Consider the following 115,343-nt stretch of genomic DNA (forward strand, 5'->3'; position numbering starts at 1 on the left):
TGAGGCCGTCGTCGCTGACGGTGTAGGGGTTCTCCTCCTCGCACAGGACGCCCTCGAAGTTGGCGTAGTCCTGCGTCTGCAGTCCCTGGTCACCGGTGTCGACGTAGGGGTTGCGGATGAGGTTGGCCTGGGTGTTCTGGTTGGTCTCGAAGTTCTCGTTCGTGTACACCCCGCCCGCGTCCCAGTCGTAGGACGAGGCGATGGCCGACGCCGCGACGGTGATGGTCTCCGGGGTGGCGCCCGACCCGCCGGTCGAGCTGCCGGACGCCTCGTCCTGGCCGGCGTCGACACAACCGGTGAGGGCGATGGCCAGCGAGCTGCCACCGGCGAGCAGGGTGAAGTCACGTCGCTTCATGAGCGTCCAATCAGAGGTGGGGGTCCGGACGGGGGCGGAGCGGAGGTCAGTCGACGAGGGCGCGCAGCGACCGGCTGAAGGCGCCGGCCGCGACGACGGTGAGGCACAGGGCGAGGGCGGGGAAGATGGCCCCCCACCAGCGCCCGAGCATGAGGTCGGACAGGCTGGTGGAGATCATCGATCCCCACTCCGGGGTCGGCGGCTGCAGGCCGACGCCCAGGAACCCCAGGCTGGCGAGGATGACGATGGAGTTCCCGAAGACCAGGGAGGAGTTGACCAGCGCCGGCTGGCAGGAGTTCGGCAGCACGTGCCGGAACAGGATCCGCCACTCCCCCTGGCCGGCCATGAGCGCCGCGTCGAGGTAGGCGTCGTTGCGCACCTTGAGCACCTCGACGCGGGTGAGCCGGAACTGGTTCTGCATGAGGACGAAGGTCAGGGCGATGCTCAGCGTGACCGCGTTGGCGCCGAACAGGCCCACGATGACGACCCCGAAGATGATCGACGGGATCGCGTCGACCAGGTCGACGCCACGGGTCGTCGTCCGCGCCAGCCAGCCGAAGAACCCGCCGCGGCTCTCGCGCATGCCGATGACGATGCCGAGGGCCAGCCCGCTGACCGTCGAGGCGACGGTCACCAGCAGGGCCACGAGCATGTCGATGCGGAACGCGGCGACGGTGCGGGAGAAGATGTCGAACCCGACGGAGTCGGTGCCGAACCAGTAGGTGCCGTCCGGCGCCTGCCGCGCGTCGCCGACGGCCTGCTGCGGGTCGAACGTCTCGATCAGCGGGGACAGCACCGTGACCAGGACGACGAGCACGGCCGGGACCATCGGCAGCAGCGCACGCACCGGGACACGGCGCCGGCGGGGTGCGGCCACCGCCGCCGGCGCCGCGGTGGCGGACGGGGTGTTGACGTCGAGGGTCACTGGCTGACCGCCTCTCCGGGACGACGACGGGGGTCGAGCAGCATGTTCACCACGTCGACCACGAGGAAGATCACCAGGCAGATGCCGGCGATGACGATGAGGAAGCCCTGCAGGGCCACGAAGTCGCTGGTGTTGACGGCGTCGACCGCGAACTGGCCGACACCGCCGAAGCTGAACAGCTGCTCCAGGACGACGACACCGCCGATGAGGCCACCGAGCAGGCCGGCGAACATGACGACCGCGCTGGACACCGCGCGACGGAAGATGCTGCGGTACACCGCCCAGCGGTTGGCGCCGGAGGCGATGCGGAACAACGTCGCCGCGGACTTCGCCGCGTCGTCGAGACCGACGACGAGCTGGCCGAAGATGTAGGGGGTGTAGCAGACCACGATGACCGCGATCGGCAGGACGTAGTGGAGCACGATCTGCCACAGCGCGGCCCAGGAACCGGTCGCCACGGCGTCGAGGATCGGGAAACCGCTCCAGACGGGCAGTTCCACGCCACCGCCGGTGCGTCCCAGCGGGGAGGGCAGCCACTTCAGCAGGACGAAGAAGACGAAGATGCCGACGACCGCGAGGGCGAAGGGCGGCACGGCGCCGGCCGTGTGGCTGTAGGCGCGGACCACGCGCTGGACGAGCCGGTTCGGCACCGTCAGCAGGACGAAACCCAGGACGAGGGACAGCAGCGCCGCCCCGACGAGACCGACCAGCACCAGTTCCAGGGTGCCCGGCAGACGGTCGAGGATGTCCGACAGGACCGGCCGGCCGGAGATGATCGACGTCCCGAGGTCACCCCGGACGAAACCGGCCCAGAAGGTCGCCAGCTGGTTCCAGATCGACCCGCCCAGCCCCATCGCCTCGGCCGCCTGGTCGTACTGCTCCTGGGTGTACCCGTTCGCCGCCTCCAGGGTGACCGCGACGGGGTCGCCGGGGACGACCCGGACCAGGAAGAACGCCAGGGTGGCGAAGATGGCGATGTGCAGCGGCAGGGCGAGGGTGCGCAGGATCCACCAGCGGTTCTCGCGGTAGAAGCGGTTCACGTCAGGCTCCCGTGGCTCGGTAGGCGTCGAGCAGGTCGCGGGTGTAGGCAGCCTGCGGGTCGGTGACGACCTGACCGGTGCGACCGCGTTCGACGACCTGGCCGTGACGCATGATCATGAGTTCGTCGGCGATGAACGCCGTGGCGGGCAGCCCGTGCGAGACGAACGCCAGGCCGATGTCGTGCTCCTCGACGTACTCCTTCACGAGGTTCAGCACCGCACCCTGCACCGAGACGTCGAGCGCGGAGACGACCTCGTCGCACAGCAGGATCCGCGGGCGGACCACGAGGGCGCGGGCCAGGGCGAACCGCTGCCGCTGCCCACCGGACACCTGCGCGGGCCGGCGCTCGTAGAAGTCGGGGTTGAGCCGCAGTTCGGCCGCGACCTCGGCCATCCGCTCCCGGGCTGCGGTGCCGGTGATCCCGCGCAGCAGCCTCAGCGGGGTCGCGACGGCGTCCCCGAGGGTCCGGCGCGGGTCGAAGGAGGAGGAGGTGTCCTGGGCCACGTACTGGACGGCGGCCCGGAACTCCCTGCGGCCCCCCGGTGTCCGCAGCATCGCCTGGACGTCGGTGCCGTTGAAGTAGACCCGCCCGGTGCTGGGAGCCTCGAAACCGACGAGCATCCGGGACAGCGTGGACTTCCCCGACCCGGACTCGCCGATGATGCCCACCGCGGAGGTGGGGTCGAGGGAGAAGTCGAGGGTCTGCACGGCGGTCACGGCTCCGCGCCGGGTGGTGAAGGTCTTGCTGACCCCGCGCGCTTCGAGGACCGCCGGGGTTCCCGTGGTGCGGCGGGAGGTGGTCGCCACCGGGAGTTCGGACATCACGCCTCCTGCAGGGTCGGGTCGAAGGCCGCGTCCAGCGTCTGCAGCCGGTGACGGTCGTGGTCGGAGAGGGTGGGGACGCAGCCCACCAGGGCCCGCGTGTAGGGCGAGCGGGCGTCGGTGTCGAGGCGCGCCGAGGCGACGTCGTCGACGATGCGGCCGCGGTACATGACGATGACGCGGTCGGTGTAGTGCCGGACGAGTTCGATGTCGTGCGTGACGATGAGCAGGGCGGCGCCGAGTTCCACCGTCATGTCGGTCAGCAGGTCCATCATCGTGCGGCTGACGGAGGCGTCGAGCGCCGAGGTCGGTTCGTCGGCGATGAGGATCTGCGGCCGGCTGCACAGGGCCAGGGCGACCATCACCCGCTGCCGCATGCCGCCGGACAGTTCGTACGGGCGGTTGGCCAGCACCCGCTCGGTGTCGGTCAGGCCCACCTTGCGCAGCCACTCCGCGGCCAGTTCCCGCGCCTCCCGCCCGCCCACCCGGCGGATCCCGCGGAACACGGCGGTGAACTGGCTGCCGATGGTGGCGACCGGGTCGAGCGACGTCATGGCGTCCTGGAACACCATCGACAGGCCGGGGGTCCGGTGCGGCAGACCGGCGCGGGTCCTCCGGTCGAGCGGACGGCCGTCGAAGGTGAGCTCGTCGGCGGTGATGCGCACCGAGGGGTCGGTGTTCAGACCCGCGATGGCCGTGGTCAGGGTCGACTTGCCCGACCCCGACTCCCCGACGATCCCGACCCGCTCCCCACGCCGCAGCGTGAACGTGGCGCCGCGGACGGCGTGGAAGGCAGCCGGGCCGACGCCGTAGTCGACGGCGAGGTCGCGCACCGACAGCAACGCGTCGGCGGAGCCGCTTCCTGCGGCGCTGTTCTCACTCACGGGACGAGTCAAGCGTCCGATTGTTTCCGGCGTGTCACGTGAGCGAGTCATCCTGATAAAACCTTCTCACTTGAGCTGGGTTCTAGGACACGACAACTCCACGCCAGGCGATCATGTGGAACTCGGTTCGCATCTGAGTGGAGAGACGCAGTCGCCGTGGACTGCGGCGGACGGCCTACTGCTCGAAACCCCGGGCCATCGCCCAGCCACCGAGCGCCCCCCGGAAGGCACCGACCAGCCGCGCGTTGATGCGCCGGCGGTCCAGCCCCAGCGTCGTCTGCAGGTCGAAGATCTCGCGCGGGTCGAACAGCACGTTCCAGAGGAACGCGGCCTCGTCCTGGATGCCCGGCACGTCCTCGATGCCGAGCAGCCGGGTCAGTTCCCGCAGGGGGCGTTCGAGGGCGTCGATCTGCCCGGCCATGTACTCCTGCCGCTTGACGAACCGCGCCAGGAACCCCTCGTGCGAGCGGCGGTGCACCAGGGCCGCCCCCTCGTCCAGGACGAGGTCGACCCAGAACGCGCAGACCGCCTCCAGCAGAGCCGTGCCGTCGCTGTCCTGCTGGAGGGAGAACTCGGCGAACCGCAACCCGATGTCGCGCCGGTAGGCCGAGAGGATCTCGTCCACGGAGGCGAAGTGCCGGTACGCCGTGGCGACCGACACCCCCGCCTCCTCGGCCACGTCGGCCAGCTTGATGAGGCCGTCCGACCGCTCGAACAGCCGCGCGGCCGCCTCGATGAGACGCCGGTTGTTCTGCTGCTGGTCGCTGCGCATCTGCGGTCCTCCGTCGGTTCCGTGCTGGTCTTGCGCGTCTCGTGGGCGTCGGCGCCGATCTTCGCAGTTCAGCCGAGCTCGGCGAGCGCGACCCGCATGCGACGCACGCCCTCGACGATGTCCTCGGCGCTGGCGGCGTAGGACAGGCGGATGCGGCCCTCCCCGGCCGGCCCGTACTCGCTGCCCGGCCGGGTCGAGACGCCGTGCGCGCGCAGGTGGGCGACGACCTCGACCGAGGGCATGTCCATCGTGTACTTGGGGAACACGTAGAAGGCGCCCTCGGGGGTGGGGGTCTGCAACTGCGGGACGTCGGCCAGCTCGCGCATCACCAGGTCGCGGCGGGCGGCGTAGCTGGCCACCATCGCCGCGACGTCGTCGGCCGTCTCGTCGAGCGCTGCGACCGCTGCCCGCTGGACGGCGGTGTTGATCGAGCCGTTGATCGTCGCGTGCACCCGCGAGGCGGCGGCGACCGCGGCCGCGGGGCCGGTGAGGTACCCCAGGCGCCACCCGGTCATGGCGTACTTCTTGGAGAAGGTCTGGCAGTACAGCGTGCGGTCGAACAACTCGGGCACCTGCACCGCGGAGGTGAACTCGCGGCCGCCGAACACGAGCTCGCCGTAGGCCTCGTCCGCCAGGACGAGCGTGTCGGTGCCTTCGAGCAGCTGGGCGAGCCGGCGCAGTTCCTCGCCCGAGTGCACGATGCCGGTCGGGTTCCCCGGGTTGCAGAAGACGAACATCTTCGCGCCGACCAGCGCGTCGGCGAGAGCGCCGAAGTCCCAGTGCAGGTCGTCGGCGAGCGGCACCCGCACGCACACCCCGCCGGCCATCGCGATGAGGTCGGCGTACAGCGAGTAGGTCGGGTCGGGCACGACGACGCGGTCACCCGGGTCCACCAGGCCCAGGATGGCGGTGGCCAGGCCACCGGTTCCGCCGTGGGTGACGAGGACCTCCTCCCGGCTCACCTCCCGGCCGGACAGCTGCGACACCTCGACCGCGATGCGGTCGCGCAGGCGGTTGTCGCCGGCGCCGGGGGCGTAGTGGCTCCAGCCCCCCTCGACGGCCTCGACGAGGGCCGCGTTCACCGCGGCGGGCGAGGTGAAGTCCGGTTCGCCCTGGGCCAGGGAGACCATCGTCGCGCTGGCCGGGGGCAGCGGGCCGCGCAGGGAGACGGCCTCGATGCGCTGGACCGCTCGGGCGGAGCGCACCGTCGGGGCCGCCGGGATCGCGTGGGTGCTCATGGTGCGTCTGCTTCCTGTGGAGTGGACTGTCGTGCGGAGGTCCCCGCAGGGCGGGGGGCGGGCAGCCGAGGCGTCCCGGTGCGGGGTGGCCGGGCCACCCCGGAGAAGACGGAGGAGGTGAGGGTCGCCAGGACCATGAGGGCTCCGACGGCGACGAACCCGGGCACGACGGCACCGGGATCGTCCAGCGGTCCGGTCAGCCCCGGCGCTCCGGCGGCCGCGAACCACGTGCCCAGCAGCAGCAGGACGACCGCCGTGCCGACCGCCTGCGAGGAGTTGAAGAACACCGACCGCACGCCGGTCGCCACGCCGTACCGGTTGGCCGGCACGCCCGCCATGAGGGCGGCGATGTTCGGCGTGTGGAACAGCCCGTTGCCCAGACCGGCCACGGCCAGGGCCACGACGAGCAGCCACGTCGGCCCGGTGAGGGCGAAGTAGGTCGCCACGAGGGCCAGACCCGCCGAGAAGAGCACACCGCCGGCGACGGTCAGCCGGTGGGCGGAGAGACGCCCGACGAGCCGGCCCGCGACCGGTGCGGTCACGGCCACGACCACCGCGAACGGCACGATGGCCAGTCCCGAGGCGAGGGTCGAGCGTTCCCTGACGAGCTGCTCGTACAGCGCCAGCACGACCGGCAGCGTCGTCTGCGGCACGGACAGCGCGATGACGGCGAGGTACCCGCAGTTGCGGCGGCGGTCGCCGAACAACCCGGTGTCCACCAGGGGGTGGCGCAGCCGGCGCTCGAGCAGGACGAACAGCCCGCCGCACAGCACGGCCGTGGCCAGGCAGCCCAGGACGCGCGGGTCGGCCGCGCCCCAGGTGGCGGACCGGTTGATCCCGAACAACAGCAGGAACAGCGCGGCGACGGAGAGCAGCGCACCGCCGACGTCGAAACCCTCGCGCACACCACCGGAACGCTTGCGGGGCAGCACGGCCAGACCGAGGGCCACGGCAGCCACCCCGAAGGGGACGTTCACCAGGAAGGTGGCCTGCCAGCCGAACAGCTGCACCAGCACACCACCGAGCGCCGGCCCGATGGCACCGGCCACCGAGGCGCACATCACGTTCAGGCCCAGCGCGGCCGCCCGCCGGGCGACCGGGAAGGCGTCGGCGACGAGGGCGTTGGAGTTGGTCAGCACGACGGCCGCACCGACGCCCTGCAGCACGCGCCAGACGATGAGCGAGCCCGCCCCCTGCGCCAGCGCGCAGCCGACGCTCGCCAGCGTCATCACCGCCACACCGGCCAGGTAGAGGCGCCGGCGGCCCAGCACGTCGGACAACCGGGCGAAGACCAGGATGAGGACGCTGTTGGCCAGCAGGTAGGACAGCAGGAACCAGTCGCCGACGCCCGGCCCGGGCCGCAGCGCGGCGACGACGGCGGGCAGCGCCACGTTCACCGACGTCGTGCTCGCGAAGACCATGAGCAGACCGAGCATCGTCACCAGCAGGACGAGCCGGGGGCGCACGGGTTCGCCGGGCCTCACGGCACTCCCCCGTCCCCCGGGTCGAGGAAACCCGTCGCGCCGAACGCCGTGCGCACCCGCTGCTCGAGGCGTCGCAGTTCCCGCCGGCGTTCGCGGTGGTCGTCGCGCGCCGTGGCGAGGTCGGTCCACCGGAACGCGATGCGCCGTCCCGGAGCGGCCTGCCCCAGCAGCGCGAGCGAGGCGCTCGTCGCCACGGCCACGATGGGGTAACCGGCCGTGAGCGACCGCGCCCGACCCAGGATGATGAGTTCGTCGGAGTGCGGGATCTCGACCGAGCCGATGGGCACCCCGTGGGAGGTGATCTCCCCCAGGCCCTGCGGGTGCAGCACCGGACCGTCCAGGCGCAACCCGATGTGGTCCGACCGCGGGCCGACCGTGTAGGTGGAGTTCGCGAGGAGTTCGGCGATGCCGGGGACGGCCGCCGTCTCGGGCCCCTCGGTGATGTCGATCGTCCACCGCGCGGCGGCGAAGTCCGGAACCCGCGGGGCGATGCCGATGGGAGGCTGGGTGTTCTCGATCCGCTTGACGGCCAGCTCGTCCAGGCCGTCGTCCAGGTCGAGCACCTGGCCGGCGGCCAGCCGCTGCGGGAAACCCATCCGGGGGTCGGGTGCGGCGCTGCCCAGGAAGAGACCGGTGGCCAGGGCACCGTGCACGGCCAGGTAGGTGCGCAGGCCGCCCTCACCCGCGGCGACGGCCAGTTCGGACCCGGCGCGCAGCACGAGCGTCCGCCACATCGGCGCCGCGACCCCGTCGATCGTCACGGCCGACGGTGCGCCGGTGACCGCGAGGACGACCGTGCCGCCGGCCCGCAACCGGAACCTCGCACCGACGACCTCGAGGAGCACCGCGTCGCGCGGGTTGGCCACGAGGATGTTGGCGACCTCGGCGGAGTACTGGTCGGAGGCACCGCTGGTCGCCACGCCCAGCCGCTCCGAACCCCGCCGGCCGAGGTCGGTGAGGTTCGAGACCCACCCGGGTTCGAGGACTTCCAACGCCGTCTTCACGCCGCCCCCAGGAATCGTCCGTCCAGCGCCGGCCAGTCCTGCGGGGGCAGCGGACGGAAGTGCAGCGCGTCCCCGGCCGCGTAGCTGGTGGCCGGGTCGCGCGTGATGTCGCACACCGCGAGCGGGGTGCGGCCGATGACGCGCCAGCCCGTCGGCCCGGGGAAGGGCGTGATGATGGTGGCGTTGCCGGCCACCATGACCGACCCTCCGGGCACGCTCGTGCGGGGCATCGACATCCGCGCGACGGGCGCCGGGAAGTCGGCCCCCTCGAGCATGGGCGCCATCGCGGCCCCCAGGAGGGTGACCGTCAGCGGCCGGGCGGTGAAGCGCGCCACCACCTCCTCCGGATCCAGCCCCAGTTCCCGCGCCACGTCGTCGAGGTCCGGACCGAACTCGCCGCCGAACACGACCGGGACGTCCAGCGTCGTCCCGGTGCCGGCGCCGTGGAGCACGCCGTCCAGGCGCAGCGCCAGCGCCGCGCGCAGGCCGACCTCCACGACCTCGTGGTCGACGCGGTCGGCGTCGAACTCGACGAGCACCGACTCGATGCCCGCGACGAGGTCCAGGACTCCGACCGGCAGGTCCGCGAGCAGGGCCGACCGCACCGCGGCCGCCGCACGGGGACGGGAGTCCGCGGAACCGCCGGCGACCTCGGCCATCACCGCGGCGTCCCCGAAGGGGTACAGCCGCAGGCGCAGACCGTCGCCGAGCTCGGCGGGCAGTTCCACGGGACCTCCTGTGTCGGTGCGGGTGGGTGTCGGATCAGACCGCGGCGGGCGTGCGCTGGGCGTCCTTCTTGCCGTCCAGCACGGCGCGCAGCCCGACGGCCTCGATGCCGTCGGCGGCCAGGGCCTCGCGCAGCAGCTGGCTGTTCGGCAGGGCGTCGGCGTGGTCGCCGTGCAGCAGGATGGTGTCGACGTCGTGGCCGAGCGGGACGGAGTTGCCGTTGACCGACGTGACCATGCCCGTCTTGACGAGTTCGACGCAGCGGTCGGCGATGAGCTGCGGGTCGTGGATCAGGCCGGTGGGCAGCGACCGCGAGACCGGCATGCCGTCGTCGCCGTAGCCGCGGTCCCCGAGGAACACCATGCCGACCGCCAGGCCGCGCTGGCGGGACTCCTCCTCCAGGTGGCCGCGCTGGCAGATGATCATCAGCTCGGGGTCGAAGGCGAGCGCCGCGTCGGCCACGGCGCGGGCGTGGGTGGCGTCGCTCGTCGCCATGCTGCCCATGCGGCCGTGCGGGGCGAGGTGGGTGATCTTGCCGCCGTGGACCGTGGCGAAGGCGCTGAGGGCGCCCATCTGGTAGAGCACGTCGGTGCGGATCTCCTCCTCGGAGGCCTCGATCGCGCGGCGGCCGAAGCCCACAAGGTCGGGGTAGCCGGGGTGCGCGCCGATCTCCACGCCGCGCGCCAGGCAGTCGCGCACGGTCTGGTCCATGACGCGCGGGTCGCCGCCGTGGAAGCCGCAGGCCACGTTGGCCATGGTGACGCGGTCGAGGAGCGTGGCGTCGTCGCCGATGACGAAGTTGCCGAAGCTCTCACCGAGGTCGGCGACGATGGCGACTCGCTGCGGTGCCATGCTGGTCCTCCTGGTAGCGGGAAGGGAACGGGAGCCGGTCGGAGCGGAGCCGCTCAGAACGGCGAACGTGAGGAGACCTTCTCATTTCGGCGCGGCGCGGTCAACGCTCGCGACCATCCGTCACACGCAATTAACACCGCCGAAACACCCGAAGATCGTTGGCGCGCAGGGCACCCGCACCACGGGGAGGCTCCGCGAGCCGCGCTTGACCACCGCCCGCGCCAGCGAGAACATCTTCGCAAATCACGGATGGAACGGGAGCACACGTGGACAGCACGGGACAACTGCGCGACAAGGTCGCCCTGGTGACGGGGGCCGGCAGCGGCATCGGTGCCGCGGCCGCGGCGCTGCTGGCGGAGGACGGGGCGCGCGTGGTGCTCGTCGGCCGGCGCCGCGAGCCGCTGGAGGAGGTGGCCGGCGCGATCACGACGGCGGGCGGCGAGGCCCTCGTGCACGTGGCCGACGTCAGCGTGCCCGAGCAGGCGCAGGCCGCCGTCGCGGCCGCGCGGGAGCACTTCGGGCCGGTGGACGTGCTGGTCAACAACGCGGGCAGCGCGAGCAGCGTCCCCAACGTGCGCTGGACGCCCGTCGAGGAGTGGCGCACCGTCGTCGCGACCAACCTGGACGCGGTCTTCCACCTCACCCAGGCCGTCCTGCCGGACATGTTCGCCGCCGGCGGCGGCAGCGTCATCACGGTGTCCTCGCTGGCCGCCGACAACCCGAACCTGCTGGGCGGGGCCGCCTACGGCGCCGCCAAGGCGGGGGTGGCCAACTTCATGGGCTACCTGCACAACACCTTCCGCAACGACGGCATCCGCGCGACCGTCGTGAAGCCCGGCGAGGTCGCCACCCCCATCATGGACACCCGGGTCCGGCCGCCGTCGGCCGAGGAGCGCGCCGGCATGGCCGCCCCCGAGGACGTGGCCCGCGCCATCCACCTCGCGGCCTCGCTGCCGGCGCGCGCGGTCATCCCCGAGATCGTCGTCGCCCCGACCCGCCAGCGCGACACCTCCGGCGACCTGGAGATCAGCCGCTGGCGCGGCGCCCCGGCCGACCTCCCCCGCTGACCCGACGATCGAGGACTCGACCGCGGCGATCGAGGACTCGACCCGCGGTCGAATCCTCGATCGTGGCGGCCGAGTCCTCGATCGCGGGGGGCGTCAGACCTGCTCGATCGACCGCATGACGATCTCGTTGAGACCGACGCGGCGGGGGCGGGTGACGAGGAACTCGACGACCTCGGCGACGTCCAGGGGCTCGAGGATCTCGATGCCCTCCCGGATCTTCTCGAAGTAGGTCCGGCCGGCCTCCCGCTGGTGGCCGAAGATCTCGGTGCGGGTCAGGGCCGGCTCCAGCACCGACACCCGGACGTTCTTCGGCGAGAACTCCTTGCGCAGACCGTCGGTGAACCCGGTGACGGCGAACTTGGTCGCGGCGTAGACGGCGTTCTCCGCGGTGGCGATGCGCCCGGACAGCGAACTGATGTTCACCAGGTCGGCCACACCGCGCCCGCCCGTGGCGGCGGCTTCGACCAGGTGCGGCATCGCCGCCCGCGACAGGTGGGCCAGCGCGGAGAAGTTCAGGTCGATCATCGACTGCCACTCCTCGTCCAGCGCGTCCAGCGTCGGGCCGCTGTACATGACGCCCGCCGCGTTGACGACGACGTCGAGGCGCCCGAACCGGCCCACGACCTCGGTGACCACCCGGGCGGGAACCCCGGGTGCGGACAGGTCCGCCGCGAACCCGACCACCTTGCCGGGAGCACCCGTGGCGGCCACGCGGTCGGCGAGGTCGTGCAACCGGTCCTCGCGACGTCCGACGGCGAGGACGTCGGCCCCGGCCGCGGCGAGGACCTCGGCGGTGGCCCACCCCATCCCACTCGTCGCGCCCGTGACGAGGGCGACGGAGCCGGACAGCGTTCGAGCAGACACGTGTGCCTCCTGGTGACGGTTCTGAGAGGTTCGTGTCAGATCCGGCCACGTGGACGACCGACGCACTGACACCGCCTCCGGACACGTCACAGCCTGCACCACAGGTGTTTCGTGTTCGTTAACTTCCCCCGGACGCTCTTGCGGCGCCGAGCTTCCGCCCAGTTGAGTGAGACAAGATTCTCACCTGACCAGACGGGAAGCTGATGACCCGCACTCGCACGTCGACCGTCCTCGCTCTGGCGGCAGCGATCCCCCTCGCCATCGCGGGGTGCGTCTCACCGTCCAGCGGTTCGGACGACGGGGGGACCGCCGGACCGGCGACCACCAGCGTCACGGTGGCCACGCCCGCCCTGGCCACCACCTTCGACTGGGACGCCGGTGGGCTGTTCTCCAACGAGAACTTCGAGGTCATCACCAACACCCAGGCCAACCTCATCCGGAACCCCTACGTCGAGGACTCCGAAGGGCACACCACGCAGGACTACTCCTCCTTCGAAGGCGTCCTGGCCGATGCCGACGAGCCCTACACCGTGAGCGAGGACGGCCTGACCTACACGTTCAACCTGCGCGAGGGAGTCGTCAGCCAGTCCGGTCAGCCGTTCACCGCGGACGACGTGGTCTACTCCTTCGAGCGCAAGTACGGCTCGGCCACCTCGCCCGCACCGAGCAACTTCAACCTCTTCATGGACGGCCTGGAGGCGATCGAGGAGATCGACGACCAGCACGTCGCCTTCACGCTCCGCCGTGCCTCCGACGGTTTCTCCTTCCTCGGCGTCATGGCCAACATCAACGCCCGCATCTACGACCAGGAGACGCTGACCGCACACGCCACCGCGGAGGACCCGTACGCCCTGGAGTGGGCCAAGCAGAACTCCGGCTGGGGCTTCGGCGCCTACACGGTCGCCTCGTCGACCCCCGACCAGGAGATGGTGCTCGAGGCGAACCCGGACTACGTGCTCGGGGAACCGGAGATCGAGAAGATCACGTACCGGCAGGTCACCGACCCGGGCACCCGGGTCACCATGCTGCAGTCCGGCGACGTCGACTTCGCCGAGCAGCTGCGCCCCACCGACCAGGCCTCCCTCGCCGAGGCGGAGGGGGTCGTGGTCCCGTCGGTGGCCAACCCCATCGAGTTCCTCAACCTCGCCGCCGTGACCCGGCAGGCGCCCTTCGACGACGCGACGGTCCGCCGGGCCCTCACCTACGCCGTCCCCTACGACGAGATCGTCGAGCAGGTCTACGAAGGCCGCGCGGTCGAGTCGCAGGGGTTGATCATCCCCTCCACCAAGGGGTACACGACCGAAGGGCTGCCCGAGTACACGTACGATCCGGCGAGGGCGAGGCAACTGCTGGCCCAGGCCGGCCACACCACACCCGTCGCGTTCACCCTGCACGTGTCGAGTTCGGTGCCCGACGCCGTCGACGCGGCGCAGCTCATCAGGTCCTACGCCGTCGACGCCGGGTTCGACGTCACCGTGCAGACCGAGACGGCGTCCAGCTTCGCCACCGGCCGGTCGACCGCCGCGTTCCAGGCCATGGTCCTGCGGACGCGCGCCCAGACCCAGTCCCCGGTGTACATGACCGCTTCCTGGTTCCTGCCCGGCGACAACCCCAACAACGTGACGCGCTGGGAGGACCCGGAGTTCTACGCGCTCGTGGAGCAGGCCCGCGCCGTCGACGACCCGCTGAGCGAGGAGGCCGGCCTGCTCTGGAACAGGGCGATGGCCCGCGAGATGGACCAGGCGCCCGAGACCCCCATCGCGTTCCCGCAGCCGTCCATGGCCTACGCCGACACGTTCACCGGCTACGGCTACCGGACCGACAACACGTTCGACTTCTCGATCCTCGGTCCGGCCTGACGGTCCCGAGGTTCGGGGCCGCGTAGTGCTTGACGTCGGCGGCCCCGCCCGACAGAATCAGCAAACTGCGAACGCTTTCTCATTCTGAGTGGGAGACCGTTGGCTCTGGAGCACCGATCGAGGAGGAACTGGTGGCCAAGCTCGACCTCAGTGTTCGCGTCGACAAGTCCTGGACGCGAGCCGATCCCGAACTCGTCGCCGCACTCGGGGAACACCCCGTGGCGCACCTCGGCGACGCCATGCAACGCCTCGGGATCTGCGACGGCGGTATCACGCCGGTGTGGCGCGGCGCCCGGTGCGCCGGCTCGGCCGTCACCGTCGTCGGCCCTGCGGGCGACAACCTCGCGGTCATCGAAGCCATGGAGACGGTGGTCGAGACCGGCGACATCCTCGTCGTGAACGGTTTCGGGCACGTCCACCGCGGACTCGTCGGGGACCAGATCTCCTCGCGGCTGCAGGCCCGCGGAGTCGTCGGCGCCGTCATCGACGGCGCGGTGCGCGACCGCGCCCGGATCGAGGAGATCCGGTTCCCCGTCTGGGCCCGGGGCGCCAACCCGGCCGGCCCCTTCAAGAACGGACCCGGCGCGATCGGTGAACCGGTGGCCGTCGGCGGCGTCGTCTGCGCCTCCGGCGACGTCGTGGTGGCCGACGACGACGGCGTGGTGGTCATCCCGGCCGCACGCGCGGAGCAGATCCACGCGGCGGTCCTGCAGGTGCACGAGAACGAGGCGCGGATGAGCGCCGAGGTGCACACGGCGTACTGAGTTGCCGCTCGCAAGGGCGCGGGAGGATTCGCCGGTGCGCAGCACCGGCCTGACAGCAGGAGAGGAACACCGTGGACCGAGGACAGAGCGGCACCGGAACGGATCCGGTGCTCGCGGCGGACCGACCCCCGACCGCGACACGACCGGAGCAGGCGCCGGACGAGGGCACCCTGCGCCGGGTGACCGGCGCCGGGCTCATCGGCTCCTTCGTCGAGTGGTACGACTACGGCATCTACGGGCTGCTCGTCGGCACCCTGTCCGTGGTGCTCATGCCCCCGGGCGAGTCGGCCTCCACCGGGGTCCTGCTGACCTACGCGGGATTCCTCGTGAGTTTCCTGGTGCGGCCGTTCGGGGGTGTCATCTGCGGTCACCTCGGGGACCGCATCGGCCGGAAACGCCTGCTGGCCGCCCTGCTGCTGATGATCTCGGCGGCCACCGCCGCGATCGGCCTCATCCCGGACTTCGCGACGATCGGCTGGGCGGCACCCGCCCTGCTCGTGCTCATGCGACTGGTCCAGGGCTTCTCCGCCGGCGGTGAGGCGTCGGGCGCGATGTCCTTCGTGGCCGAGTACGCACCCGAGGGCCAGCGTGGGCGGCGCACCGCGTGGCTGGCCGTGGGTTCCTTCACGGCGTTGCTGTTCGGCAGCCTGCTGTCCAGCGCACTGCTGCACGGGTTGAGCGCCGAGGCCATGAACGGCTGGGGCTGGCGCATCCCCTTCCTCGTCGCCGTCCCCCTCGGACTCGTCGGTTTCTACATCCGCACCCGCCTGGAGGACACTCCGCGCTTCCTGTCGGTGCAGCGGGAGAACATCGCCGAGCGCAACCCGCTCAAGGCCGCGTTCACCTCCAAGCGCCACCTCAAGGCGATCGGGCTCACCATCACGCTGCCCGCGCTGAACGGGCCCGGCTACTACATCCTGTTCGTGTACATGCCCACGTACCTGAAGACCGAACTGGGCTTCACGCAGGTGCAGGGCCTGCTGGTCACCGCGGCCGGACTCGTCGCCATCATCGCGGCGATCCCCGTCCTGGCGCGGGTCTCCGACCGGGTCGGGCGCAAACCCGTCCTCATCGGTTCCGCGCTGGCCATGGCCGTCCTGGCCTACCCCGCGTTCCTGGCCATCCAGCAGGGGCAGATGCTGCTGGCCTGCGTGTCGGCCGCCGTCCTGGCCCTGGCGTTCGCCGGTCACGCCGCCGTCATCCACGTCACGCTGGTGGAGATGTTCCCGACCAACGTGCGCTACAGCGCCTACAGCGTGGGTTTCAACATCACCACCGTCGTCTTCGGCGGCAGCGCCCCGCTGGTCATGACCGCGATCATCAACGCCACCGGGGTCACCAGCGTCCCGGCCTTCGCCGTGGTCCTCACCGCACTCATCACCCTGGTCACCGCCCTCGGCCTGCGCGAGACCGCGGGTGAGCGGCTCTCCGACTCCTGACCCCCACCACCGATCCCCCGACGAACCCGAACCTGGCAGGAAGGCACGACCCGTGCACCGCACGCTCGTCTCGGCAGTCCGCGTCCCCCGCCCCGACGCCCCGCTCCGGCGCGACGTCGCGAGCGTGGACCTGACCCGTCCCGCACCGGGCGCACCGCCGGTGTCTCCCGCCCTGCAGGAGTGGGCGGTGGGCGTGCTGCGCACTCTCCCGGGGGTGCACGTCGACGTTCGCACCGTCGACGCCACCCTGCGGCTCGGGCAGGACGCCGCCGGTGGTGACGAGCTCGCGGGGGACCTGCTGGCGGCGGGGGTCGCCGTCGTCCCGGACGGCGACCACGTGGTGCTGAGCACCCAGGTCCCTCCCGAACTGCTGGTGGCCGGTGTCCACCGGATCGCGACCGCGCTGGCGGTCTCGGTCGTCGCCTCGTGAGCAGCACCACCGCAGCCGGGACGTCGCACGACCTGCGGATCCCGCGGCAGGGATCCGCGGTCGACCGCCGCGGCGGGGCGCTCGACGCGGCGCGGGACCAGCTCGCCGAGGCCGTGCGGACGCTGGGGTACGAACCCGGGCTGCACGACATGCTGGCCCGTTCCCGACGCGAACTCGTCGTCTCGGTGCCCTTGCGCCGGGACGGCGGCGAGGTCGAGGTCCTCACCGGCTACCGCGTGCAGCACAACTTCTCCCGGGGACCGGCGAAGGGCGGGACGAGGTTCCACCCCGACGTCACCCTCGACGAGGTGCGCGCCCTGGCCATGTGGATGACGTGGAAGTGCGCCCTGCTCGACGTCCCCTACGGCGGGGCCAAGGGCGGGGTGACCATCGATCCCCGGAACTACTCCCCCGCAGAGCTCGAGCGCGTCACCCGCCGGTACACCAGTGAGATCTCCCCGATCATCGGCCCGGACCGCGACATCCCCGCACCCGACGTCGGCACGGACGAACGCACCATGGCCTGGATGATGGACACCTTCTCCGTCGCGGCCGGGCACACCGTTCCGGGGGTGGTCACCGGCAAGCCGCTGAGCATCGGGGGTTCGCTGGGCCGCGCCGGGTCCACCTCACGGGGCGTCGCACTCCTCGCCCTCGCGGCCCTGGAGCGGATCGGCGTCCGTCCGGGAACCTGCACCGCCGCCGTGCAGGGGTACGGCAAGGTCGGTGCCGGCGTCGTCGACGAACTGTGCGCCGCAGGTGTGCGCGTCCGGGCCGTCGCGGACCAGTACGGGGCCGTGCACCACGACAGGGGCCTCGACCCGGTGGCGCTGGCCGCCCACGTCCGCGACACCGGGTCCGTGGTGGGTTGCCCCGGCACCGAACCCCTCGCCGGGCAGGACCTGCTGACCCTCGACGTGGACCTGCTCGTCCCCGCGGCGATCGAGGGTGTCCTGCACGCCGGCAACGCGTCCGCCGTGCGCGCCCGCGTGGTCGTCGAGGGGGCCAACGGGCCGACGACGACCGAGGCCGACCGGCTCCTGGAGGACCGCGGGGTCCTGGTCGTGCCCGACATCCTGGCCAACGCCGGTGGTGTCGTCGTCTCGTACTTCGAGTGGGTGCAGGCCAACCAGGCCTACCGGTGGTCGGTCGAACAGGTGCAGCAGCGCCTCGCCGAGCGCATGGTCCAGGCCTGGCGCGAGGTGTCGGCCGATGCCGAGCGCCGCGGCACGACGCTGCGGCGGTCCGCGACCCTGCTGGCCGTCCGCCGCGTCGCCGAGGCCCACACCGCCCGCGGGCTCTACCCGTGACCACCACACCGGGCTCGACGCCCACGGCCCGGGAGGGGCGTCAGCCCCTCACGGCCCACCCGGAGCGGGTCACCTCTCCGTGAGGTGTTCGTCCGGCCTGCCGGTGGTCTGCGTGGACCGTCAGGTCGCGTCCCTGCGCCAGACCAGCACGGCGTACCCGCTGTCGCCGCCGAGGTCCGCACCGTCCCAGCCGCCCCACCTCTGCTGCAGGGTCAGTCCCGCACTCCCCAGGGCGGTTTCGACGTCTCGCAGGGGTACCGGGTCGCACCCGGGCGGAAGGTGCGCAGGATCGAGGCCGAACCCGGCCACGACCAGCCCGGCGGGCTCGAGGACCTGCCGCAGGTTCCGTCCCACCTGCGCCAGGGTTCCGGGCGCCAGGAGGGGCACGACGTTCCCCGCGAGCAGCGCAACGTCGAAGTTCCCACCCGACCGGGCGGCGTCGAGGCTCGTCAGGTCGGCGACGTGCCAGGGCACCTCGGGCCAGTCACGACGGGCGACCCGCACCATGGACGCGTCCGCGTCACAGCCGACGACGTCGTGCCCGAGCGCGGCCAGCCGGGCCCCGACCCGGCCGGTCCCACAGCCGGCATCCAGGATGCGCGCCGGGCGCCCGAGCAGCTCGTGCACGAACCGCGCCTCCCCGTGGACGTCGTGACCGGCGGCCTCCAGCGCCCGGAAGCGGTCGGCGTACGCCTCGGCGTAGTGCGGGCCTTCCTGCGCCCGGGCGACCCGCTGCCACGACGTGCTCACCGGAGCACCACCTCCTGCACCGTCCTGAACCTCCTGCACCGTCCTGAACCGTCCTGAACCGTCACGACGCCGGTTCCGACGACGTCGTCCTCACGCTAGGCCCGTGTCGAGGGTCAGGTGTAGCCGACTGACCGCACGGGCACCCGTTGGTCCGAGGCGTCACCACTGGCGCTCCTGGTGCTGCCGTGGACGTCGCCGACCGCCGAACCTGTCGGTTCCAGGACGGTCGACGAGCGGTCCGCTGAGACGGGGAACAGCCGTGCCCCCGGCGGAGCCGCAGTCGTGATCTCCGCCACATCGCGTGATCAGATCCCGGCAGCACAGCGGGGACTGACGGCTGGGCACCGCGTCACCACGTGAGGTCGGCCCAGGCTCGTACCGCCCCCTCGGCCGCTCAGACGGCAAGCAGCACCCCGTGCAGCCCGGGCGCACCACCACGGAACATCTCCTCGGCGCGTCCACCGGAGCTGGTGATCAGCGATGATGGGGCGTTCCACTCCCTTCCCGCTGGCCTGATGCCAGGACGGTGACCAGGCATCAGGAGAGAGCGTGTCCGAGAACCCGCGCCCGGCGGATCTGCCCCGTCAGCCGCAGAAGTCGCAACAGCCCCCGGGCGAGTCCACTGATCGAGGAGGGGACCGCTCCCCCGCGGCGGGCCGCACAGCAGCGGCCCGAGCGCTGCTCGAGGACGACGCCCGGGTAGCCGCTGCCCGGCACCTGCAGCCGGCTCCTCGCCTCGCAGGTACCTCCAGCACCACCGGCGGGGAACAGGCCCTCGATCCCGACGCTGAGCAGGAGGCCGGCACCGCCTCGGAGCTGGGCCGCTCGGCGCTGGACCAGGCCGGGCTGAACCGTCTCGCGGCGCTGACCGCGCGTCTGCTGGGGGCTCCGGCGGCGCAACTGTCCCTGTTCGACGACGTGCGGACCGTTCCCGCCACCGCCGGACTGCCCCCGGAAGCCGGCGAGGGCACCAGCGCGCCGGCGGGGTCCCTGTGCGCGCTCACCGCGGCCAGTGGTGAGCCCCTGCTGGTCAGCGACGCCGCCGCCGACGAGCGGGTCTCCAACCTGCCGCCGGTGCTCTCCGGAGCGGTGGGCGCCTACCTGGGGGTCCCGCTGCGCGGAAGGGACGGGCACGTGGTGGGCGCGTTGTGCGTCTTCGGGCCCGATCCGCGCTCCTGGTCCAGCACCGACGTGACGCTGCTGGCCGACCTGGCCGCGGCCGCGGCCAGTGAGCTGGAACTGTCAGCGCTGAGCGTGGACTACGAAGCCGCCCGGCTGCGCTGGCAGCTCTCCATCACCGCCGCCGGCATCGGCAGCTTCGACTGGGACCTGGTCACCGGGGAGCTGATCTGGGACGAGCGGCTCATCGAGCTGTTCGGCTACACCACCGACGGCACCGACGGCACCGACGGCACCGACGGCACCGACGGCACCGACGGCGTTGTCGGGTTCGACCGTTCCATCGAGGCGTTCAACGCCCGTCTGCACCCTGAGGACCTGCCCCGCGTCAGCCAGGCCCTGGCCGAGTGCATCGCCCGCTGCGGTGACTTCGAGGCCGAGTACCGCATCGTCCGCCCCGACGGTTCCACCCGCTGGGTCAAGGCCCGCGGCAAGGCCTTGGCCGGGCAGGACGGCAGCGCGGTGCGGCTGCTGGGCGCGGCCTACGACACCACCGTCGAACGTGAAGGCGACGTCCGCATCGCGCGGGTGCTGGAGAACATGTCCACCGCCTTCTTCTCCGTGGACACCTCCTGGCGTTTCAGCTACGTCAACACCGAAGCCGAACGAGTTCTGGGCCGCGCCCGGGAGGAGTTGCTGGGCGGCAACGTCTGGGAGCTGTTCCCCGACGCGGTCGGCGCCGCCTTCGACACCGAGTACCGCCGCGCGGTCGAGACCGGGCAGACGGTGACCTTCGAGGCGTACTACCCCGCTCCGCTGGACGCGTGGTTCGAGGTGCGGGCCTGGCCCAGTCCGGACGGGTTGTCGGTGTCCTTCCTGGACATCAGCGCCCGCAAGCAGGACCAGCAGGCCGCAGAACAGGCCCGGCGGGCCGCCGAGGAGGCCAGCACCCGCTTGGCCCTGCTCGCCGCGACGTCACGACAGCTGGCCGAAACCCTCGACGCCGAGACCGCCGTGGCACGTCTGGTGGAGCTGGTGGTTCCCATCCTGGGTGATTGGTGCGTCATCACCCTGGTCGAGGACGATGCCCCTACCAGCACCTCGGCGTCTGCCCGCACCATCGCCAGGGCTGACGCCCGAGCCCGGGCTGTCGATCCCGCTGCGGCCGGCCGCCCCAGTCAGCTGCGCCGTGGACTGCGCGACGCCGGGGCCTGGCACCGGGAGGAGACCTTGCGCCCCCTGGTGCAGGACTACGCCGAGCACCGCCTCGGTGAACTCACCGACGAGGCCTACCTGTGGCGCGCCCTGCGCCAGAACCGCCCCATGGTCATCCCCGACGCCACCCGCGCCATCACCACCGTCCTGAAACCCGACGGGAAGGTGCGCGGCATCCTGGCCGAGCTGGCGCCGTCCTCGGCGGCGATCCTGCCGCTGCGCGGACGCGGGCGCACCGTGGGGCTGATGACCCTGTTCACCGGTCCCGACCGCGCTCCGCTCACCGGGCAGGAACTGGCGATCGCCGCCGAGGTCGCCGACCGCGCCGGCCTGGCGCTGGACTCCGCTCGGCTCTACCGCCAGCAACGCGACCTGGCCGCCGCCCTGCAGCGTTCCCTGCTGTCCGAACCCCCCGAACCGGACCACGGCCAGATCGTGGTCCGCTACACCCCCGCCGCCGAAGCCGCGCAGGTCGGTGGGGACTGGTACGACGCGTTCATGCAGCCGGGCGGAGCCACCGTGCTGGTCATCGGCGACGTCATCGGCCACGACATCCAAGCCGCTGCGGCGATGAGCCAGGTACGCACCATCGTGCGCTCCATGGGTGCCCTCGGTGACGAGTCCCCCGCCCGGATCCTGACCAACACCGACCGGGCCATGGCCAACCTGCAGGTCGACACCACCGCCACCGCCATCGCCGCCCGCCTGGAACAGACCCTGGACGAACGGAGGCGGGGGGTGACGCGGCTGCGGTGGTCCAACGCCGGGCACCCGCCCGCGATGGTCGTCAACCCCGACGCCAGCGTCCTTCCGTTGCTGACCCTGCACAGCGACCTGCTGCTGGGGGTGCTTCCCGAGACCCCGCGCAAGGACTCCGAGGTCGTCCTCGATCGCGGCGCCACCGTCGTGCTCTACACCGACGGCCTCGTCGAACGCCGTGACCAGCCTCTGGCCGAGGGGCTGGAGAAGCTGCAGGCCGTGCTGGAGGAGCTGGCCGCCCGAGGCGGGGATCTGGACAGCCTCGTCGACGACCTGCTGGCCCGGATGCTGCCCGCGCAGCCCGAAGACGACGTCGCGGTCGTCGCGGTGCGGTTGCACCGCCAGGACCTTCCGCGACCGGCCGAGGCCGGTCCGCAGCGGGTGCCTCCGCACGTGCCCGAAGAACCCCGGCTGCCGCCGTCGAACGGCTGAGCAGCCCCGGTCAGCCGGCGCCCACCACGCTGCGACCTGCCTGTGGGCGAGGTCGGGCTGCGGTGAAGCGTCCCGCGCCGGATGGCGCGGGACGCTTTCCTCCACACCAGAACCCCGGCATGCGCTGCTCGAAGCACGGTGGGAAGCGGACAGACGGCTGAGTCGGCACCTCGACGCTGCCGGAGTTCCTCAGAACTCCTCTGGGCTCGGAGCGTGTGCCGGTGCCAGGACGCGGTCGTACACGACAGCCCCCAGAACTCCGCCCACGACCGGAGCCAGCAGGTAGATCCACAAGGCCTGCAGGTCACCTGAGACGACCGCGGGACCGAAGGCCCGGGCTGGATTCACCGCTCCCCCGGTCACCGGCCCGGCGATGAAGATGCACGCCGCCAGCGTCGCCCCGACCGCGAGGGGCGCTGCCGCAGCCGGAACCCTGTCGTCGGTGGCCACCGAGATGATCACCAGGACCAGGACGAACGTGATGAGCGCCTCGACGAAGAACGCTCGCCCGCTGGAAACCCCGGGCGCGGGCATCGTGGTGGAGAACCGGACGACGCTGTGCCCGGACCCGCTGTAGGCGGCCCAGGTCGCCAACGAGGCCAGGACGGCCCCCAGCAGTTGCGCTGCCACGTACCCCGGGACCGCGCGCCACGGGAACTTGCCCGTGACGGCCAGACCGAGGGTGACTGCCGGGTTGAGGTGACAGCCCGAGACGTGCCCCAACGCGGTGACCAGGGCGACCAGTGCGAACCCGAAGGCCACGACGATGCCCAGCAGGTCGTACACCGCCGGCTGCGTCGTGGCGGCGGCGACGGCGGTGGCGCCGCCGGCCAGCACCAGGACGAAGGTGCCGATCAGCTCGGCCGCGGCCGACCGCAGCACGTTCTGTCCCGCTGTGCTGCCGAACAGTCCGCGTGCTGTGGCGCCCCGTGACGTCGATCGAGGCTGTCGCACGGGAGGCGTCGCCGAGTCGCGGGCGTCGCGGGAGCGGTTCGGGTGAGAGGTCATCGGCCCGAACCTGCGCGGCAGCTGCGTGCGGCGCGAGCGTCGACGCCGGTGGAGGTACTCATCACTGACTCCTGGAGGACGTGGGGCAGGTGGTGTCGGGTTCGAGGGGTGGCGCTGGTGCCGGTGGCGTGTCGTTGGTGAACTGCTCGACGTCGACGACCTCGGTTCGCAGGTCGGCGGTGACGACCTGCTCCCCGGCGACGGTGCGTACCTGCACGCGGACCTGTTCGACCGGGACGACGCGCAACGTCACGTCGGGAACCTCCTCGTGCAGGACCAGGACGATCTCCTCGTCGCCGGACGCGCCGGACCTGGCGGGGACCGCGGTCCCCGCCAGGGGCTCGCGCTCCACCACGAGCTGCTCCAGACGTACCGGAACCTCCAGGGTGCGCGTCGTCGTGACGATGCGCTTGCGGAACCGGACCCGCTGGGTGGCCAGGCGTTCGGTACCGAGCAGCAGTTCCTCGGTCCGCAGGACGGTCTGGACCGAGGCTTCGGGGCCTTGCAGTCCACCGGGTTCGCCGGGTCCACCCTCTTCACCGCGCACGGTGGCGCCGGCTGCATCGCCGTCCATGGAGTTCCTCACGTCGTTCGTCCGGGGTACAGAGGGAACCGGCCCGGCCGGATCGCCTCCTGGAGTGCAGGTGGCGGTCCCGCCGGGCCGGTGAGGTGCTGGCCTGGCGCCAGCGGAGTTCTCAGCGACGGTCGGTGTGCTTGCCCGTCGTGGTGCTGTCGCCGGTCCGGACGCCGGCGTCGGTGTCGAGGTCGATGTGTTCCTCGCGGACCTCGGCCTGCACCGTTTCGGTGCCCTGCACGGTTTCGGTGCCCAGCTTGACCCGCTCGACCGGGACGGTCTCCTTGGCGGCCACGGCGCGTTCCTCGGTCAGGACCAGCTCGTGCTCCTCCTCGGTCAGGTCCCCACCGGACAGGGCCGCGTCGCGGTTGGCCTCGGTGATCGGCTCGCGGGTGACGACGACCTCCTCGTGGGAGACCGGCACGGTGCGGGAAACCGTTTCGCTGGTGATGTACTTGCGCAACCGCGCCCGGCCGGCCTCACGGGTCTCGGTGCCGACGTGCAACTCCTCCTTCGAGCGGGTCATCGCCTCGTCGGTGTTCGGGCCGGAGGTGTCGTGGCCCTGCCCGCGGTAGGTTCCCTCACCTTCGACGACACCGGACGTCCCGGTCGTGCCGGTGGTGGTTCCCGTGGTCGTGCCGGTGCCGGTGGTGTGTCCCGTGCTGGTGGGGTCGGCGATGCCGTAGTAGCGGTACAGGTCCGCCTCGTCGGTCTCGCTGAGTTCGCGGCCCGGGTCGTGGTGCGGGGCGTCCTTGACGTGGTTCTTCTCGAACGGCACGGTCACGGTCTCACCGGACAGCGAGGCCTGGGCCAGCGGGATCAAGGAGACGTTGGAGCCGAACAGGCCGGTCTTGACCGAGACCCACTCCGGCTGGCCGCTGGCGTTGTCGAGGTAGACGTCCTCGACCTTGCCGATCTTGTCGCCGTCGCGGTCGGTGACGGTGGTACCGAAGAGAGCCTCGGGAGTGAAGTGGGACGCCATCGCGATTGCTTCCTTCCAGTCGTTCTGCGTGTCATCGAGTCATCTCGAGTGGAACAGATGGTCGTGCCGGTCGCACGGGGAAACCGTTCTGCGGTCTGCCACCGTGGTCAGCGGCGGGTGCGGATCGCGCCGACCACGCTGACACCGGTGGCGGCCACCGCAACCTGGAGGACCAGTTCGATCCAGTCGCTCCCGGGCGTGGCCGCAACACCGAGCGACCGGGTCAGCGGTTCCAGGGTCGCAGCGAGCGTCGCTGCGCTTCGGCCTTCCGCCGCGCCTCAGTCGCGGTCGGTGAACCCACGAGTCCACCGATGAGCTGCAACCCGCGGGCCGTGGTGCTGTTGCCGTTGCGCTGTTGCAGACGCCGGCCGGCGGCACCGAGCAGGCGGGCGGCGACCGGCGCGGCCAGGGACAGCAGGAGCCAGCGGCGCAACCCGCCGGAGAGCAGTACCCACATGACGATCTCCTGGAACGAGGGTTGAGGGACGCCCGCGACGACCGGGCTTGGGAGGTGTTCGAACGAGGACCCGCGGATCGCCCGCAACGCCGCCAGGACGCGTGCGGAGCCGGGGAGCCCGAAAGGGGGCGGTTCAGTGGACCCGGGGTCGGTGACGGCGGCGGCGGGCCACGGCCAGGCGAACGCGAGCGCGTGCATCGTCGCGGCCCAGCACCTGCTGCAGGTCCGCGGCGACGTCGTCGGTCGCGGCCACCACCGAGGTCAAGTCGGCGTCGGGTTCGACGGTGGCCTTCAACTCGACCACGAGCTGACCACGGTCGCGCACGACCCGGCTGCTGGCCGAGCGGACCCCGAAGGTCTCCTGCAGCACCTCGGCCGCGGTCGAGGCCGCACCGGAGGGGTCGATGAGCAGGCGCCCAGCGCGCCCGGAGCCGGGCAGGGACAGCGGACCCACGCCGCGCCGGGGCAGGTGCGCCAGCAGCCACCACAACCCCAGCAGCGCCGAGACCGCACCGGCGATGCCGACGGCCCACGGCCACCAGGCCGTGGTGAAGGTGTCCGAGGCGGTCTGCAGCTGCAGCGTCTGCGGGGAGCGGCTCCACACCCGCACCAGCCAGCCCGCCCCCCAGGCCGCGGTGGCCGCCCCGGCCACCAGCAGGACGATCCCGGCCAGCAGGGCCAGGAACCGGTCCAGTCCCAGGACAGCGCGGCTCATCGGTCGTCTCCTCGGCTGAGCTTCTGGCGGGGGCTGTGCACGGTGACCGCGACCCGCGGAGGCGTCCGCAGCGGCGCGAGGCTGTGGGTGACGGCCTCGGTGACGGCCTCGCGCAGGCCCTGGTCGGTGGTGGCGTGCACCGAGACGGAGACCTTGCGGCGCGTGGCGCTCGAGGACGCCTGCAGCACCCCGTCGATGTCGCCGGCCGCGCCGGAGGCCAGGCGGGCGACGTCGCGGGTGTGCAGGAAGATCCCCGTCTGCGAGGTCAGCGGCAACGTGCGGCGCGACCGCGGACGCACCGCGGTGACCAGCAGCCACAGGCCGATCAGCGCCACCACCACGCCGGCCGGGATCAGCCACCACGCCGGGGCGAACCCGCGCAGGCCTTCGGCGGCGGCGGGCAGCCATCGAGTTCCCGCGACGGCTCCGGTCGTCACGAGCGCTTCGCGCAGCAGCACGATCCCCAGCGCGGTGAGCAGCAGCGCCAGGACCGGACCGACCACGCCGATCGGGCCGCTGCCGCTCTTCTGCGTGGCTGGACGCATCGGCGTCCGCGCGGAAGTGCTGCGCTCAGGATCGAGGTCGGTGACCACTGGGCCAGAACTCACTGAACCCTTCTCCTCTCGGGTGTGGTGGGGCGCACGACCTTGGCGACACGGACCTCGACGGCGTCGACGTCCAGGTCGGCCAGCGTGCGCAACCGCTCGGCGACGTTGTCGCGCACCGCGGCGGCGACACGGGCCGCCGGCTGGGGCCAACGCGTGATGATCTCGACTTCGGCCCGGGCCCGGCGCCCGGCCAGGTGGACGTCCACCCGGGGGTAGCCCCGGCCCAACGTGTTCCCCACCGCGTTCGCCGTCGCGCTCAACGTCCCCTGCCCGCTGGCACCCTCGGCGTTGGCAGCGACTCCGGGGACCTCACGGGCGGCGGCCTCGGCGATGCGCCGCACCGCCTTGTCCTGGACCTGCAGCGAGCCGCGCCGGCCCATCTCGGCGATCTCCTGCGCAGAAGCCGCCGTCAGCACCTCCCGGCGCAGCCGGGTTGCCGCGGCCGCCGGCGACGCGGCAGGGGCGGAGGTGGCTGTCCCGGTGCGCCGGCCGCTGCCGGCGGGGACGAGAGCCGGCGCCGGCCACAGCGCGCCGGCCTCAGCCACGGCTGCGGCCCGGCAGCAGGCTCGCCAGGTCGATCTTGCCCTCCAGGTGGGCGCCGACGACGTACCCGACGCCGGCGAACAACAGGGCCAGGAACAACCAACCGAAACCGCCCTGGATGGTGATGAGGGCGAGCAGGAGGCCGGCGAACAGGCCGACGGTCGAGGCAGACACGAGAGTTTCTCCAAGGTGAGGTTCGGAGCCGTGCGGGCTCGGAACGACGAGACGAGGACGAGACGGCGACGAGACGGCCGCGGTGAGGCCGGTCGGGACGGCCGCACTGCGCTCCGGTGGACGGGAGGTGCGCTCAGGCGGCACTCGGCGCGGCGAGGTCCTCGACGAACACCAGCACCGGCACCGCGACGAGCGCGGCCACGGCCGCGTGGATCTGCTGGGCCACAGCGCGGATCGGGGAATCGAAGCTGAGGACGACGTGAACCTCCACCTCGTCCTGTCCCAGCTTCACCCCGGCGACGCGCCGGCCGGGAAGGTAGGTCGCGACCTCCCCGAAGCGGCCCGGGTGCAGACGCACGACCCCGGGAACGGCCAGCACCCGGGCCGCGATCTCGTCGGCGGGCTGAGTCAACGGCGTCAACGGCGTCGGCGAGGAGCCGGTCACTGGACGCGCGCGGTGCGCTGCTCGGCCTCGTCGTCGGCCGCGTCGTCCTCGGGCAGGTGGATGTCGGCCACGGAGATGTTGACCTCGGTGACCTGCAGGCCGGTCATCCGCTCGACCGAGGCGATCACGTTGCGCCGCACCCCGGCGGCGAGGTCGGCGATGGCCACGCCGTACTCGGCGATGAGGTCGATGTCGACCGCGGCCTGAGTTTCCCCGACCTCGACCGAGACACCCTGGGAGTGGTTGACCCGGCCGCCGGGGATGCGCTCGCGCAGCGCGCCGACCGCGCGGGAGGCGCCGCCACCCAGGGCGTGGACTCCGGAGACGTCCTTGGCCGCGATGCCGGCGATCTTGGACACGACGGTGTCGGCGATGGAGGTGGTGCCCTGGGCCGAGACCAGCGGGCCGCCGTCGCGGCTGATCAGGCTGCTGGAGCCGGAGGTCGAGGCGGCGGTGGTGGTGAGGGTGGATTCGCTCACGGGTTGAACTCCTTCGGCTGGTGGCGCTGGCAGCCAGGTCGGTGCCCGTGGTGCCCGCACACTGGGTTCGTGCGGTGGACCGGGGCCCTGCCTGCTGTCGCTGCGGTGGTGTGTCGAAGGGATTGAGCGCTCAACCGGGAAAACGTCACGCTCCCCATGTTGTGAGCTACGTCACATGGACGAGGGAGGCCTCAAGTCGCGGCTTGCAGTTGCCGACCCCCGTGAGTGCTGGTGCACTCACCCCGTTCAGGCCGCAGGGACGTTCCCCCGCAGGGCTGAGCGTCGAAGGAGCGCAGCGTGCAGGAAGGCCACCGTGTGAGTCGGATCCCGTCACCGTGCTGGGTCCGCACCGCCCGGACGACGCCGTGAGCTTCACCCGCCCCCGGCACACCCACGCGCTCCCGGGGCAGCCCAGCCAGGTCCGCGGGCAGTCCGGTCCGCTCGCACCAGCGGCCCCGGCTCCCGACGAGGTCCTGGCCCGCCGGGCCGGACTGGGCGACAAGGACGCCTTCGCCCAGCTCGTCGACCGGCACGGGCCTCACGTCTACCGCTACGTCTCGCGTCTGCTGCAGGACACCACCGACGCCCAGGACTGCGTGCAGGAGGTGATGCTCGCGGCGTGGAAGAACATCGCCGGCTTCCGCGGGGAGGCCTCGGTACGCACCTGGCTGCTGGTGCTGGGCCGCAACGAGGCGCAGAAGATGCTGCAACGCCGCCGCCCCACCTTCCCGCAGTCCGGATCGCGCCCGGCCCTCGACTTCGAGACCGCCGTGCGCGAGGTGCGGGATCTGCACGCCGACCCCGAAGGTGACACCATCGAAGCCGGGCTCCTGGTGGCGCTGGACGCCGCGCTGCGGCTGCTGCCCGAGCGGCAGCGCAGCGTGTGGATCCTGCGGGAGGTCGAGGACCTGTCCTACGCCGAGATCGCCACCATCGTCGGCAGCACTCCCACGGCAGTTCGTGGACTGCTGCAACGGGCCCGTGCCGCGGTCGCACAGAGCCTGGAGGAGTGGCGGTGAACGACACGATCGACCCCGACGGCACCGGTGAGCCGGAACGCCCGAGCCAAGCCGCCCACCTGGAGGCACGGGACGCCGCAGACGAGCTCGAGGACGCCGCGATCGCGGCTGCGCCGATCTCCCCTGCAGCGCAGGAGCGGTTGGCGCAGGCGACCGCGCTGCTCCGGCAGCACACCGACAGCGGCTGGAAGGCCATGCAGGCCAGTGTCATCGCCCGCGCGTTGGCCGCCTTCCGTCCCTCCGCGCCGGTGCGTGGCCGCCACGAGTCCGGGGACTTCCTCGTCGCCTCCGACGTTCTCGTGGCCCGGCTGCGGCAGGTCGTCGACGCCGTTCCGCAGGCGGCGGCGCAGAGGATCACCTGCGCCACCGGCGCGCGGGACGAACTGGAGTCGGTGACGATCCAGCTCATCGCCGGCTACGGGGCAGTGCTGACCGACCTGGCCGCCCGGGTTCACACCGAGGCCCTCGACTGCCTGCACGAACTGCTCGGCCCCCTGGCCCCCACCGCCGAGCAGGTGCACACGCACGTGCACATCGGCGACGTCTCCGACGACCCGCGAACCTTCACCTGAGGACGACACGTCGGGCTCCCTGGTCGTTCGCCTCCGCGGACCGGTGGTGGCCCGACGTCTGACCCGCCGACAACGCTGGCCACGTCAGGACCGTGCGTGGACGTCGATCCGAGCGCGACGGGACTGGCCCTCCGGCGTTCCGGAGCAGGAGTCGTGGAGCGGCGGGATGTAAAGCCCCTCTCGATCGGCGCGTACCGCCGCGAGCGTCCGCGTCGGAGTACCGAGCTTGACGAGCACGTGCTCGAGGTGAGCCGCGACGGTCCGCGGCGTCACGGCCAACGCGCTCGCGATCTCCTGGTTGGAGCAGCCGTCCACCACGAACCCGAGCACCTGGAGCTCACGCGAGGTGAGCCCGTGCAGCTCGGGCACCCGGGACAGCAGCACCACCCCGCACAGCTCCGCCGGGACGTCGTCGGGCGCGGCGACGACGGTGACGCGTACGTGACCGCCCTGAGCGTGCCGTCCGTCGCGGGGCCAGAGGAAGGAGAACCACGCCTGCCCACCTGCGAGCCGCGAGCACGCGGCGGCCAGGAGCGGGGAGCCGGGCGCGAACAGCGGGTCGCCGTCCAGGCCGAGCACCGGCTCGGTCCGCCCGTCCCTGCGCAGGACCGCCCCGGCGGTCGCCCCCCGGACCAGGCGTGCGACGGTGACGAGGGAGCGCATCGGGTCGATGCCGTGGGTGAGGACCGGAATCAGCGCCGCGAGCCGTTCGCGGGTCGCGGCGGAAGGAGGCGTCCTGTCGCCGGACAGCAGAGCGAGGAAGCCGACGTGGCGGTGGTCGGGGCCGAAGAGCGCGACGGCCAGGGCTTCGTGGATGCCGGCCGGGACGAGGCACTCGGCCCAGGTCGGAAGTTCCACGGCGGAGTAGGGCAGGTCCGACGGGCTGAGCGGTGGCCGGTTCCGGTCGGTACCGGTGACCTCGATGTCGTGCGCCATCGACGGTCCGCTGAGGTACTCCACGACCCGGGCGTCCAGGTCGATGCTGGTCGACGAGCTGTAGCGGCCGCTGAGGGGGTCGGCGAGAGCGAGCCACGCGGCGTCGAACGGCACCACGCGGCGCAGCTCCTCCAGCATCGCTCTGGCCCGCACCGGCACCGGGTCGGTCGACTCGACGATCACCGCCAACGCCGTACCGCGGCTTTCGGCCACTGGAACCCACCTCCGGGCGACGGGGAGGAGGTGCCGAAACCGCCGTCGACGGCGGACGGCCGCGATCACGCCCCGCGCTGCACGGACACCGTGGGCCGGACACCCCTCGTACCTGGAGGTGCGGCACACGCCTGCCGACCACAGCATGCCCCGGCCGGTCTGCCGTAGCCACCCCGAGCCGGTCACCACATCGGCGAGAGCACGCGGGAACGGCACGCGCGCCGTTCCCGCGTGCCGTTCCCGTCACTGCCCCAGGTTCGTGACCAGGTTGATGGCCACCGCCAGAACGCCCGTGCCGAAGGCGTAGGAGAGCAGAGCGTGACCGAGAGCGGCCTTCCGGGCGCGCGTGGTCGTGGGCTCGGTCTCGGAGACGGCGTAGGACATCCCGATGGTGAACGCGAGGTACGCGAAGTCGCTGTACCTCGGGTCCCCGTCCTGCTTGAAGTCGATGCCTCTCGCGGGGCCTCCCGTGCCGGGCTCGTCGAGGTAGTACAGGCGTGCGTACTTGAAGGCGTAGACGGTGTTCACCAGCGCCCAGGACAGCGCGACGCTGACCACGCTGAGCAGCACGGAGGCGACGGTGACGGGGTCCTGCCGGCTGCTCGACTGCACCAGCGCCACGACGACCACGGCCAGGCTCGCGACGGCTGCCGCGATCAGCCACGCGTCCGTCGACCGGGTCGACCTCTCCTCGTCCGCCAGGCGGTTGGTCCCCGCGGCGTCCTGGGGCCAGCTCTTGCGCCAGACCCAGGTGAGCAGGACGGCGACGGTGACGGTCCAGCTGACCAGCGGCAGCAGCCGGGGATGGGCCAGGAGGCCGACCACCGCTCCTGCGGCCAGGCCGACGGCCAGACTGGTGAGCGCCCGGCGAGCCGACAGCAACCGACCGCCCCCGGCGCTCGGCCTCGAGTTCGTCACAGCACCTCCCTCCCCGCCCCCGCCGGTTCCGCCGGGGGCCTCAGGCGTCCGGGCGGAACACGGCTCGGACGCACCCGTCCTCCTTCTCCTTGAACATCCGGTAGCCCTTCGGCCCCTCGCGCAGCGGCATGACGTGCGTGGCGAGGTGCTCGGTGCGCACCTCGCCCCGGCTCATGTCCTCGAGGATCTGCGGCACGTAGCGGTGCCCGTGCTGCTGGGCCCCGCGCAGGGTGAGCGCCTTGTTCATCACCGCGCCCAGCGGGAACTTGTCGACGAGTCCGGCGAAGACGCCGAGGGTGAACACGGTCCCGCCCTTGCGGCAGGCGTAGATCGCCTGACGCACCGCGGTGGGACGGTCGGTCTGCAACCGCATCTGCTGCTTGACCTGGTCGTAGACGTACTGGGGGCCGGGGCTGTGCGCCTCCATGCCCACGGCCTCGATGCACACGTCCGGTCCGCGACCGCCGGTGGCCTCCCGCAGTTCGGCGGGAACGTCGACCTCCTCGTAGTCGAGGGTTTCGGCGCCGATGTGCGTGCGGACCTGCTCGAGCCGGTTGTCGTACCGGTCGATGACGACGACCCGCTCGGCGCCCATGAGCATCGCCGCGCGGGCCGCCATCTGGCCCACGCCGCCGGCGCCCCACACCGCGACCACGTCCCCCGGCTGCACCCCGGCCTGGTGCGCGCCCGTCCAGCCGGTGGGCGCCGCGTCGGAGGCGAACAGCGCCCGCTCGTCGGAGACGTCACCGGGGATGGCGAAGGCTCCCTGGTCGGCGTACGGGACGCGGATGTAGCGCGCGTGGCTGCCCGCCCACCCGCCCATCGCGTGGGAGTACCCGAAGCAGCCGCCGATGGACTGGCCCCACAACGCCTCGGTGATCCCCGGGTTGGGGTTCCCGTTGTCGCACAACGACCACAACCCCTGTCGGCAGTACCAGCACTGCCCGCAGCCGATGAAGGAGACCACCACGACGCGGTCGCCCACGCGGTGCCTGGTCACCTCCGGACCGACCTCGGCCACCGTGCCCATGAACTCGTGCCCGAGCACGTCACCGGCCCGCATGGCGGGGATGTAACCCCCCATCAGGTGCAGGTCCGAACCGCAGGTGGCGCTCAACCCCACCTCGAGGATGATGTCGCCGCCGTTGAGGATCTTCGGCTCGGGGACGTCCTCGACGCCGATCTCGTTCACCCCGCGCCAGGTCACCGCCTTCACCGCACACCCGCCTTCGGTGCCACCCGGGTCCAGGTCTCCACGAGCAGACCTCCCGGGGTCGCCGTCCGCTCACCGTGCGGCGTGGGATCCACCGCCAGCACCTCACCCACCTCCAGGAGTTGCTTGGCCTTGCGCAACGCGGACCGCAGGTCGGCCTGCGGGTCGCTACCGCCCAGGCGACGGGCTGCGCCACCGGAGGGCTGGCGGCGCAGCCGGGCGCCGAGTTCGGTCCCCTTGCCGCCCGGGGCCGGGCTGGTGCGGACCTCGATCCGGTCGCCGTACTCGGCCAGCGGCGCGGGCAGCCGTGCGGTGTCCACCTCCGCCGCCTCCCCGTCGACGGTGACGACGAGCCACCCCGACGCCGGGGCGGCCGACCCGGGTCCGGACCCGGCGGGGTCCAGGACCGAGCGGATCCCGCGGACGACCGTGCCGCCGGCCCGAGCGGCCAGGGACGCTGCGCTGTGCAGGGTCGACGTCACGAGGGGCCTCCCGCAGGCTGCCCGGCACCGGCGAACTCCTGCACGATGCGTTCGCAGAACGCGGGCAGGTCGTCGGGAGAGCGGCTGGTCGTGATGTTGCCGTCGGTCACGACCTCCTCGTCGACCACCTCTGCCCCGGCGTTGCGCAGGTCGGTGCGCACGCTGGGCCACGAGGTCAGCCGGCGACCGCGCGCGACGTCGGCCTCGACGAAGTTCCACGGGCCGTGGCAGATCGAGGCGACCGGTTTGCCAGACTGGACGAAGTCGCGGACGAACCGCACCGCGGCGGGTTCCATCCGCAGCTTGTCCGGGTTGACCGTCCCGCCCGGCAGGAGCAGCGCATCGAAGTCGTCGACCGAGACCGCGTCGACCAGTTCGTCGACCGCGAAGGTGCCCGCGTCCTCCAGATCCTGGTTGCGCGCCTGGATCTCGCCGCTGGCGATGGAGACGACGACGGTGCGGGCACCGACGCCGTCCAGCGCCTGCCGCGGTTGCTCCAGTTCGACCCGCTCCACGCCGTCGGCCGCGAGGATGGCGACGCGGCGCCCGTCCAGTCCGCCGGCCACGTCAGGCCCCCGCCGCGGGGTGCAGGACGACCTTCGTCCAGCCGTCGTCCCGCTTGTCGAAGTGCTCGTAGGCCTCCGGCGCGCGGTCCAGGGGCAGTTCGTGGCTCACGATGAACGACGGTTCCGCCTTGCCCCCGGCGATGAGGTCGCGCAACTGCCGGTTGTACTTCTTGACCGGCGCCTGGCCGGTGCCGAGGTGCTGTCCCTTGAACCAGAACATGCCGTAGTCGAAGGCGAGTTTGCCCTGCTTGGCCAGTTCGTCGGCCCCGCCGGGGTCCTGGGGCACGAACACACCGACGTTGCCGATCTTCCCGGTGAAGCGCACCGAGGCGACCAGCCGGTTCATCGTCAGGTTGGCCTGTTCCTGGCCGTCGGGTTCGTGGGCCTGGTAGCCGACGCACTCGCAGCCGTTGTCCGCCCCGAGCCCCAGCGTCTCCTCCAGGACGGCCTGCACTGGATCGACCTCGGAGTCGTCGATGGCGATCGCGCCGATCGCCTCGGCCAACCGCAGCCGGTCGGGTTGGCGGTCGACGACGAACACCTTGCCGGCCCCGCGCAGGGTCGCCGACAGGGCGGCCATCAGCCCGACCGGGCCGGCGCCGTAGATGACGGTCTGGTCCCCGGGTTTCACGCCGGCCAGCTCGGTGGCGTGGTAGCCGGTGGGGAAGATGTCGGCGAGCATCACGTAGTCGGTCTGGCGCTGCTCGGCGTCCTCGCCCAGCCGCAGGCAGTTGAAGTCCCCCCAGGGCACCCGCAGGAACTCGGCCTGCCCCCCGGCGTAGGGACCCATGTCGGCGAAACCGTACGCGGCACCCGCCATCTTCGGGTCCGGCTGCGCGGTCAGGCAGTAGTTCGTGAGCTGGCGCTCGCAGTTCTTGCAGTGCCCGCAGGCGATGTTGAACGGCAGGACGACCCAGTCGCCCACGCGGACCTTGTCGACCCCGTCGCCGACCTCGACCACCTGGCCCATGTTCTCGTGCCCGAAGGAGCGACCGGTTTCGAAGTCGGTCCGGCCCTCGTACATGTGCAGGTCCGAGCCGCAGATGTTCGTCGACGTGATCCGCACCACGACGTCGGTCGCCCGCTCGATCCGAGCGTCCGGGACGTCCTTGACGCTGACCTGCCGCGGCCCCTCGTAGACCACTGCCTTCATGTCGCCTCCTCGCTCCGTGCCCACCACGCCGCGTGTTCGCGCGCACCTCCATTCCACTCGCGCAGCAGGCGGCCCGGTATTGGCAGATGTACCGATCTCCGACGGGGTCTCGGCTCGATGGCTGCCGCCGGCCTGGAGGCGGGCCCGGAGGCCCGGCCTCTAGGATCGCCGACGTCGGGGAACGAGGAACGCAGGGCGGAGGCTGAGGTGCCGGGACGCGGGACGGCCGCTGGCGCAGGCCGCCACCCCGGCCTCCGGGACGTCGCCCGGGTCGCCGGCGTCTCCCACCAGACCGTCTCGCGGGTGTTGAACGACCTGCCCGACGTCGCGCCCACCACGAGGTCGAAGGTGCTGGCCGCCGTCGAGGAGTTGGGATACCGGCGCAACCTGACGGCCCGGAACCTGGCGACGAACCGCTCCGGGACCCTGGGCATCGTCACGGACGCCTCACCGCGCCTGGGACCGGTCAGCACGCTGATGGCGCTGGAGACGGCGGCGCGGACCCAGGGACTGACCTGTGCCGTGGTGACGATCCGCGAGCCCTACGCCACGTCCGTCCCCGCCGCCCTGCGCGGTCTGGAGGAGATGGGCGTGCACGGCATCGTCGCCATCGCCCCGCTGGCCGCCGCGGCGGCGACGGTACGCGCCTACCGCGCCCGGGTACCGCTGGTCCTGATCGCCGCCGGTGAGGTCTCCACGCCGAGAGTGCTGGCCCTGGGCGAGGACCAGGAGCTGGGTGCCCGCATCGCGACACAGCACCTGATCCGTCTGGGACACAGGGACGTCGTGCACATCGCCGGCTCGCTGGACTGGCTGGACGGTCGGGTCCGCCACCGCGGTTGGGCGGCGGAGATGGACGAGGCCGGACTGGCGAGCCACCGGTGGTTCGAGAGCGATTGGAGCCCGGCCTACGCCTACGCCCTGGGGAAGACCCTCCTGGAGGAGGGTCTTCCCACCGCCGTCTTCGCCGCCAGCGACCACATGGCCCTGGGGCTGCTGCGGGCCTTCGCCGAGAGCGGCGTGCGCGTCCCGCACGACGTCAGCGTGATCGGGTACGACGACGTGGAGGGGTCGGACTTCTTCTTCCCGCCCCTGACCACCGTGCGTCAGGACTTCACGGAGCTGGCCCGCGACGCCTTGAACCTGCTGGAGGATCCCGCGAGCGCTGCGCTGCGCGAGGAACCGCCGAAGGCACCCACGTTGGTGGTGCGCGGCAGCACCGCCGCTCCGCGCGCCTGACGTTCCCGCTCGACGCGCACCCTTCACGGCCGCCCGGGCGGGTGTGGACGTTCGCACCCCGCCCTCTGCAACCGGCGCACCGCCCCTGCGACGACACCCCGACGGCCCTCTCACCGGCACTTTGTGACATGTGTCACCCCACTTGACACTGCCACTGTTACCGGTCACGGTAGGCGTCACACCGACCGACGGGCGGGGCACGGGGGCGCTACGACGAGCACCCGGCAGGGGCGGCAACCAGTCGCTCGACCCCGCCGACGGCACCACCCCGAAGCAACCGGATGCCACCGCACGCGCCACCGCGTGAGCACCCGGCACAACACGAGGAGACGAGGACATGCGCAGGACGATGACGTCCGTCGCCGGACTGCTGACCGCGGCGGCCCTGGTGCTGACCGGGTGCACCTCCGCCAGCACCGGAACCGACGAGGTCGACCCCGCCGTCGCGGCCAAGGCCGACGAGGCGCTCGCCGCCGCGACCAGCACGGTGCTGTCCAAGGGACCGCACGGCGAGGACGCGGCACCGGCCTCGGTGGCCGACCTCACCGACGCCGAGGTCCAGCAGGTCGAGGACCTGCACCTGAAGGCCGCCATCGTCATGCACTACGGCGGCAACGACTGGGCCAACGCGCAGATCGCGGGCCTGCGCGAGCGCTTCGCCGAACTCGGCATCGAGGTGGTGGCCACCACCGACGCCAACTTCAAACCGGACAAGCAGGTCTCCGACATCGAGACCGTCCTCACCAAGGATCCCGACATCATCGTCTCGATCCCCACCGACCCCGTGGCGACCGCCGCCGCGTACGAGAAGGCCGCCGCGGCCGGCGTGAAACTCGTCTTCATGGACAACGCCCCGCAGGGGCTGATCGCCGGTGAGGACTACGTCTCGGTCGTCTCCGCGGACAACCTCGGCAACGGCGTCATCTCCGCGCACCTGCTGGCCAAGGCCACGGGCGGCAAGGGGAAGATCGGCATCATCCACCACGAGGCCGACTTCTTCGCCACCCAGCAGCGCTACCAGGGTTTCACCGAAACCCTGACTGCGGACTACCCGGACATGGAGGTCGTCGAGGACCAGGGCATCGCCGGTCCCGACTTCGCCGGTGACGCCCAGGGCGCTGCCAACGCCATGCTCGCCAAACACCCCGACCTGACCGGGATCTGGGCCGTCTGGGACGTCCCGGCCGAGGGCGTGATGGCCGCCGCCCGCGCCTCCGGCCGCACCGACCTCAAGATCGCCACCCAGGACCTCGGGACCAACGTCGCGATCGCCCTCGCCGACGACGAGCTCGTCGTCGGCCTGGGCGCACAGGTGCCCTTCGACCAGGCCGTCACCGAGGCGAACCTGGCCGCGGGTGCGTTCATCGGCAAGCAGGCACCGCCCTACGTCGCCCTCAACGGCCTGCCCGTCACGCACGACAACGTCCTGGACGCCTGGAAGCAGGTCTACCACCAGGACGCGCCCCAGGAACTGCAGGACTCGGCGAAGGACTGATCCGTGCGACCCCCGGCGGCAGCACAGAGGAGAAACCCCGTGTCCGAGGCGCAAGCCCGATCGTCCGATGGGCCCGGCGACGAAGCGGCCATCCGCATGCGCGGCATCGAGAAGAGCTTCGACGGTGTCGTCGTGCTGCGCGGCGTCGACTTCGAGGTCGCCCGCGGCGAGGTCCACGCCCTCGCCGGGGGCAACGGCGCCGGCAAGTCGACGCTCATGAAGATCCTGCAGGGCGTCTACACCCGGGATGCGGGAACCATCGAGGTCGACGGACGCCCCGTGGAGATCGGCTCGATCCACGACGCCCGGGCGGCCGGGATCGGCATGGTGTTCCAGGAGTTCAGCCTGGTGCCCAGCCTCACCGTGGCGCAGAACATCTTCCTGGCCGCCGAACCGTTGGGACGCAGCCGTCTCATCGACGACCGCGCCGCGGTCCGCCGGGCGGCGCAGGTGTTCGAGGAGATGGGCGTGCAGGTCGACCCGCGCGCCGTGGTCGCCGACCTCAGCACCGCGTACTGGCAGCTCACCGAGATCGCCAAGGCCCTCGCCCAGAACGCCAAGGTCCTCGTCATGGACGAACCGACCGCCAGCCTGGCCCGCCACGAGAGCGAGGCGCTGTTCGAACTCATCGAGCGCCTCAAGGCCCGCGGCATCGCCGTCGTCTACATCTCCCACCGCATGGAGGAGGTGTACCGGATCGCAGACCGGATCACCGTCCTGCGCGACGGGAACAGGTTGCTGACCCGGCCCCTGACCGACATCACACCCGCGCAGATCGTCGAGGGCATCGTCGGGCGGACCCTCGGGAACGAGATGGCCTACCGGCGGCGTGAGGGCGTCGAGCCGGGCGAGGTGCTCCTGGAGGCTCGCGGGCTGAACTCCCCACCGAAGGTCCGCGACGTCTCCTTCACGCTGCGCGCCGGGGAGATCATCGGCCTGGCCGGACTGATGGGCAGCGGGCGCACCGAACTCGCCCGCGCCCTGTTCGGCATCGACAAGGTGACCTCCGGGCAGATCAGCGTCCGCGGGAGCACCGCCGACCTGTCGTCGCCGGCCAAGGCCATCGAGGCCGGTCTCGCCCTCATCCCCGAGGACCGCCGGGAGCAGGGCCTGGTGCTGGACCACTCCGTCACCGACAACCTGCTGCTCCCCCTGCTCAAGGAGGTCGAACACGGTCCGCTGCTGGACCGCCGGCGTGCACGTGACCTGTCCGGCGACCTCATCCGCCGCTTCGCCGTGAAGGTCGCGCACCCCCACCGGCCGGTCAGGCTGCTCTCCGGCGGCAACCAGCAGAAGGTCGTGCTCGCCAAGTGGATGGGCACCGACCCCGACGTCCTGATCCTCGACGAGCCCACCGCCGGCGTCGACATCGGCACCAAGAGCGAGATCGTGGAGATGATCCGTGCGCTCGCCGCCGCCGGCAAGGGCGTGATCGTCATCTCCTCGGAATACCCCGAACTCCTGGCGGTCAGCGACCGCGTGCTGATCATCCGTGACGGAACCGTCACCGACGAGTACCCGCGCGATGCGATCGCCGACGAGGAGTTCCTCGAACTAGCCGTCCAGGGAGTAGCTCGATGAGCACCGCCACCGTCCCCCAGAACACCTCGTCGACCGCGGCCGTGCTCGGTCGCCTCGACTGGCGCCGCTACGTCATCTACATCGGCTTCGCGGTCGTCTTCGCCTTCTTCGCAATCCTCCTGCGCGACGACGGCTTCCTGTCGCCGAACAACCTGCTGAACATCTTCCGGCAGACCGCCACCATCACCGTCATCGCCGTCGGCATGACGTTCGTCATCGCCTGCGCCCAGATCGACCTCAGCGTGGGGTCGGTGGCCGGTCTGTCGTCGGTCTGCGCCGCCATGGCCATCACCCAGTACGGCCTGGTGGCCGGTGTCATCGCCGGCCTGCTGGTGGGGCTCGTCATCGGATCCCTCAACGGCGCCCTGGTCAGCCTGCTGGGCATCCCCTCGTTCCTGGTGACCCTGGGCATGCTCGGGGTGGCCGCAGGCCTGGCGCAGTGGATCACCGCGTCCGCGCCGCAGCCCATCCTCGACGACACCTTCAACCTGGTCTTCGGCGGCGGGAACTTCGGCATGGTCCCCGGTCTGCTGGTGTGGAGCGTCGTCTTCGTCGTCGCCGGGGCGGTCGTGCTCGGCAAGACCCGGTTCGGCCGCCAGGTGCTCGCCACCGGCGGCAACCGGACCGCCGCCCAGTTCACCGGTGTGAACACCAAGCGCATCACCTTCACCGTGATGCTCCTGTCCGGCCTGGTCGCCTCGGTCGCCGGCATGCTCTACGCCGGGCGGCTCGAGTCCGGCCGGTTCCAGTGGGGCGCCGGTGACGAACTGTCCGCCATCGCCGCCGTCATCCTCGGGGGCACCAGCCTCTTCGGGGGTGCCGGTTCGGTCGTCGGCACGCTCATGGGCGCCCTGCTCATCGGGCTCATCAACAACGGCCTCATCCTGGCCGGCCTCGACTCCAGCCAGCAGCAGGTCGTCCGCGGCGCGATCATCATCCTCGCCGTCGCCCTGGCCCGCAAGAAGTGACCCCGCCCCGACGACGGGGCGAACCCACCACGACCTGAGGAACAGTTGTGCGACTCGCGTACCACACCATCACCTGGGGCGGCGTCGTCGGTCACGCCACCGGCGTCACCAGCGTCAAGGACCTCTTCTACCGGACCAACGGCTCGATGGCCGAGGCCGTGCGCGACATCGGCGCCGCCGGTTACGAGGGCACCGAGATGTTCGACGGGAACCTCCTCGACTTCGCCGACCACCCCGGGACCCTGACGGACCTGCTCGACCAGGCCGGCCTGGAACTGGTCAGCGTCTACACCGGCGCGAACTTCGTCTACGCCGACGTCCTGCCGGACGAGCTGCACCGCATCCGGCGCGCCGCCGAACTGGCGGCCACCTTCGGCGCCGGCCGGCTGGTCGTCGGCGGGGGCGCCACCCGCAGCGCAGGCATCGCCGAGCAGGACCACGACCGCCTCGGGGAGGCGCTGGACCGCGTCACCGAGATCGCGGAGGAACACGGCCTAGAAGCCAGTTACCACCCGCACCTCTCGACCATCGTCGAGAACCCGGACCAGCTCGACCGCCTGATGAGCCGTACCCGCATCGGGTTCTGCCCCGACACCGCGCACCTGGCCGCGGGGGGTGGCGATCCCGCCGCCCTCATCCGCAAGTACCCCGAACGGATCAGGCACGTCCACCTCAAGGACTTCCGCCCCGAGCCGTTCGCCTTCCTCCCGCTGGGCGAGGGCACGCTCGACCTGCCCGACGTCGTCGCGGCCGTGCGCGAGTCCGGCTACGACAGCTGGCTCGTCGTGGAGCTCGACGAGTACGCCGGGCACCCCGCCGAAGCGGCCCGGACCAGCAAGGCGTACCTGGACCGGCTGCTGGCCGCCGGATCCTGAGGCTGTCGCCTCCTCCCCCGACGACTCACCACCACGACTCCTGGAGAACGCACCGTGCAAACCCTCAACGTCGGCCTCATCGGCGGCGGCTTCATGGGCAAGGCCCACTCCCTGGCCTACGCGGCCATGCCGATGTTCTTCTGGCCCGCCCCCGCGCTGCCCGTGCGCTCGATCATCGCCGAGTCGAACGAGACGCTGGCCGCGCAGGCCGCCCGGCGCTTCGGGTTCGAGCGGTCCACCGACGACTGGCGCAAGGTCGTCGAGGACCCCGACGTCGACGTCGTCGACATCGCCACGCCCAACCACCTGCACGCCGAGATCGCCGTCGCGGCCGCCCGGGCCGGCAAGCACATCATCTGCGAGAAGCCGCTGGCGCGCACCGCGGCCGAGGCCGAGCAGATGTGGAACGCCGTCAAGGACGCCGGAACCGTGCACATGGTGGCCTTCAACTACCGCCGCACCCCTGCCGTCGCCCTGGCGAAGAAGTACATCGAGGAGGGCGCCATCGGCCGCGTCCTGAACTTCCGCGGAACCTACCTGCAGGACTGGAGCGCCGACCCGGACTCGCCGCTGTCGTGGCGCTTCCAGAAGAAGATCGCCGGTTCCGGTGCGATGGGCGACATCGGCAGCCACGTCGTGGACCTCGCGCGCTACCTCGTCGGCGAGATCGCCAGCGTCAACGCGATGGCGTCCACGTTCGTCCCCACCCGGCCCCTGCAGTCCGGCGGTGCCGACAGCCTGGGAAACGCCAAGGGCGGCGACGGTCCCCGCGGTGAGGTGGACGTCGACGACGAGGTGATGACGATGCTGCGCTTCGAAGGCGGCGCCGTCGGGTCCCTCGAGGCGACCCGCAACGCGTGGGGCCGCAACAACCACATCACCTTCGAGATCCACGGCACCGAGGGCTCCATCGTCTTCAACTACGAGCGCCGCGACGAGCTGCAGGTGTGCTTCGCAGGCGACGGCGACGACCGGCGCGGTTTCCGCACCGTCTACACCGGCCCGAACACCCCCTACGGGCAGGGGTTGTGGCCGATCCCCGCACTGGGCATCGGTTACGGCGAGACGAAGATCATCGAGGCGTACGACTTCTTCACCGCCGTTGCCACCGGCGGCTCGGTCAGCCCGAACTTCGAGGACGGCTACCAGGCGACCCTCGTCGACGAGGCCATCCTCGCCTCGGCGGGCACCGGAACGTGGACCGACGTTCCCCGGGTCGCCGGGTGAGCACGCCCACCGTTCCGGGCCGCCCCGCCGAGGCCGCCGGGTACGTCCTGGTCGCGGTTCTGCGGGCCCGGCCCGGGCGGGCCGGACAGGTGCTGACCCGGCTGCACGAACTGGCCTCGGTCAGCCTGGCCGGGCCCGGCTGCCTGCAGTACCGCCTCCACCGCGAGGAGGACGACGCGTCCACCTTCGCGCTCTACGAGGAGTGGCAGGACGAGGCGGCCTGGCGGCGCCACGACTCCGAGGCGCAGGTGGTCGAACTGCTGGCCGCACTGGCACCCGACCTCGCCGAGCCCATCGCGGTGCAGCGACTGCTGCCCATCTGACTCCCGGAGCTCAGCGGCGCCTCCTCGGTCGCCACCGCGAAGATCGCTGCGGCCGCCGTCGCGGCGGCCGCAGCGCGGGACGACGGACGGGACGTGGCAGGTTCGCGCCCCAGCCCGCCAGATCACGCGTCAACACCACCCGCGTCCAGACGGAACAGGGTCCCTCACCGGCCCTGTTCCGCCGTACCGGCGGAAGAGACGGCACCGGATCGACGCTGATCCGGTCGCTGTCGCGACGTCCTGGCGGAGTGCTTCGGGCCCTCTCACCGGCACAGCCGCCCGGACGCGCTGGGTGCTGCGCAGCCAGGGAACGGCCGCACGAACGACCGGTGCTCGAGTCGGGTGAAGCTCCGCCGAGCGACGTGAACAACCTCCTCGTCGTGCGTCCGGTGTGCCCTTCGCCATCGCCCGCAGCGTGCGCCCCACCAGCCCGCTCCCCTGCGGCCGCTGGCGGACGCCCGCCCTGCCGACCGTGTCCGCGACGGTCACCGGACGTCTGCTCCCGACCCCACGGATGCACCACACGGTTCCCGGATCACCCGCCGGGCCGACGGTCGACGTGCGCGCTTGACCACCGACCAGCTCCCCGTTACGTTGACGCAACCGGTTGCGCAACGATGCTGACGAAGGAGTTGTCCGATGCCGCACCCCCGAGAAGTAGCGAGACGCTCGGCCCTGACCGCCGCTTTGGCGAGCCCACTGCTCGCCGCCGCATGCGCCCCCACCCCGCCGTCGTCCGAGGACTCCTCCGAGGAGTCGGGGGGTAGCAGCATCACGGTGGGCATGGAGGCTGGTTCGCCGCACGAGACCTTCTACAAGGACCTGGCTGCCGCGTTCACGCAGCAGACCGGAGTCCGGGTCGAGATACTCGGCGTCCCGCACGACGGCATGCACCAGCAGTTCCTGTCGGACGCCATCGCCGGCGGCACCGCCTACGACGTCCTCATGGTCGACGAGCCCTGGATCGCGGAGTTCGCGGAGAACGGGTACCTGGAGCCGTTGGACGACCGGATCAGCGAGGACGAGCGCGGCGACTTCGTGCAGGGCACCCTCGACACGGTCAGATACGACGGCTCCCTCTACGCCCTCCCCTTCCTGGTCCACAACCTCGTCACCTACTACCGGCCGAGTCTCCTGACGGCCGCCGGAGTGGCCGGTCCACCGGCCACGTGGCAGGAGTACCGCGACACGGCACGCCTGCTCACCGACACCGCCGGCGGAACCTGGGGAACGATGATCCCGGGCAACCGGGACGGCGAGGTCGCCACCCGCTTCGAGAGCTACGTCCAGCAGGCCGGTGGTGACATCGTCGACAGCTCGGGCCACCCCGACATCGACAGCCCCCAGGCACTGGCCGCACTGCAGCTGATGACCGGTATCCAGTTCGACGACGCCTCCAGTCCTCCCGGGCTGCACGACCTGTCCGCGATCCAAGGACAGTTCCTCGAGGGCAAGGTCGCGATGGTCTCGGTGTGGCCGTACCTGTGGGCGATGGCGACCGACCCGGCCCAGTCGAAGATCTCCGACGACGTCGCGGTGGCGCTCAACCCGGGTAACCCGGATCAGGTGGCCACGACGTTCTCCTGGGGTTTCGGGGTGTCCGCCGGATCGAACGCCAAGGAAGCAGCCTGGAAGTGGGTCTCCTGGGCCACCGGTTCCGACGTGCTCGCCCGCAAGGGCGTCGAGCAGCTCTCACCGGTGCCCCGGATCTCTGCGATGGAGGCTGTGACCACCTCTGAGGAGCTGACCGACCGGGACCGAGCGGCGTTGGCCGTCTTCTCCGACTCGGTCTCGCGAAGCACGACCATGCCGATGACCCCGCTCTACTCGTCCTACCAGTCCGCCATGGCCGAAGCGGTTTCTTCCGTCATGTCACGCCAAGCCTCCCCCGACGAAGCCTTGACGACCGCCCAGCGGCAGATGGAGCAGGCCGGTGAAGGGTGACCGACGCGACGGGAACCTGACGACGACTGCGGACGACTCCGCACCCGGCAGGAGAGCCCCGCGTGAGGGATCCGGAGCGCCGGGGCGACGCAGCAACATCGTCGCCCGCCGACGCACCACGGGGATCGCGTTGACCGCACCGGCCCTGATCGCCCTGGCGGCGACGGCACTGTTCCCCCTGGTGTGGACCATCAGCCTCAGCCTCCAACGCTTCAGCGTGGCGGTCGACGGACCGGCTCCGTCCTTCGTCGGCCTGGCCAACTACGGCCGGGTCCTGCAGACACCGGCGTTCTGGACCGCCCTGGGCCAGACCCTCGGCTACGTAGTCGTCACCATGGTCGTCGAACTCGTCCTCGGCCTGGCGATCGCCCTGGCCTTGGCACGCGACACGGCCGGCCGACGGGCACTGCGCGTCGTCATCGCTCTGCCGTTGATGATCGCGCCGGTGGTGGCTGCGATGGCCTGGAAGTTCCTGTTCTCACCCGGCTACGGGCTCATCAACGAGGGCCTGGCGAAGGTCGGGATCCAGGGACCCGCGTGGCTGGCCGACCCGTGGCTGGCCCGAGCCACCATCCTGGTCACCAACGCCTGGCTGGCCCTGCCCTTCGTCGTCCTCGTGCTGATCGCCGGCCTCACGAACATCCCCGGAGAACTGACCGAAGCCGCCCGCGTCGACGGTGCCGGCTGGTGGCAGCGGCTGTGGTACGTCACCCTGCCGCTCCTGCGCCCGGCCGTCCTCATCGTCCTGGTGATCCGCCTGGCCGACGCCTTCCGCGTCTTCGACGCCGTCTACGTCGTCACCGGCGGCGGCCCCGGTGATGCGACCGAGGTGCTCTCGACCTTCCTGTACCGGCAGATGTTCACCAGCGCCGACTTCGCCGGCGGGGCCGCCACCTCGGTTCTGTTCGTCGTCGTCATCGGCGTGAGCGCCGGCGCCGTCTACGCCCTGTTGCGACCGCGGAAGGACGCCCGATGAGTCTCACCCTGCCCCGTTCCGGCCGACGGCGACACGCCGTCTCCCCGGTCCTCGCAGGTGTTCTCGCGGTGGGGGCGGCCTTCCTGCTCGTCCTTCCCGTGGTGTGGATCGTGGCGACCTCCCTGAAACCGGACGGGGAGATCTTCGCGATCCCGCCGACGCTGCTGCCGCGGGCACCGACGCTGACGCACTTCGCCTCCGTGCTCGGTGACGCGTCGATCCTGCAGTTCTTCCGCAACAGCCTGCTCGCCGCCGGCCTGGCCACGGTCGTGAGCCTGGTGCTGGCGGTACCCGCAGCCTTCGGGTTCGCGCGCTTCCGCTACCGGGCATCCGGCGTGCTGCTGGGCGCGGTCCTCGTGACGAGGATGTTCCCCCCGGTCGCTCTGGCTCTGCCGTTCTTCCTGCAGTTCCGTCAGCTCGGCCTGCTCGACTCCCCCATCGGTCTGGCCGTGGCCTACCTGCCGGTGGTGCTGCCGTTGATGATCTGGATGCTCGAAGGGTTCTTCCGCGAGTTGCCCGAGGAGATCCTCGAAGCGGCGCGCCTGGACGGCCTGGGCACTCCGGGAATCCTGCTGCGCATCGTCGTCCCACTGTCGCGGCCCGCCATCGCCGTGGCGACGATGTTCGGGTTCCTGGCGGCCTGGAACGAGTTCATCATCGCCCTGTCGCTGACGCGCACCCCGAGCGGGCAGACCATGCCCGTCGGCATCGCCGGCTACATCACCCAGTTCCAGACGCTCTGGGGCGACATGACCGCAGCCTCCGTGCTCTACCTCGCACCCGTGCTGGTCATCACCGTCCTCGCCCAGCGGGGCATCATCTCCGGCCTCACCGCAGGCGCCACCAAGGGCTGAGGCGCCCGAACGCCCTGTCCACCACCCACCAGAAGGACCTCCCCGCATGCAGATCCACTTCACCGGCCCGGCACACCAGCTCGGCGTCGAGCTCCACCTCGACGGTGAACCCGTCGCCGCCAGCGACCGACCGGTGCTCGTCGCCGTCTTCGACGGCACGCACGCCGACTGGCGCGGTCAGGCGCAGTCGTTCGGCTACGACGCCGTACGACGCGAGGCCGAGGCGGCCATCGCCCTCGCCCACGTCGAGCTCGGGGAGGTCGGACTCGAGGTCAGCGACACCTGGCGGTACACCGAGGGCGGAGTCCGGGTCGAGCGCCGGATCCGGTGCACGGCCGCCCCGGACGGTGCCGCGGTGCGTGTGGGTCTGGACCTGGACGTCGTCGCCGGGAACTTCGGGCCCTCCTCCCAGGTGTTCGCCCCGCCGGCGCTCTACGACCTCAACGACATCGACGGTGACGGGGTGGAGGACTACCTCGACACGCGCGAGCTCGTCTTCCGTGACGACCGGCTGACGGGTCTCGCGGTGATGGCCTACGAACCCACCCGTCGCCTGGGTCTGGCGCTCACCCGAGACGACGTGCCCGAGCACGACGACGTGCCCAGCCGCGTCCGGGGACAACAGGCGATCGTCCAGGGCACCGACGTGGGCAGCCTCGGCCTGGTCCCCACTCCGCACGGCTGGCGGCTGACAGCCGCGTACCCCTTCGTGGAGGGAGACCGCAGTCACGCACTGTCCGCCCAGGGGCGTGAGCCGTGGGGGGCGTTCCTGCCGCTGGAGCAGGGCGTGCAGAGCGCCGTGGACTACGGCGTCGCGGCAGTTCACGGCGACTCCGCCGCCGAGGCGCTGTGGCAGTTGTGGCAGCGTCGTGCGGCGCTGCTCGCGCCCCGCCGCGTCGAGCTGACCGTGTCACTCGAGGAGCTCACGCGCCTGCGGCTGGAGGCGCTCATGCCCTACTACCGCGAGGACGAGACGACCGCGGGCTTCGTGACCAACTGCCACCCCCAGGACGGCATCCAGCTCGGCGACGTGCTGCAGTACGGATTCACGGGGCAGACCGTCTTGAACGCCCTGCACGTGCTGAACCACTCCGAGGAGATGAGCGATCCTCAGGCCCGCGCCAAAGGTCTGCGCGTCATCGACGGTTTCGTGCGCCGGGCGGAACACTCACCGTTCGGGCTGGTGCACACCCTGTACGACTTCAACACCGGCCGCGACGCGAGCTGGTGGAGCGGCCTGCTCCTTCCCCTGGCCTACGCCGACGAGGGAAGCGGCATCGAGGAACTCATGGGTCCGGTGCGGGAGCACATGGCCTACGCCATCGAGGCGCTGTCGACCGCACCCGACGGCACCTACCTGCGGTGCGTCGCCGAGGAGCACCACGCGCTGTTGCGCGCCTACCGCGCCGAGCAGGACGCCGGCGTCGCGCACGAGGACTGGCTGGAACTGGCGCGCTCGTTCGGCGAGTTCCTCCTCTCGGCCCAGGAACCGGACGGTTCCTGGCGCCGTGCGTACGCCTTCGACGGCTCCCCCCTGGTGGCGCCACGCGAGTGGTTCGGCCGTGCCGAGCTGAACCAGAAGTCCTCCACGGCGACGGCGGTCCCGTTCCTGCACGAGCTGTACCAGATCACGGGGGAACCGCGCTGGCGCGAGGCGGCGGTGCGGGCTGCGCGGTTCGTCGCCGAGCACTTCGTGCGTCGGTTGAAGTTCAACGGGGGCATCCACGACTCCATCTACGCGCGCGCGCAACTCGTCGACTCCGAGAGCATCCTGTTCTCCCTGCGGGCCTGCCTGGCCGCGAACGAGATGACCGGGGAACCGGACCTGCGCGCAGCAGCCGTGGACGCCGCCAGGATTCTCGCCACCTGGGTCTACCTGTGGGACGTCCCGCTGCCGCCATCCAGTTCACTGGCGCGGTTCGGGTTCCGCAGCACGGGCTGGAGCGCCTGCGACACCGCCGGCGCCGGGTACATCCACCCCTACGAACTGCACGCCGTTCCCGACCTGGTGGAGGCCGCGGTGCTCGCCGGGGACGAGTTGCTCGCCGTCGTGGCCGACCTCGTGCTGCACGGCTCGAACGAGACCGTCGCGACCCCGACGCAGGACTGGGGCTACGCCCGGGCGGGTCTGCAGGAGGAGGGCCTGCTGGTGAGCTGGTGGCTGGTCGACGACCCGATGTTCGTCGACACCGGCTTCGGCGGCCGCGGCAAGGGCGAGGGCAACAAGACCTGCCTGCCGTGGATCTCCGCCGTCGGCATCGACGCCACCGACGAGGTCCTCCGACGATTCGGCACGACCGATCTGCGCACCCTGCGGCTGCGGGCCTCCGACCAGCTGAGCACCAGCGCTATGGTCGAGGCATGACAGGCGGCGAGACCGGGCGACGGTGAGGTCGCATGACTGACAGCGAGAGCCCCACCGCGCCGCTGGCCCGCCCGCGCCGCGCCACGCTCGCGGACGTGGCGCGTCTGGCCGGGGTGTCCAAGGGCACCGCCTCACGCGCCCTCAACGGGCGCGGTGAGATGAGCGGTGAAACCCGTGAGCGGGTCGTCGCCGCGGCAGCGGAGCTGTCGTTCACGCCGTCGGCGGCGGCGAAGAACCTCGCGCACGGGCGGACCGGCACCGTGGGGATCCTCACGAACGACCTGGAAGGGCGTTTCGTCATCCCCATCCTGATGGGCGCTGAGGACGCCCTCGGCGCCGGGCGGATCTCAGTCATCCTCACGGACGCACGCGGCGATGGAGTCCGGGAACAGCAGCAGTTGCGCACCTTGCTGGAGCGTCAGATCGACGGGCTCATCGTCGTGGGTGGCCCACGCACGGACCCGCGGCCCTCACTGGGCAGCAGTCTGCCGGTCCCCGTGGTGTACGCCTACGCACCGTCGCAGGACCCCTCGGACCTTTCGCTGGTCGTCGACAACGCCCAGGCCGGGCACATCGCCGCCGAGCACCTGTGGGAACTCGGCCGGCGACGGATCGGCTTCATCGGCGGTGACCCCACGTTCAGCGCCTCACGTGAGCGCGAGGCCGGCGCTGCGGCGTCGCTGGCCGAACACGGCGGCGTCCTCCTCGGCGCCGGTCTGCGCGTCGGGGACTGGACCGAACGCTGGGGCAGGGTGGCGACCGCTCGCCTCCTCGAGCAGCACCCCGACCTGGACGCGGTGATCGCCGCCTCCGACCAGCTGGCACGCGCGGCGTTGGACGTGTTCCGGGACACCGGACGGACGGTTCCCGGAGACGTCGCCGTCGTGGGACACGACAACTGGTCGGCGGTCGTGACGAACACCCGCCCGGAACTGACCAGCGTCGACGGACGGCTCGAAACTCTGGGGCGCACGGCCGCCGGGCGCATCTTCGACGCCCTGGCCGGACGGGATCCCGGCCAGGGCGTCGAACTGGGCCCCGTCGAGCTGGTCATCCGTGGGTCGACCGTTCCAGCTCATTAGCCCGATTGCAGCATCGTCGCCGCGTCGTCACGACATGTGTTGAGCACCGCAGCCGAGGCCGAGGCCTCGTGGGTGAACACCTCGAGCACGTTCACGGATCGTGGGCCGGGGTCAACCGGCCGCGACCCGCCACGAGTGCTGCTGATGACCGGGTACGCCGCCACGACCACTGAGCGGCCACACTCACCCCGCTGGCTGACTTCTCATGCATCTGCTGCCTCAGCAGCGAAGCCGAGAAGGATCCACCGCAGGTCAGCTGGCGTGGCCCCTGGAGATCGACCCCTGAACCGCGGACCGGTAGTCCGCTTCTCGCTGGTGACGTCTCTGTCGACTGGTGCCGCCAAGAACACCACCCCACGGCCATCCACTGGCCGCGCGCACCGTACTTGTCAGCGCCTCGTGAATCCGCTGCCCTCGTCAGCAAGGCCGGTAGAGCGTTTCCGCAGGTCAGACGAGGTGGGCCCCCAGGGGATCGAACCCTGAACCCGCGGATTAAAAGACGTGATTCACGCCGACCGGACAGTTCCGGTTGGTGCCGTCACCACCGCTGACCTGCGCTTTCGTTCACCGCCGAGTACTCCGAGAGCCGTCTCGTACGGCTCGTGCCAACGCATTCGTGAGCACCACGTGAGCCGTCTGCCGCCCCCGTGCCGGGGCGTCCGAGCTGCTCCCGAGGCGCCGTCCACGCGGAGTCGAACGATGAACAACCGCCCACCTGCCCCCCACGAGACCACCCTCGAGCAGCCGTCCGCGCCCGTCGCGCCGGACACCCATCAGCCATCACCCCAGCAGCCGGCCAACCAACCGGCCGCGGATGAGGCCTCCCTCGTCGTTAACCAGCCCCGCTTCGCCCTGGTCCCCGAGTGGGTCATCGACGCCAAGATCCCCGACTCCTCCTTTCGGCTGTACTCCCTGCTTCTGCGGTACGGCGCCACTTCCGGCAACCGGATGCCGTCGCGGGCCACCCTGGCCCGCCGGCTGCAGCGCTCCGTCGACGCCGTCGACCGCGCCATGAAGGGCCTGGTCGACGCCGGCATCGTCACCGTCGAACGCCGCCGCAACGGAGCGCAGAACCTCACCAACCGGTATTACCTGGCCACCCAACCCCCGGCGTTGCGCGAGCAGCCGACGCAGCAGCAGAGTGGCCGCACATCTGCGGCCACCCCCACGGTCGACACTGTCGTCGACAGCGGGCTGCACGTCTTGGGTGGCCACGATAGTGCGGCTACCCCTAGCCGTGAATCTGCGGCGGGGGTGGCCGCAGAAGTGCGGCCCGACCCAAAGTCTTCTACCCAGAGCACTACCCCTCCTCCCCCGACCCCGCCGGCTCGCCAGAGCACGGCCCGACCTGGGGGCCGGGCGGAGGGGGTGGCCATCGACTGGCTCCTGGCCGACTGCGGTATCGCCGGACCCGCGGCCCTGGCCGACCTCACCGCCAAGATCACCTCGACCCGCCAGGCCCTCGGGAAGCCGACCACCCGCTGGTCCCAGCACTGCCTGACCGCCGCGCTGCAGCTGGCCGTCCGCGGCCGCGGCTGGCCCGCGGAGATGGCCGTCCCCGCGCTGCTGGAGGTCGCGGCCGACCCCCAGACCAACTCCCCCATGCGGCTGGCCGAAGGCGGCCCCTGGTGGGACCGGCTGCCGGCGAGGGCCGCCGCCCCGACGACGCCGGAGGCGGCCGCCGAGCTGGCCGCGATGGAGGAGCGGCTGGCCGAGACCGATGGCCGCCGCGCTGCCCTGCAGGCCTCGGCCCGCAAGGAGCTGGCCGCTGAGGGCCAGCCACTGACCCGGACCACCGTGGTGCGCCGCGCCTGCCAGATCCTGGACCGCAAGGGGCAGGCCCGATGAGCCAACATCGCGAGCTCTTCGAGCTCGCCGAGACGGCTGCCGCCGACCCTGCTGACACGGTCGTCGATATGAGCCCGCGACGCTCCGCCGGCGGCCGGGTCCGCGGCGCCGGCCGCGACCGCCTCCACTCCACGCCCCGCCGGCGGCGGTCGATCCTGTTGCGCTACACCGACGAGGAGTACCGCGACGTCGCCACCGCCGCCCGGCTGGCCGGCCTCACCGCCACCGGCTTCGTCGCCGAGACGGCATTGGCGGCTGCACGCCGGCTCGACGGGCCCTCCACCGCCCCGATCCGCGCGGCGCTGGTCGAGGTGATGAGCGCCCGCACCCAGGTCCGCCGCTTCGCCGTCAACGTCAACCAGGCCGTCACCGCCCTCCACGGCACCGGCCAACCGCCGGCCTGGCTCGCCGAGGCGGTCGCGATCACCACCCGGGCCGTCGGACGACTGGATGACACGGCCCAAGCACTGGCCGAGGCGACCCGCCAGCAACGCCCGCCCCGGCCGCGGGGCAGTGAGCCCGGCCGACGCCGCGACGACCAGCACGAGGGAGAAACCCGATGACCGCTACCACCGACCGCTGGTCGGCCCGCCCCGACGCGCTGTCCGCGACCTCGAACGTCGACACGCTGGCCGAACGCGCCGCCGCCGTCGGCGTCGCCGTCCTCATCATCACCGGTTTCATCGCCAGCTACACCACCCTGCGCGACCTGGCCACCACCGTTGGGCAGTTCCCCACCTGGCTGGCACCGGTCGTTCCGCTGTCCTTCGATGTCGGCATCGTCGTCCTCAGTTTGAAAGTCCTAATGGCCGCCCGCGCCGGGCACCGCTCCCTCGGCCTGCGCACCCTCGTCCTCACCCTCTCGGTCGCCACCGTGGTAGCCAACGGCGCCTCGGCCGACCACCTCACCGGCCGGCTGCTGCACGCCGTTCCCTCGGCCATGTTCGTCATCTGCTTCGAGACCGTCGTCTCCTCCGCCCGCCGCGCGGCGCTGGCCACCGCCGACGGACAGCCAACGCCTGGGCCGTTCCGACCCGCCCGCTGGCTGCTGGCCCCCCGCGCCACCTGGAACCGCTGGCGCGTCCACGTCCTGACCGATCACCAGCCACCCAGCCTGGTTCACCAAGCCACTCAGCCGCTGGCCGCCATGGCAGCGTTTATTCGGCCGACCACCGCCGCAGGGCTTCCTTCCGTCGAGGAGAACAGCTCTGACGACCAGTCGGTCACGGGCGCGTCTGTCGCCTCGGCGCCTCGCGCACCGAATGAAGGCTCGACGTCGCGTTCCGCCTCATCGTCCAAAGCGCTCCGGTTGCAGGCGGCCCGCACCATCCTGCGGAATCAGCCCGACATCACTTCCGCCGCCCTGGCCGAAGCACTCACCGCCGTCGGCCACCCCGTCTCCCTGCGGACCGCGCACCGTGTCCGCGACGAAGTCCGCGCGGCCGCGCAGGGAGACGACGCGTGATCGGCAAGGTCACCAAGGGCAACGGCACCTCCAAACTCCTCTGGTACCTGTGGGGGCCAGGACGTGCCAACGAGCACACCGACCCGCAGCTAGTCGCCGCCTGGGACGGCACCGACCCCACCACCCTCGAACCCACCCACGAGCACGGCCGGCACGACGTCCGCACCCTGGCCCGCCTCCTCGAGCAACCGCTGGCCGCCCAGGTCCGCCTGCCGACCACGACGGTGTGGCAGTGCTCGCTGCGCCTGGCCCCCGAAGACCGGCAGCTCACCGACGCTGAGTGGGCCGAAGCCGCCCGCGACGTCCTGCACCGCACCGGCTTCGCCCCACGAGACGACCCTGACGGCTGCCGCTGGATCGCCATGCGCCACAGCGATGACCACATCCACCTCGTCGTCACCCTCGCCCGCCAAGACGGCCGCCCGGTCGACACCCGCAACGACTACTACAAACTCGGCCAAGCCTGCCGCAACCTCGAGAACAAGCACGACCTGCGGCGCACCGCGCCCCGCGACCGCACCGGCCCGCGCCGGCCCAGCCGCGCCGAACACGAGAAGGCCCAACGCGCCGGCAAAGAATTCACCTCCCGCGATGAGCTGCGCCGCGAGGTCCGCCTCGCTGCGGCCGCCACCGACTCCCCCGATGAGTTCTTCGACCGGCTCCGCGACCGCGGCGTCATGGTCAAACTCCGCCACAGCCAGCAGAACCCAGACCAGGTGACCGGCTACGCCGTCGCCTGGCCTGGCGACCACACCGCCGGCGGCCGGCCGGTCTGGTTCGGCGGGTCGAAACTGGCCGCCGACCTGTCTTGGACCCGACTGCAACAAGAAGCCTGGCCAACCTCCGACGCCGCGACCGTCGCCACCACGTCCGCCACTCGCAGCAGCAGCCGTGCGCGGCCTGCTGATTTAACCGCTCACCACGCCGCGGCACTGCAGCGTGTCGTCCGGTCCCTCGCCCGACCGCGGACACCGGACGATCTGCAGCGGCTCGAGCGGGCGACGCTGACTCTGGTGCTGGCCCTGGCCGCCTCCAGCAGGCGGCACCAGCGGCTGGGCACAGCGGCACTTCTCACCGACCGCGCCGCGCACTCAGCGCACCCCGCGCCCGGGTCGGCGCAGTCTGCCCACCTCACCGCCATCACGGCCGCCACCCGCTGGGCACTCCGGCCCCGCCGTGACCGCGGCGACCTTGCAGCACTCCTGCGCGCCGCCGGCGAGCTCCACCGAGCGCTGGAGCACCAGCGACGCAGCGCCCACGGAGGCATCGGGACGCCGAGTCACCAACCGTCGGTCAACGGGCGAGTCGTCGAAGAACTTCTAGCCACTGTCGACGCGGAGCCCTCCGACTCACGAGGTCGGTTGAGCGCTCCGGCTCAACACGAGGTCCGGGAACGCCGCCGGGCATGACCGACGTCGCGGCCATGCCGGTAACCGAGTCAACGGCCGCGCTGAGCGGGGCATCCTCGAGGCACCGCACGAGCGCTACCGGCGCTCGGAGAGCAATCTCACAGCGTGGTCATGCCGCCGTCGACGCGGAACAGGGCACCGGTGGCGAACGCGGCCTCGTCGCTGGCCAGGTAGGTCATGATCCCCACCACGTCGGCCGGGGTACCCGCCCGCCCCAGCGGGGTGCGGCCCACGATCGCCGCCCGGGACCGCTCGTCGCCGGAGATCGCCGTCACCAGCGGCGTCTCGGTGTACCCCGGCACGACGGTGTTCACCCGGATCCCGTGCTCGGCGTAGGTGGCCGCGACCGTGCGGCCCAGACCGTGAATTCCGGCTTTGGTGCTGGAGTACGCGGTGAAGTCCCGGCCCTCGCCGTTCAGGCCCGTCGGGGAGCCGGTCAGGACGATCGACCCGCCGCGCCCCGCGCGCCGGGCGAGCATGGCGCGCACCGCGTGCTTGACCGTCAGGAACGTCCCCGTGAGGTTCACCCCCACCGTGCGCTCCCACACCGCCAGGTCCAGGTCGGCGATCGGGGCGTCCTGCCCGAACAGCTGCACGCCGGCGTTGGCTACGACCACGTCCACGTCCAGCCCGCGCCCGCCGGCCCCGGCGTCCCCGGTGACCTGCGCGAAACCGGCCTCTACCGAGGCCTCGTCGGTGATGTCCATCCGCACACCGAACGCTCCCCCGCCCGCCGCCGCGGCGGCGGCCTGCGCCCCCTCGGTGTCGCGGTCGGCGAAGGCGACGAGCGCGCCCTCGGCGACGAAACCGCTCGCCACGGCCCGGCCGATGCCGGAGGCGGCCCCGGTGACCAGGATGATTTTGCCCTGCAGGCGCTGAGACATGTGTTCCTTCTACCTGTTCGCTCGTCATGGGCAGACGAGCTCGGGTTCCGCTGCGACCGTGTCGCGAGATTCGGCCGCCTTCGCCGGTAGGACTTAACCGTAGTGGTGTCTAGCGCGAAGGCGTGATGGGTTTGATGGCGTGCAAAACGTCCCAGACCGCTAGGGCCTGGGAATACCCGGGGTAGACGTAGTGTCGGGCGTCGTCGGGCAACCAGGACCAGGGGGCGGCGAAGGCCAGGCCGGTACCGGGACGGCTCCAGATCTGGGTCGCCACCGCTTCGGCCAGCTCCAGCCCGGACTGGACCAGCTCAGGCAGGCGGAAGCGGTGGCCGGCATCGATCCGGTCAGCGGCGGCTGTGAAGTTGTCGCCGACCATGACCCAGTCGACCTCCACGGGCGATGTACCGTCCGGCCCGGTGAAGCCGCCGGCTCGGGACAGCAGCGGAGCGCCGATGACCTCCCCTTCAGCGTTCGACGCCAGGAGGTCGACGTGGTGCTCGAGCAGTTCGGTCCGCTGGTGCTCAGGGTCGACCAGGTCAGGCAGCCCGTACGTACGGGCCAGGTGCTGGCTCAGGAAGGCGCCCACGGTGACCGCGTCCGGGTACAGGCCCCCGGTCGAGAACCGGTAGTGCCGCGCCTTCTCATCCCAGAACGTCGCTTCGAACTCCTTGCGGGCGGCATCCAGGTCTTTCTGCAGACCCGCGACATACGCCCGGTCCGCCTTCAGCCGGGTCCCCGCAGCGATCATCGTCGTGAGGATGAGCAGGTAGAAGCCACTGTTGATCAAGGCAGGCCCCGGGCCCTGGGGGATGGCGTTGTAGGGGTTGTTGAACAGCGGCGCGTCGGAGGGCAGCAGCGATCCCGCGGGGATCGTGCCCTTCAGCCAGGCCAGTTGCGTCTTCATGACGGGCCAGGCACGACGCAGGAAGCCGTCGTCTCCGGTTGTCTGCGCGTAGGCGTACCACTGCAGGACGAACTTGCCGGGGCTGTCCAGCCACTGCGACCGGCCCGGTGCGGGAGGCCGGGAGTCGGTGCCGCCCTGGATGAACGCGTCCTGCGCGTTGCCGAAGGTGATGAAGGGATTGCCAGTCGCGGTGTACAGGTCGTGCGCATTGCCGTTCGGCGACCGACGCACCGTCTCCATCGAGGCCAGCATGCTGTCGCGCAGCAGATTGGGGAACAGCGTGAAGTACGGCCGGTGGTTCCAGACCTGGATGGAGGTCGTACCCCCCATGCCCGAGACACCGCCGGCGATGGTGTCCTGGATGCCGAACAGGTGACTGTCGCGGACGTCTGCGTTCAAGTGCTGGCCGGCCCCCAGCCCCGTGAAGCCGGTGGCCACGGCGGAGTGGCGGACGAGGCCACCTTCCCAGAACGAGTTGTTCCAGACCAGCTCGGCCAGCTGGTTGAGCGCGGCGCAGCGCAACAGAGCCGGGTAGGACGAGCAGTCGGCGATGGGCTGCCACCACCGGCGGACCGCGGCGACTGCCGCCTCGGCGTCCCGCAGCGCATCCTGGGCGATGGCGAAGCCCCGGCCGAAGGGGTAGCTGCCGTCCACGTACTCGTTGGTCTTCGTCGTCTTGGCGCCGTAGAAGTTCGTGTACCGGCGCATCCACACGGTGCCGCCGTCGGCGAACACGACTTTCGGGAAGTCCCACGCCAGTACAAAGGGCACCACGACGACTTCGCCGGGGGCCAGGTCGAGGCTCACGCACACCGCGGCGGCGGAGTAGGAGTCGTCAAGTGCCGTCCCGGGCAGGTCCCCGGTGTCTTGGAAGGGTCGGTAGACGTCAAGACCGTCGCCGTCGGCGTTCCAGGACGTCGTCCAGGAGAACCGCTGCCCGCGGCCCACCTTCGCGGCGATGGTCCACTCCGAGCGGTCGCTGTCCTCGGTGTTGGCCGCGTCGCGCGCGGACAAGGTGACCGCTCGGACCGATCCAGCGGCGTCGTATCGACCCCTGAACCCCTGGCGCACCGACGGCACTCCCGCCGGAACGGTTTCGTCGGCTCGGGTGCCGGGCACGTGCGCCGGGGCGTTGGGCATCGTGAACATCACCGACAGGCGGCGCCGCTGGGCGGTGTGGTTGGCCAGCCGGACGTCGAAGTAGGCGACCGGCAGCGATGTCCGGCGATCCTCCCCGGCTTCGATCGGCGAGTAGAAGCGCAAGGAGACGTCGGTGGCGAAGGGCTCGTAGGTGATGAACCCGAACGGGTACAGGGCCGCGTACTCGCCCTCCCCCGGCTGCAGCCGGTTCCACGCCGGCAGCGGTGACTGCCAGACGGGCTGACCATCTGCCGGATCAACGGGCGAGTCGACCGCCAGGGTCCGCACGGTGGGTGCCTGCCCCGCCACCTGCTCCCGTACGTGGAAGGCGGCCTGCGGCAGCGTGCGCGTCTCCCAGCTGGTGCCCTGCTGACCACCGAAGCTCCAGGGACCGAACGTTCCGCACTGGTTGACCATGAAGGAGCCGGCCCCAACGCCGCCGAGGGGCACCCCCAGACCGGGCAGGCCCCGGTACGGGACGGGGGTAGGAGCGCCCTCGTCGGCGGCCACAGTCCCCAGCGGACGCACCAGGGCGGCTGCGGGAGTGGCGAAGAAATCACGCGACCCGCGCGACGTCGTGGCCACCGCGGCGGCCGGCGAGGCGCTCACTCCGCTCAGCGCACCGGCCGCGGTCAATCCGGCGAAGAGGCCCACCGCCGTCCTGCGCGTGGGCCGCTGCTCCCCGTGAGCAGCTGAGGGGGATGCCTCAGCTGCAGATGCGTCAGAGGGCGGGGAGTCGTGGTGGAGGGGCATGGCTTCTCCTCGTTCCAACAGCAGTGTTGGATTCAGGGCCGAGCTCTACCGGCCGCACGTACAACGTTCCACGGAACTTAGGTGTGCCGACTCGGTACGTCAAGCGATCAACGCTCTTTGCAGTGCGATCAGTTGTAGAACGTTTGACACAATTGGTGGCGTCCGGCATGATTGCTCGGACTTGAAACGAATCAATGATGAGTAGAGGAGCGACGTGTCCTCCATCCAGTCCCAGGTGATCGAGCGCCTGAAGACTCAGACCATCGAGCTGCCGTCCTGGGCGTTCGGCAACTCCGGCACCCGGTTCAAGGTGTTCGGCAGCCCCGGCACCCCGCGCGACCCGTTCGAGAAGATCGCCGACGCCGGCCAGGTGCACGCCTACACCGGCATCGCCCCCCGCGTCTCGCTGCACATCCCGTGGGACCTGGTGGAGGACTACGGCAAGCTGGCCGCCCACGCCGCCGACCAGGGCGTGAGCATCGGTATGATCAACGCCAACCTGTTCCAGGACGACGACTACAAGTTCGGCTCGCTGACCCACCCGGACCCGGCGGTGCGGGCCAAGGCCATCGCCCACCACGCCCAGTGCGTGGAGGTCATGCACGCCACCGGCTCCAAGGAGCTGAAGCTGTGGCTGCCCGACGGGATCAACTACCCCGGCCAGGACGACCTGCGCGACCGGCAGGAGCGGCTGGCGGAGTCGCTGCAGCAGATCTACGCCCTGCTGGACGAGGACCACCGACTGGTGCTGGAGTATAAGTTCTTCGAACCGGCCTTCTACGCCACCGACATCCCCGACTGGGGCACCTCGCTGCTGCACTGCCTGGCCCTGGGTGAGCGGGCCAAGGTGGTGCTGGACACCGGCCACCACGCCCCGGGCACCAACATCGAGTTCATCGTGGTGCAGTTGCTGCGCGCCGGCCGGCTGGGGGCGTTCGACTTCAACTCCCGCTTCTACGCCGACGACGACCTGATGGCCGGGGCGGCCGACCCGTTCCAGTTGTTCCGGATCATGTACGAGATCGTCCGCGCCGACGCCCTGAAGCCGGCTCACGGACCCGGCATCGCCTGGGATCCGGCCGGTACCGGGGTGAACTTCATGCTGGACCAGTGCCACAACGTCGAGGAGAAGATCCCCGGCCAGATCCGCTCGGTGACCAACGTCCAGGCCGCCACCGCCAAGGCGCTGCTGGTGGACCGCGAGGCGCTGAGCGCCGCGCAGCGCGCCGGGGACGTGCTGGGCGCCAACGACGTGTTCATGGACGCCTACCACACCGACGTGCGGCCGCTGCTGGCCGAGCTGCGCGAGTCGATGGGTCTGGCGCCGGACCCGATGGCCGCGTTCAAGGCCTCGGGCTACCTGCGGCAGATCGCCACCGACCGCGTCGGCGGCACCCAGGCCGGATGGGGCGCCTGACCCACCTGAACCGCTCCTGCCTCCTCATCGACCGGGCAGAGGAGGCAGGAGCAGCACGCCCACTCCCCGGTGCCTGATCTGCACCCGCCCGCGCCCACCCGCGCCCACCCGCGCCCAGGGCCTCCCCCTCACCGAAGGACGCACTGACATGTCTCATGAAGCCGTCTCCGCGTTGATCAAACGGTCGAACGCGCTGGGCGCCGATCCGCGGTTCACCAACTACGCCGGCGGGAACACCTCCGCCAAGGGCACCGCGACCGATCCGGTCACCGGCGCCGACGTCGACCTGCTGTGGGTCAAGGGTTCCGGCGGGGACCTGGGCACCCTGACGGAGAAGGGCCTGGCCGTGCTGCGGCTGGACCGCGTCCGGGCGCTCAAGGACGTCTACCCCGGGGTCGAGCGCGAGGACGAGATGGTCGCCGCGTTCGACCACTGCCTGCACGGCAAGGGCGGGGCGGCCCCCTCCATCGACACCGCCATGCACGCCCTGGTCGAGGCCGCGCACGTGGACCACCTGCACCCCGACGCCGGCATCGCCATCGCCTGCGCCGCCGACGGCCCGGAGCTGACGGCCAAGGTGTTCGGGGACAAGGTCGTCTGGGTGCCCTGGCGCCGGCCCGGGTTCCAGCTCGGCCTGGACATCGCCGCGATCAAGGAAGCGCATCCGCAGGCGATCGGCACCGTCCTGGGTGGGCACGGCATCACCGCCTGGGGCGAGACCAGCGAGGCGGCCGAGGCCAACTCCCGCTGGATCATCGAGACCGCCGAGGCCTACCTGGCGGCCAACTCCCGCCCCGAACCCTTCGGCCCGGTCCTGGACGGCTACGAGGCGCTGCCCGAGGAGGCCAGGCGGGCCCGGGCCGCGGCGCTGGCCCCGGTGCTCCGCGGCATCGCCAGCCACGACAAGCCCCAGGTCGGGCACTACAGCGACGTCCCGGCCGTCCTGGACTTCCTCGCCCGCGCCGAACACCCGCGCCTGGCCGCTCTCGGGACCTCCTGCCCCGACCACTTCCTGCGCACCAAGGTCAAACCCCTCGTCCTGGACCTGCCGCCCACCGCCTCGGTCGAGGAGGCGGTCGAGCGGCTCAAGGAGCTGCACGAGGCTTACCGGGCCGACTACCAGGCCTACTACGACCGGCACGCCACCGGTGACTCCCCCGCCATCCGCGGCGCGGACCCGCTCATCGTCCTGGTCCCGGGCGTGGGGATGTTCTCCTACGGCAAGGACGCCCAGACCGCCCGCGTCGCCGGTGAGTTCTACCTCAACGCGATCAACGTGATGCGCGGCGCCGAGGGCGTGTCGACCTACGCCCCGATCGAGGAGGCGGAGAAGTTCCGCATCGAGTACTGGGCCCTGGAGGAGGCCAAGCTGGCCCGGATGCCCAAGCCGACACCGCTGGCCACCCGGATCGCGCTGGTCACCGGCGCCGCCTCGGGCATCGGCAAGGCCATCGCCACCCGGCTGGCCGCCGAAGGCGCCGCCGTCGTCATCGCCGACCTGGACCTGGCCAAGGCCCAGGAAGCCGCGGCCGAGATCGCCGACGGCACGGGCGCCAAGGTCAGTACCGACGTGGCGATCGGGGTCGCGGCCGACGTGTCCGACCCCGAGGCCGTGCGCCAGGCGATCGACGAAGCCGTGCTGGCCTTCGGCGGTCTGGACCTCGTCGTCAACAACGCGGGCCTGTCGATCTCCAAACCGCTGCTGGAGACCACCGAGCGTGACTGGGACCTGCAGCACGATGTCATGGCCAAGGGGTCGTTCCTCATCTCCCAGGCCGCCGCGCGGGTCCTCATCGCGCAGGGCCTAGGTGGGGACATCGTCTACATCGCCTCCAAGAACTCGGTGTTCGCCGGGCCGAACAACATCGCCTACTCCGCGGTCAAGGCCGACCAGGCCCACCAGGTCCGGCTGCTGGCCGCCGAACTGGGCGAGCACGGCATCAAGGTCAACGGCGTCAACCCCGACGGGGTGGTGCGCGGGTCGGGGATCTTCGCCGGCGGCTGGGGCGCCCAGCGCGCCAAGACCTACGGCATCCCCGAGGAGGAACTGGGCAAGTTCTACGCCCAGCGGACCCTGCTCAAGCGCGAGGTCCTGCCCGAGCACGTGGCCAACGCCGTGTTCGTCCTGACCGGAGGCGAGCTGTCGCACACCACCGGCCTGCACGTGCCCGTCGACGCCGGCGTCGCCGCCGCCTTCCTGCGATGAGCGTCCCCACCAGCCCGTCGACCGCGGCGTACGCCGCGGTCGACCTGGGCGCGACCAGCGGTCGCGTCATCCTGGGTCACTTGGAAGCCGGGGCTAAGGGCCCGGTGCTGCAGATGCGCCACATCGCCCGCTTCGGCAACGGCCCGGTCGCCACTCGCGACGGCCTGCACTGGAACGTCCTGGAGCTGTACCGCCAAATCCTGCTCGGCCTGGCCGCCGCCGAGCGGCTGGCCCCGGGGCAGATCGCCAGCGTCGGCATCGACTCCTGGGCGGTGGACTACGGTCTGCTGGCCGGGCCACGCCTGCTAGGGATGCCGTTCCACTACCGCGACGCCCGGAACGAGGCCGGGGTCGCGACGGTCCACGCCAAGGTTCCTGCCACCGAGTTGTTCGCCCGCAACGGCCTGCAGCACCTGCCGTTCAACACGCTCTTCCAGCTGGCCACCGAGGGACCGCTGCTGGAGGTGGCCGACCGCGTCCTGCTGATTCCAGACCTGATCGCCTACTGGCTGACCGGCGCCTGTGTGGCTGAGCGGACCAACGCCTCCACCACCGGTCTGCTCAGCGCAGCCACCGGTGAGTGGGACGTCGAACTGGCCCGGATGCTCGGCATCCGGCCGCACCTGCTTCCCAGCCTGGTCGATCCCGGCAGCCGCCTGGGCCACCTCTCCCCCGAGGTCGCCGACGCCGTCGGCCGCAGTCTCGATGTGGTCACGGTCGGTTCACACGACACCGCCTCGGCCGTGGTCGCCGTCCCGGCCACCGGGACCGACTTCGCGTACATCTCCTGCGGCACCTGGGGCCTGGTCGGGCTGGAGCTGAAGGATCCGGTCCTGACCGACGACGCTCGCGTCGCCGGCTTCACCAACGAAGGCGGCGTCGACGGACGCACCCGCTTCCTGCGCAACGTGATGGGCCTGTGGCTGCTCAGTGAGAGCCAGCGACAGTGGACGCCGGCCATGACCGACAGTCAGCGCTCCAGCCACCTGGCCGGGCTGCTGGAAGAGGCCGCGGCCGTGACCGGCCCGGTCGGGATCTTCGACGTCAACGACCCGATGTTCCTGCCCCCCGGCGACCTGCCGGCCCGCATCCGCAACTGGTGCCGCGCCCACGGCGAGCCGATCCCGCAGTCCCAACCTGAGGTGGTGCGCAGCATCATCGAAAGCCTGGCCGTCGCCTTCGCCCAAGCCGTCGCCGACGCTGCGCGGTTGGCCGACCACGACGTCTCGGTGATCCACCTCGTCGGCGGCGGATCGCTGAACACCCTGCTGTGTCAGGCCACCGCCGACCGGTCCGGGCTGCCGGTGCTGGCCGGGCCAGTCGAGGCGACCGCGATGGGCAACCTGCTCGTCCAAGCCCGCGCCCACGGCCACATCGGCCCCGCCCTGGAAGACCTGCGTGCGGTGGCCGCCCGCTCGGCCGACGTCACCCGCTACGACCCCCGATGAGGACTCCCACCGCCATGACCAGCGCCCGGCAGCAACGTCAGGTCCCCAACCCTCGCGAGCTCTTCGACCTCGTCGGCTTCAAGAAGCCGCAGCTCGATGCGAAGAAGCGGCGCCTGGACGCGGCCCTGACCATCGAGGACCTGCGCCGCATCGCCAAGAAGCGCACCCCCAAGGCCGCCTTCGACTACACCGACGGGTCCGCCGAAGGCGAGATCTCGCTGGCCCGGGCCCGCCAGGCCTTCAGCGACGTGGAGTTCCACCCCTCGATCCTGCACGACGTCTCGAAGGTCGACACCTCCACCACGATCTTCGGGGGCCCGTCCGCGATGCCGTTCGGCATCGCCCCCACCGGCTTCACCCGCCTCATGCAGACCGAAGGCGAGGAGGCCGGCGCCGGCGCCGCCGGCGCCGCCGGAATCCCCTTCACCCTGTCCACCCTGGGCACCACGACCATCGAGGGCGTCAAGGCGGTCAACCCCACCGGCCGCAACTGGTTCCAGCTGTACGTCATGCGCAAACGCGAGATCAGCTACGGCCTGGTCGAACGCGCCGCCGCGGCGGGGTTCGACACCTTGATGTTCACCGTCGACACCCCCGTGGCGGGGGCCCGGCTGCGCGACAAGCGCAACGGGTTCTCCATTCCCCCGCAGATCAGCCTGTCCACTGTGCTGGACACCGCGATCCGCCCAGCCTGGTGGTTCGACTTCCTCACCACCCGCAAGCTGGAGTTCGCCTCCCTGACCGAGACCGGGGGTACCGTCGGCGAACTGCTCGACTACGCCATGGATCCCTCGATCTCCTACGACGACCTCGCCGAGATCCGCGCCCTGTGGCCGGGCAAGCTCGTCGTGAAGGGCGTCCAGAACGTCCCGGACTCGCGCAAGCTGGCCGACCTCGGCGTCGACGGGATCATCCTGTCCAACCATGGCGGCCGGCAGCTGGACCGGGCCCCCATCCCGTTCCACCTGCTGCCCGAGGTGGTCCGCGAGGTCGGGCGCGACACCGAGATCGCAATCGACACCGGCATCATGAACGGCGCTGACATCGTCGCCGCCATCGCGCTGGGCGCGAAGTTCACCCTCATCGGGCGCGCCTACCTCTACGGCCTGATGGCCGGCGGCCGCGCCGGGGTGGACAAGGCCATCTCCATCCTGTCCGACCAGGTCGTCCGCACCATGAAGCTCCTCGAGGTCACCAGTCTCGCCGAACTCACCTCCGCCCACGTCACGCAGCTGCAGCGCGTGGTGCCCCGCCCTCCGTTCTCCTGACCACTCCGGGATGATCTTGCGGGGAGGACCCCGCAAGATCACCTCCGCGGGTGGGTCGACGGCTCGGGGCCGCTCGTCACCAGCTGCTCACTCGCGGCGGACCGTGCGGCGTGGTGGCGCCATCGAAGACCACCGCAGCACGGTCGTCCCCCGAGGGGGCCCAACGACGGTTTCTTCGCCACCGTCAGTCAGTCGAACTCCGCAGGGCTCCACTCATCGCGCCATTCGATCACTGGCACCGGACCGTCGAACCGGATCGGCAGCCACACGTAGTCCGCCAGGCTCGTGTCCGCCGCTGTGTCCAGCGCGGGTCCCAGCGCTTCGACGAAAGCCTCGTGCTCCATCGCCCCGCTGAACCGTGCCGTGTAGAGCTCGCGCCGGTCGGACTGCTCGGGCGTGAGGTCCGGGCGCCACCGGTCTGCGAGAGCGATGTACAGGTCCTTCTTGCCCGGGTGCTTGAAGACCGAGCTGATCTGCGAACGGAACGACGTGCGGGTCTCATCGCCTGGATGCGGGTCGCCGAGCATGGTCCACGGCCCGTGGTACGTCTGCGCGACGGCCACTTCGGAGGGGTTGGGCAGGTAGCCAGATGTTCCGGAGGTGATGAGGTAGTGCAGCCCCTTGCGACGGAAGTAGGCCGGCGCCTCACGCACCAGCGGCGGGTGCGGATGGGGGAAGTGGGTGGAGTAGTACCCGGTCACGTCGGTGTAGTCGGCCGACAGGTCAGCGCAGATCAACTCGCTGTGGACCCGCTCGAAGAAGTAGTACCCCTTGCCGTCGGACGGGTCGATCACGAGGTCGAAGTCACCGGCGCTCATGTTCAACGGCCGGAGCCCGGTGCGCACGATGCGGTAAGGGCCGAAGATGTCGTCGGCAACCAGGACGGTGGAGGTCTGTGTCATCCCTCCCTGTCCCATCACCTTCAGCCAACACACGTACCGCCCCGACACCGGGTCGCGCAGGATGTGGGGCCTGTCCATCATCTGCTCGGGGTGCAGTGGCGAGGACAAGTCGTCGAGCACCGGCGGGATGATGAGCCCGCGGTCCTCCCAGTTCACGAGGTCGTCCGAGACGTAGGCGCGCACACCCCAGTGCCAGATGGCGCTACCGGCGACCGTGCGTTCCTTGTTCTCCCCGTACCAGACGAACCGGCCGTCATCGGTAGTGGTCAGTGAACCTCCATGGGCGTGGATCCGTTGACCGGAGGTGTCCAGCCACACCTCGCCGGGCCGGATCACGGAGTTCAGCGTTCGGGACGTCATCGCGTTTCCTCACCATCGGATTCAGAGGGACGTTGCATGTGGTGCTGATGGGCTGTGGGCGCGGCTGGACGTGCCGAGGGGCGCGGCTGACCCCGTCGAGATGGATCACGCGTTCAGGGCGGCGCTCCCTCTCGACGGTGTCAGCCGCCCCACGACGAGTGCTTGCCCGCCTCGGGCCTCCTCGGCTGCGGAGGGGCGGACGTCTCCTGTCCTTCCGCGTGCAGCCGGGCGCGAACCGCTGGCCGCACGACGAGGAGCAGGAGCAACAGCGCCAGCATCCCCACCAGGGCCATCGCAGTGCCCACGGGAAGAGCTGACCCGACGCCCACGAGCCCCACCACCGGCGACAGGAGTCCGGCCAATCCGAAGTTGACGGCGCCGAGGACTGCTGCTGCTGTTCCGGCGCGTGCCCCGTGCCGGGCCAGAGCCAGCACGGAGACGCACGGGCCGACGGCTCCGGCGGCGAGGTGGAAGAGGACCGTGCACGCCACCAGCCAGAGCACACCGCCTCCGGCGACGCCGACCAGGACGATCAGAGCGCCGGCAAGGGCCAGTCCCGCGGCGGCCAGGAGCAGCAGCGCAACAGGCGTCATCCGCCTCAGCGCCACCCGAGCTGTCACCTGCGTCCCGGCGACGAAACCCAGCGCGTTGGCGGCGAACACCAGGCTGTATCCACTGCTTCCCAGGCCGTAGACCTGCTGCAGCAGGAACGATGAGGAGGTCATGTACGCGAAGACGCCCGAGACGACGAGCCCGCCGACCAGGGCCAGTCCCACGAACGCCTTGTCGGCCACCACCGTGCGGTAGCGCCGGCCGACGGCCCTCACCCCGGAACCCTCCGGGGACGGCTGGCGCGCCGGCGGGTGCAGCCCGATGGTCGTGAGCAGCAGCGTGAGCACCGCGAAGCACGCCACGCACAGGAACAGCCCGCGCCAGTCGACCAGGCGCAGCAACTGCGACCCGACCGTCGGGGCGATGACGGGCGCGAGGCCGCCGATGAGGGACAAGCGGGCCAGAGCGTGGACGAACCGTGCACCGGAGTAGGCGTCGCGCACCACGGCCATGGCCACGACGGCCCCACCGGCGGATCCGATCCCCTGCAGTACGCGGAAGAACGTGACCCAGCCGATGTCCGGGGACACCGCCACCCCAACGCTGGCGGACAGGTGCACCGCGGTGGCCACCAGGGCAGGCAGCCGCCGGCCGACCGCATCGCTCCACGGACCGATCACCAACTGCCCCAACGCCAGACCGAGGGTCGTCCCGGTCAAGGTGAGCTGGACGGCCGCAGGGCTGGTGTACAGCTCCTCCTGCAGCCGCGGAAACGCAGGCAGGTACAGGTCCACCGTGAGCGGCCCCAGCGTCACCAGGACGCACAGGGTCGCGAACAGCAGCCACGGGGGTCGGCTGGGCGCGCCCTCCGTCCTAGCGCGCGTCACCTCGATCGCCCGCCGTTCCTGCACTCATCGGCCGTCGACTGCGCGGACCCCATTGCTGCTCCATCGCTCGATGACGTCAAGATGCCGTCTGGTCGTTCTGCGCCTGCGCGAGAAGGCCGTGCCTGGGTCCGGGTGTGCTGTGCGCTCGGTGCGTGGGCGCGCTCCGGTGCAGGCGGACCTGCGACCGCACCGGGGAGCAGCACTTCGACTGAGTGAACCGTGGCCGGAGCTTCGTTCCGACAGCCCGTCCCGGCTGGCCGGGGGCGTTCTCACCCGGCGTAGAAGCTGCGATGCCTTCCGTCGATGAGGGCGTCGGCTTCGATGAACACTGACCCGGTCAGCTTCACGTCCTCCGAGGAGGAACCGACCAGCACCCTGACCTCCCCGGCTTCCACACGCCACTTCAGATCGGCGTCGAGGAAGGCCAGCTGGGTGAGGCTGAGCCGGAAGTCGACCTGGGTCGCCTGACCTGGCTCCAGGGTGACCCGACGGAAGCCGGCGAGCTCCAGGACGGGGCGGGAGACCGAGGCGAACGGGTCGGCGACGTACAACTGGACGATCTCGGTCCCGGCCCGGGTCCCCGTGTTCGACACGGTGAGCGTGACGTCGACTGTGTCCTCGGCCGACACCTGGGTCCGGGACAGGCTCAGGTCGGTGTAGTCGAAGCTGGTGTAGGACAGGCCGTGGCCGAACGGGTAGCGCGGCGTGTGGGGAGCGTCGACGTAGTCGGGGAATCCGACGCTCTCACCTTGATGCCACGCCGACCCGTGGAGGTGGTTGTAGTACACCGGAACCTGGCCGGCGTTGCGGGCGACGCTGATCGGCAAGCGACCGCTGGGACCGTGTGCGCCGGTCAGGACGTCGACGATCGCCTCGGCGCCGCCCTCGGCCGGGCTCCAGGCCTCCAGCAGAGCCGAGAGGTGGCGGTCAGCGGCGTCACTGGAGATCGGGCGGCCGTCCAGGTGCACGCCGACGATCGGTTTGCCCAGCGTGGCGAGCTTGACGATCAGCTCGTCCTGGCACGACGGGAGGTTGATGTCCGTCGCGTCGATCCCTTCCCCCATCGAGGCGATGGATGCCGTGCCGTGCTTGCCCCCGAGCGTGAGGAGCACGACGTCGGCCTTCGCAGCGGCGGCGAGGGCTTCGTCGTGTCCAGAGGCGTCGTCACCGGCGAACGGGTAACCGTAGGACCACGTCACCTCAGCACCGGGCACGCGGAGCCGCAGTTCCTCCAGCAGGCTGCGGATGCCGGGCTGCTGATGCTGCAACAACGCCTCGTAGGCGGGCCCGTCGGAGGACTCGATGGTGGTACCGGGGACGGTGTCGGTGATGGCCTGGTAGTCGTCCCCGCTGGTCGTGAGCCCGGCCATCGAGGAGTTCACGGCCAGCTTGCCTTCTGCCATCGAGTAGTGCGTGTAGCCACCGAAGAAGAAGCGGGCACTCGACGCGTGGCAGCCGATCACTGCAATGCGGGCGGTGTCCGGCCGCAAGGGCAACGTGCCGTCGTTGCGCAGCAGGACCAGGGACTCGCGAGCCGACTGCACGGCCAGCGCCCTGTCCCCCGCGGCGCGGAACACGGTGTCCCGCTCCCGGGCGGACGGCGCGAAGGGGTGCTCGAACAGCCCCATGCGGAACTTGGCGGTCAGCACCTGGCGGACGGCCCGGTCGAGCAACGTCACATCGGCTCGGCCGGTCGCGAACCAGCCGCGCAGCTCGTCCCCGAAACCCTGCGGAACGTGCAGCTCGACGTCCATGCCGGCGCGCAGTGCAGCCAGGCCGGCGTGCGCGAAGGACTCCGCCACGCGCTGGACAGTGTGCAGGTTCCCCACCGCGCCGTAGTCGGAGACCATCAGCCCGTCGAAACCCATCTGCTCACGCAGCAGTGTCGTGAGGAGCCGAGGGGACGCCGAGACGGGTTCCCCGCCGACGGAGTTGTAGGAAGGCATCATCCCGCGCAGACCACCGAGGGTGATGGCGGCCTGGAAGGGCTTGCCGTAAACCTCCACCAGCGTGCGGTCGGGGACGTTGCAGTGCGCGCCGTGGATGCCGCCCTCGGTGTGGTGTGAACCCACGAAGTGCTTGGCCACCGCTTCGGTGCGCCGGCCGTCCGCGTCCTCGCGCTGCAGCCCGCGGGTGTAGGCGACGCCGAGAGCGGCCGCCAGGCTCGGGTCCTCACCGTACGTCTCGCCGTGCCGCCCCATGCGCGGGTCGCGGGAGATGTCCAGGACCGGGGCGAGGGTGTGGGTGATCCCCACAGCCCGCTCCTGCCTGCCGACGACCTCGCCGACGCTGGCCTCCACGTCGACGTCCCAGCTCGCAGCCCGCCCCAGTCCGGAGGGAAAGCTGGTCGCACCCGGAAGGTAGGCGCCGCACAGACCTTCCATGTGGAAGATCGCCGGGATCTGGTGCCCTGAACCACGCATCGCCTCGGACTGGACGCGGTGCTGGAAAGCGGTGACCTCGTCCAGGGTCAGCGCTGATCGCGCCTCGAGGCAGGACACCTCACCGATTCCGTGCGGGAAGCGTTCGACGAAGTCGTGGGTGTCGGTGATGTCTGCCGGGAAGTAGCAGGAGACCTGCGCCATCTTCTCGTCGAGGCTGAGCTCGGCCAGCAGGAGGTCGGCGCGGGCGTCGGCCGGCAGCTGCTGGTTCATCCACGGGGCTGTCGTGTCCATGCGGGTGTCCTCGATCGTCGAACGGTGTCCCGGTCGAGTCGGGCGTCGCCGACTCGAACCGGTTGACGACGGGCCTGACCCGTCGCGCCGGACGACAGGGCGCCGGACTTCAAGACTGACTACTGCTGCACGTGTCGTGCGCGGACTAACGCACGACGGCGTCGGCTGACGCTCTGGACGAAGCCGATGACCTGATGTTCTCGCAGGTTGGTCGGCCTGGATCGGTCCTGCTGCGGACCTGCTCGTAGTGTGCCCGATCACTCAGCTCAACGGGGCAGAGGTGGCAGCGGCGGCGGAGGGCTGCTGCACGGTGCACAGACTCACCGCACGTTCGTGCCGGCCGGCGCCCACGACCTCCACACCCGTCCCGAGGTCGATCTCTGCGCTGACTCCCGGCGGGACGTGCAGATCGAGCCGGATGACACCATCGCTCGCGGACCAGTCACAGCGCAGAGCACCCCTGACGGTGTCGACGCTGGTTCGCGCCCACTCGAGCGGTCCATGTGCGTCAGGCGCGACGCGGACCCGGGCGTACCCCGGAGCCAACGACTCGATGCCTCCGAGTCGACGGAGCATCCAGTCGTCCACGCACCCGAACGCGTAGTGGTTGAACGAGGACCTGGTGGGATTGCCGTGCCGGTCCACCGCCTCCCAGGACTCCCACACACTCGTCGCACCGTGGTCGACCGCGTAGAGCCAGGACGGCGCAGTCGGCTGCCACAGCAGATCGCGCGCAAGCTGGTGTTCCCCGGCGTCCCACAGGACGTCCAGCAGGTAGGGAGTCGACAAGAACCCCGTGTCGAGGTGGCCGCCACGGGCCTCGATCAGCTCCTTCAGGATGATGACCATCTTCTGGCGCAGTTCGCTGGGAACCAGCTCGAACGCCAAGGCCAGAACGTAGAGGCCTTGCAGCTGCAGCGGCAGCCGACCGTCAGCGGAGACGTACTGCTGAGCGAAGGCCTCCCTGATGGTCTCAGCCCGTCGGTACAACTCCTCCGCCTGGTCGGTGTACCCCAGGACGTCGGCGACCTGGGCGACCAAGCGGGTGCTGTGAGCGTGGAACATGGCGGCGACGACTTCGCTGTTGACACTGGGAGCGGCCATCTGGACCGGGTCCAGACCCTGCTCCACGATGCTGGGTGCCAGCCAGTCACCGAACTGCCACCCCGTGTTCCACATCGTGGACAACCGCCGTCGTGAGTCGTCGTCCAGGTCGTCGGGGTAGCGTTCGGGTAGGGCGCACTCGGCTTGTTGCTGTTGGTAGTCGACCCACCGTCGCATCGCCTCGTAGTTCTCCTGCAGCACACGACGGTCAGCGCAACGCTGCCACAACGCCCACGGAACCATCACGATCGCGTCGCTCCACCCCGCGGCGGCGGACACCACCGGTTCCCCCGGGGACTGCATGGACGGGATGACCGGTACGACGGTGGGGACACTGCCGTCACTGCCCTGCTCGGCCCGTACGTTCGCCAGCCAGCGAGCAGCGAACTGCCGGATGTCGGCCAGGGTCGCCGCCGTGGGCGTGAAGATCTGGAAGTCGCCGGTCCAGCCCGCTCGTTCCCGCTGCGGGCAATCCGTCGGGATGGACAGGAAGTTGCCCCGTTGGGACCACACGATGTTGCGGTGCAGCTGGTTGATCCGCTCATCGGAGGTGACGAGGGTCGTTGTCGGGCGCAGGTCCGAGCCGAGCACCACCACTTGGGCATCGAACAGCTCGAAGGCACTGCTGCTGCTGATCCGCGCGTAGCGGAACCCGTGGAACGTGAACACCGGCTCGTACAGCAGCTCCGGGCTGCCGTCGCAGACCAGGACGTCCAGCTGGTCCTTGTTGGGACCGACGATGTTGTCGAAGAACGATCCGTCTGCCGTCAGGACCTCCGAGTGCTCGAAGGTCACTTCGGCGTCGCGGGGTGCGCGCAGCCTCACCCGCAGGCGCCCGGCCAAGACCTGACCGGCGTCGAGGAGCACACTGCCGTCATCGCCGACGGACACGCTCGGCTCGATGAGTTCGGTCCGCACGACCGGTTCACCGACGAAGGGTGTCAACTGTTGCAGCCCGCTGGTCTCGACCTGCACCGGCGCCCACCCCGTGGCGGGGAATCCCGGGGACGACCAGCCGGGCATGACGGCGCGAGTGTCGAAGCGCTCACCGATGAACAGGTCGGCGTAGTCGTGGCCGCCGCGCTGCCCGTGGGCCTCGGTGTCCCCTGCTCGTAGCACCTGCCGGCGTCCGTCGGCGTACTGCACTTGCAGGCGCCAGGTCACGGCGAGCTGGTCGCCGTAGGGGGCGCTCGATCCGGTGATGCCCACCCGCCCGGCCCACCAGCCGTCGGCCACGGTCAGCCCGATGACGTTCCTGCCCGCGGTCAGCAGGTCGGTGACCTCGTACGTCTGGTAGGACAGCCGGGAGGCGTAGGCGTCGTAGCCGGGGGCGAGCACCTCCTGTTCGAGTCCGTGACCGTTGATCTCGGCGGTGTAGATGCCGCGCGCGGACGCTGAAAGCAGCGCCCGGACTGGACGGTCCACCAGGTCGATGGACTGCCGGACGTGACGGGGCGGATGCAGCCGCAGCGACGGGGGTTCAGCGGGGCCGGCGAAACCGGCGACGATGTCGCCGATCGAGTACCGCTCCCGGACGGTGCGGGGCTGCTGCGGGACCAGCCACGGCGCGTCCCACTCCCCCGCTCGTACCGGCGCGGTCCCGAACCAGGAGCTCACCCACGGCGTGCGGCCCTGCGCGGTCAGCGCGCGGACCCGCCACCCGTACCGTTCACCCGGCCGCAGATCGGTGCCCGCGTACGGCACGTCGATGTGGTCCGGGGAGTGCACCGCTCCCGAGGCCCAGATGTCACCGTCGGCGTCAGACACGACGATCTCGTAGCCCACCGGGTCCTGCGTGCCTGTCAGGGTCCACCCGAAGACCGGTCGATCGGCCGCGACGGCGAGGGGCTCGACCATCCGCTCGACCGTCAACCGCTCGATCCACCCCTCCGAGGTCTCTTCGTGTGCTTCAGCGTCCACCTGTCGTTGCGCCTGCTTCCCGTCCTGCGCGTACATCTGCGGCTACCCGTGTCCTCGGCCTCGAGCCGCACTCACGCCTTGATCAGGCGAACGGCCTGGTACGGCTCGGAGGACAACGGCAGGTGCACGGCGAGCTCGTACTGCCCGGGGAGCTCCTCGACGGTGCAGTTCCAGGTGTCAGGACCTGCACGCGCCAGGTGCCGGGCGGAAGCAGTACGTGCCGTTCCCGCATCCGCCCGCTCCCGTGGTAACTGACCAGGTACTCGTCCTCGACGCCGGCCCAGCGAAGGTCGAAGTCGGAGGCGGTCGGCTCGAGCACGCCGCTGGGTGAGTCGGCCACGACCTGCTCCAGGAAGGCGATGCGAGGAGCGCTGCTCCCCCGCAGCTGACCGCCCTTGGCCCACCACAGTTGCTCATCGGCGGCCCAGTACGTCTCACCGTGGGTGACGTACCCGCCGCGGACGCTACCCTCCCAGAACCGGCGGACCATCTCCTGAACGGAGATGTTCCCCCAGTCGAACTCCAGGTCACCTTCGTAGCCGCACTCGTCGTACACCACCGGCTTGCCCCACCGCTGCCGCAGAACGAGCGTTTCCTCGGTCGTGCGGTAGGGATCGGTGCGTTGGACGCTGGCGTGAGTGATCCAGGGCCGGGAGTGCTCGAAGTGCTGGGCGAAATTGTGGATGGAGATCAGATGCCCGTGCGGGTCCTGCGCCGCCACCTGCTCCCCGATGCGGTCCCAGTCCTGGACCGTCTTGCTCACCAGCAGGTCCCACTCGTTGGCCAGGGACCACCACACGTTGGCGAAGGCGGCCAGCCGGCGCACCACGTAGCGGACCACGTGAGCGTCCGTCGCGGCTCCCAGATCGGCGAAACCCCACCGGTCGTAGGGGTGGAACAGGATGAGGTCGGCCTCGATCCTCCGGGCGGCCAGGTCGGCGATCTGAGTGTCCAGTTGCTGGAAGAAGGCAACATCGAACCGGGTGACGTCGTAGCCTCCGCTAGCGGTGCGGACGAAGGGCAGGTGCTCGGGTTCTTCGGTGTTGTACACGAAGTGCTTGGGGAACAGGCACATCCGCAGCTTCGTGAACGGCGCCTCCGCCAGGGTGCGCAGTGTCGCCTCCTGCTGCGGCGCCGGCTGGTGGTTCCACGCGTAGGCGGTGGTCCCCCACGGCCGGTACCGCGTGCCGTCTGCGTACCGGAAGTGGTAGCCGTCCACCCGGACCGGTCCGTGGGCGCCAGGGGCCGCCGGGCCCACCTGTACGCGGCCGGTGATCCCGTGCAACTCCACAACGTTGGAGCGGGTGCTGAACGACCATTCGCCAGCGACCTCGGCCAGCACCCGCAGCCGGTAGGTGCCCGCTCCGTCGTAGAAGCCGCCGACCGTCCACTCCCGCCCGCCAGCCTGGAACTGCGCCACGAGCTCGACGTCGGTGAAGGGATTCCCGTCGGCCGGGCCGCTGAGCTCGATCTCCAGGACGCCCCACTGCGTGGGCTGGCCGACGACCTCCCACCGCGCGGCGGTGTTCTCCCCCGCGTCGTCGGTCAACTGGGGCAGCTGGATCTGCACGTGCTCCCGGTGCCGGGCGGGAGCCATCGCCGCCTCCAACTCAGCGCGGAAGCGCGCGTACCGGTCAGGATCGTCGCGCAGGGCAGGCACCACCCGGGTGAAGGCCCCTACCAGCGTGGACCGCAGATCAGCGTTGGCGGCGACGAAGTCCGGTAGGTACTTCTGCAGGACGGCCCGCCCGGCGGGAACGTCGAGGACCTCGCCGAAGGTGATGGTCAGGGGGAGCATGATTCCTCAGTCGTGTGCGGGGAGGTGATCGACGACGTCGAGCGAACTTGTGGCCCTCGGGTGGTGAGGGCGTGGTGCGATCGTGGTGCTGGTCAGGCGGACAGGATGCGGGTGGCAGCCTGACGGACCGCCGAGGCGCCCTGGAAGCGGTCGTCGGGGACGAAGGCGAAACCCACCTGCGCAGCGGGAGAATCCAGGTACTTAAGCAACCGTGAGGCAGCGGCCGCGGCGTCGGGGACGATGCCGGCCTCGACCGCCGCACCCGCGAGCTGTTCCCAAGCCTCCTCGTCGTCCAGCAGGTCCCGGATGCTGGCGCGGGTCCAGTCCGGTTCGTCGGTGGCCGCAGCGGTCACCCGGTCCGGAGTGCGCCAGTGGTGCTCACCGTGGCCCACGGTCATCGCCTCCTCGGCGCCGGGGAGGTGCACCTCGGCTTGGACGCCGACGGGAACGGTCACCGACAAGCGGAACTCACCGTCTGCGCGTTCCCACGCGACGGCCGCCTCGCCGTAGGGGGTGAGGTGACGGGCCTGGGCGTGTGTCAGCGCCACGGGGGGCTTCGGCTGGATGCTGAGTCGGCGGTACCCGGGCTCGGCCGGGGCCAGTCCGGCGACGCTGCGGTGCATCCAGTCGGCCACTGCGCCCAGGGCGTAGTGGTTGAAGGAGGTCATGCCACCGGGGTTGATGCTGCCGTCGGGGCGCAGGCTGTCCCAGCGTTCCCAGATGGTCGTCGCTCCCATCGTGACCGGGTACAGCCACGAGGGGCACTGCGTCTGCAGCAGCAGGCGGTGCGCGACGTCGGCGTGCCCGGTGGCGGCCAGCGCGTCACAGACCAGTGGAGTGCCCACGAAGCCGGTGCCGATGCGGAAGTCGTTGGTCCGGACCAGGTCGGCCAGCCGGCGTCCGGCCAGCTGCCGCTGGGCGGCGGTGGGCAGCAGGTCCCACTGGATCGCCAGGGCGTACACCGCCTGCGCATCGGAGTGGACGCGGCCCTGCGGGCTCACGTACGCCTCGGCGAACGCTTCGCGCACCTCTGCGGCCAGTGCCGCGTATTTCTGCGCATCGTCGTCCAGGCCGAGCACTTCGGCGGCCCAGGCGACGATCTGCGCCGATCTGGCCAGGTGCGCGGTCGCCACGACGTCCGGGTCGGCCATGGCCTTCTCGGCCTCCTCCGGCGGGGCGGTGGGGTCCAGCCAGTCGCCGTACTGGAAGCCCCCGGCCCACAGCCGGTCCGGGCCGGCCAGTCCTGCGATCTTGTCCACCCAGGCGCGCATGCTGGGCAGCTGACGGGCCAGCACGCCCACGTCCCCGGTCCGCTCGTACAGCGTCCACGGCACGATCGTCGCAGCATCGCCCCAGGCCGCAGCCGGGGTGAAGGCCAGCTCGTTGCGGTTGACGTCGGGCACGACGTGCGGCACCGAACCGTCGGGCAGCTGCTCGGCGGCCAGGTCGACCAGCCAGCTGCCCAGGAAGGCTGCGGTGTCGAACAGGAAGCTGGCCGTCGGGCCGAACACCTGGATGTCCCCGGTCCACCCCAAGCGCTCGTCACGCTGCGGGCAGTCGGTGGGGATGTCGATGAAGTTGCCGCGCGTGCTCCACACCACGTTCTCGTGCAACCGGTCCAGCAGCTCGTGGGAGGAGGAGAACCAGCCCGTGCGCCGCAGGTCCGTGCCCAGCACGACGAGCTCGACGTCCTCGGGGCGAAGATCGGGCACGCCCCGGATCTCGGCGTAGCGGAAGCCGTGGAAAGTCAGCCGGGGTTCGAGGACGACTTCCTCAGGGCCGGCGAGGATCCAGGAGTCGGTGGCCTCGGCCGAGCGCAGCGGCACGGTGGCGATCTCGTCGCCTTCGAGAACTTCCGCGTGGCGCACGATCACCTCGCTCCCTGCCGGCAGTCCACGGACCTTCAACCGGATCCAGCCGACCGCGTTCTGCCCGAAGTCGACGACGTGGTTGACCTGGGCATGCCGGGCCACGGTCCAGACCTTCTGGGCGGCCAGGGTCTGCAGCGGGCGGATGACGGGAAGGTCCGTGGGCACCACGGTGCCCACGTCGAGGTCCAGGACCTCAACGGTTCCTGTGGCGGTCTCGACGCCGGCGGCGCCGCGGCGCAGGTCGGTGCGCTGCCCGTTGTAGAGGTCGTCGGCGACGACCTGGCTCTCCCGGGCGGTCCAGGACCCGTCGGAGTTCAGCGTGTGGACGGCGCCGTCGGTGGTGGTCACCTCCAGCTGAGCCAGCACCGCGAGCCGGTCGCCGTAGAGGGCACGGTCGAGCATGTACCCCAGGCGCCCGCGGTACCAGCCGTTGCCGAGCAGGAACTCGAGCCGGTTCTCGCCCTCGGCGACGAGGTCGGTGACGTCGTAGGTGTGGTACCGCAGCCGGTTCTCGTAGGACGTCCAGCCGGGCGCCAGCACGCTGTCGTCGACGGGCCGTCCGTTCAGCGTGGCCACGTAGATCCCGTGCGCGGTGGCGAACAACCGGGCGCTGCGGACGGGCCCGGGAACGGTGAGGCGACCGGCCAGCACGGGCGCGGGCATGTGCAGGGCGCCCAGACCGACAGGACTGATGAACCGTGCGGTCCAGTCGGTGCTGTTCAGCAGCCCCACCTCCAGGGTCCGCGCTGGGCTCCAGTTGCTCCACACCCCGTCGGCGCCTGAGACCCGCACTCGAACTCGGGCCTGCTCGCGGGAGCTGAGCGGGTCGGCCGGCCACGGGACGAGGACCTGATCGGCCGTGTGCACCTGGTGCACCGTGACTTCCCCGGCCCGGCTGATCTCGACTTCGCAGCTGGTCTGACGCCACCCCTCCGGGGCGGCGGGCACCGTCCAGGACAGCCGGGGCGCGGCGGCCGCCAGGCCTAGGACAGCGTCCTGGTCGGTGCGGTGCTCGATGCGCGGGGTGGTCGGGGCCGCGAGCTGTGCCATGTTCGTCGTCTCCAGGGTGTTGCCGGCCGGTGACCGGAAGCGTTCAGGCCGTCTTGTGTTGGGCGAGCAGCGCCAGCCGCTGTTCTCGCCGGATCCGCTGCTTGACCGGGTCGGCGATGGGCGCGGCCATCTGCAGCCGCTGGGTGTACTCGTGTCGCGGGGCGTTGGCGACCTGGTCGGCCTGGCCGATCTCCACGATCCGTCCCCGGTTCAGCACCGCGATCCGGTCACTGATCCGGTTGACGACACCGAGATCGTGGCTGATGAACAGGTACGCCACCCCGGTGGACTGCTGCAACTCGTGCAGCAGCGACAGCACGCGAGCCTGCGTCGTGACGTCGAGGGCGCTGGTCGGTTCGTCGCAGACGATGACGGCCGGGTCCAACGCCAAGGCTCGGGCGATGGCCACGCGCTGACGCTGACCGCCGGAGAATTCCCGCGGGTAACGCCGCCCGGCGTCGGCAGGGAGGCCAACCGCGTCCAGCAGCCCGCGCACCTTGGCCCGCCCGTCGACCACCCCGACCGCTGCCAGGGGTTCGACCAGGATGTCTTCGACCGTCATCGCGGGGTTCAGCGAGGAGTACGGGTCCTGGAACACGACCTGGACGTCTCGGGCCACCTGGCGCCGCGCCGAGCGAGAGGCCCCGCTGATCGTCGTGCCCCGGAACCGGATCGTGCCGCCGCTGACCGGGGCGAGCCCCAGAATTGCCCGCCCGATCGTCGTCTTGCCCGAGCCGGACTCACCGACCAAGCTCAACGTCTCTCCGGCGTTCAGCGCGAACGACACGTCGTCGATGACCGTGGTCTCCTTGCCGCGGCGCCCCGGGAAGCGGACCACGAGGTTCTCGACCTGCAGCAGCGGCCCGTTGAGCTCCGAGGCCTGAGGGTGGTGCAGAGCAGGTTCAGTCATGGCCGGACCTCCGTGACCTCGACGCTGCGGGAGGAGGCCAGCAGCTCAGCGGTGTACTCCGTCTTGGGCGAGGTGAACAACTCCTCGACGTCGGCGCTTTCGACGATCTTGCCGTCCTTCATCACGCTGACCGTGTCGCACAGGTCGGCGACGACGCCCAGGTTGTGGGTGACCAGGATCATCGCCAGGCCGCGCTCGTCGCGCAGTTCCCGCAGCAGTTCCAGCACCTCAGCCTGCACCGTGACGTCCAGGGCGGTGGTCGGTTCGTCGGCGATGATGACGTCCGGGTCGGAGGCGACGGCCCCGCAGATGAGGACCCGCTGCGCCATGCCGCCGGAGATCTCGTGGGGGTACAGCTTCATGACCCGTTCGGGATCGGTGATGCCCACCCGCTCCAGCAGCCCCACCAGCCGCTGGCGAGCCTGCGCCTTGGTCATCGGGCGCGCGGCCCGCAGCCCGTACGTCAACTGGGCCCCGATGGTGAACGACGGGTCGAGGTTCGACATCGGTTCCTGCGGGACGTAGGCGATGCGACGTCCCCGGACCGAGCGCAGCGCGTCGTCGGCGGCGAGGAGGTCCTCGCCGTCCAGCAGGATGCTGCCGGCCAGGACCAGCGCCTCGCGGGGCAGGATCCCGAGGGTGGAGAAGGCGATCTGGGACTTGCCCGACCCTGACTCCCCCACCAGGCCGTGGATCTCTCCCCGGCGCACGTCCAGGTCGACGCCGTGGACGACCTCGCGGACCCCGGTGGGGGTGGGTGCACCGAGGGGGTACCCGATGCGCAGGCCGCGCACCGACAGGACCACGTCGTCGGAGCTGCCCACCAGCCGGGACTCCTCGACCTCGCTGCCACGCTCGGCCCGGGCCTTCTCGATGAGCTGGCGACGGCGGCGCCGGGAGACCACCAAGACACGCCCGGAGGCACCGAGGACGTCGCTGAGCGCGTTGCCCAGCAGGATCAGCGACAGGATCGTCAGGCTGATGATCGCCGCGGGCCACACGATGGACAGCGGGTTGAGGAAGATGTTGTTGAAGGACTCCTGCAGCACGATGCCCCAGGACGCCTTGGTCGGGTCGCCCAGCCCCAGGAAGGTGACGCCGGCCTCGATGCCGATGCCGGCGGCCAGGACGAAGGAGCTCTGGATGACGATCGGTCCGCGGACGGCCCACAAGACGTGCCGGCCGACGATGCGCAGGTCGGACAGTCCGACGACCTTGGCCGCATCGACGTACAGCTCGTTGCGAACCGACAGCACGATGGAACGGACCAGCCGGTAGTACCCCGGGGCGACGATCACGCCGAACACCGCCATGGCCGCCACGATGTTCGGGCCGGTGAGTGCGTACAGCGCGATGAGCATCACGATGCCCGGCAGCGACATGATGACGTCGGACAGCAACGAGGCCGTCGCGTCAAACTTGCCGCGGTAGAAGCCGGCGACCAGCCCGCTGGTGACCCCCAGCACGGTGGCGACGACCAGGACGATCAAACAGGCCAGAGCCGTCTGCCGGGCCCCCCAGACCAACCGGGAGAAGATGTCGCGTCCCGAGCCGTCACCACCGAGCAGGTGCCCGGGAAATCCCGGACGGGCGTTGGTGGCCGGCAGGTCGGTGACGTTCTGTCCCCACGGCGCGATCCACGGGCTGAGCAACCCCACGACCAGCACGATCAGCAGGTAGGTCAGGCAGACGACGGCCAACGGGTTGCTCAGCAAGCGGCGCACGATGCCGCGCTGGTCACTCGTGCGCTCGTGCGCGCCTGCGCCGACCGGTTGGGCTGCTGTGGTTTCGGCGGCCATCAGCTCCTCGCCTTCGGGTTGAGAGCGGCGATCGCCAGATCGCCGAGGAGGTTCACGACCAGGACGATGACGATGGTCACCAGCACCGTGCCCATCACGATGGGCACGTCCCCCAGCTGGGCGGACTCGTTGGCCAGCTGTCCCATGCCCGGCAGCGCGAACACCTGCTCGATGAACACCGCACCGCCGAGCATGCCCAGCGTCTGCAGGGACAAGACGGTCATGCCCGGGCCGGCGGCATTGCGCAGCACGTGGCGGAACAGCACCTGCCGCTCCCCCACACCGCGGGCTCGCAGCGTGCGCACGAAGTCGCGGGACAGCGTCTCTCGGACGGCCGAGCGGAACTGCGAGGCCGAGTTGGCGACCGACCCGATGAGCAACGCGATCACCGGCAGGGTCACCGAGGCGATCCACGGTCCGGCTCCCTGGGCCGGGGGCACGTAGCCGGTTGCGGGGAAGGCCCGCCACTGGATGGCGAGCAGGAACACCAGCACGATGGCCACCACGAATCCGGGAATCGCAGTGCCCAGGACCGAGAAGAACTGCACGACCCGGTCGATCCACCCGCCCTTCACCGCGGCGGCCACACCGAGCAGGACGCTGAGGACTGCGGTCAGCAGCAGAGTCACGACGATCAACGTGAGGGTGACCGGGACCCGGGTGGCCAGCGCATCGTTCACCCCCTGCCCGGTGAAGAACGAGGTGCCGAGGTCACCGGTGACGACGTGGCCCAGCCAGTCGCCGAACTGCACCAGCAACGGCCGGTCCAGTCCGAGCTCGTGCACCTTAGCGGTGACGCTCTCCTCCGTCGCGTTCAAGCCCAGGACACCACGAGCGATGCCACGGCCGTCCCCGAACATCATGCAGAACGTCACGAAGCTGACGATCACCAGGACGATCAGGGATCGGATGATCTTCTTGAGGAGTGAGAGCGCCATCGCGGACTCCGGACCCTTCTGTCGGCCGGCAGGTTTCGGAGGTCAGTTCTTCTTGAAGTCGATCAGGTTCGGGTGCAACGCCGAGAAGTCAGTGACGTGCGGCACCGAGACCTTCTTGCTGGTGGCGTAGAAACCGTCCGGGTACACCATCGGCACGAACCACGCCTGGTCGACGATGTACCGGTTGATGTCCTGTTCAGCGGCCTTCTGCTGCTCCTCGTCACCGATGAGGATCTCCTGCCACAGGCCGTCGATGGTCGCGTCCGGCTGGTGCGAGACGTTCCACAGGCCGTCGGTGAGGCAGTAGTCCTGGATGTCGACCAAGGAGTCGCCGTAGTTGCCCAACTGCCAGAACGGCACGGGGTAGGTACCGCTGAGCAGGTTGGTGATCGCGTCCGGACCGCTGAGCGGCACCTGCTCCACCCGGATGTTCAGCAGCGCCAACTGCTGGGTGATGTAGGGCATCAGCTTCTCGTGGTTCTGCCCGGTCATCGTCGGGATCTGCAGGTCGAACCCGTTCGCGAATCCGGCTCCGGCCATCAGGGCCTTGGCCGCGTCCACGTCGAAGGGGTACGGGTCGTCAAAGTCCTCCAGGTAAGCATCGCTACCCTCGCGGAAGATCTGACTGGCCGGCTTGCCGTGACCCAGGTAGAGGTTCTTGGTCATGGCCTCCTTGTCGAAGACCATGTTCATGGCGCGGCGGACGTCGACATTGCCCAGCGCCGGGATCTTCTGCCCGAGGTGATCGGTGATCAACAGGCGGGTCGTGACGCCCTGCAGGGCGATGACGTTCAGGCCGGAGGCGTTGGCTTCGTCGTAGGAGGACTGCGGAATGAGGCAGCCGTCGATCTGGCCGGTCTTCAGCGCGTTCATGCCGGCGGTGTCGCTGGCGAAGACCTTCATCACGACCTTGTCGTAGGGGTAGGACTCCGGATCCCAGTACCCCTCGCGGCGGGTGAAAGTGTAGACCGAGCCTCGCGTCGTGTTCGCGGTGTCCACCTCGTAGGGGCCGGCACCGCACGGCGCGGAGTCCAGGTCACCCGAGGCCAGGTACTTGGCGCTGGCCAGCCGGACCTCACCCAGGCGCATGGCGATGAGCGGGTTGGGCGCCGGCCAGGTGATGGTCATCGTTTGAGCGTCGGCGACGTCGAACGTGAGGCCGGCGAACCGGGTGTTCAGCGAGCCGACGTACTCCAGGGTCGCCTGCAGCGCCGCGGTGTCCATCGGGGTGCCGTCGGTGAACGTCTGGCCGGAGCGCAGGTGCACGGTGACCGAGGTGTTGTCGTCGGAGAACTCCCACGACTCCGCCGCCGCCGGGCTGATGTCGGCGTTCTCGTCGCGCCGCACCAGCGGCTCGTAGATCGCGTCGCCGTACCAGCCCTGGTAGGTCGGGATGATCCCGACGTCCCAGCCGGCGATGTCCGAGGTCATCCCCAGGGTCAGCGTGTCGCTCGAGGCACCGGCTCCGGCTCCGTCGTCGGATCCGCCGCTGCACGCGGCGAGGCTGGCCGTGACGGCCGCGGCCGAACCGGCGAACAAGACTGTCCTGCGTCGCATGGCTACTCCCTTGTAAGTCTGACGCGCCCGCTGCACCACAGCGGCACCGCGAGGTCATCGCACGGACGAGGCCACCACGCCTCCGCGTGCAACGTTCTACGCGCACGATAGACACGGTGCCGCCGTCAGGTCAATCCACTCTCAAGAACCAGCTGAGAGAGGTGCACATCCGGCACCGGATGCCTGTGCATCGATGTCCACCGGGATGTGAGCTGGAGCAAGATACAGTCGGCATGGACGAAAGGGAGGTGACCTGTGCTCAGCGACGACGCGCCCTCGGCAGCAGGAGACTCGGCCGCTACGGGGCGGCGGGCGACCATCCAGGACGTGGCGGCTACCGCCGGCGTCTCCGTGTCCGCCGTCTCGAAGGTCTTGCGGGACGCGTACGGCGTCAGCCCGCAGATGCGGACTAAGGTGACCGCAGCGATCGAGCAGCTCGGTTACCGGCCGCACGCCGGCGCCCGCGGGATGCGCGGGAAGTCGTACACGATCGGGGTCGTCCTGGTCGAGCTGACCTCGCCCTTCCAGCCCGAGGTCGCGCAAGGTGTCAGCCGGGAGCTCGAGGCGACTCCCTTCCAGGAGATCATCGTGGCCGCCGGAACGGAGCCCACCCGCCAGAAGCGACGCATCGAGGCCCTCTTGGACCGCCAGGTCGACGGCTTGATCCTGGTCGCCCCGTGGGTGGACGTGGACTGGATCGAGGAACTGGCCGCTCGGGTGCCGACCGTTGCGGTCGCGCTGCACGGACCCGGCCGCAACTTCGACACCGTGGTCGACGACGATCAGCTCGGAGCGGGTCTGGTGGTCGACCACCTGGTGGAGCTCGGGCATCGGCACATCGCTCACACCGGGCAGCCCTCGGGTGGACTCAAGCGCCCCTGGGTCCTGTCGCACACTGCCCGCCAGGACGGCTACGAGGCGGCCATGCGTCGGCACGAGTTGGATCCGATCGTGGTCGTCTCCCACTACACCGAGCAGGGTGGTTACGAGGCAGCGATGCAGTTGCTGCAGCGGCCGCAGCGGCCGACAGCCATCTTCGCCGGTGCCGACATCGCCGCTCTGGGAGTACTACGCGCCGCCGAAGAACTCGGACTGCGCGTTCCGGAAGACCTGACGGTCACGGGGTACGACAACATCTACGTCTCCACCATCAACCGCGTCTCCCTGACGACCATCGACCAGTCCGGCGACCTCACCGGTTCCATGAGCGCCCGCCTGCTGCTCGAGCGGATCAACGGTGAGCGAACCCAACCGGTTCGGTTCGTCGTGTCCCCCAGCCTGATCGCCCGCAACACCAGTGGACCAGCGCCCTTGCACGACTCCACCCTGCCGCCCCAGCGCGCCGACGGCTTCGAGGAAACGGAAGCCATCGCCTGAGCTGCATACCTGAGGCCGACATCGAGAGCGGCAGGACTGCCCCGATCTCCTCGACGCCTCGACCGGTAGGAATCGTGGGAGTCACTGGAAGGGGGAGCACGATGTCGACCCCGGTCTGCGAGGAGTCCCGCCGCGGAGCGATCGCCCACCAAGCGGAGGCTCCCGCGCGACATCGCCTGTAGCTTCGGCATCTCTCAATCCTCTTCGGAGCGCTGACTGAGGATCGCCAACTATGTGGGCAGGAAGTTCGGCAACAACTCGGCCGCCGCGCGGGCTCCCGCGGCCGACGGCGGGATTCACACCATGATGTTTACGATCGCGCAGGCACCGTTCCGCGGTTCAGGTGATGCCGTATACGTGTCGCGGGCATCCGGTACACAGCCCCGCCGGCCAACCGCGAGGTCGCCATGGCATGGAGCCGTGCTCGCACAGCAGCGCCGCAGGAGCGGGGTGAGGGGGCGTTGAGCCACTCGTGGACGTTGTGCAAGGCCTGACTGAACACAAAGCGCCCGGTAGGACGTTGTGCGACACAAGAGCTCGCATCTGGGCGGACCTTTCACGCATCCCACCCCTTCGCTGATGTGGCATCGGAGGAGACCCAACCGCTCGATCGGTAGCGGACGCGGAATCCGCTGCTGTACGTCCGGCACAGTGCGCGAAGTGTCGTCACGTGTTGACTAGTGCTTGGTACTGCCGCCGCAGTGACATCGGCAGTGCCGTGGAACGGCGGATTGCTCACAGCATCCGTGAGCAATCCGTGAGTCCGCTGCGCCAACACCATCGGCCGCACATGCGTTTGCGCAGGTCAGCGAGGTGGGCCCCCAGGGGATCGAACCCTGAACCCGCGGATTAAAAGTCCGCTGCTCTGCCAATTGAGCTAGAGGCCCCGGACCCGGAGGTCCGCGGTCATCATCGCAGACACCATGACCACGATCCACCGGCCGGGCAGTACACCCCCTACCGATCGATGTGCATATGTCCTAACATGACGTGACCAGTGCGATCGGTGCACGTCCCGCCGGTCCAGGCATCGCGACAAGGAGGACGCATGACCCTGCTCGACGACGGCACGAAGGCCACCACCCCGACCACTCCCGCCGCCAAGACCCCGGCGACCCTGCGGGCGGCCCAGCAGACGAAGACGGCGCTGTGGAACGACTCGGCGGACCCGACCGAGCTGCGCACCGCCATCGAGGAGTACGGCGCGGTCGGCGCGACGTGCAACCCGGTCATCGCCCTGACCTGCATCAAGCAGGACCCCGACACCTGGATCCCGCGGCTGCGTGAGCTGGCGGCCGAGCACCCCACGGCCGGCGAGTCCGAGATCGGCTGGCTGGCGGTCGAGGAGCTGTCGATCAACGCGGCGAAGCTGCTCGAGCCGGCCTTCGAGGCCTCCGGCGGGCGCAACGGGCGGCTGTCGGTGCAGACCGATCCGCGCCTGCACCGCGACGCCGACGCGCTGGTCGCGCAGGCCGTCCACTTCTCGCAGCTGGCGAAGAACGTCATCGTCAAGATCCCCGCGACCAAGGTCGGGATCGCCGCGATCGAGGAAGCCGCCTACCGCGGTGTCTCCATCAACGCCACCGTCTCCTTCACCGTCCCGCAGGTCGTCGCGGTCGGCGCGGCCATCGAGCGGGCGCTGGACCGGCGCGCGGCCGACGGGCTGCCCGAGCAGGAGTTCGGTCACGTCGTCACGCTCATGGGCGGCCGGCTCGACGACTGGCTGAAGGCCACCGTCAAGCGCGACCACGTGATGGTCGACCCCGGCGTCCTGGAGTGGGCCGGCGTGGCGGCGCTCAAGCACGCGCACCACGTCTTCCAGCAGCGCGGGTACCGCTCGCGTGTGCTGTCGGCGGCCTTCCGCAACCACCTGCAGTGGTCCGAGCTCGTCGGCGGCGACCTGGTCGTCTCCCCGCCCTTCCAGTGGGCCAAGGACATCAACGCCAACGACGTGCCGTTCCGCACCGACGCCATCGACCAGCCGGTCGACCCGGCGGTCCTGGAGGTGCTGCGGACCAAGGTGCCGGACTTCACCCGCGCCTACGACGTCGACGGCATGACGATCGAAGAGTTCGACCGCTTCGGCGCGACGGTGCGCACGCTGCGCCAGTTCCTCGACGCCTCCGCCCAGCTCGACGCGCTCGTGCGCGACGTGCTGGTCCCGGCGGTCTGACGGGACCAGGGACCGGGAGGCGGGCGTTCCGGGGGGATGCCCGCCTCCCTCACCTCCTGGGCGTGCGTACCGCCCGCAGCGCGTGCACCAGGATGCTGCACCGTGGACGATCACGAACGCACCCGGCAGGCCTGGGCGCAGGCCGCGCACAAGTACGTCCGCGAGCACGAGCAGTTCCTGACCCAGGCCCGGACCGCCGAGCTGTTCCCGGTCGAGCAACGGATCCTCGCGCCGGTCCTGGAGAACGCCCCCGACGTCCTGCACCCGATGAGCGGCAACGGCGTCGACGACATCGCGCTGGTGCGGGCCGGGGCGAGGACGGTGACCGGCCTGGACTACGACGAGAAGGCCGTCGTGTCCGCGCAGCGCCGCGCCGACGAACTCGGCCACCCGGTGCGGTACGTCCAGGCCGACGTCCCGCCGTTCCCCGTGTCGGGCAGCGCGTTCGACCTCGTCTACACGGGCAAGGGCGCGCTGGTCTGGGTTCCGGACCTCACGGCGTGGGCGGCGGAGGTGGCGCGGGTGCTGCGCCCGGGCGGGCACCTGTTCGTCCACGAGTCGCACCCGATGGTGCCGCTGTACTCCTGGGACGCGGACACCACCCGCATCCGCGCCGACCGCGACTACTTCGCCGCCTCGCACGTCAACGACTCCTTCCCGGGTTCCGGTGCGGTCGAGCGCCAGCACACCTTCGCGCAGATCGTCCTGGCGGTCACCCGGAACGGTCTGGAACTGACCGAGCTCCAGGAGCACCCCGACCCGTTCTGGCGGATGGGCGACGTCGACGCCGCGGCCTGGCGGGGCGGGTTGCCGAACTCCTTCAGCCTGCTGGCCCGGTTCAGCGGGTGAGGCGTTCCTGCAGCAGCAGCGCGGCCGCCCCGACGGCGGGGGCGGTCGCCGCGGCCGAGGACACGGTGACGGTGACCGCGCGCCCCCACACCCGCGCCCGGGCCGACCCCACGCGGTCGGTGATCGCCGCGCCGTAGATCGCCGGGGCGGCGGCGAAACCCGGCCCGGTCAGGACGAGCAGGTCGAGGTCGAGCAGGTTCACCAGGGTCTCGGCGGCCGCCGCGACGTACCGGGCCGAGTCGTCCAGCAGCGCCCGGCAGGCGGCGCCTCCTGATCGCGCGGCGCGGGCGATCGCTGCGAAGTCGGTCATCAGCGCGCGGCGGGAGGACTCCTCCAGCGACGCCTCGGCCCGCGCCCGGGGGTCCTCCAGCGCGCGGCGGACGACGCCTTCCGGCCCCGCGACGACCTCCAGGCAGCCGGCCGAGCCGCAGCGGCACGCCGGGCCGTCGACGTCGACGCACACGTGCCCGAACTCCCCGGCCATCCCCCGCGCCCCCCGCAGGGCGACCCCGTCCAGGACGATCCCCGCCCCGAGCCCGGCGCCGCAGTACAGCGCCGCGAAGGAGCGGGCGGCGTCCACCCGGGCCACCCAGTACTCCCCGACGGCGGCGGCCGTCGCGTCGTTCTCGACCAGCACGGGCCAGCCGGTCGCCCGGCCCAGCGCCCGGCGCAGCTCCTCGCCGTCCACCGGCGCGGCCTCGGCCGTCCCGGACTCCCGTCCCGTGCGCCGCAGCAACCCGCCGTCGGGGCCGCCCCAGACCAGCCCGATGCCCAGGCACGTCTCGCGGGACTGCCCGCTGCCGCCCAGCAACCGGTCGACGTCCCCGGCGAGCCGGGTGGCGAGGTCACCGGCGTCGGTCGTGGGCGCGAAGCGGCGGGTCAGCCGGGCCAGGATCCCGCCGGTCTGGCTGGTCAGGACGTAGGTGACGGTCGTGGTGGCCAGGTCGATGCCCACGGCGGTGCGCCCACCGGGGTCGAGCTGCAGCAGCGTGCGCGGTTTGCCGCCCGTGGGCGCGCGGCCGACCTCGGCCACCACCCCTTCCGCCAGCAGCCGCTTCACGGTGGTCGAGACCGACGCCTCGGTCAGGCCCGTCAGCGCGGCGAGCTCGACACGGCTGACCGGCCCGGACGCGCGCAGGGCGTCGATCAGCCGCTCGCGCGCTCCCCCACGGGCGGGGCGGCGCACCACTCCCGGGTCGTCAACGGACGTCATCACCGCTCCTCGCCACGAGCCGGGTGCCCGGCTGCTCGCCGACTCTAGTGCGCCCGGGCAGCCCGGACCGGCACCCTTGACGAGACTTCATCAACTTAATTAAGTTATCGAACGACGGACCGAGTTCCACCCGCTCACCGATGGGGGTGCCCGCGGAGCGGTCCGGCACTCGCACCGCCGCGAGCTGCGGCCGCAGACCGAGGACGACACATGCCCCGTCGCAAGTCCCACCGGACCACCCGCCTCACCCGGTTCCTCACCGCAGGGGCCGCAGCCTCCCTCCTGCTCACCGCCGGCTGCTCGGCCGGCGCCGACAGCGGGGACGACGGCACGACGCTGGTCGCCTACACCGGCCAGGCCGGCGACTACCAGCTGAACTTCAACCCCTACTCCCCCTCCGACATCGGCGGGGCCGGCCTGATCTTCGAGCCCTTGTTCTTCATCAACAAGACGGCCGCCGACGCCGAGCCCAAGCCCCTGCTGGGCACCGAGTACGCCTGGAACGACGCCGGGACCGAGCTCAGCGTCACCCTGCGCGACGGGGCCACCTGGTCGGACGGCGAGGCCTTCACCGCCGACGACGTCGTCTTCACCTTCCAGATGCTGCTGGACCACGAAGCCCTCAACAGCACCGGTTTCGACGGCACCGTCACCAAGGTCGACGACACCCACGTCACCTTCACCTGGGCCGAACCCGCCTACACCTCCGGGCCGGACGTCCTCAGCACCGTCGTCATCGTGCCCGAGCACGTGTGGAAGGACATCGACCCCGAGGCCGACGTCCTGGAGGAGCCGGTCGGGACGGGCGCCTACACCCTCAGCGAGTTCAAGGGTCAGGCCTTCACCATGGACGCCAACCCGGAGTACTGGGGCGGGGCACCGGAGGTCTCGAAGGTCCGCTTCCTCGCCCTCTCGGGCAACCAGGCCGGCGCCGACGCCATCGCCGCCGGCACGATCGACTGGCAGACCGGCCCGATCCCCGACATGGCCAACACGAACAAGAACTTCCCGAACTACGACACCGGGTCCGTCGCCCAGAACCAGATGGTCCTCGGCGCGTGCGCGAACGCCGCCCTGGGCTGCGAGGGACCGCAGACCGACCCCGCCGTGCGGCAGGCCCTCTTCCACGCCATCGACCGCACCCAACTGAACAAGCTGGCCTTCCAGGACACCGCCTCGGAGATCTCCCCGAGCATGGCGCTGACCAGCACCCAGGCCGACACGATCTCCGCGCAGGTCGACCCGAAGGTCGCTCCCGCCACCGCGGAACCGGAGACCTCCGCCCGGATCCTGGAGGCCGCGGGCTGGGCCAAGGGTCCCGACGGCATCTACGCCAAGGACGGGCAGAAGCTCACGCTGACCATCGAGGTCGTCACGGGCTGGACCGACTACATCACCGCCATCCAGACCATCGCCGCCCAGGCCAAGACCGCCGGCATCCAGATCGAGACGGCGCAGTCCTCCTGGAACGAGTGGACCGACAAGCGGTTCAAGGGGAACTTCGAGCTCGCCATCGACTCGCTGTGGCAGGGTCCGGCCCCGGACCCGTTCTACCTCTACAGCTACTTCTACGACGGCCGGATGACCGCCCCGGTGGGCACCAAGGCCAACGGCAACAACTACTCGAGGTTCTCCGACCCCGCCGTCGACGCCGCCCTGGACGAGCTGCAGAAGCTGTCCCCGGAGGACACCGCCGGCCGCCAGGCCCAGTTCGACGTCATCCAGAGCGCCGTCGCGACCCAGATGCCCTACATCCCGGTCATGACCGGCTCCAACACCAGCGTCTGGAACGTGGCGAAGTTCTCCGGCTGGCCCACGAACGACGACCAGTACGCGTTCCCCGCGGTGTGGTCCGACTTCGACGCGGCCGAGATCTTCAAGACCCTCACACCCAAGGCCGCGAGCTGACGTCGTGAACTACCTGCTGCGCAAGCTCGGCTTCTACGCCGTCGCCTGCTGGGCGGCGCTGACGCTGAACTTCGTCATTCCCCGCCTGCTGCCCGGTGACCCCGTCGACATCCTGCTGGCCAAGCTCAGCCAGCGGGGTGCCGTCGTCACCCCCGAGACCCGCAAGGCGTACGCCACGCTGCTGGGTGGCGACACCGACGCGTCGCTGCTCTCGCAGTACTGGACGTACCTGGGCAACATCCTCCGCGGCGACCTGGGGACGTCGATCAGCTACTTCCCCGCCCCCGTCACCGACGTCATCTCGGCGTCGATGCCGTGGACGGTCGTCCTCATCGGCCTGGCCACCGTCATCGCCGCGTTCCTCGGGGTGCTGCTCGGGGCGTTCGTCGGGTGGCGGCCGGGGACCTGGCTGGACTCGATGGTGCCCGCGACCACCCTGCTGGCAGCCGTGCCGTACTTCTGGCTCTCGCTGGTCCTGGTGTACGTGCTGTCCCGGGTGCTGGGCCTGTTCCCGGCCCAGGGCGGGTACGACGTCGTCCTGTCCCCCGGCTGGAACGCGGAGTTCATCGGCTCGGCGGTCTACTACGGCTTCCTGCCGGCGCTGACCATCGTCGTCGCCTCCGTCGGCGGCTGGCTGCTGGGGATGCGCAACATGATGGTCTCCACGCTGTCGGAGGACTACGTCACCACCGCCCGCGCCAAGGGCCTGCCGAACCGGTGGATCCTGCGCAACTACGCCGCCCGCAACGCCGTCCTGCCCTCGGTGGCCGGGTTCGCGATCTCGCTGGCGTTCGTCGTGTCCGGGTCGGTGGTCACCGAGCAGGTGTTCTCCTACCCCGGCATCGGCTCGCGGCTGCTGGCGGCGGTGACGAACAACGACTACGCGCTCATGCAGGGCGTGTTCCTGTTCATCACCCTCGCCGTCCTCGGCGCGAACCTCGTCGTCGACCTGCTCTACACGCTCATCGACCCGCGCACCCGCGCCCGCTGAGAGGAGGCGGAACCGTGACGAACACCGTCCCCGTCCAGGCGGCGCTCCCCACCCCGGCGCCGTCGAGGAAACCCGTCCCGGCCTGGCGCATGCTGGTCCCGACCATGACGCCGTGGCTGGCCCTCGGCCTGCTCCTGGTCGTCGGGATCTGCCTGTTCGGGCTGGTCGGCCCGGCGCTCGTGGGCGACCCGGACACCATCCGCGACATCGGGCTGACCGGCCCCACGGGCGAGTTGTGGCTGGGCACGACGCAGACCGGTCAGGACGTCTTCGCCCAGCTCGCCCACGCCACCCGCGGATCGCTGCAGATCGGGTTCCTCGTCGGCGTCCTGGCGACCGTGCTGTCGGCCTTCTTCGGCATCTACGGCGCCTACCTCGGCGGCGCCGCCGACGAGGTCTTCTCCCTGCTGACCAACGTGTTCCTGGTCATCCCCGGCCTGCCGCTGGTCATCGTCATCTCCGGGTTCGTCCCGCGCGAGAGCCGCGGGCTGTGGACCATCGCCGTCGTGCTGGCCCTGACCAGCTGGGCCGCCTCCGCGCGGGTGCTGCGGGCCCAGACGCTGTCGGTCCGCAACCGCGAGTACGTCGCGGCCTCGCGGCTGTCCGGCGAACGTGCCTGGCGCGTGATCGTCGTGGAGATCCTGCCGAACCTGCTGCCCGTGCTGGCCTCCCAGTTCGTCTTCGCGGTGATCGCCGCGGTGCTCGGCGAGGCGGGACTGTCGTTCCTGGGCCTGGGCGCCTCCGGTTCCGCCACGCTGGGCACCATGCTGTTCTACGCCCAGAACGGGTTCGCCCTGCCGCTGGGCGCCTGGTGGTGGTTCGCTCCCCCGGGTCTGCTCATCGCTCTGCTGGGCACGGGGTTGTCGCTGGTGAACTTCTCGATCGACGAGATCGTCAACCCGAAGCTGAAGAACGTCCGCCTGCACCGCAAGCGGGCTCGGGCGGCCGCCCGAGCGGCGAGGAGGGCAACCCGATGAGCGACGTCGTCCTGAGCGTTCGCGACGTGACCGTCGTCTACGAGACCGAGGACCCCGTGACCGCGGTGGCCTCGGCCGGCTTCGAACTGCACCGCGGGGAGATCCTCGGCCTGGCCGGGGAGTCGGGCTGCGGCAAGACGACCCTGGCCTACGCCGTGAACCGGCTGCACCAGCCGCCGGCCCGGATCGCCTCCGGCACGGTCGTCCTGCACGACGCCACCACCGGCCGGGACGTCGACGTGCTCGGCCTCGACGAGGAGCAGCTGCGGCGGTTCCGCTGGTCGAAGCTGTCCATGGTGTTCCAGGGCGCCATGAACGCCCTGAACCCCGTGCGCACCGTCGGCGCCCAGCTGGACGACACGCTGCGCGCGCACGCGCCGGAGCTGGACAGGCGGGCCCGCAGGACCCGGTCGGCCGAGGTCCTCGAACGCGTCGGGGTCGGCGCCGACCGGCTGCGGGCCTACCCGCACGAGCTGTCCGGCGGCATGCGCCAGCGGGTGATGATCGCGATGGCCATGCTCCTGGAACCCCAGGTGATGATCATGGACGAGCCGACGACGGCGCTCGACGTCGTCGTCCAGCGCGACATCCTGCGCGAGATCGTCCGGCTGCGCGACGAGATGCAGTTCGCCGTCGTCTTCATCACCCACGACCTGCCGCTGCTGCTGGAGATCAGCGACCGCATCGCCGTCATGCGGCACGGCGAGATCGTCGAACTCGACACCGCGGACACCCTGTACCGCAACGCCGCCCACCCTTACACCCGCAGACTGCTGGGCTCGTTCCCGAGCCTGTCCGGCGACCGCGGCGCGTTCATCCGCTCCGGCGAGCTCGACGGGGAACTGACGGAGGAGATCGCATGACCAGCGTGTCGGTGACCGACCTCACCAAGGACTACGGCCTGCGCAAGGGTCTGCGGCGCACCCCCTTCCGCGCCGTCGACCGCGTCAGCTTCGATCTGCTCCCCCGTCGCACGGTCGCCCTGGTCGGGGAGTCCGGTTCGGGCAAGTCGACCATCGCCAAGCTCCTCACCCGGCTGGAGAAGCCGAGTTCGGGCAGCGTGGACGTGCGCCTGGCCGACGGCACCCCCGTCCTGGGGTCGGTGTACCAGCGGCAGGTGCAGATGGTGTTCCAGGACCCGTTCGCCTCGCTCAACCCGTTCCACTCCGTCGGCCACCACATCGCCCGGCCGCTGCAACTGCACGGCCGGACGAAGGGTGCGGCGCAGACGCACGAGCGCGTCCTGGAGATGCTCGAACGCGTCAACCTCACCCCCGCCGACGTGGTCGCGGCCCGCCGGCCGCACGAACTGTCCGGCGGGCAGCGCCAGCGCGTCGCCATCGCCCGCGCGCTGGCGCCGGGGGCCAAGGTGCTCATCGCCGACGAACCCGTCTCGATGCTCGACGTGTCGATCCGGCTCGGGGTGCTGAACCTGCTGGCCCGGCTGCAGCGCGAGGAGGACCTCGCAGTCCTCTACATCACCCACGACCTGGCCACGGCCCGGCACTTCTCCGACGAGGTCCTCGTCCTGTACCGCGGCCGCGTCGTCGAGCGCGGCCCGGCCGATGCGGTGATCCTGGACCCGCACCACGACTACACCAAGCTGCTCGCCCAGGCCGCTCCCGACCCCGAACGCGTCGGCAAGGTCGTCGCGACCGAGACCGTCGTCGACCGCTCGGCCATCGACAACAGCGTCTGCTACGACCACCACCTGCGCGCCTGGACAGAGCACGGCGCACCCACCGCGGCCGTCGGCTGAACGACCGTGCCGCAACGAGAGGACACACCCCCAGTGGACGTACGCGCACTGCACGACGGCTGGACCCTGCGGCCGGCGGGCGGGGAGATCCCCGAGGAGGTCGACCGGGCCGGCTGGATCCCGGCGCAGGTGCCGGGAACGGTGCACACCGACCTGCTCACGGCCGGCCTGATCCCCGACCCCTACGTCGGGGAGAACGAGGCCGCGCTGACGTGGATGCACCGCAGCGCCTGGGAGTACCGGACCCGCCTGGACGCCGGGCCGCCCGCGCCCGGCGAACGCGTCGAGCTGCTGTTCGACGGCCTGGACACCGTCGCGACCCTCACCCTGGACGGGACCGAACTGGGCCGGACGGTGAACATGCACCGCGCTCACCGCTTCGACCTGACCCGGCTCACCGGGCCCGGTGAACTCGTCGTGCGGTTCGACTCCGCCCTCGAGCACGCCGAATCGGTCGAGAAGGACGTCGGCGCCCGCCCCCGCACCTACGACCACCCCTTCAACGCCGTCCGCAAGATGGCCTGCAGCTTCGGCTGGGACTGGGGACCGGACCTGCAGACCGCCGGGATCTGGCGTCCGGTCACGCTGCGGCGCTGGCGGACCGCCCGCTTCGCCACCGTCCGGCCGCTGGCGGGCCTGGACGGGACCACGGGGCGGCTGCGGGTCCACGTCGACGTCGAGCGTTCCGGTCTGGAGGCCGCGACCGCGCTCACGGTGCACGTCGACCTCGGCCGGCACGGGAGGGCCGCGACGGTGCTGGACCCGGCGAGCGCGAGCGCCGTCCTGGAGGTCGAGGTGCCCGAGGCGCCGGTCTGGTGGCCGCGCGGGTACGGCGAGCAGCCGCTGGTCGACGTCGGGGTCCGGCTGTGCGCGCACGACGGCGAGCTGCTGGACGAGCGCAGCTACCGCACCGGTTTCCGCGACGTGCGCATCGACGACTCCCCCGACGAGTTCGGCACCCGCACCGTCGTGGTCGTCAACGGGCAGCCGGTGTTCGTGCGGGGGGTCAACTGGATCCCGCGCGACCACCTGCTGACCCGGCTGGACGCCGACCGGTACGCCGCGGCCCTGGACGACGCCGTCGACGCGCACTGCAACCTGGTGCGGGTCTGGGGCGGTGGGTTGTGGGAGAGCGAGGACTTCTACCGCCTGTGCGACGAACGTGGTCTGCTGGTGTGGCAGGACTTCCCGTTGGCCTGCGCCGCCTACGCCGAGGAGGACCCGTTGCGGACCGAGTTCGAGGCCGAGGTCCGCGAGAACGTGACGCGGCTGTCGCACCACCCGTCGCTGGCGGTCTGGAGCGGTGGCAACGAGAACCTGCAGGGCCACGAGGACTGGGGGTGGAAGGAGGAGCTGGGTTCCTCGACGTGGGGTGCGGGCTACTACCACGACCTGTTCCCGGCGCTGCTGGCCGAGCTGGACGGGACGCGGCCGTACCAGCCGGGCAGCCCGGTGAGCCCTGCCACTGCTCCGCAGGGGGTGCACCCCAACGACCCCGACCACGGCACGAACCACGAGTGGGACGTGTGGAACCGGCTGGGCTGGCCGCACTACCGCGACCGGATCCCGCGGTTCTGCGCTGAGTTCGGCTACCAGGCGCCGCCGACGCTGGCCACGATCGCGGAGTTCCTGCCCGCGGACCAGCGGTCCGCGACGTCGCCGGCGTTCCTGGCCCACCAGAAGGCGCTGGACGGCAACGGCAAGCTGGACCGCGGGATGGCGCCGCACACGGGTGTGCCCTCCGGGTTCGAGGACTGGGTGTGGGCCGCGCAGCTGAACCAGGCCCGTGCGGTGTCCTGCGCGGTGGAGCACCACCGGTCGTGGTGGCCGCGGACGGCGGGGTCGATCTACTGGCAGCTCGACGACTGCTGGCCGGTGACGTCCTGGGCGGTCGTCGACGGGTCCGGCCGGCGCAAACCGGCCTTCCACGCACTGCGACGGGCGTTCGCGCCGCGGATGCTCACGGTGCAGCCGCGTGCGGGGGTGCCGCACGTCGTCGTCGTCAACGACACCGCGCAGGAGTTCTCCACCCAGGTCCTGGTCCGTCGCACGACGCTGACCGGTGAGGTGCTGGAGCGCACGGAGTTCGACGTGTCCGTGCCGGCCCGCGCGGTGCGCACGTGCCCGCTGCCGCTGGTCGGCGGGGACGGTGAACCCGTGGTGGTCGACGCCGGCGGGTTGCGCGCGGTGCACCTGGAGGCCCCCGACAAGGACCTGCCGTGGGAGCCGGACCCGTTGCGGGTCGGCGTGACCCGCGTCGACGGCGGGTACGCGGTGCGGGTGCGGGCGGAGTCGTTCGCCCGGGACGTGACCCTGCTGGCGGACGTCGTCGCCCCCGACGCCCGCGTCGACGACGGGCTGGTGACGCTGCTGCCCGGGGAGTCGCACACCTTCCGCGTGCGCAGCGGGGCGGTCGTCGACGCCGAGGAGTTCGCCGGGGCCCTGCGCACGGCGAACCGGTTCGGCCGCTCGTGAGCGGCGGGACGATCGGCCTGGTGATCCCCGGCCCGGCGCACCGGATCGGGGTCGAGCCGTACTTCGTCGAACTCGTCGAGGGGATGGAACAGGTGCTGCACCCGGCCGGGTACAGCGTCCTGGTGCTCGTCGTGGCCGACCTGCCCTCCGAGCTGGCGACCTACCAGCGGTGGAGCGCCGGCGAGGAGGTGCGCGCCGTGGTCGTCGTCGACCTGGTGCAGGGCGACGTCCGGCCGCAGTTCCTGGCCGACCTGGGGATGCCGCACGTCCTGGCCGCGCACCTGGAGTCCCCGTGGGCCTGCACGAGCGAGGTCGCCGACGACGCCGCCCGGCTGGCCCGGGCGGTGGAGTTCCTCGCGGAGTCGGGTCACCGGCGGCTGGGGCACGTGTGCGGTCCCGCGCACCTGGTGCACACCGCCGAACGCCGCGTCGCGATCGCGGCGAGCGCGGCGCGGCTGGACGTCCAGGTGCTGACGGCCGAGGCCGACTACACCGCGGCGGCCGGTGTGCAGGCCGTCACCGAACTCCTGGCCGCGGCCGGTCCGCCGACGGCCGTGGTGTTCGACAACGACGTCATGGCCGTCGCCGCCCTGGAGCACCTCACGGCGCGGGGCGTGCGCGTGCCCGGCGACGTCAGCCTGATGTCGGCCGACGACTCCCCGTTGTGCGAGGTGTCGGTGCCGCCGCTGTCGGCCATGACGGTGGACGTGCACCACCGCGGGCAGCGGCTGGGGGCGGCGGTGCAGGCCGTCCTGGCCGGTGGGGACGCCCGGCAGCCGCCGAGTCCGGAGTCGCACGTCGTCGTGCGGGGCAGCACGGCCGCCCGCGCCACGTCCGGATCCCTGGCGGCAGAATCGATCGGGTGACGGCCCAGGGATTCCTGCTACTGCTCGAGCTCGTCGGGGTGTTCGCCTTCGCCCTGGACGGGGCGCTCACGGCGATGCGCGCGACCCACCTCGACCTCTTCGGCGTGGTGACGCTGGGGATCGTGACGGCCGTGGGGGGCGGGATCCTGCGTGACGTGCTGCTCGGCGAGCTGCCGCCGGCGACGTTCCGCACCTGGTACTACCTGGCCACCGCGACGGCCGGCGCCCTCGCCGCGTTCTGGGGGCACCGGCTGCTGGCGCGGATGTCCCGGCCGATCCTCGTCTTCGACACGGTCGGCCTGTCGTTGTTCTCCGTCACCGGCGCCCAGCTGGCGGTGGACGCCGGACTCGGGGCGGGGCAGGCGATCCTGCTCGGTGGGCTGACCGGCGTCGGCGGCGGGACGCTGCGCGACGTGCTGGTGCGCCGGGTTCCCGGCATCCTGACCGGTGGCCTGTACGCGCTGCCGGCGCTGTGCGGGGCGGCCGTCGCCGTGCTCGGCCCGCTGCTGGGCCTGTCGTCCGGGGTGTCGGCCTTCGCGGGCGGCGCGGTGTGCGCCCTGCTGCGCACGGGTGGCGTCCTGCGCGGCTGGCGGGCTCCGCGCGCGACCCTCACCGCTCCGGAACAGCTGGACTGACCAGCTCGTCGACGACCGCCTGGGCCACGTCCCGCAACTTGCGCCGCTCGGTGCGGGCCTGGCTGCGCAACCGCGCGAAGGCCTCGTCGGGGTGGATGCGGAAGCGTTGCGCCAGTATGCCTTTGGCCTGCTCCAGCACGACCCGGCCGTCGAGGGCCTCCTGCAGCTGGGCCTGGACGCGGACCCCCTCGGCGACGTGCTCGAGCTGGGTGATGCCGACGGCGCCGAAGGAGGCCATCGCCTGCGCCACGTCGAGCTCGACGGCGGAGTAGGTGCCCTCGTGGTCGCGGAACAGGTTCAGCGCGCCGATGGCGCGGCCGCCGCGGTGGACCGGCAGGGCGTGCACGGCCACGATGCCGACCTCGGCCGCCACCCGGCTGAAGCGCGGCCACCGCTCGGCGATCCCGGCCGCCGTGGGCACCGACACGACCGCGCCGCTGCGGTAGGCCTCCAGGCACGGGCCTTCGTCGACCTGCAGCTGGAACAGCTCGACGACGCTCAGCTGCAGGGGGTTGGACGCCAGCAGCTGCAGGTCACCGCGGGCGTCCTCGACCATCAGCCCGACGGCGTGGGCGGACAGCAGCTCGGCGCAGTGCCCGACCAGCCGGTGGGCCAGCTCGAGCGGCTCGCCGTGCTCGGCCAGCACCTGGGCGATGTCGTTGACCGCGGCGGCCACCGCGTCGGCGCGCACGTCCACACCTGACCTCCACACGCGGCCGGCTCCGCCGGCCCATCGGCCCCTCTGCACCCCGCCGGCACGCGCCGGGCTGCACGTGCGGGTCCATTGTGGACGATGCCCGGCGGACCGGGCGACCGTACGTGACGCCGCGTCACCTCGATGGTGGGCGCCCCCTACGCTGCGGCCATGACGTACCCCGGGCCGGTCCAGCACACCGTGAGCTTCACCCTCGTCCACCCCGAGGGGTCCGCCGCCGAGCAGGAGTTCCTGGCCACCGCCCGCACGGTGCTCACCGGGATCGCGGGGGTGCGGGAGTTCACCGTCCACCGGCAGGTCAGCCCCCGGAGCGGGTTCCGGTTCCAGTTCTCGATGGTGTTCGCCGACGAGGCCGCCTACCGCGCCTACGACGCCCACCCCGACCACGTCGGGTTCGTGTCCTCCCGCTGGGTGCCGGAGGTCGCGGCCTTCGCCGAGCAGGACTTCGTCGCGTACGGGGCCTGAGCCGTGTTCGGACCGCTGTGCGCCTTCCCGATCACGCCCCTGGCCGGGGTGGAGGTGCAGGAGGAGGGTGTCGTCTCCCTCGTCCGCCGCGCCGTCGACGGCGGCGCCGACTCCGTCTGCGTGCTGGGCTCCACCGGCGGCTACCCGTACCTGACGCGCTCACAGCGGCGGCGGGTGGCCGAACTCGCGGTCGGCGCCGCCGGGGACGTCCCGGTCCTGGTCGGGGCCGGGGCGCTGTCGACGCGGGCGGTGCTCGAGGTCGTGCAGGACGCGCAGCGGGCCGGGGTCAGCGGGGTGCTGCTCGCCCCGCTGTCCTACCAGCCGCTCACCGACGACGAGGTGTTCGGCCTGTACGCCGACGTCACACGGGAACTGTCGGTCCCGCTGTGCGTCTACGACAACCCCACGACCACGCACGTCCGGTTCAGCGACGCGCTGCACGCCCGGATCGCGGAACTGCCGCTCGTCCGCTCGGTGAAGCTGCCCGGGGTTCCCGCCGACCCCGCCGCCGCGCGGGACCGGGTGGCGGCGCTGCGCGCGCTGCTGCCCGCGTCGGTCTCCCTCGGCGTCTCGGGCGACGCGCACGCCGTGCGTGGTCTGCAGGCCGGCTGCGACGTCTGGTACTCCGTCCTGGCCGGGACCCTGCCGGTCGTGTGCCGCGAACTCCTGGCCCCGGACGCGGACGACAGCCGGCTGCTGCCGCTGTGGGACCTGTTCTCGCGCTACGGCAGCCTGCGGGTGGTCACGGCGATGACGCTCGCCCTGGGTCTGGTGGCGCGGGCGGACCTGCCCCGTCCCGTGCGGGAACTGCCCGAGGCGGGGCGGCGTGAACTCGCCGCGGTGCTGGCCGCGCTGCCGGTCGGGTGAGCTGGGGGTGTGCGGGGTTTGTGCGGGGTTTGAGCGCGCGGTCACCGCGTGCGCGGTGAACGCGCGCGAGGTCACCGCGCGCCGACCACCACGACCCCGGCGTTTGCGCGCGCGGTCACCACGTGCCCGGTGAACGCGCGCGAGGTCACCGCGCGCCGACCACCACGACCCCGGCGTTTGCGCGCGCGGTCACCGCGTGCCCGGTGAACGCGCGCGAGGTCACCGCGCGCCCGATCACGCGGGGAACGCCGCGGCGAGCCGGCGCCACTCCTGCTCGCTGACGGGCAGCACACCCCCGTGCTTGGTGTTCGGCGGGATCGAGTACTCCCCCGCCGGCACCGGAATCCACCGCCCGCCGAGCGGGTCGTCGGTGGTGAGCGGCAGGTAGCCCTGCGGCCGGACGGAGTACTGGTCGACGAACAGGTACCAGCGGTCGCGCCGCGCGTCGTGGACGACGACGGGCGCCTCGACGTCGGGGAACAGCTCGTCGGCGATCCGCTGCGCGACGACCTCGAACCCGTCGCCACGGTCGACCTCGGCGAACAGCCGCAACGAGTCCGGGGCCCGCGAGTCGTCCTTGGAGAACCGCAGCCACGCCTGCCCGCAGCGGGCGAGCGTCGTGTCGATGACGGCGCGGCCGCGGTCGATGAGCACCTCCGCCGGACCGATCGTGCGGAAGTCGCGGGTGCGGGCGGTCAGGACGCGGCTGTAGCCGTCGCCCTCGCGCGCCTGGTCCGCGTACAGGGCTGAGGACCACAGCAGCGTGAACTCCCCCGTGGCGGGGTCGAACGTCGCCTCGGGCGCCCACGCCATCCCGGCGTTCGGGGGCGCGACCTGCAGCTGCCACGGCTGCGACCACTGCACGAGGTCCACCGAGCGCCAGACCACGATGCTGCGGCTGCCCTGCCGCCGCCAGGAGTCCCATCCCGCGTCGTCCCCGCCGTAGATGCGCAGGTCGGTGGCCACGACGAAGAACTCCCCGTTCCCGCGCACGACGAACGGGTCGCGGATGCCGGTGGTCCCCAGCGTGGGTTCCAGGACCGGCCGCCCGCCGTTGGCCCGCCGCCAGAACAGCGGGTCGTCGCCCTCGCTGAGGGAGAAGAACACCTGCTCGCCGTGACCGTCGGGGTCCTCGACGTGGTGGACGAAGAGGTAGTGGTCGCGGGGTTCGCCGTCACCGTTGCTCAGCACGGCCGGACCCTACCGCGGCGCTCGCGCCGGAACGGCCGACGCGAGCACCGACGGGGTTCAGAGGGTCGCGGGCGCCGTGGCCGGGTCGCCGTCGGCGGCGGCCGCCAGCTGCGGGACGGCCTGCTCGACGGCGTAGGGCAGCGACAGCGGGCTGGAGTTGCCCAGGGCGCCGGCGAAGTCGGTGTCGAAGGTCGGCACGTAGATCGTGCGCCCCTCGGTGACCACGGCCAGGTTCGCGGCGACGGGGTTCGCGGCGAACTCCTCGGCGCTGCGCCCCAGGACCACCAGGACGTCGGTGTCCAGCAGGGGAACCTGCTCCGCGCTGAGGCCGGCCGGGTCCACGGTCGTGTTCTCCTCGAACCCGAACTGCAGGAAGAAGTTCCCGCGCGGGTCGGAGGAGTCCAGCGGGTAGTAGGACTCGTTGAACAGGACGACGCTGATGGTCTTGCCCGCGAACTCGGGGTGGGCGTCGGCGGCGTCCTGGAAGTCCGCCTCGACGTCGTCGACGAGCGAACTCGCCTCGGCCTCCTTGCCCAGCGCCCTGCCGATGACCGTGAGTTCCTCCTGCCAGCTGGCGGCGGCCGTGGAGTCGGCGCCCTCACCCTCGGGGATGACGTCGCCGATGGTCGGGGCGATGGCCGTCAGGGTCTGGTAGTCGGCCTCGGTCAGGTAGGCGTAGGCGCCGATGATGAGGTTGGGTTCGAGCGAGGCGATCGTCTCGAAGTTCAGCTCGGACTGGCCGACCGAGGTGATGCCGCCGGCCGGCAGCAGGTCCACGGCCCACGGCCGCCGGGTGGCGTCGTAGGAACCGAGCGGGGTGCGGGCCCCCACGGGGGTGACGCCGAGGGCGAGGACGAAGTCCTCCTCGTTGTAGCCGACCGTCACGACCTTGGCCGGCGCGGACTCGATCGTCGTCGAGCCCAGCTTGTGCTCGATGGTGACGGGGAACCCCTCGGCGGCGGGGGTCGAGGACTGCGAGGACGCCGACCCGCTCGTGGCGGAGTCGTCATCACTCCCGCACGCGGCGAGGGTGGTGAGGGCGCCGGATGCGGCGAGGGCGGCGAGGACGGATCGACGATGCACGAGGACAGGTTAGCCTCACCTGCTGAGTGCTCGGGATCACAGGCCACTTCCCGCGATCGCCCTGTGATCACCCCCGGTTCGCCGTACGGGTCGCCGGCACCCGGAGCCTTCGCGAGGTGCTGCTCCGTACCGCAACCCCTCGCGGGGAACGGGCAGCCACCGACGCCCGCTCACCTGCGCCGGACGTGCTCCACGACGGCGCCGGGTTCGACGACGAGTTCGGCACCGTCGAGTTCCAGGGCCCGGGTGGTCGGTGCGAGGTTGGCCACGAGCACCCGGACCTGCTCGGCGTCCCGTCCCGCGAGGACGTGCACCCCTTGCGGCAGTGCGGATCCGAGGTGGAGGCGTTCCAGCCCGGCGAACCGCGCCAGGCGGCGGAGGCTGTCGGGTGCCGTTCCCCCGACGTCCCCGAACGTCACCGAGGCCACCCCCGCGACGCTGAACTCGGCGGCACTGGCCACGACCCACGCGGCGAACGCCGGGGCGTCGACGCGTGGATCGCGTGCGACACGGTCCCGGCCCGGACGCCACGGCGTCGTCGCGACGGCGTTGAACCGCGCCCGCAGGGTCACCGGCCCGACGTGGACCGGGCGCCCGGCGGCGGTCGCGACGGCCTGCCGTGCCGTCAGGCGCTGGACGGCGAGCGCCTCCAGGACCTGGTCGCGGCCGGTGTCGTGCATCTGCGGGGTGCTGGCGAACACCACCCCGTCGGCGTCGGCGGGCAGCTGGGCGACGGTGCGGTTCAGTTCGGTGAAGTGCGAGCGCGCGCCGGCGACGAGCGGCACGTCAGGCGGCGCCGCGGCCCGCAACGCCGTCCACAGTTCCGGGGTGCTGACGTGGGTCGTGAGCGAGTGGACGCCCAGGCGGACGAGCGGAGTTCCGGCCAGGGCCTGCACCGCGGGGCCCAGCTGGGCGGGGTCGTCGGTGACGAGCCGGACGTCCAGGGACCTGCCCGCGGCGCGGGCACGGGCGAGTTCGGTCTCCCAGTCGGGGTCGGGGAGCACGAGCTCGACGAGCAGCGGGCCCTGGAAACCCTCGACGGGCGCGGTGGTCGCCCACTGCGGCAACGGCTCGCCGCTCGCCACCAGGGTGACGGGGCCGGGTTCCGGCGCGACCGGTGCGGGGGTCGCGTTCGTGGCGCAGCGCACGACGAGGCGCTGGCGCACCGTGGCCCCGGCGGGCAGGTGCACCGGGAACGGCACGTCCAGCGGGGTGCTGTAGGTCTTGAACGAGGCGTCGGTCCAGTTGCGCTGGTCCTCCATCTCGAACACGTCGCCGTCGAACGCGACGTGGACGTCGACGCCCGGGCGCGACCAGGTCAGGGCGGCGACGTCCCGGGCCGGCTGGTGCGGCGCGATCTGGACGGGGAACCGGGTGGCGGTCGTCGAACCGTCCGGGTGGGTGACCTGGAGCGCCGTCCCGGCCTCGTCGGGGCGGTGCAGCACGACGAGACCGAAGCGGTTGCGGGCGAAGGCGGTGCGCGTGGTGGCGGTGAGGTCGACGGTGAGCGCGTCGTCGGTGGCGCTCACCTGCAGGGTCCAGTCGGCGTGGACGGTGTCCTCGCCGCCCTCGTCGAGGAACTCCCCCGTCAGGCGGATCCCGCCGGCGGCGCGGTCCACGGTCGCCACGGTCGCCGGGGCCGTGCGCCAGTCCCGGTCGCGCAGGACCGCCCGCACGGCGCGCAGGACGGGGACCCCGCAGAACTCCAGGTCCGACAGCGAACCTCCGCGGCGGACCTGCCCGCTCCACGGCCCCAGGCCGAAGGGGACGGGTTCGGGTTCCCCGTCGTTCCAGCGGGCACCGTCCATCAGAGCGTCGTCATGCCGCCGTCGACGCGGAACAGGCTTCCGGTGGCGAACGAGGACTCGTCGCTGGCCAGGTAGGTCATGATCCCGACGACGTCGGCCGGGGTTCCCGGACGCCCCAGCGGCGTGCGGGACACGATGGAGGCCCGCGAGTCCGCGTCCCCGGAGATCGCCGTGACCAGCGGCGTCTCGGTGTACCCGGGGACCACCGTGTTGACCCGGATGCCGCGGTCGGCGTACGCGGCCGCCACCGTCCGGCACATCCCGTGGATCCCGGCCTTGGTGCTGGAGTAGGCCGTGAAGTCCCTGCCCTCCCCGTTCAGCCCCGTCGGGGACCCGGTGAGGATGATCGACCCGCCTCGTCCTGCGCCGTTCCCCAGCATCGCGCGGACCGCGTGCTTGACGGTCAGGAACGTCCCGGTGAGGTTCACCGACACCGTCCGCTCCCACACCGCCAGGTCCAGGTCGGCGATCGGGGCGTCCTGCCCGAACAGCTGCACGCCGGCGTTGGCCACCACGACGTCCACCGTCAGACCGCGACCGGCGACCTCGGCGAACGCGGCCTGCACCGAGGCCTCGTCGGTGATGTCCATCCGCAGGCCGAACGCCTCACCGCCGGCGTCCTGCGCCGCGGCCCGGGCGCCGTCGGCGTCGCGGTCGGTGAACGCGACCCGCGCGCCCTGCGCGACGAACGCCGTCGCCACCGCGCGGCCGATGCCGGATGCGGCACCGGTGACCAGGACGGTCTTGCCCTGCAAGCGGTCGCTCACGCGTTCCTCCCGTTCTGGCCCGCGTCCTCGCGGAGTAGCCGGCACGCATCGTCGCGGGACGGCACACTCCGTGTCAACCGGTTGACCGGTGTTCACCGGCACTTTCAGGTACTTTGACGGCGTGCCGGCCTTCCGCAGCGACGACCCCTCCCTCGTGCAGATGGAGCTGAAGGCCGTTCCCCGCGGCAGCGCCGTCTCCGAGGTCGTCCGTCAGCTGACCACCCTGCTGTCCTCCGGGCAGTTCGCACCCGGCTCCCGGCTGCCTCCGGAGCGCCAGCTCGCCGAGGAACTCGGCGTCGGCCGCTCGGCGGTCCGGGAGGCGCTCGCCGCGCTCGACGTGCTCGGCATCGTCACCGTGCGCCCGGGGTCGGGCACGTACCTGCGCGACAGCATGTCCGAGCTGCTGCCCACGACGCTGAGCTGGGGCCTGATGCTCTCCGCCCAGCACACCTCGCAGCTGTCCGAGGTGCGCAGCGCCCTGGAGGTGCACGCCGCCGCGCTCGCGGCCGACCGCATCGGCGCCGAGGGCCTGCAGGCGCTGCAGGAGTCGCTGGAGCAGATGGAGGCCAACCTCGAGGACCTGCCCGCGTTCATCGAGGCCGACGCCCACTTCCACGTCACCCTCGCCCGCGCCTCGGACAACGAGGTGCTCGCCGACCTGCTGCAGACCACCCGCAGCCTGCTGCGGTTGTGGGTGGACCGTGGCCTGCGCCGTCGTGAGCAGGCCGAGGTCGCCTGCCGCGAGCACCGGGCCGTGTTCGACGCCGTCGCCGCCCGCGACGTGCAGGGCGCCCAGTCGGCCATGCGGACGCACATGTCGACCGCGGGCAACCGGGTCGAGCACGCCAACGACGCCGAGGGGTAGTCCCCTTCGCCGTCGGAGAACGGGGGAACGTCGGTCGCCGGGTGGACGCTGAGTTCCCCATGACCAACGACCCTGGTCCGGAGGCGCTGGACGCCTACTCCGAGGTGGTCACGCGCGTCGCCCGCACGGTGCTGCCGAGCGTCGCGAGCGTGGCCGTGCGCAACGCCCGCGGCGCCGGTGGCGGCAGCGCCTCGGTCATCACCCCCGACGGTTTCCTGCTCACCAGCGCGCACGTCGTCGAAGGTGTCGACCCTCCCGTGGACGTCGTGGACGCCGCCTTCACCGACGGCACCACGGTCCGCGCCGACGTCGTGGGCCGCGACCCGCTGTCCGACCTGGCCGTCCTGCACGCCCGCGGCGACGTCCCGGACCCCGTCGAGTTCGGGGACGCCTCGCGACTGCAGGTCGGTCAGCTCGTCGTCGCCCTGGGCAACCCGCTGGGACTGGCCGGCAGCGTGACGGCCGGGATCGTCTCGGCGCTGGGGCGCTCGCTGCCGACACGAGCCGGCCGCGTCGTCGACGAGGTCGTGCAGACCGACGCGGCCTTGAACCCGGGGAACTCCGGCGGGGTGCTCGCGGACGCGCGCGGCCGGATGGTCGGGGTGAACACCGCCGTCGCCGGGGTGGGCCTGGGGCTGGCGGTGCCGGTCAACTCCACGACCCGCGAGATCGTCGGCGCGCTCATGAGCACCGGGCGGTTCCGGCGCGCCTGGCTGGGCGTCGCCGGTGCGCAGGTCCCGCTGCCGCCGGCGGTGGCGGCGAAGGTCGGGACCCCGACGGGGATGCAGGTCGCGGGTGTCGTGGAGGGCTCACCGGCCGCAGCCGCCGGGTTGCACCGCGGCGACCTGGTGATCTCGCTGGCCGGGGAGCTGGTGACGTCGACCACGCAGATCCAGCGCCGCATGGTGGAGGGGGCGATCGACCGTCCGGTCGAGATCACGGTGTGGCGCAACGGGGCGCTGGTCGACGTCGTCGTCGTGCCCCGCGAACTGGCGTGAGGAAGTCACCTGACCCCCGCCCGGGGGGCGGGGGTCAGGGGGTCAGAAGTCCCAGTCCTCGTCCTCGGTGGCCACGGCCTTGCCGATGACGTAGCTGGACCCGGAGCCGGAGAAGAAGTCGTGGTTCTCGTCGGCGTTCGGGGACAGCGCGGCCAGGATGGACGCGTCGACCTTGGTCATGTCCGAGGGGAACATCCCCTCGTAGCCCAGGTTCATGAGCGCCTTGTTGGCGTTGTAGTGCAGGAACGTCTTGACGTCCTCGGTGAGGCCGACGCCGTCGTAGAGGTCGGCCGTGTACTTGCACTCGTTGTCGTAGAGCTCGTACAACAGGTCGAACGTGTAGTCCTTGATCTCGTCGCGCCTGGCCTGGTCGACCAGTTCGAGACCGCGCTGGAACTTGTAGCCGATGTAGTAGCCGTGCACGGCCTCGTCGCGGATGATCAGCCGGACGAGGTCGGCGGTGTTCGTCAGCTGCGCGCGGCTGGAGAAGTGCATCGGCAGGAAGAACCCGGAGTAGAAGAGGAACGACTCCAGCAGCGTGGAGGCGACCTTCCGCTTCAGCGGGTCGTCACCGTGGTAGTAGTCCAGCACGATGGCGGCCTTGCGCTGCAGCGCCTCGTTCTCCTCCGACCACCCGAAGGCCTCGTCGATCTCGCGGGTCGTGGCCAGCGTGGAGAAGATCGAGGAGTAGCTGCGGGCGTGCACCGACTCCATGAACGCGATGTTCGTGTAGACGGCCTCCTCGTGCGGCGTCAGCGCGTCCGGGATGAGCGAGACCGCACCGACGGTGCCCTGGATGGTGTCCAGCAGGGTCAGGCCGGTGAAGACGCGCATCGTCAGCGTGCGCTCCTGCGGGCTGAGGTTCTGCCACGACTGGACGTCGTTGGACAGCGGCACCTTCTCCGGCAACCAGAAGTTGCTGGTGAGGCGGTTCCAGATCTCCAGGTCCTTGTCGTCCTGGAGGCGGTTCCAGTTGATCGCGTTGACGCGGTCGATGAGCTTCAACTTCTCCACGGTTCCCTCTTCCCAACAGGTCGGCGACAGCTCCGAGCAGGCTCAGAGCATGCAGCTGACGCAGCCCTCGACCTCGGTGCCCTCGAGCGCCATCTGCCGGATGCGGATGTAGTAGATCGTCTTGATGCCCTTGCGCCAGGCGTAGATCTGCGCGCGGTTGATGTCGCGCGTGGTGGCGGTGTCCTTGAAGAACAGCGTCAGCGACAGACCCTGGTCGACGTGCTGCGTCGCCGCGGCGTAGGTGTCGATGATCTTCTCGGGGCCGATCTCGTAGGCGTCGGCGTAGTACTCCAGGTTGTCGTTCGTCATGAACGGCGCCGGGTAGTACACGCGGCCGAGCTTGCCCTCCTTGCGGATCTCGATCTTGGAGGCGATCGGGTGGATCGAGGAGGTCGAGTTGTTGATGTAGCTGATCGACCCCGTCGGCGGGACGGCCTGCAGGTTCTGGTTGAAGATGCCGTGCTCGACGACGGAGGCCTTCAGCCCCGCCCAGTCCGCCCGGGTCGGCAGCGTGATGCCGGCGTCGGAGAACAGCTTCGCGACGCGCTCGGTGGCGGGCAGGAAGTCGTTCTCGAGGTACTTGTCGAAGAACGTCCCGTCGGCGTACCGGGAGTTCTCGAAGCCCTCGAAGGTCTCACCGCGCTCGATGGCGATGTTGTTGCTGGCGCGCAGGGCGTGGAACAGCACCGCCGCGAAGTACACGTTGGTGAAGTCGATGCCCTCCTCGCTGCCGTAGTGCACGCGCTCGCGGGCCAGGTAGCCGTGCAGGTTCATCTGCCCCAGGCCGATGGCGTGCGACTTGGAGTTGCCGTGGGCGATCGAGGGCACCGACTGGATGTCGCTGGCCACCGAGACCGCGGTCAGCGCGCGGACGGCCGTCTCGACGCTGCGCCCGAGGTCGCCGCCGTCCATCGCCAGGGCGATGTTCAGCGAGCCGAGGTTGCAGGAGATGTCCTTGCCGATCTCGGAGTACGTCAGGTCCTCGGCCAGCGTGCTGGGCGTGTTGACCTGCAGGATCTCCGAGCACAGATTCGACATGTTGATGCGGCCGGCGATCGGGTTGGCCGCGTTCACCGTGTCCTCGAACACGATGTACGGGTAGCCGGACTCGAACTGCAGCTCGGCGAGGGTCTGGAAGAACTCGCGGGCCGAGATCTGCGTCTTGCGGATCCGGTCGTCGGCCACCATCTCGCGGTAGTGCTCGCTGACGGCGATGTCGCCGAACGGCTTGCCGTACACGCGCTCCACGTCGTAGGGGGAGAACAGGTGCATCGGCTCGTTGTTCTTGGCGAGCTCGAAGGTGATGTCCGGGACCACGACGCCCAGGCTCAGCGTCTTGATGCGGATCTTCTCGTCGGCGTTCTCGCGCTTGGTGTCCAGGAACCGCAGGATGTCGGGGTGGTGCGCCGACAGGTACACCGCACCGGCGCCCTGGCGGGCACCGAGCTGGTTGGCGTAGGAGAAGGAGTCCTCCAGCAGCTTCATCACGGGGATGACGCCGGAGGACTGGTTCTGGATCTTCTTGATCGGCGCGCCGTACTCGCGGATGTTGCTCAGCAGCAGGGCGACGCCGCCACCGCGCTTGGACAGCTGCAGCGCGGAGTTGATGCCGCGGCCGATGGACTCCATGTCGTCCTCGATGCGCAGCAGGAAGCACGAGACGAGCTCGCCGCGCGATCCCTTGCCGGCGTTGAGGAACGTCGGCGTGGCCGGCTGGAAGCGGCCGGCGATGACCTCGTCGACGATCGCCGTGGCCAGCTCCTCGTTCCCCACGGCCAGCGTCAGCGCGGTCATGACCGCGCGGTCCTCGAAGTTCTCCAGGTAGTGCTTGCCGTCGAAGCTCTTCAGCGCGTAGCTCGTGTAGAACTTGAACGCGCCCAGGAAGGTGGCGAAGCGGAACTTCGCGCCGTGCGCGCGGTCGGTCAGCGTGCGGACGAACTCCGGGGAGTACTGGTCCAGGACGTGCTGCTCGTAGTAGCCGTGCTCGACCATGTGCTCCAGCCGCGCCTCGAAGGAGGGGAACTGCAGCGTGCGCGGGATGACGTGCTGGAGGAAGTACTGCCGGGCGGCCTCGACGTCGGCGCCGAACTGGATCTTGCCCTCGTCGTCCCACAGGTTCAACATCGCGTTGAGCGTGTGGTAGCTGGGCGAGGCGCCCACGGGCGCCGGGACGGTCTCCAGCTCGGTGGTGGCGTCGGAGGTGAGGGTCACAGCGAGTCCAATCCATCGCGCACGCGGCGCACGTCGTCGGGTGTCCCGAAGAGTTCGAAGCGGTACAGGTGGGGCACCCCGCACTTGGCCGCCACGATGTCGCCGGCCACGGCGTAGTGCTCACCGAAGTTGGTGTTGCCCGCCCCGATGACCCCTCGGACGAGGGCACGGTTCGCGGGATCGTTGAGGAAGCGGATGACCTGCTTGGGCACCGCTCCCACCCCGTCGCCCCCGCCGTAGGTGGGGACGATGAGGACGTACGGGTCGGTGACGCGCAACGGCTCGTCACGCGCGTACAGCGGGATGCGCAGCCCCGGGCGCTCCAGCTGGAGCTTGTCGACGAAGCGGTGCGTGTTGCCGGAGACGCTCGAGAAGTAGACGACGCCGGGCTTCACGGGACTCCTCCGAGGGGTGGTGCTGGAGGGCGGGTCAGACGGAGACGGCGGCCTTGGCCAGCGCGTCGATGCGGTCGGGGCGGAAGCCCGACCAGTGGTCCTCACCGGCGACGACGACGGGGGCCTGGACGTACCCGAGGGAGCGGACCAGCGCCAGCGCGTCGGCGTCCACCGTCACGTCGACGACCTCGTACGCCAGGCCCTTGCGGTCGAGCGCGCGGTAGGTCGCCTTGCACTGCACGCAGGACGGCGTGCTGTAGACGGTGATGCTCATCGGGTGTTCCTTCCCTCGGGCCTGTCGTGCAGGTTCAGTCGCCGAAGCCGTGACGTCCGGGACTCCGACTCGCGAGCCCCGTCCTGCTGGTGCTCCAAACACTACCCCTGGGGGGGCGTGTGGAAAACCGGCACAAGATGGTGTGTGACAAGGATGTTATTCGCCCGTCCCGCCCCATCGGGGCACGGCCGGTCGACCGCAAGCCCCTGACCTGCGGCGACACCGCGGGACCACCCCTCTGGTCGGCACTCGTTGTCAGTAGAGATAAACAGAGCGTGATCGGCGTGTCGTGTCGTGTCGGCGTGTCCTCCACAGCCACCCACAGCCCGGTCCCCACCTCGTCCACACACTCGTACACAACACCTGGGGCCTCCGGCGCCATCCCACCCCCAGATGTCGGGGCGGACCGGTCGCCGCCCGGCACCCGATCAGCCCTCCCGGGAGGGCGCGCCGGCACCTCCCCGCGGCACGCCCCGCGACCGGCGGTGGGGCCGTCCGTGGACATCGGCGGTCCTTCCCCCGACCCGGCGCTTGTCCGGGCCCCCTCGCGAGCGCCAGGGTGGACGCCCTGGGCACCGGTGCCCCCGCAGCCCGAGCCGACGACCCCGGTCGGGCTCCGGGAGCGCCGGCTGGTGCGGTCGACGACGGGAGCTGCTCGGCATGTCCCACGAGGTCCTGGTGGCCGACCGCGGCGGGATCGCCGTCCGGGCGCTCAGGGGTCGACCCGCGCATCCAGGTCCAGCACACCGTCACCGAGGAGGTCACCGACGTCGACCTCGTCCAGGCCCCGCTGCGCACCGCCTCGGGTGGGTCGCCGGTCGGGCGCGGTGCGGCGGTGCGGTGCCGCACCACCACCGAGGGGACCCGGTGCTGCAGGTGCCGTGACGACAGACCCCGGACCCCGGACCCCGGACCCGGCAGGAGGAGTGGACCGTGCAGATCGCCGTGACGACACCGACGGGCAACGTGGGGCACCACCTGGTCCCGATGCTGCTCCGGGCCGGGACGCGACCCCGGGTGCTGGTGCGCGACCCCGACCGGTTGCCACCGGGGATCCGCCCGCACGTGGAGGTCGCGGTCGCCGACCAGTTCGACACCGCCCAGGTGGTGGCCGCGACCCGCGGCGTCGACGCCCTGTACTGGGTCGACCCCCCGGTCGCGGGTGAGGATCCGCTGGCCGACCACGCGCGCGCCACCGCGGCCGTGGTCGCGGCCGTCGAGGCGAACGCGATCGGGCGGGTCGTGTTCCAGAGCAGTGTCGGGGCGGAACTGCGGCACGGAGCCGGGGAGATCGACGGCCTCGCCGGTACCGAACTGGGCCTCGACGCCACCGCCGCGGCGGTCACCCACCTGCGCTGCGGGTTCTTCTTCTCCAACCTGCTGCTGGAGCTCGACGCGATCCGCGCCGGCCGGGTGCAGGTCGTCCTGCCCCTCGACCACCCGATGGCCTGGGTCGCGCCGCGGGACATCGCCGAGGTCGCCGCCACGCGACTGCTGAACCCCGACTGGTCCGGTCGCGTCGTGCAGGCCGTGCACGGCCCGGAGGACCTCACCTGGTCCGGGGCCGCGGCCGTCGTCTCGGCGGCGACGGGAGTCCGTCTCACCGTCGAGCGCGTCGCCGACGAGGAGCTGCGCGAGGCGATGCGCAGCGCGGGGATGAGCGAGGCGTTCGCGGACGCGGTGCTCGGGATGTCGACCGGCCTGCGGGAGGGGTTCCGGCCCGAACAGCCGCGCACCGCGCAGACCACGACCCCCACCACCCTGGGCGCGTGGAGCTACGAGACGCTGCGACCGCTGCTCGCCCGGTAACCCGTCAGCAGGCGCCGCACGACCTCGGCGCACTCGGCCAGCGCCCGGTCGCGCTCGGCGCCGACCAGCGTCGCGATCCACCTCGCCGATTCGTTGAGCGCGCCGGACACGGTGCGCACCAGAGGTTCCAGCGGCGCGTCCGGCAGCAGGTGCGCCAGCGCCGGACGCAGGTGCGCCACCGAGTTCACCTCGTCCAGCCCGTGCCACTGCTCCCAGCCCAGGACGGCGGGGGCCTCGAGCAGCAGGACCCGGCGGGCGGCGGGGGCGGTGGCGGCGCGCAGGAACTCCTCGCATCCGGCGAGCAACCCGTCCCAGGCGTCGGGTTCGGCGTCGGCGCGGGCGGCGACCTGCTCCCCCACCTGCCGCGCCACGGCGGCGGCGACGGCCCGGAACAGCTCCAGCTTGCCGTCGAAGTGGTGGTACAGCGCTCCCTTGGTGACCCCCGCCGTCGCGACGACCTCGGCCAGCCCGACGTCGGCGTAGCCGCGGTCGGCGAACAACCGGTGCGCCACCGACAGCAGGTGCGCACGGGTGCGCACGCGCTGCTCCTCGCGGACTCCCACGGAACCTCCTCGCCACCGCCTCATTGACATACCGATGGTATGCGAACTGGCGTCGGCGCACCAGCACCCGACAGGGAGGTCGCACCGTGGAACTGACCAGCTGCTACCCCGTCCTGCTCAGCCGTGACGTCGCGGCCGCCCGGGACTGCCTGACCCGCTGGTTCGGGTTCGAGGTCGTCTTCGACTCCGGCTGGTACGCCAGCCTGCGTCACCGCAGCGCCCCGTCGCAGGAGATCGCCGTCGTCGCCCACGACCACCCGACCGTTCCCGCGGCGTACCGCCGGACGGCGCGGGGCGTCGTCGTCAACCTCGAGGTGACCGACGTCGACGCGCAGTGGCAGCGGATGGTCGTCGAGGGCGGCCTGGAACCCGCGCTGGAACTGCGCAGCGAGGACTTCGGCCAACGGCACTTCATCGTGGCCGGGCCGGAGGGACTCCTGGTCGACGTGATCACCCCGATCCCGCCGGCCGGGGAGTTCGCCGACGCCTGACCCGACGACCGTCCGGGTCAGCGACCGGCGTCCGCCCGCGCCGCGAGCAGCGACCTCAGCCCGTCGTGGGAGGCCGACCCCGGTTCCGCCGCGAAGGTCACCAGCTGCTGACCGGGATCGGCGGTGCCGGCCAGGAACGACCAGTCGAGCACCAGCTCCCCGGCGAGCGGGTGCCGGAAGGTCTTGCGGCCCGACTCCTGGAACCCGGTGCGGTGCTCCCCCCACCAGCGCTCGAAGTCCTGGTCGCGCGCCGACAGGTCCGCGACCAGTTCCCGCAGCCGCGGGTCGTCCGGTCCGCTCGCCGCCGCGCGCCGCAACAGCGCCACGCACGCCCGCGCGTAGGGCTCCCAGCCGGCGCGCAGCCCCCGCACGGCGGGGTTGGTGAAGACGAGCCGCACGAAGTTGCGCTCCCGCTCGGGCAACCGGCCGAAGTCCAGGAACAACGCCGCGGCCGCCGGGTTCCAGGCCAGCACGTCGGCGCGGCGCCCCAGGACGATCCCGGCAGTGGTCGGCAGGTCCTCCAGCAGCCCGCGCAACCGGGGTTCGGCCTCCTCCCGGACCTGGTCCGCAGGAGCGGGCCCGGGCCACCCGGCCAGTGCGAACAGGTGCTCCCGCTCCCGCTCGTCCAGCCGCAGCACGCGAGCGAGCCTGTCGAGGACCGACCAGGAGGCCTGGACACGGCCCTGCTCCAGGCGGGCGTAGTGGTCGCTGCCGATCGAGGCCAGCCGGGCGACGTCCTCGCGCCGCAACCCCGCGGTGCGCCGCCGCCCCGTGACCTCCAGGCCGACGCCGGCCGGCGTGAGGTCCCGCCGCCGCGAGCGGAGGAGGTCGCCGAGCTCGTCCTGCTGCTTCCTGGGCACGCCCGCATCGTCGCACCGCCGGGCGGGTGCCCGTGGGGTCATCCGGTGATCCGCCGCGCCGTCGACCGGCGCACCACGAGTTCGGGTTCGAAGACGATCTGCTGGGCCGGCCGGCCCTCGACCTGGGCCAGCAGCAGTTCCACGGCCGTGCGGCCGAGCAGTTCCCGCGGCTGGCGGACCGAGGTCAGCGGCACGGTCGCGGTGGCCGCGAAGCCGATGTCGTCGTAGCCGACCACGGCCAGCTCGTCCGGAACCCGGACCCCGCGGCGCACGCACTCGTTGAGGACGCCGATCGCCAGCAGGTCGTTGGCGCAGAACACCGCGGTGGGGCGCTCGGACTCCGGCGCGGCCAGGATCCGGGCCGCGGCCTGCGCCCCCGCCCGCACCGACAACCCCGTCGTGTCGACGACCTCGACGCTGCCGTGGCCGCCCACCGCCTCCCGCACCCCGCGCAGGCGCTCGGCGACCTGCCGCAACGGCGAGGCGGTGCCGACGTAGGCGATGCGCCGGTGCCCGGCCCCGACCAGGTGCTCGCCGGCCAGCCGGCCGCCGAGGACGTCGTCGACGGCGACCGAGGACTGC

At 71.3% G+C, this 115,343-nt stretch carries 101 protein-coding genes, 1 tRNA gene and 2 pseudogenes (2 of these 104 cut by a window edge); 48 read left to right on the forward strand and 56 right to left on the reverse strand.

Going from position 1 to position 115,343, the window contains the following annotated elements:
- From ACRYR2_RS04950 to ACRYR2_RS05000, 11 genes are all read right to left on the reverse strand, one after another.
- Nucleotides 1-355: the 5' end (the start) of an ABC transporter substrate-binding protein gene (locus tag ACRYR2_RS04950; RefSeq protein ID WP_432561721.1), read on the reverse strand. It extends 1,310 nt beyond the left edge of the window; 355 of the gene's 1,665 nt are visible here — the first part of the coding sequence; it begins with the start codon at nucleotides 353-355; its stop codon lies beyond the left edge, outside the window.
- Nucleotides 356-401: 46 nt separating this feature from the next.
- Nucleotides 402-1,280, reverse strand: a complete 879-nt coding sequence (locus tag ACRYR2_RS04955) for an ABC transporter permease (protein ID WP_432561722.1) — start codon at nucleotides 1,278-1,280, stop codon at nucleotides 402-404.
- A complete protein-coding gene (locus tag ACRYR2_RS04960; protein ID WP_432561723.1) occupies nucleotides 1,277-2,320 on the reverse strand; it encodes an ABC transporter permease in 1,044 nt (347 codons plus the stop codon). Before ACRYR2_RS04960 ends, ACRYR2_RS04955 begins: the two co-directional genes overlap by 4 nt.
- A gap of 1 nt (nucleotide 2,321) precedes the next feature.
- The gene (locus tag ACRYR2_RS04965) at nucleotides 2,322-3,143 is read right to left on the reverse strand and encodes an ABC transporter ATP-binding protein (protein WP_432561724.1); all 822 of its coding nucleotides are present in this window, start codon (nucleotides 3,141-3,143) and stop codon (nucleotides 2,322-2,324) included.
- Nucleotides 3,143-4,027, reverse strand: a complete 885-nt coding sequence (locus ACRYR2_RS04970) for an ABC transporter ATP-binding protein (RefSeq protein ID WP_432561725.1) — start codon at nucleotides 4,025-4,027, stop codon at nucleotides 3,143-3,145. Before ACRYR2_RS04970 ends, ACRYR2_RS04965 begins: the two co-directional genes overlap by 1 nt.
- A 175-nt stretch (nucleotides 4,028-4,202) precedes the next feature.
- Nucleotides 4,203-4,799 (reverse strand): TetR/AcrR family transcriptional regulator, encoded by a 597-nt coding sequence (locus ACRYR2_RS04975; RefSeq protein WP_432561726.1) that lies wholly within the window; start codon nucleotides 4,797-4,799, stop codon nucleotides 4,203-4,205.
- Nucleotides 4,800-4,867: 68 nt separating this feature from the next.
- Entirely contained in the window at nucleotides 4,868-6,037 is a 1,170-nt protein-coding gene (locus ACRYR2_RS04980; protein ID WP_432561727.1) for a pyridoxal phosphate-dependent aminotransferase, read from the reverse strand.
- Complete coding sequence (locus tag ACRYR2_RS04985; protein WP_432561728.1) at nucleotides 6,034-7,521, reverse strand: MFS transporter; 1,488 nt, start codon at nucleotides 7,519-7,521, stop codon at nucleotides 6,034-6,036. The genes ACRYR2_RS04980 and ACRYR2_RS04985 overlap by 4 nt, the downstream gene beginning before the upstream one ends.
- Complete coding sequence (locus tag ACRYR2_RS04990; RefSeq protein ID WP_432561729.1) at nucleotides 7,518-8,525, reverse strand: 5-oxoprolinase subunit C family protein; 1,008 nt, start codon at nucleotides 8,523-8,525, stop codon at nucleotides 7,518-7,520. Before ACRYR2_RS04990 ends, ACRYR2_RS04985 begins: the two co-directional genes overlap by 4 nt.
- A complete protein-coding gene (locus tag ACRYR2_RS04995) occupies nucleotides 8,522-9,253 on the reverse strand; it encodes a 5-oxoprolinase subunit B family protein (protein WP_432561730.1) in 732 nt (243 codons plus the stop codon). Before ACRYR2_RS04995 ends, ACRYR2_RS04990 begins: the two co-directional genes overlap by 4 nt.
- 34 nt (nucleotides 9,254-9,287) lie before the next feature.
- A complete protein-coding gene (locus ACRYR2_RS05000; RefSeq protein ID WP_432561731.1) occupies nucleotides 9,288-10,103 on the reverse strand; it encodes a 5-oxoprolinase subunit PxpA in 816 nt (271 codons plus the stop codon).
- Between the two features lie 266 nt (nucleotides 10,104-10,369).
- Here ACRYR2_RS05000 and ACRYR2_RS05005 point away from each other — a divergent pair, with 266 nt between their 5' ends.
- Nucleotides 10,370-11,170 carry an SDR family oxidoreductase gene (locus ACRYR2_RS05005; protein WP_432561732.1) on the forward strand — a complete coding sequence of 267 codons (801 nt, stop codon included), beginning with the start codon at nucleotides 10,370-10,372 and terminating at the stop codon, nucleotides 11,168-11,170.
- A 93-nt stretch (nucleotides 11,171-11,263) separates the two neighbouring features.
- On the opposite strand, the gene ACRYR2_RS05010 is transcribed toward ACRYR2_RS05005, so the two are convergent.
- Nucleotides 11,264-12,034, reverse strand: a complete 771-nt coding sequence (locus ACRYR2_RS05010; RefSeq protein WP_432561733.1) for an SDR family oxidoreductase — start codon at nucleotides 12,032-12,034, stop codon at nucleotides 11,264-11,266.
- A 203-nt stretch (nucleotides 12,035-12,237) separates the two neighbouring features.
- On the opposite strand from ACRYR2_RS05010, the gene ACRYR2_RS05015 reads away from it, so the two are divergent.
- The 5 genes from ACRYR2_RS05015 (at nucleotide 12,238) to ACRYR2_RS05035 (ending at nucleotide 17,836) form a co-directional block, all read left to right on the forward strand.
- On the forward strand, nucleotides 12,238-13,893 hold the full coding sequence (locus tag ACRYR2_RS05015; protein ID WP_432561734.1) for an ABC transporter substrate-binding protein: 1,656 nt from the start codon (nucleotides 12,238-12,240) through the stop codon (nucleotides 13,891-13,893).
- A gap of 131 nt (nucleotides 13,894-14,024) precedes the next feature.
- Nucleotides 14,025-14,657 (forward strand): RraA family protein, encoded by a 633-nt coding sequence (locus ACRYR2_RS05020; RefSeq protein WP_432561735.1) that lies wholly within the window; start codon nucleotides 14,025-14,027, stop codon nucleotides 14,655-14,657.
- 71 nt (nucleotides 14,658-14,728) lie between these two features.
- The gene (locus ACRYR2_RS05025) at nucleotides 14,729-16,096 is read left to right on the forward strand and encodes an MFS transporter (protein WP_432561736.1); all 1,368 of its coding nucleotides are present in this window, start codon (nucleotides 14,729-14,731) and stop codon (nucleotides 16,094-16,096) included.
- Between the two features lie 52 nt (nucleotides 16,097-16,148).
- The gene (locus ACRYR2_RS05030) at nucleotides 16,149-16,526 is read left to right on the forward strand and encodes a hypothetical protein (protein ID WP_432561737.1); all 378 of its coding nucleotides are present in this window, start codon (nucleotides 16,149-16,151) and stop codon (nucleotides 16,524-16,526) included.
- A gap of 32 nt (nucleotides 16,527-16,558) precedes the next feature.
- The gene (locus tag ACRYR2_RS05035) at nucleotides 16,559-17,836 is read left to right on the forward strand and encodes a Glu/Leu/Phe/Val family dehydrogenase (RefSeq protein WP_432561822.1); all 1,278 of its coding nucleotides are present in this window, start codon (nucleotides 16,559-16,561) and stop codon (nucleotides 17,834-17,836) included.
- Nucleotides 17,837-17,956: 120 nt separating this feature from the next.
- On the opposite strand, the gene ACRYR2_RS05040 is transcribed toward ACRYR2_RS05035, so the two are convergent.
- A complete protein-coding gene (locus tag ACRYR2_RS05040) occupies nucleotides 17,957-18,586 on the reverse strand; it encodes a class I SAM-dependent methyltransferase (RefSeq protein WP_432561738.1) in 630 nt (209 codons plus the stop codon).
- 549 nt (nucleotides 18,587-19,135) lie between these two features.
- Between ACRYR2_RS05040 and ACRYR2_RS05045 the strand changes: the two genes are divergently transcribed.
- A complete protein-coding gene (locus ACRYR2_RS05045) occupies nucleotides 19,136-22,111 on the forward strand; it encodes a SpoIIE family protein phosphatase (RefSeq protein ID WP_432561739.1) in 2,976 nt (991 codons plus the stop codon).
- Between the two features lie 189 nt (nucleotides 22,112-22,300).
- Here the strand turns inward: ACRYR2_RS05045 and ACRYR2_RS05050 are convergent, their stop codons facing one another.
- The 10 genes from ACRYR2_RS05050 to ACRYR2_RS05095 all read right to left on the reverse strand — a co-directional run bounded on the left by ACRYR2_RS05050 (nucleotide 22,301) and on the right by ACRYR2_RS05095 (nucleotide 28,096).
- Nucleotides 22,301-22,993, reverse strand: coding sequence for an MIP/aquaporin family protein (locus ACRYR2_RS05050; RefSeq protein ID WP_432561740.1), 693 nt, complete (start codon nucleotides 22,991-22,993; stop codon nucleotides 22,301-22,303).
- A 187-nt stretch (nucleotides 22,994-23,180) separates the two neighbouring features.
- Entirely contained in the window at nucleotides 23,181-23,693 is a 513-nt protein-coding gene (locus ACRYR2_RS05055; protein ID WP_432561741.1) for a YsnF/AvaK domain-containing protein, read from the reverse strand.
- 121 nt (nucleotides 23,694-23,814) lie between these two features.
- Complete coding sequence (locus ACRYR2_RS05060) at nucleotides 23,815-24,675, reverse strand: DUF2382 domain-containing protein (RefSeq protein WP_432561742.1); 861 nt, start codon at nucleotides 24,673-24,675, stop codon at nucleotides 23,815-23,817.
- A 223-nt stretch (nucleotides 24,676-24,898) separates the two neighbouring features.
- Entirely contained in the window at nucleotides 24,899-25,132 is a 234-nt protein-coding gene (locus ACRYR2_RS05065; protein ID WP_432561743.1) for a hypothetical protein, read from the reverse strand.
- A gap of 133 nt (nucleotides 25,133-25,265) precedes the next feature.
- Nucleotides 25,266-25,847, reverse strand: a complete 582-nt coding sequence (gene amaP, locus ACRYR2_RS05070) for an alkaline shock response membrane anchor protein AmaP (protein WP_432561744.1) — start codon at nucleotides 25,845-25,847, stop codon at nucleotides 25,266-25,268.
- Nucleotides 25,844-26,392 carry a DUF6286 domain-containing protein gene (locus tag ACRYR2_RS05075; RefSeq protein ID WP_432561745.1) on the reverse strand — a complete coding sequence of 183 codons (549 nt, stop codon included), beginning with the start codon at nucleotides 26,390-26,392 and terminating at the stop codon, nucleotides 25,844-25,846. Before ACRYR2_RS05075 ends, amaP begins: the two co-directional genes overlap by 4 nt.
- A gap of 59 nt (nucleotides 26,393-26,451) precedes the next feature.
- Complete coding sequence (locus ACRYR2_RS05080; protein ID WP_432561746.1) at nucleotides 26,452-27,000, reverse strand: Asp23/Gls24 family envelope stress response protein; 549 nt, start codon at nucleotides 26,998-27,000, stop codon at nucleotides 26,452-26,454.
- Complete coding sequence (locus ACRYR2_RS05085) at nucleotides 26,993-27,172, reverse strand: DUF2273 domain-containing protein (protein ID WP_432561747.1); 180 nt, start codon at nucleotides 27,170-27,172, stop codon at nucleotides 26,993-26,995. Before ACRYR2_RS05085 ends, ACRYR2_RS05080 begins: the two co-directional genes overlap by 8 nt.
- 133 nt (nucleotides 27,173-27,305) lie before the next feature.
- On the reverse strand, nucleotides 27,306-27,617 hold the full coding sequence (locus tag ACRYR2_RS05090) for an Asp23/Gls24 family envelope stress response protein (protein WP_432561748.1): 312 nt from the start codon (nucleotides 27,615-27,617) through the stop codon (nucleotides 27,306-27,308).
- Nucleotides 27,614-28,096, reverse strand: coding sequence for an Asp23/Gls24 family envelope stress response protein (locus tag ACRYR2_RS05095; protein ID WP_432561749.1), 483 nt, complete (start codon nucleotides 28,094-28,096; stop codon nucleotides 27,614-27,616). The genes ACRYR2_RS05090 and ACRYR2_RS05095 overlap by 4 nt, the downstream gene beginning before the upstream one ends.
- Nucleotides 28,097-28,461: 365 nt before the next feature.
- Here ACRYR2_RS05095 and ACRYR2_RS05100 point away from each other — a divergent pair, with 365 nt between their 5' ends.
- Both ACRYR2_RS05100 and ACRYR2_RS05105 read left to right on the forward strand, forming a co-directional pair.
- Nucleotides 28,462-29,115, forward strand: a complete 654-nt coding sequence (locus ACRYR2_RS05100; protein ID WP_432561750.1) for an RNA polymerase sigma factor — start codon at nucleotides 28,462-28,464, stop codon at nucleotides 29,113-29,115.
- The gene (locus ACRYR2_RS05105) at nucleotides 29,112-29,687 is read left to right on the forward strand and encodes a hypothetical protein (protein WP_432561751.1); all 576 of its coding nucleotides are present in this window, start codon (nucleotides 29,112-29,114) and stop codon (nucleotides 29,685-29,687) included. Before ACRYR2_RS05100 ends, ACRYR2_RS05105 begins: the two co-directional genes overlap by 4 nt.
- An 84-nt stretch (nucleotides 29,688-29,771) precedes the next feature.
- On the opposite strand, the gene ACRYR2_RS05110 is transcribed toward ACRYR2_RS05105, so the two are convergent.
- The 6 genes from ACRYR2_RS05110 to ACRYR2_RS05135 form a co-directional block, all read right to left on the reverse strand.
- Nucleotides 29,772-30,836 (reverse strand): helix-turn-helix transcriptional regulator, encoded by a 1,065-nt coding sequence (locus tag ACRYR2_RS05110; protein ID WP_432561752.1) that lies wholly within the window; start codon nucleotides 30,834-30,836, stop codon nucleotides 29,772-29,774.
- 243 nt (nucleotides 30,837-31,079) lie between these two features.
- Nucleotides 31,080-31,754 carry a DUF1345 domain-containing protein gene (locus tag ACRYR2_RS05115; RefSeq protein ID WP_432561753.1) on the reverse strand — a complete coding sequence of 225 codons (675 nt, stop codon included), beginning with the start codon at nucleotides 31,752-31,754 and terminating at the stop codon, nucleotides 31,080-31,082.
- Between the two features lie 40 nt (nucleotides 31,755-31,794).
- Nucleotides 31,795-32,970: a zinc-dependent alcohol dehydrogenase gene (locus ACRYR2_RS05120; RefSeq protein ID WP_432561754.1), complete on the reverse strand. Its 1,176-nt coding sequence runs from the start codon at nucleotides 32,968-32,970 to the stop codon at nucleotides 31,795-31,797.
- Nucleotides 32,967-33,449: a hypothetical protein gene (locus ACRYR2_RS05125; RefSeq protein ID WP_432561755.1), complete on the reverse strand. Its 483-nt coding sequence runs from the start codon at nucleotides 33,447-33,449 to the stop codon at nucleotides 32,967-32,969. The genes ACRYR2_RS05120 and ACRYR2_RS05125 overlap by 4 nt, the downstream gene beginning before the upstream one ends.
- Nucleotides 33,446-34,015: a type 1 glutamine amidotransferase domain-containing protein gene (locus ACRYR2_RS05130; RefSeq protein WP_432561756.1), complete on the reverse strand. Its 570-nt coding sequence runs from the start codon at nucleotides 34,013-34,015 to the stop codon at nucleotides 33,446-33,448. Before ACRYR2_RS05130 ends, ACRYR2_RS05125 begins: the two co-directional genes overlap by 4 nt.
- Before the next feature lies 1 nt (nucleotide 34,016).
- Nucleotides 34,017-35,168, reverse strand: a complete 1,152-nt coding sequence (locus ACRYR2_RS05135; RefSeq protein ID WP_432561757.1) for a glutathione-independent formaldehyde dehydrogenase — start codon at nucleotides 35,166-35,168, stop codon at nucleotides 34,017-34,019.
- Nucleotides 35,169-35,375: 207 nt separating this feature from the next.
- Between ACRYR2_RS05135 and ACRYR2_RS05140 the strand changes: the two genes are divergently transcribed.
- The 16 genes from ACRYR2_RS05140 to ACRYR2_RS05215 all read left to right on the forward strand — a co-directional run bounded on the left by ACRYR2_RS05140 (nucleotide 35,376) and on the right by ACRYR2_RS05215 (nucleotide 54,819).
- A complete protein-coding gene (locus ACRYR2_RS05140; protein WP_432561758.1) occupies nucleotides 35,376-36,407 on the forward strand; it encodes a LacI family DNA-binding transcriptional regulator in 1,032 nt (343 codons plus the stop codon).
- A gap of 337 nt (nucleotides 36,408-36,744) precedes the next feature.
- Nucleotides 36,745-37,902: a substrate-binding domain-containing protein gene (locus ACRYR2_RS05145; protein WP_432561759.1), complete on the forward strand. Its 1,158-nt coding sequence runs from the start codon at nucleotides 36,745-36,747 to the stop codon at nucleotides 37,900-37,902.
- Between the two features lie 96 nt (nucleotides 37,903-37,998).
- Nucleotides 37,999-39,483: a sugar ABC transporter ATP-binding protein gene (locus ACRYR2_RS05150; RefSeq protein ID WP_432561823.1), complete on the forward strand. Its 1,485-nt coding sequence runs from the start codon at nucleotides 37,999-38,001 to the stop codon at nucleotides 39,481-39,483.
- Complete coding sequence (locus tag ACRYR2_RS05155; RefSeq protein ID WP_432561760.1) at nucleotides 39,480-40,451, forward strand: ABC transporter permease; 972 nt, start codon at nucleotides 39,480-39,482, stop codon at nucleotides 40,449-40,451. The genes ACRYR2_RS05150 and ACRYR2_RS05155 overlap by 4 nt, the downstream gene beginning before the upstream one ends.
- A gap of 47 nt (nucleotides 40,452-40,498) precedes the next feature.
- Nucleotides 40,499-41,326 (forward strand): sugar phosphate isomerase/epimerase family protein, encoded by an 828-nt coding sequence (locus tag ACRYR2_RS05160; protein ID WP_432561761.1) that lies wholly within the window; start codon nucleotides 40,499-40,501, stop codon nucleotides 41,324-41,326.
- A 54-nt stretch (nucleotides 41,327-41,380) separates the two neighbouring features.
- Complete coding sequence (locus ACRYR2_RS05165) at nucleotides 41,381-42,553, forward strand: levoglucosan dehydrogenase (protein WP_432561762.1); 1,173 nt, start codon at nucleotides 41,381-41,383, stop codon at nucleotides 42,551-42,553.
- Entirely contained in the window at nucleotides 42,550-42,876 is a 327-nt protein-coding gene (locus ACRYR2_RS05170; protein WP_432561763.1) for a putative quinol monooxygenase, read from the forward strand. Before ACRYR2_RS05165 ends, ACRYR2_RS05170 begins: the two co-directional genes overlap by 4 nt.
- 783 nt (nucleotides 42,877-43,659) lie before the next feature.
- Nucleotides 43,660-44,820, forward strand: a complete 1,161-nt coding sequence (locus ACRYR2_RS05175; protein ID WP_432561764.1) for an ABC transporter substrate-binding protein — start codon at nucleotides 43,660-43,662, stop codon at nucleotides 44,818-44,820.
- A 130-nt stretch (nucleotides 44,821-44,950) separates the two neighbouring features.
- On the forward strand, nucleotides 44,951-45,796 hold the full coding sequence (locus ACRYR2_RS05180) for a carbohydrate ABC transporter permease (protein WP_432561765.1): 846 nt from the start codon (nucleotides 44,951-44,953) through the stop codon (nucleotides 45,794-45,796).
- Nucleotides 45,793-46,650 carry a carbohydrate ABC transporter permease gene (locus tag ACRYR2_RS05185; protein WP_432561766.1) on the forward strand — a complete coding sequence of 286 codons (858 nt, stop codon included), beginning with the start codon at nucleotides 45,793-45,795 and terminating at the stop codon, nucleotides 46,648-46,650. The genes ACRYR2_RS05180 and ACRYR2_RS05185 overlap by 4 nt, the downstream gene beginning before the upstream one ends.
- 46 nt (nucleotides 46,651-46,696) lie before the next feature.
- A complete protein-coding gene (locus ACRYR2_RS05190) occupies nucleotides 46,697-49,015 on the forward strand; it encodes a YyaL domain-containing protein (RefSeq protein WP_432561767.1) in 2,319 nt (772 codons plus the stop codon).
- Between the two features lie 32 nt (nucleotides 49,016-49,047).
- Nucleotides 49,048-50,097 (forward strand): LacI family DNA-binding transcriptional regulator, encoded by a 1,050-nt coding sequence (locus ACRYR2_RS05195; RefSeq protein ID WP_432561768.1) that lies wholly within the window; start codon nucleotides 49,048-49,050, stop codon nucleotides 50,095-50,097.
- Nucleotides 50,098-50,796: 699 nt separating this feature from the next.
- Nucleotides 50,797-51,945: a helix-turn-helix domain-containing protein gene (locus ACRYR2_RS05200; RefSeq protein ID WP_432561769.1), complete on the forward strand. Its 1,149-nt coding sequence runs from the start codon at nucleotides 50,797-50,799 to the stop codon at nucleotides 51,943-51,945.
- Entirely contained in the window at nucleotides 51,942-52,508 is a 567-nt protein-coding gene (locus ACRYR2_RS05205) for a hypothetical protein (RefSeq protein WP_432561770.1), read from the forward strand. Before ACRYR2_RS05200 ends, ACRYR2_RS05205 begins: the two co-directional genes overlap by 4 nt.
- Nucleotides 52,505-53,410 carry a DUF2637 domain-containing protein gene (locus tag ACRYR2_RS05210; RefSeq protein ID WP_432561771.1) on the forward strand — a complete coding sequence of 302 codons (906 nt, stop codon included), beginning with the start codon at nucleotides 52,505-52,507 and terminating at the stop codon, nucleotides 53,408-53,410. The genes ACRYR2_RS05205 and ACRYR2_RS05210 overlap by 4 nt, the downstream gene beginning before the upstream one ends.
- Complete coding sequence (locus tag ACRYR2_RS05215) at nucleotides 53,407-54,819, forward strand: relaxase/mobilization nuclease domain-containing protein (RefSeq protein ID WP_432561772.1); 1,413 nt, start codon at nucleotides 53,407-53,409, stop codon at nucleotides 54,817-54,819. Before ACRYR2_RS05210 ends, ACRYR2_RS05215 begins: the two co-directional genes overlap by 4 nt.
- Nucleotides 54,820-54,917: 98 nt before the next feature.
- Here the strand turns inward: ACRYR2_RS05215 and ACRYR2_RS05220 are convergent, their stop codons facing one another.
- Nucleotides 54,918-55,703: an SDR family NAD(P)-dependent oxidoreductase gene (locus tag ACRYR2_RS05220; protein WP_432561773.1), complete on the reverse strand. Its 786-nt coding sequence runs from the start codon at nucleotides 55,701-55,703 to the stop codon at nucleotides 54,918-54,920.
- A 109-nt stretch (nucleotides 55,704-55,812) separates the two neighbouring features.
- Complete coding sequence (locus ACRYR2_RS05225) at nucleotides 55,813-58,356, reverse strand: GH116 family glycosyl-hydrolase (RefSeq protein ID WP_432561824.1); 2,544 nt, start codon at nucleotides 58,354-58,356, stop codon at nucleotides 55,813-55,815.
- On the opposite strand from ACRYR2_RS05225, the gene ACRYR2_RS05230 reads away from it, so the two are divergent.
- The 5 genes from ACRYR2_RS05230 (at nucleotide 58,292) to ACRYR2_RS05250 (ending at nucleotide 64,839) form a co-directional block, all read left to right on the forward strand.
- Nucleotides 58,292-58,435, forward strand: coding sequence for a hypothetical protein (locus ACRYR2_RS05230; RefSeq protein WP_432561827.1), 144 nt, complete (start codon nucleotides 58,292-58,294; stop codon nucleotides 58,433-58,435). The two genes, ACRYR2_RS05225 and ACRYR2_RS05230, sit on opposite strands and share 65 nt — an antisense overlap.
- A 279-nt stretch (nucleotides 58,436-58,714) precedes the next feature.
- The gene (gene rhaI / locus ACRYR2_RS05235) at nucleotides 58,715-59,917 is read left to right on the forward strand and encodes an L-rhamnose isomerase (RefSeq protein WP_432561774.1); all 1,203 of its coding nucleotides are present in this window, start codon (nucleotides 58,715-58,717) and stop codon (nucleotides 59,915-59,917) included.
- A gap of 148 nt (nucleotides 59,918-60,065) precedes the next feature.
- Nucleotides 60,066-62,123: a bifunctional aldolase/short-chain dehydrogenase gene (locus ACRYR2_RS05240; protein WP_432561775.1), complete on the forward strand. Its 2,058-nt coding sequence runs from the start codon at nucleotides 60,066-60,068 to the stop codon at nucleotides 62,121-62,123.
- Nucleotides 62,120-63,571 (forward strand): rhamnulokinase, encoded by a 1,452-nt coding sequence (locus ACRYR2_RS05245; RefSeq protein ID WP_432561776.1) that lies wholly within the window; start codon nucleotides 62,120-62,122, stop codon nucleotides 63,569-63,571. The genes ACRYR2_RS05240 and ACRYR2_RS05245 overlap by 4 nt, the downstream gene beginning before the upstream one ends.
- Complete coding sequence (locus ACRYR2_RS05250; protein WP_432561777.1) at nucleotides 63,568-64,839, forward strand: alpha-hydroxy acid oxidase; 1,272 nt, start codon at nucleotides 63,568-63,570, stop codon at nucleotides 64,837-64,839. The genes ACRYR2_RS05245 and ACRYR2_RS05250 overlap by 4 nt, the downstream gene beginning before the upstream one ends.
- 188 nt (nucleotides 64,840-65,027) lie before the next feature.
- Here the strand turns inward: ACRYR2_RS05250 and ACRYR2_RS05255 are convergent, their stop codons facing one another.
- From ACRYR2_RS05255 to ACRYR2_RS05305, 11 genes and pseudogenes are all read right to left on the reverse strand, one after another.
- Nucleotides 65,028-66,101: a family 43 glycosylhydrolase gene (locus ACRYR2_RS05255; RefSeq protein WP_432561778.1), complete on the reverse strand. Its 1,074-nt coding sequence runs from the start codon at nucleotides 66,099-66,101 to the stop codon at nucleotides 65,028-65,030.
- A 140-nt stretch (nucleotides 66,102-66,241) separates the two neighbouring features.
- On the reverse strand, nucleotides 66,242-67,540 hold the full coding sequence (locus ACRYR2_RS05260; protein ID WP_432561779.1) for a multidrug effflux MFS transporter: 1,299 nt from the start codon (nucleotides 67,538-67,540) through the stop codon (nucleotides 66,242-66,244).
- Nucleotides 67,541-67,809: 269 nt separating this feature from the next.
- Nucleotides 67,810-70,215 carry a glycoside hydrolase family 3 N-terminal domain-containing protein gene (locus ACRYR2_RS05265; RefSeq protein WP_432561780.1) on the reverse strand — a complete coding sequence of 802 codons (2,406 nt, stop codon included), beginning with the start codon at nucleotides 70,213-70,215 and terminating at the stop codon, nucleotides 67,810-67,812.
- A 261-nt stretch (nucleotides 70,216-70,476) separates the two neighbouring features.
- Nucleotides 70,477-73,239: an alpha-L-rhamnosidase gene (locus ACRYR2_RS05270; protein WP_432561781.1), complete on the reverse strand. Its 2,763-nt coding sequence runs from the start codon at nucleotides 73,237-73,239 to the stop codon at nucleotides 70,477-70,479.
- A gap of 71 nt (nucleotides 73,240-73,310) precedes the next feature.
- Nucleotides 73,311-73,646: a DUF5605 domain-containing protein gene (locus ACRYR2_RS05275; protein ID WP_432561825.1), complete on the reverse strand. Its 336-nt coding sequence runs from the start codon at nucleotides 73,644-73,646 to the stop codon at nucleotides 73,311-73,313.
- A 947-nt stretch (nucleotides 73,647-74,593) separates the two neighbouring features.
- Nucleotides 74,594-75,037, reverse strand: a pseudogene (locus ACRYR2_RS05280) (DUF5060 domain-containing protein); the annotation flags it as partial.
- A gap of 92 nt (nucleotides 75,038-75,129) precedes the next feature.
- On the reverse strand, nucleotides 75,130-77,958 hold the full coding sequence (locus ACRYR2_RS05285; protein WP_432561782.1) for a family 78 glycoside hydrolase catalytic domain: 2,829 nt from the start codon (nucleotides 77,956-77,958) through the stop codon (nucleotides 75,130-75,132).
- A gap of 43 nt (nucleotides 77,959-78,001) precedes the next feature.
- A complete protein-coding gene (locus tag ACRYR2_RS05290) occupies nucleotides 78,002-78,868 on the reverse strand; it encodes an ABC transporter ATP-binding protein (protein WP_432561783.1) in 867 nt (288 codons plus the stop codon).
- On the reverse strand, nucleotides 78,865-80,667 hold the full coding sequence (locus ACRYR2_RS05295) for a dipeptide/oligopeptide/nickel ABC transporter permease/ATP-binding protein (RefSeq protein WP_432561784.1): 1,803 nt from the start codon (nucleotides 80,665-80,667) through the stop codon (nucleotides 78,865-78,867). The genes ACRYR2_RS05290 and ACRYR2_RS05295 overlap by 4 nt, the downstream gene beginning before the upstream one ends.
- Entirely contained in the window at nucleotides 80,667-81,605 is a 939-nt protein-coding gene (locus ACRYR2_RS05300; RefSeq protein WP_432561785.1) for an ABC transporter permease, read from the reverse strand. Before ACRYR2_RS05300 ends, ACRYR2_RS05295 begins: the two co-directional genes overlap by 1 nt.
- Nucleotides 81,606-81,647: 42 nt before the next feature.
- A complete protein-coding gene (locus ACRYR2_RS05305; protein WP_432561786.1) occupies nucleotides 81,648-83,162 on the reverse strand; it encodes an ABC transporter substrate-binding protein in 1,515 nt (504 codons plus the stop codon).
- A gap of 255 nt (nucleotides 83,163-83,417) precedes the next feature.
- On the opposite strand from ACRYR2_RS05305, the gene ACRYR2_RS05310 reads away from it, so the two are divergent.
- On the forward strand, nucleotides 83,418-84,539 hold the full coding sequence (locus ACRYR2_RS05310; RefSeq protein WP_432561787.1) for a LacI family DNA-binding transcriptional regulator: 1,122 nt from the start codon (nucleotides 83,418-83,420) through the stop codon (nucleotides 84,537-84,539).
- An 814-nt stretch (nucleotides 84,540-85,353) separates the two neighbouring features.
- Here ACRYR2_RS05310 and ACRYR2_RS05315 read toward each other — a convergent pair.
- Nucleotides 85,354-85,426: transfer RNA gene (locus ACRYR2_RS05315), tRNA-Lys, on the reverse strand.
- Between the two features lie 161 nt (nucleotides 85,427-85,587).
- Here ACRYR2_RS05315 and ACRYR2_RS05320 point away from each other — a divergent pair.
- Together ACRYR2_RS05320 and ACRYR2_RS05325 are read left to right on the forward strand one after the other, a co-directional pair.
- The gene (locus ACRYR2_RS05320) at nucleotides 85,588-86,712 is read left to right on the forward strand and encodes a transaldolase family protein (protein WP_432561788.1); all 1,125 of its coding nucleotides are present in this window, start codon (nucleotides 85,588-85,590) and stop codon (nucleotides 86,710-86,712) included.
- Nucleotides 86,713-86,814: 102 nt separating this feature from the next.
- On the forward strand, nucleotides 86,815-87,561 hold the full coding sequence (locus ACRYR2_RS05325) for a class I SAM-dependent methyltransferase (protein WP_432561789.1): 747 nt from the start codon (nucleotides 86,815-86,817) through the stop codon (nucleotides 87,559-87,561).
- On the opposite strand, the gene ACRYR2_RS05330 is transcribed toward ACRYR2_RS05325, so the two are convergent.
- A complete protein-coding gene (locus ACRYR2_RS05330; RefSeq protein WP_432561790.1) occupies nucleotides 87,551-88,774 on the reverse strand; it encodes an ROK family transcriptional regulator in 1,224 nt (407 codons plus the stop codon). The two genes, ACRYR2_RS05325 and ACRYR2_RS05330, sit on opposite strands and share 11 nt — an antisense overlap.
- A gap of 210 nt (nucleotides 88,775-88,984) precedes the next feature.
- On the opposite strand from ACRYR2_RS05330, the gene ACRYR2_RS05335 reads away from it, so the two are divergent.
- The 8 genes from ACRYR2_RS05335 to ACRYR2_RS05370 are packed head-to-tail and all read left to right on the forward strand — an operon-like array spanning nucleotide 88,985 to nucleotide 98,385.
- The gene (locus ACRYR2_RS05335) at nucleotides 88,985-90,682 is read left to right on the forward strand and encodes an ABC transporter substrate-binding protein (protein WP_432561791.1); all 1,698 of its coding nucleotides are present in this window, start codon (nucleotides 88,985-88,987) and stop codon (nucleotides 90,680-90,682) included.
- Nucleotides 90,683-90,686: 4 nt separating this feature from the next.
- Nucleotides 90,687-91,673: an ABC transporter permease gene (locus ACRYR2_RS05340; protein ID WP_432561792.1), complete on the forward strand. Its 987-nt coding sequence runs from the start codon at nucleotides 90,687-90,689 to the stop codon at nucleotides 91,671-91,673.
- A 14-nt stretch (nucleotides 91,674-91,687) separates the two neighbouring features.
- Nucleotides 91,688-92,650, forward strand: coding sequence for an ABC transporter permease (locus ACRYR2_RS05345; protein ID WP_432561793.1), 963 nt, complete (start codon nucleotides 91,688-91,690; stop codon nucleotides 92,648-92,650).
- Nucleotides 92,647-93,513: an ABC transporter ATP-binding protein gene (locus ACRYR2_RS05350; protein ID WP_432561794.1), complete on the forward strand. Its 867-nt coding sequence runs from the start codon at nucleotides 92,647-92,649 to the stop codon at nucleotides 93,511-93,513. Before ACRYR2_RS05345 ends, ACRYR2_RS05350 begins: the two co-directional genes overlap by 4 nt.
- The gene (locus ACRYR2_RS05355; protein WP_432561795.1) at nucleotides 93,510-94,409 is read left to right on the forward strand and encodes an ABC transporter ATP-binding protein; all 900 of its coding nucleotides are present in this window, start codon (nucleotides 93,510-93,512) and stop codon (nucleotides 94,407-94,409) included. Before ACRYR2_RS05350 ends, ACRYR2_RS05355 begins: the two co-directional genes overlap by 4 nt.
- Before the next feature lie 33 nt (nucleotides 94,410-94,442).
- A complete protein-coding gene (locus tag ACRYR2_RS05360) occupies nucleotides 94,443-96,884 on the forward strand; it encodes a glycoside hydrolase family 2 protein (protein ID WP_432561796.1) in 2,442 nt (813 codons plus the stop codon).
- Nucleotides 96,881-97,750, forward strand: coding sequence for a LacI family DNA-binding transcriptional regulator (locus tag ACRYR2_RS05365; RefSeq protein ID WP_432561797.1), 870 nt, complete (start codon nucleotides 96,881-96,883; stop codon nucleotides 97,748-97,750). Before ACRYR2_RS05360 ends, ACRYR2_RS05365 begins: the two co-directional genes overlap by 4 nt.
- Entirely contained in the window at nucleotides 97,747-98,385 is a 639-nt protein-coding gene (locus ACRYR2_RS05370; protein WP_432561798.1) for a trimeric intracellular cation channel family protein, read from the forward strand. The genes ACRYR2_RS05365 and ACRYR2_RS05370 overlap by 4 nt, the downstream gene beginning before the upstream one ends.
- Here the strand turns inward: ACRYR2_RS05370 and ACRYR2_RS05375 are convergent.
- A complete protein-coding gene (locus tag ACRYR2_RS05375) occupies nucleotides 98,360-99,076 on the reverse strand; it encodes a GAF and ANTAR domain-containing protein (protein WP_432561799.1) in 717 nt (238 codons plus the stop codon). The two genes, ACRYR2_RS05370 and ACRYR2_RS05375, sit on opposite strands and share 26 nt — an antisense overlap.
- A 174-nt stretch (nucleotides 99,077-99,250) precedes the next feature.
- Here ACRYR2_RS05375 and ACRYR2_RS05380 point away from each other — a divergent pair, with 174 nt between their 5' ends.
- Together ACRYR2_RS05380 and ACRYR2_RS05385 are read left to right on the forward strand one after the other, a co-directional pair.
- Nucleotides 99,251-99,565 (forward strand): Dabb family protein, encoded by a 315-nt coding sequence (locus ACRYR2_RS05380; protein WP_432561800.1) that lies wholly within the window; start codon nucleotides 99,251-99,253, stop codon nucleotides 99,563-99,565.
- A gap of 3 nt (nucleotides 99,566-99,568) precedes the next feature.
- Entirely contained in the window at nucleotides 99,569-100,432 is an 864-nt protein-coding gene (locus ACRYR2_RS05385) for a dihydrodipicolinate synthase family protein (RefSeq protein ID WP_432561801.1), read from the forward strand.
- Nucleotides 100,433-100,666: 234 nt separating this feature from the next.
- Here ACRYR2_RS05385 and ACRYR2_RS05390 read toward each other — a convergent pair whose 3' ends face one another.
- The 4 genes from ACRYR2_RS05390 to ACRYR2_RS05405 form a co-directional block, all read right to left on the reverse strand.
- Nucleotides 100,667-101,623 (reverse strand): glycoside hydrolase family 43 protein, encoded by a 957-nt coding sequence (locus tag ACRYR2_RS05390; protein WP_432561802.1) that lies wholly within the window; start codon nucleotides 101,621-101,623, stop codon nucleotides 100,667-100,669.
- Between the two features lie 57 nt (nucleotides 101,624-101,680).
- The gene (locus ACRYR2_RS05395) at nucleotides 101,681-102,706 is read right to left on the reverse strand and encodes an ABC transporter substrate-binding protein (protein ID WP_432561803.1); all 1,026 of its coding nucleotides are present in this window, start codon (nucleotides 102,704-102,706) and stop codon (nucleotides 101,681-101,683) included.
- Nucleotides 102,707-102,876: 170 nt separating this feature from the next.
- On the reverse strand, nucleotides 102,877-104,514 hold the full coding sequence (locus ACRYR2_RS05400) for a hypothetical protein (RefSeq protein ID WP_432561804.1): 1,638 nt from the start codon (nucleotides 104,512-104,514) through the stop codon (nucleotides 102,877-102,879).
- A complete protein-coding gene (locus ACRYR2_RS05405) occupies nucleotides 104,514-105,281 on the reverse strand; it encodes an SDR family NAD(P)-dependent oxidoreductase (protein WP_432561805.1) in 768 nt (255 codons plus the stop codon). The genes ACRYR2_RS05400 and ACRYR2_RS05405 overlap by 1 nt, the downstream gene beginning before the upstream one ends.
- Nucleotides 105,282-105,402: 121 nt before the next feature.
- Here ACRYR2_RS05405 and ACRYR2_RS05410 point away from each other — a divergent pair, with 121 nt between their 5' ends.
- Together ACRYR2_RS05410 and ACRYR2_RS05415 are read left to right on the forward strand one after the other, a co-directional pair.
- Nucleotides 105,403-106,146 (forward strand): FadR/GntR family transcriptional regulator, encoded by a 744-nt coding sequence (locus tag ACRYR2_RS05410; protein ID WP_432561806.1) that lies wholly within the window; start codon nucleotides 105,403-105,405, stop codon nucleotides 106,144-106,146.
- A gap of 59 nt (nucleotides 106,147-106,205) precedes the next feature.
- Nucleotides 106,206-107,144: a S1C family serine protease gene (locus ACRYR2_RS05415; RefSeq protein ID WP_432561807.1), complete on the forward strand. Its 939-nt coding sequence runs from the start codon at nucleotides 106,206-106,208 to the stop codon at nucleotides 107,142-107,144.
- Between the two features lie 42 nt (nucleotides 107,145-107,186).
- Here ACRYR2_RS05415 and nrdF read toward each other — a convergent pair whose 3' ends face one another.
- The 4 genes from nrdF to nrdH form a co-directional block, all read right to left on the reverse strand.
- On the reverse strand, nucleotides 107,187-108,158 hold the full coding sequence (nrdF, locus tag ACRYR2_RS05420) for a class 1b ribonucleoside-diphosphate reductase subunit beta (protein ID WP_432561808.1): 972 nt from the start codon (nucleotides 108,156-108,158) through the stop codon (nucleotides 107,187-107,189).
- Nucleotides 108,159-108,200: 42 nt separating this feature from the next.
- Complete coding sequence (gene nrdE / locus ACRYR2_RS05425; protein ID WP_432561826.1) at nucleotides 108,201-110,282, reverse strand: class 1b ribonucleoside-diphosphate reductase subunit alpha; 2,082 nt, start codon at nucleotides 110,280-110,282, stop codon at nucleotides 108,201-108,203.
- Between the two features lie 83 nt (nucleotides 110,283-110,365).
- Nucleotides 110,366-110,764 (reverse strand): class Ib ribonucleoside-diphosphate reductase assembly flavoprotein NrdI, encoded by a 399-nt coding sequence (nrdI, locus tag ACRYR2_RS05430; protein ID WP_432561809.1) that lies wholly within the window; start codon nucleotides 110,762-110,764, stop codon nucleotides 110,366-110,368.
- A 34-nt stretch (nucleotides 110,765-110,798) separates the two neighbouring features.
- Nucleotides 110,799-111,038, reverse strand: a complete 240-nt coding sequence (nrdH, locus tag ACRYR2_RS05435; RefSeq protein ID WP_179750297.1) for a glutaredoxin-like protein NrdH — start codon at nucleotides 111,036-111,038, stop codon at nucleotides 110,799-110,801.
- 718 nt (nucleotides 111,039-111,756) lie between these two features.
- Here nrdH and ACRYR2_RS25020 point away from each other — a divergent pair.
- Both ACRYR2_RS25020 and ACRYR2_RS05440 read left to right on the forward strand, forming a co-directional pair.
- Nucleotides 111,757-111,897 (forward strand): annotated as a pseudogene (locus tag ACRYR2_RS25020) (ATP-binding protein); the annotation flags it as partial.
- Between the two features lie 74 nt (nucleotides 111,898-111,971).
- Nucleotides 111,972-112,847, forward strand: coding sequence for an NAD(P)H-binding protein (locus ACRYR2_RS05440; RefSeq protein WP_432561810.1), 876 nt, complete (start codon nucleotides 111,972-111,974; stop codon nucleotides 112,845-112,847).
- Here ACRYR2_RS05440 and ACRYR2_RS05445 read toward each other — a convergent pair.
- Nucleotides 112,814-113,410, reverse strand: coding sequence for a TetR/AcrR family transcriptional regulator (locus tag ACRYR2_RS05445; protein ID WP_432561811.1), 597 nt, complete (start codon nucleotides 113,408-113,410; stop codon nucleotides 112,814-112,816). The two genes, ACRYR2_RS05440 and ACRYR2_RS05445, sit on opposite strands and share 34 nt — an antisense overlap.
- Nucleotides 113,411-113,496: 86 nt before the next feature.
- Between ACRYR2_RS05445 and ACRYR2_RS05450 the strand changes: the two genes are divergently transcribed.
- On the forward strand, nucleotides 113,497-113,901 hold the full coding sequence (locus ACRYR2_RS05450; RefSeq protein ID WP_432561812.1) for a VOC family protein: 405 nt from the start codon (nucleotides 113,497-113,499) through the stop codon (nucleotides 113,899-113,901).
- A gap of 17 nt (nucleotides 113,902-113,918) precedes the next feature.
- On the opposite strand, the gene ACRYR2_RS05455 is transcribed toward ACRYR2_RS05450, so the two are convergent.
- Together ACRYR2_RS05455 and ACRYR2_RS05460 are read right to left on the reverse strand one after the other, a co-directional pair.
- Nucleotides 113,919-114,761 (reverse strand): helix-turn-helix transcriptional regulator, encoded by an 843-nt coding sequence (locus ACRYR2_RS05455; protein WP_432561813.1) that lies wholly within the window; start codon nucleotides 114,759-114,761, stop codon nucleotides 113,919-113,921.
- 38 nt (nucleotides 114,762-114,799) lie between these two features.
- On the reverse strand, nucleotides 114,800-115,343 hold the 3' portion of the coding sequence (locus ACRYR2_RS05460) for a LacI family DNA-binding transcriptional regulator (RefSeq protein WP_432561814.1). The gene runs 458 nt beyond the window's last position; 544 of the gene's 1,002 nt are visible here — the last part of the coding sequence; its start codon lies beyond the right edge, outside the window; the stop codon is at nucleotides 114,800-114,802.

The sequence above is a fragment of the Kineococcus deserti genome (assembly GCF_050871945.1).
In the GTDB taxonomy this organism is placed as follows: Bacteria; Actinomycetota; Actinomycetes; order Actinomycetales; family Kineococcaceae; genus Kineococcus.

Coding starts and splice junctions, on each gene's coding strand:
- ACRYR2_RS05145 (WP_432561759.1), top strand. CDS start 36,745: ATGCGCAGGACGATGACGTCCGTCGCCGGACTGCTGACCGCGGCGGCC.
- ACRYR2_RS05195 (WP_432561768.1), top strand. CDS start 49,048: ATGACTGACAGCGAGAGCCCCACCGCGCCGCTGGCCCGCCCGCGCCGC.
- ACRYR2_RS05135 (WP_432561757.1), bottom strand. CDS start 35,168: ATGAAGGCAGTGGTCTACGAGGGGCCGCGGCAGGTCAGCGTCAAGGAC.
- ACRYR2_RS05330 (WP_432561790.1), bottom strand. CDS start 88,774: ATGACGTCCGTTGACGACCCGGGAGTGGTGCGCCGCCCCGCCCGTGGG.
- amaP (WP_432561744.1), bottom strand. CDS start 25,847: ATGAGCCGCGCTGTCCTGGGACTGGACCGGTTCCTGGCCCTGCTGGCC.
- ACRYR2_RS05380 (WP_432561800.1), top strand. CDS start 99,251: ATGACGTACCCCGGGCCGGTCCAGCACACCGTGAGCTTCACCCTCGTC.
- ACRYR2_RS05150 (WP_432561823.1), top strand. CDS start 37,999: ATGCGCGGCATCGAGAAGAGCTTCGACGGTGTCGTCGTGCTGCGCGGC.
- ACRYR2_RS05250 (WP_432561777.1), top strand. CDS start 63,568: ATGAGGACTCCCACCGCCATGACCAGCGCCCGGCAGCAACGTCAGGTC.
- ACRYR2_RS05245 (WP_432561776.1), top strand. CDS start 62,120: ATGAGCGTCCCCACCAGCCCGTCGACCGCGGCGTACGCCGCGGTCGAC.
- ACRYR2_RS05320 (WP_432561788.1), top strand. CDS start 85,588: ATGACCCTGCTCGACGACGGCACGAAGGCCACCACCCCGACCACTCCC.
- ACRYR2_RS05190 (WP_432561767.1), top strand. CDS start 46,697: ATGCAGATCCACTTCACCGGCCCGGCACACCAGCTCGGCGTCGAGCTC.
- ACRYR2_RS05415 (WP_432561807.1), top strand. CDS start 106,206: ATGACCAACGACCCTGGTCCGGAGGCGCTGGACGCCTACTCCGAGGTG.
- ACRYR2_RS05290 (WP_432561783.1), bottom strand. CDS start 78,868: ATGACTGAACCTGCTCTGCACCACCCTCAGGCCTCGGAGCTCAACGGG.
- ACRYR2_RS05055 (WP_432561741.1), bottom strand. CDS start 23,693: ATGGACGGCGATGCAGCCGGCGCCACCGTGCGCGGTGAAGAGGGTGGA.
- ACRYR2_RS05155 (WP_432561760.1), top strand. CDS start 39,480: ATGAGCACCGCCACCGTCCCCCAGAACACCTCGTCGACCGCGGCCGTG.
- ACRYR2_RS05265 (WP_432561780.1), bottom strand. CDS start 70,215: ATGGACACGACAGCCCCGTGGATGAACCAGCAGCTGCCGGCCGACGCC.
- nrdH (WP_179750297.1), bottom strand. CDS start 111,038: ATGAGCATCACCGTCTACAGCACGCCGTCCTGCGTGCAGTGCAAGGCG.
- ACRYR2_RS05075 (WP_432561745.1), bottom strand. CDS start 26,392: ATGCGTCCAGCCACGCAGAAGAGCGGCAGCGGCCCGATCGGCGTGGTC.
- ACRYR2_RS05240 (WP_432561775.1), top strand. CDS start 60,066: ATGTCTCATGAAGCCGTCTCCGCGTTGATCAAACGGTCGAACGCGCTG.
- ACRYR2_RS05285 (WP_432561782.1), bottom strand. CDS start 77,958: ATGGCACAGCTCGCGGCCCCGACCACCCCGCGCATCGAGCACCGCACC.
- ACRYR2_RS05015 (WP_432561734.1), top strand. CDS start 12,238: ATGACCCGCACTCGCACGTCGACCGTCCTCGCTCTGGCGGCAGCGATC.
- ACRYR2_RS05220 (WP_432561773.1), bottom strand. CDS start 55,703: ATGTCTCAGCGCCTGCAGGGCAAAATCATCCTGGTCACCGGGGCCGCC.
- ACRYR2_RS05300 (WP_432561785.1), bottom strand. CDS start 81,605: ATGGCGCTCTCACTCCTCAAGAAGATCATCCGATCCCTGATCGTCCTG.
- ACRYR2_RS04975 (WP_432561726.1), bottom strand. CDS start 4,799: ATGCGCAGCGACCAGCAGCAGAACAACCGGCGTCTCATCGAGGCGGCC.
- ACRYR2_RS05065 (WP_432561743.1), bottom strand. CDS start 25,132: ATGTGGGTACTGCTCTCCGGCGGGTTGCGCCGCTGGCTCCTGCTGTCC.
- ACRYR2_RS05335 (WP_432561791.1), top strand. CDS start 88,985: ATGCCCCGTCGCAAGTCCCACCGGACCACCCGCCTCACCCGGTTCCTC.
- ACRYR2_RS05305 (WP_432561786.1), bottom strand. CDS start 83,162: ATGCGACGCAGGACAGTCTTGTTCGCCGGTTCGGCCGCGGCCGTCACG.
- ACRYR2_RS05000 (WP_432561731.1), bottom strand. CDS start 10,103: ATGGCACCGCAGCGAGTCGCCATCGTCGCCGACCTCGGTGAGAGCTTC.
- ACRYR2_RS05295 (WP_432561784.1), bottom strand. CDS start 80,667: ATGGCCGCCGAAACCACAGCAGCCCAACCGGTCGGCGCAGGCGCGCAC.
- ACRYR2_RS04965 (WP_432561724.1), bottom strand. CDS start 3,143: ATGTCCGAACTCCCGGTGGCGACCACCTCCCGCCGCACCACGGGAACC.
- ACRYR2_RS04980 (WP_432561727.1), bottom strand. CDS start 6,037: ATGAGCACCCACGCGATCCCGGCGGCCCCGACGGTGCGCTCCGCCCGA.
- ACRYR2_RS05060 (WP_432561742.1), bottom strand. CDS start 24,675: ATGGCGTCCCACTTCACTCCCGAGGCTCTCTTCGGTACCACCGTCACC.
- ACRYR2_RS05350 (WP_432561794.1), top strand. CDS start 92,647: ATGAGCGACGTCGTCCTGAGCGTTCGCGACGTGACCGTCGTCTACGAG.
- nrdE (WP_432561826.1), bottom strand. CDS start 110,282: ATGTTGAACCTGTGGGACGACGAGGGCAAGATCCAGTTCGGCGCCGAC.
- ACRYR2_RS05210 (WP_432561771.1), top strand. CDS start 52,505: ATGACCGCTACCACCGACCGCTGGTCGGCCCGCCCCGACGCGCTGTCC.
- ACRYR2_RS05355 (WP_432561795.1), top strand. CDS start 93,510: ATGACCAGCGTGTCGGTGACCGACCTCACCAAGGACTACGGCCTGCGC.
- ACRYR2_RS05175 (WP_432561764.1), top strand. CDS start 43,660: ATGGAGGCTGGTTCGCCGCACGAGACCTTCTACAAGGACCTGGCTGCC.
- ACRYR2_RS05185 (WP_432561766.1), top strand. CDS start 45,793: ATGAGTCTCACCCTGCCCCGTTCCGGCCGACGGCGACACGCCGTCTCC.
- ACRYR2_RS05205 (WP_432561770.1), top strand. CDS start 51,942: ATGAGCCAACATCGCGAGCTCTTCGAGCTCGCCGAGACGGCTGCCGCC.
- ACRYR2_RS05200 (WP_432561769.1), top strand. CDS start 50,797: ATGAACAACCGCCCACCTGCCCCCCACGAGACCACCCTCGAGCAGCCG.
- ACRYR2_RS05400 (WP_432561804.1), bottom strand. CDS start 104,514: ATGGACGGTGCCCGCTGGAACGACGGGGAACCCGAACCCGTCCCCTTC.
- ACRYR2_RS05255 (WP_432561778.1), bottom strand. CDS start 66,101: ATGACGTCCCGAACGCTGAACTCCGTGATCCGGCCCGGCGAGGTGTGG.